Origin of the sequence: Falsiphaeobacter marinintestinus, from assembly GCF_007923355.1 — a bacterium.
GTDB classification, from domain to species: domain Bacteria; phylum Pseudomonadota; class Alphaproteobacteria; order Rhodobacterales; family Rhodobacteraceae; genus Phaeobacter_A; species Phaeobacter_A marinintestinus.
This window is the reverse complement of the sequence record NZ_VOGO01000002.1, coordinates 393334-506053: the sequence shown is the minus strand read 5'-3', so window position 1 is coordinate 506053 and position 112720 is coordinate 393334. Positions and strand designations below refer to the sequence as shown.

The following is a 112720-nucleotide window of genomic DNA, read 5'->3' as shown; positions in this document are numbered from 1 at the left end:
CAAAGTTCAGCATCTGGATCGGACCCGCGCTGGCATTGGCCTTGAAAGCTGCAAACCCCTCGCGGGTGAAGTTGTTGTATGGCATGTCGGCCTCCCTAAGCGTCGGTGTGGTCAACCTGCGCTCCGGATCGTTCGAGGGCAAGGCCTGCCCTGTCGTGACCTTAGGCAAACCCCCGCTTGGCCCAAATCCAGTCCTTGTCCCGCCACACATGCCCGGTAGACTCTGCGAAAATCGAGCTTGTCGGAGTGATCATGCCAAACCTGTCCCGCCGCACTGTCCTGACCCTGATCGGTGCCAGCGCCGTCCTGTCTGCCTGTGGCGGCAAACGCGTCACCCAATCAACGCGCAACGCACCGTACGATCCGCCGCTCTATCCCAATGAAACGCCCGAGTTGCGGGCCTCGATCAACAAATGGTCGGATCATTACGAAGTGCCGCGCGATTTGGTCCACGCGCAAATCGTGCGTGAAAGCACGCACCGCCCCTGGGCGCGGAATGGACCCTACTATGGCCTGATGCAAATCCTGCCCCAAACCGCAAAGGGCATGGGGTTTCGTGGCAAGCCAGACGATCTGCTGGATGCCGATACCAATCTTGAATTTGCGGTAAAATACCTGCGCGGTGCCTATCTGGTGTCTGGCGGGAACAAGGCCGAAGCCATGCAGTGGTATGCGCGCGGATATTATTACGAGGCCAAGCGCCTTGGCCTTCTGGTGGAAACCGGGCTCCGTTCCTGAAGCCCGGCCTCAGTTTTGTCAGTCAGAGTCGGTCATCGCTTTCCAGATGATCGCACCCAAAGCGGCCCCGACCAGCGGAGCAACCCAGAACAACCACAGCTGTCCCATCGCTGCTGTTTCCGAAAACAGTGCCACACCCGTTGAACGCGCCGGATTGACCGACGTGTTGGTCACAGGGATTGAAATCATGTGGATCAGCGTCAAACCCAGACCGATGGCGATCGGGGCAAAACCCGCCGGAGCACCAGAGGACGTCGCACCCAGAATGATGATCAGGAAAAACGCCGTCAAAATGATCTCGATGAGCAATGCAGACGCCATCGAAAAGCCCTGCGGCGACAATTCACCGAACCCGTTGGTGGCAAAACCACCGGTCCCGGCAAAGTCAGGTGCGCCGGAGGTGATGATGTACAACACTGCGGCCGCACAGATGGCCCCTGCGACCTGCGCAACCCAATAGGGCACCATTTCCTTGGCGTCGTGACGCCCGCCAAGAACCAGCCCAAGTGTAACCGCAGGGTTGAAATGCCCGCCCGAGATATGGCCGACGGCAAAAGCCATGGTCAGAACCGTCAGACCAAAAGCAAGGCTGACACCCAGCCAGCCGATGCCGACATCGGCCACGCCAGCGGCCAGTACGGCACTGCCGCAGCCGCCAAAGACCAGCCAGAATGTGCCGACAAACTCGGCCATTAGTTTCTTCATCATTTCCAGTTCTCCCTCGTTGCACGCCGATGCTAGCACAACTTTGCAAAACAATTCGCGTGTGAATATTCCGGGAATACTCCCCGCAAAAGAATCCGGTCAGAAACGAAAAAGGGCCCCGAAGGGCCCTTAAATCCAGTCTCCGTCCGAAAAAGGGGGACGGATTATTCTTCTTCCATCGCCTCGACAGCGGCCTGAAGATCGTCCTTGGACACTTCTTTGTCTGTCACTTCGGCCAGCTCCAGAACATAATCGATGACTTTGTCTTCGAAGATCGGCGCGCGCAACTGCTGCTGCATCTGAGCGTTCTGCTGGACAAACTCAAAGAACTGGCGCTCCTGACCCGGGTACTGACGCGCCTGGTTCATGATCGCCTGAGTCATCTCGGCGTCCGACACTTCAACCTCGGCCTTCTGACCCAGTTCGGCCAGCAACAGACCCAGACGCACACGGCGCTCGGCAAGGGAGTTGTGCTCGTCCGTCGGCGTGATCTCGGGGTGATCGTGGCCTTCGACCTCGGGGTTTTCTTCGTGCCACAGCTGGTGCGCGATCTGACCGGCTTCGGCTTCGACCAGCGACGGCGGCAGGTCAAAGCTGACCAGTTCGTCCAGCTTGTCCAGCAACGTGCGCTTAACCACAGCGCGGGCAGCACCGGCATACTCGGCTTCCAGACGCTCGGCGATCTGACCTTTCAGGGCGGCCAGGTCTTCGGCACCAAACTTGGTGGCCAATTCGTCGTTGATCTCGGCAGCAACCGGTTCCTTCACCTCTTTGACGGTACAGGCAAACACAGCTTCCTTGCCGGCCAGATGCTCGGCCTGATATTCATCAGGGAAGTTGACGGTCACGTCTTTTGCATCACCGGCCTTGCATCCAACCAGCTGCTCTTCGAAACCCGGAATGAACGAGTTCGATCCCAGAACCAGCGGGTAATCTTCGGCGGCTCCGCCTTCAAACGCTTCGCCGTCGACCTTGCCGACGAAATCCATGACGATCTGGTCGCCGTCCTGCGCTTCTGCACCGTCTTCGCGGGCATTAAAGTCCTGCGCGGTCTCGGCCAGGTTGCCCAGAGCTTCGTCCACGGCTGCATCATCGGCTTTGACAACCAGACGCTCAAGCACAACGCTTTTCAGGTCAACGTCGGGAATCGCCGGCAGCGCTTCGTAAGACATGTCGACGTTCACGTCATCGCCTTCTTTCCAGTCCTCATTGGTCATCTTGACCTCGGGCTGAAGTGCGGGGCGATCACCGCTGTCTTCGAAATGCTTGTTCATCGCGCCGTCGATGGCTTCCTGCATGGCTTCGCCCATCAGACGTTGACCGAACTGCTTTTTCAGCAACGGCATCGGAACCTTGCCCTTGCGAAAACCTTTCATCTCGACTTCGGGCCGGGCTTCAACGAGCTTTTCGTTGACTTTTTCATCCAGCTCGGCAGCGGTGACGGTGATCGCGTAACCGCGCTTCAGACCTTCGTTCAGCGTCTCGGTGACCTGCATCAGTATTCCCCATCTATAAAGGGTGCGCACACGGCGCACACCCAAGCAAATTTGGGGCCTTCTATTGGTCCCGGCGCTGCTGTGCAAGGGGCTTTGCACGCGCATCGCCCCGTTTGTCATACCGGCTTCGCGCCAGAGCCAATGCTGGCACCATCGCGCGGATCAGAATTTCCAACGCGCCCCGAACATTACCGATGACGCGTCATGATACGTGACGCCTGGTTCGCTCAGGCTATAGGTGCGATACCCAAGATAGGCTTCCAGGTTAAGATCATCGAAGGACTGTACGACCGCCACACCAACCGATGCAGACTCGGACCCTGCAACGGTCTGATCAGACCCATCGTAATAATCGATCGCCAACGCGGTCTGGCCGACGTTGAACCAGTCATCGGTCAGGTACCCGAGCTTACCGTATACATAATCACCATCCTCGCGCCGATCACCGGCCGAGACCGACACGTTGAACCCGGACTCGTGCAAGGCGCTGAACGATCCGATCGTGTCGTGCCGTTTGGCACCGAGACCAAGGTCGATGACCGAATGGGCAAGTGCACCTTTCATCTGAAACGCACCGACTTTGCGCGAATACAACAGCGCCGCGTTGCTGGTGGTCAGATCGACAGCAGAAATCAGCACTTCTTCACCGTAGCTGGCCGACAGCTTCAGACCGGGAAGAATTTCAGGAGAATCGTAGCGAACCCGCAAACGCCGTCCGCCATCATAGTTGGGAAACGCTTGAATCACGGGCCGCGCCGTGCCGCCACTGACCGGTTGCAGAAAAAACGAGCCAGTCGAGTCGCCGATCGAGTTGTATACGACCAGGGTGGTTCCAGACAAATCCGAATGCGACGCCCCGTCACTCGAAACGCTCCCCTGGCCCAGATAGAATGTTCCCGCACTTGCCGTTTCCAGCTTGAAATCGACTTTACGAATTTCTCTACGTTCCCAGTTGATATCATCTGGTGTGAAATTCTGCGAAAGGAGCGAAGATTTCTTCAGACCCAGTGAGGTTTCGAAATTGAAGCTGAAGGTCGTGTCGCCATACGGCTGGACCACCCAAAGACCAACGCGCGAGTTCGAGTTCTGGTTGTCCACAACAGCGCTGGTGTTCGACAAACCATCGTCAAACGACAGATAGGCCGGGTTAAACTGACCGTACAGACGAACATGCCCACCGGTGTCGTTCTCATATTTCATTTCTGCAGCACCCGTAGTCGCCAGCCCACCAACAACGATGGCAAGGGCCGAAGTCCGGAACAAATGATCTAGCATGAGAGACCTCACATGGTTTGGGGATTGGATCTTGTTACCTAGCTATGGTCTTGGTCAGGTTTTGGAATGACGAAGGTCAAGTGTCGCCAGATTTGTTGCAGCGGCGTAACACACCTCTACCTTAAAACCGCCAGCGTGCGCCCATCTGAATTGCATGAACATCCTGCAAACTCACCCCGACACCTTGCAGCGCATATCCCCGATATCCGAAGAACACATCGATTTGTTGGCGTTCCAGCCTTTGGACAACGGCCACCCCCCAGGATTGCGAAATGGACCCATTAACGACGATGTCCTGACCGTAGTGATAATCGAACGACAGTGCGGTAGGGCCCAACTGCGACCAATCTCGTTGCAGCCCGATCTTGGCATAAGTAAACAAACCGCCCGAACTGCCCTGCCCGCCTGCCACCGTCGCGCTGATGCCGGTCGGCTTGTGTAAAACCGAGACTGATCCGACCAGATCTTTGCGGGTCCGGCGGTTGTTCTGGTTTGTTATGCTGCCGCCAACGGCACCTTGAATGTCAAATTTTCCGATCGTGTCGATATAGGTGGCGGCCACATCAAAGTTTTCTTCGTCATTATCGTCTTGAAGAATTTCCGCACCGGCTGAAACCGACAGCGTTATGCCGCGCCGCGCCCGAAAATCGTACCTCAACCGGGCACGGCGCACACCGTCAAACGTGTTGAACGCCGATTTGACCTTGATGGCCGACAAGGCTCCGGAGGTATTCCGAAAAAACATGCCCCCAGCCATATCCGGGACAGACACGCTGTTTGCCAGTTTGGTCCCCGACAGGTCCGCCGAAGCCACCTGATCCGTCGCCATGCTGCCATGTCCAAACGAAAACAGACCGCGCTTGTTGATCTGAAACGCCGTATCAACAAACCGGATATCAGATTCGTCCCAATCAAACGGATCCCCCCGGTCCAGCTGAGAAACCTTTCCGGATTCACGAAACCCCATCGCCGTCTCAAACCGAAACTGGAACTCGCCCACCTCGAACGGTCGACGCAGGATAAGTCCAACCCGGCTGACAGAGTTTGAGTTGTCCGCCAAAGTCCGTGTGACCTGGCCACCGTCCCGCACCGACAAGTAAGATGGCGAAAACTGCCCGTAAACCCTGGTTGTTACCCCTAAGGGACCGGTATAGTCGTCAAACGCCAGCAGCGGTTCAGGCCATGCCATGGCCAGCATAAGCATCCCACTGCCGACATAGCGCAGCGTCCTGTAAGACCGTTTCAACATGCCACTGTCATCTCTCTGATTCCGCCCCTGACAGCCCAGGATTGGAACTTCATCTGGACTCTAGCAGTGCAAACACCAAATTGGCACCATTTCGCACCGCAATGTGACCCCCAACATTGCATTTTCCCAGCCTGAACCGGCTATGAGCGGTGGTTCAGGCTTGGCGAGACGCAAAATATGGGGTATTTCTTGCGACATGTTAAAAAGGTTCTTTCAGGCGTTCCGCCCCCAGGAACAGGCGTCCCTGCCCGATCCCGATGCCGAACTGGCACTGGGGGCGTTGCTTGTGCGCGTGGCACAGGCCGACAGGGACTATCAGGTAGAAGAGATCAGCCTGATCGACCGCATTCTGGCACGGCTCTACCAGCACAACGCGATCGAGGCGGCCAAGGTGCGCGCAACATGCGAAAAACTGCACGCTGCCGCCCCCGAAACCGATACGTTTGGCAAACTGATCCGCGAAACCACCGGCTTGGAAGACCGCCTGTCCGCACTGGAAGCCTTGTGGGAAGTCGTGCTGGCAGATGGTGAGCAGAAAGAAGGCGAACTGCGCATTGTCGAAGAAGCGCGCAAAGCCATGGGCCTCAGCAAGGTCGATAACGTAAACGCAAGGGCCAAAGCCATTGCCAAGGTCGCTGCCCTGTCAGGTCACACACCTGACTGAATGCACCCGTCGGCGATTTGCGACTTGGCGTGCGCGGTCGGTACGCCTATATCTTCGATCATGTTTCGAGCTTTTCTTTCTCGCCTGACGGCGCCCGACCCCGATCCCCTGAACGACGATGATGCGCGGCTGGCGCTGACGGCGTTGCTGGTTCGAATTGCCCGGTCTGACAACGTTTATACCGCAGATGAAATCGACCGGATCGACCGGATCATTTCCACGCGGTTTGACATGACCACGTTCGACGCGTCCGAACTGCGCCACCAGGCAGAAACTCTGGAAAGCCAGGCCCCTGATACCGTGCGCTTTACCCGCGCGATCAAGGATGCTGTTCCCTATGACGACCGCCGCGCCGTGATCGAATCCGCGTGGTCCGTGGCGCTGGCCGATGGAGAACGCTCGCAAGAAGAAGATTCCGTGCTGCGGCTGATCGCCAGCCTGCTGGGCGTCAGCGACGTCGACAGCGCCCTCGCACGCCAACGGGCCGAGCGGGCATAAACACCGGCCGGTCTGGCCTGCCCGCGCCGCAACCCGACCCGGATCAATTCGCGCGCCCTATCCGCCCCTTTGCGCGGTGCGGGTGGGGCCCGCCATTGGTGTCCGGGAAAGCCTGAAAAATCTGCCCGATCCCCACGCATTGCCGTTGCGGCAAGCGCGTTTTCCGCCAGCATTCCCGCACTTCAAACCGTTTTGCGCATTGCATTGGGTCATTTTTTCCGCCCTAGTACCGCCTCAGACACTCATGAACAACGGACGCGCCCGTGACAGAAACCCCTCCGGTGATCCAAATTCGCGACCTTCACAAAAACTTCGGCATGCTCGAAGTTCTGAAAGGGGTCGACATCACCGCCCGTCGGGGTGACGTGGTATCCTTGATCGGATCGTCAGGATCGGGCAAATCCACCATCCTGCGCTGTGCCAATCTTCTTGAGGACAGCCAGAAAGGTGACATCCTGTTCAAAGGCGAACCGGTGAAATGGAAGGGAACCGGTGATCACCGCCGTCCCGCCGACGCCAAACAGGTCCTGCGTATCCGAACCAATCTGAGCATGGTGTTTCAGCAGTTCAACCTGTGGTCGCACATGACCATCCTGCAAAATGTGATGGAGGCCCCGACCCACGTTCTGGGTCTGGACCGGACAGACGTAGAAGCCGCTGCGCGCGCGCATCTGGACAAGGTCGGCATTGCCGACAAATGCGACAACTATCCGGCGCAATTGTCGGGCGGCCAGCAGCAACGCGCCGCAATCGCCCGCGCCCTGTGCATGGAACCCGAAGCGCTGTTGTTCGACGAACCGACCAGCGCACTGGATCCGGAACTGGAACAGGAAGTGGTCCGCGTGATCAAGGATCTCGCCGCCGAAGGCCGCACCATGGTCATTGTTACCCATGACATGAAACTGGCGCATGACGTCTCAGACCATGTCGTGTTCCTGCATCAGGGAAAGATCGAAGAAGAAGGTGCACCGGCGGACCTGTTTGGCGCACCCAAATCCGAACGCCTGCGGGGCTTTCTGTCCCATACGCAGGCAGCCTAAACCACTCAAAAAACTAGGGGAGTAACCAAAAATGAAAAAACTGATCCTTGGCACCGCCGCTCTGGCGCTTACCGCCGGTCTGGCCTGGGCCGATGGCCACGGAAAAACCGTGCGCATGGGCACCGAAGGCGCCTATCCTCCGTACAACTTCATCAATGACAATGGTGAGATCGACGGCTTCGAACGTGACGTGGGCGACGAGCTGTGTGCGCGGGCCAAGCTGACCTGTGAATGGGTCAAAAATGACTGGGATTCGATCATTCCGAACCTGGTCAGCGGCAACTACGACACCATCATCGCCGGCATGTCGATCACGGATGAGCGCGATGAAGTCATCGACTTCACGCAGGATTATTTCCCGCCGACCGCCTCTGCCTATGTTGCTGCCGCCGATGGCGTTGACGTGATGAGCGGTGTTGTCGCCGCGCAGACCGCCACCATTCAGGCCGGCTATGTCGCCGAAAGCGGCGCGACCCTGGTCGAATTCGCCACACCCGAAGAAACCATCGCTGCCGTGCGCAACGGCGAAGCAGATGCGGTTCTGGCCGACCGCGACTATCTTGTGCCGCTGGTCGAAGAATCGAGCGGCGCGCTGATGTTCGTCGGTGACCCGGTACCACTGGGTGGCGGTGTCGGCATGGGCCTGCGCGAATCCGATGGCGAGCTGCGCGACAAGTTCGATGCGGCCATCACATCGATGAAAGCGGACGGAACACTGAACACTCTGCTGATCAAGTGGTTCGGCGAAGAAACGCAAACCTACTGATTGCAGTGCCACCGCAGGCCCGCGCATTCTGCGCGGGCCTGCCCCTGACATGGCGCTGACAGGCCACTGGCCTGTCAGCGCGCCCGCTCCCGGTGCAAATGTTCTCCTATTGCTCAGACCCTGACACGCTTGGCACCTTTGGCTGGTTTTCGTGCTACCTGTCCAACGGCGTGCACATGTCGTTCTACCTGTCCTTCGTGAAGGTCCTCTTACTGCTTGCGATTACAGCACCGGTGGCCCTTGGCTTCGGCTTTCTGGGCGCCATGGCCTCGCGCTCGCGGGTCTTGCCGCTGCGCTGGCTGGGCAAGGGCTATATCGCGATCGTCCGGGGTGTTCCCGACATTGCCTTTTTCCTGTTCTTCGTCATCGCACTTGATCAGATGTTCGAATGGACCCGGCACCAGATCCTGTGCCCGGACTGGACCGATCCTGTGCGTCAGGGCAACGATTTCCTGGTCTGTCCGCAGGCCAAGCTGCCGCTGGGCACATCACCGGAATGGATGCATGAAACCTATGGGTTCTTCCTTGCCGTCATTACCTTTGCGCTGGTCTTCGGAGCCTTTGCCGCCAATGTGCTGTTTGGCGCCATGCGCGCCGTCCCGCGCCCGCAACTGGAAACCGCCGAGGCTTATGGCATGTCACATCGCCAGACCTTCTGGCGCATCCTTGTCCCGCAAATGTGGGTCTATGCCCTGCCCGGCCTGTCGAACCTTTGGATGGTCCTGATCAAGGCCACGCCTTTGCTGTTCCTGCTGGGCGTCGAAGATATCGTCTATTGGGCGCGTGAGTTGGGAGGCACCAAGACATCGCGGTTTACCAGCTATCCGCATGGTGACTGGCGGATGTGGTACTTCCTCTTCTTGCTGGTGTTTTACCTTGGCTTTACCCGTATCTCCGAAATCGTGCTCGACCGGATCATGAAGCGTCTGACCTTTGGTCAGGCGACAGCGGGCGGCGAAGCCCAGCGAAAGGCCGCCGCATGAGCTGCTGGCAAACCATTCAGGATTACGGCCTGCGCAGCATCGGCATCGGCGAACGGTTGTTGCCCAAGACCGATTTCACGCTGTGCGAACAATTCACCCTGATCGGGTCGGGGATGATCTGGAACATTTATTTCGGTGTCCTGGCCCTGATCACCGGGTTCTTCTTTGCCTCAGCCTTGGCCATCGGAAAGGCGTCTTCCAACCGTCTCTACCGCAAACCTGCGGAATGGTTCATTTTCCTGTTCCGCGGATCGCCGCTGTTCATCCAGTTCTTCTTTGCCTACTTCCTGTTCTTGAACCTCAAAGGCGTGCATCCGTTCTTTGACCCGTTCACCGCGGCTTGGCTGGGCGCGCTGATTGTGTTGTTCCTGAACACCTCGGCCTATACGGCCGAGATTTTCTATGGCGCGCTGCTGTCGATCCCCAAAGGCGATGTCGAAGCCGCCGATGCTTATGGCATGTCGGGTTGGCCGCGTTTTCGCCGGATCGTCTGGCCGACCATGCTACGACTGGCCTGGCCCGCCTATACGAACGAGGCGATCTTTCTGTTTCACGCCACCACGCTGGTCTATTTTTCGGGCTTCCCGGCCTGGCGGCAGAAGGGCGACGCGCTGTATTATGCCAGCTATTTTGCTGACAAAACCTTCAATCCCTTCATCCCCTATCCCATCCTCGCCTTCTATTTCATCATCTTCACTCTGATCATCGTCGGCGTGTTTGGTTTGATCAACAATCGGCTCAATCGCCACCTGCCCGGCGAGCGGCGCAGTAAAATGCGCTTGCGTCCCAATCTGATCCGGTAGTAACAATTTGATCAAATTACCAAGCCAGAGAGTGAGACGATCTCGTGAAGAACGATCTGCGCATCAAAAATTGGCTGCGAAAGAACCCGTCGGTCCATTCGATCCGGGTTGCGGCGGCAGACCTGAACGGACAGCCACGGGGTAAACGCGTTCCGGTGCGCTTCGCCGACAAGGTTATTGAAGATGGCACCCGGTTCCCGTTTTCGGTTCTGAACCTCGATATCTGGGGCGAAGATATCGAAGACAGTCCTCTGGTGATGGACAGCGGCGATCGCGACGGCGTGCTTTTGCCGACCGAACGCGGCTTCATGCCAATGCCTTGGCTTGATACGCCAACCGGCTTCCTGCCGATCTGGATGTTCCATGAAGATGGCCGCCCGTTCATGGGCGATCCCCGCCACGCCCTCAGCGAGGTCGTCAAGCGATACACTGCCAAAGGTCTGACCCCGGTGGTCGCGGTCGAGCTTGAGTTCTTCCTGATCGACGACAGTGGCCGCAAGCTGCAGGTGCCGCCGTCGCCCCGGTCTGGCAAACGCCGCAAAGCCGGTGAGATCCTGAGCATGCGTGCATTGGATCAGTTCGATACGTTTTTTACCGAACTCTACGACGCCTGCGAGGCGATGGACATTCCCGCCGATACCGCGATTTCTGAGGCGGGTCTTGGTCAGTTCGAAATCAACCTGATGCATCAGGACGATGCGTTGCGCGCGGCAGACGATGCGTGGCTGTTCAAGATGCTAGTCAAGGGGCTGGCCCGCCGCCACGGTTTTGCCGCCAGTTTCATGGCCAAACCCTATGCCGATTACGCCGGATCCGGGCTGCATATGCATTTCTCGGTGCTGGACAAGGACGGCAACAACGTCTTTGATAATGGCACCGATGAGGGCAGCGAAACCTTGCGCCATGCCGTGCAGGGTTGCCTTAAGGCCATGCCGGGAAGCGCATTGTTGTTTGCCCCGCATTCCAACAGCTATGACCGGATGGTTCCCGGGGCCCACGCGCCAACTGGCATCGCCTGGGCTTATGAAAACCGCACAGCCGCCATCCGCATTCCATCTGGCAATCCAGCCGCGCGGCGGATCGAGCACCGGGTCGCGGGGGGTGACGTGAACCCCTATCTGACCGTTGCCGCAGTTCTGGGCGCCGCGCTGAACGGGATCGAAGATGGTGAGGCTCCGCAGCCGCCGATCACCGGCAACGCCTATACTGCGGACCTGCCGCAGATCCCCAGCGACTGGGCAGCCGCCATCGACGCGTTTGAAACCTGCGATCAGGTGAAACGCATCTTTGCGCTAGACCTGATCCAAAACTATGTTCTGACCAAACGGCAGGAACTGAAGTTCATGGACGAGCTGTCTGCGGAAGAGCGCACCGAGATCTATCTCGATACGGTTTGATGCCGCGCCGCGGGCGGCTTGATTGCCGCCCTGCCCCTGCCTACGTTACGAACGACTCCAACGGTGACACATGAAAATCGGAATACTCCAAACCGGCCACGCCCCCGACACTCTGATTGATCAGACCGGGGATTATGACGACTTTTTCCGACGCTTGCTGGCAGACAAGGGGTTAGACTTCGACACCTACAGTGTCGTCGACGGCGTATTTCCGGACGGGGCCGATGCCGCCGACGGCTGGCTGATCACCGGCTCGCGCTTTGGCGCCTATGAAGGGCACGACTGGATTCCACCGTTGGAAGATCTGATCCGTGACATTCATACCCGTGGCCAACCGATGGTCGGGATCTGTTTTGGCCACCAGATCATCGCGCAGGCGTTGGGCGGAAAGGTCGAGAAATTTGATGGCGGCTGGGCCATCGGCGCGACGCAATATGACTTTGACGGTAAACAGGTCACACTGAACGCCTGGCATCAGGATCAGGTGACCGAACGGCCCGAAGGCGCACGGGTGGTCGGATCAAACCCGTTTTGCGACAACGCCATGCTGGCCTATGGCGACACAATCTGGACTGTCCAGCCACATCCCGAATTCACCAGCGATTTTGTTGACGGCCTGATCCGCACCCGGGGCCGTGGCGTCGTGCCCGACCCGGTGCTGGATGCCGCCGCAACCCGGCTGGAAACCCCCATTGATTCCGCAGATATCGCCGCCTTCATGGCAGCGTTCCTCAAGAAAGAGAGAACATCATGAGCGACTGGAAGGACACCCTGCCCGAGGCCGCCCAAACCTATCTGGACGGCAAACGCCTGGACGAAGTCGAATGCATCATCTCGGACCTGCCCGGTATCGCGCGCGGCAAAGCCGTGCCCGCATCCAAATTCGCCAAGCAGGACTATTTTCACTTGCCCGACAGCATCTTTTTCCAGACCATCACTGGCGGTTGGGGCGAAGCGGCGGATGAGAACGAAGGCTTTATCGAACGTGACATGATCCTTGTCCCCGACATGACGACGGCCACCGCCGCGCCGTGGACCGGGGACTGGACGCTTCAGGTGATCCACGACGCGTTTGATCGCGACCATAAACCGATCCCGTTCAGCCCGCGCAACGTGCTGAAACAGGTTGTGGAACTCTATCACGCCAAAGGCTGGGAGCCGGTTGTGGCCCCCGAGATGGAGTTTTTCATCGTCGCGCGCAACGTCGATCCGGGCAAGGAAATCCAGCCGATGATGGGCCGCTCGGGCCGCCCGGCCGCTGCGCGTCAGGCCTATTCGATGACGGCCGTGGACGAATTCGGCCCTGTCATCGACGACATCTATGACTTCGCCGAAGCGCAGGGGTTTGAAATTGACGGGATCGTGCAGGAAGGCGGCGCCGGTCAGCTGGAAATCAACCTGCGCCATGGTGACCCGGTCAAGCTGGCGGATGAGGTGTTCTTTTTCAAACGCCTGATCCGCGAAGCCGCCCTGCGCCACGATTGCTTTGCCACCTTCATGGCCAAACCAATTGCGAATGAACCCGGTTCGGCCATGCATATCCATCACTCGATCATCGACAAAGCCACGGGTCAGAACCTGTTTTCAAATCCCGATGGCAGCGAAACGGAGGCGTTTTATCACTTCATCGCCGGGATGCAGACGCACCTGCCCGCCGCATTGGCCGTCATGGCGCCCTATGTGAACAGCTATCGGCGCTATGTGCGCGATCACGCCGCCCCGATCAATCTGGAATGGGCCCGCGACAACCGCACGACCGGCATCCGTATCCCGCTTTCCGGCCCCTCTGCGCGCCGGGTCGAAAACCGCATCGCCGGTATGGATTGCAACCCTTATCTGGGTATCGCGGCCTCGCTCGCCTGTGGCTATCTTGGTCTGATCGAAAAAGAAAACCCGCGCGAGCAATTCTTTGGCGATGCTTATGACGGCGACGGAGACATCCCCCAGGTCATGGGTGAAGCGCTGGAGCTGTTTGACGCGGCCACCACTTTGCACGAGATCCTTGGACCGGACTTTGCTCGGGTCTATTCGATCGTGAAACGCTCGGAATACGAAGAGTTCCTGCAAGTGATTTCCCCCTGGGAGCGGGAACATCTGTTGCTGAACGTCTGACCGGTCTGCGGGGGCGCTGCCCCCGTCGTCCTGCGGACGACTCCCCCGGAGTATTTGTCAAAGAGAAGAAGGACATAAGACGCTCATGGGTCTGAACCTGCTTTATTCCAATGACCAACGTGGGAAATATCCGCCCAGCTGGTACGCAGCAACCGCGCGAGAGTTGGAACCGTTCGCTCCGTTGCGGGGCGAGGTAAAGGCCGATGTCTGTGTCATCGGTGCTGGCTATACGGGACTGTCCGCTGCGCTGCATCTGGCCGAAGCCGGGATGCGGGTTGTGCTGGTCGAAGCGCATCGCGTCGGGTTCGGCGCATCAGGGCGCAACGGCGGGCAGTTGGGCAGCGGACAGCGGGTGACGCAGGACGATCTGGAAACCATGGTCGGTGATCCCGACGCCGAAAAGCTGTGGCATTTGGGTGAAGATGCCAAGGCGTTGGTCAAGGATCTGATCGCCCGGCACGGGATTGACTGCGAACTGAAGCCCGGCGTGGCCTGGACTGCAACCGATGTGGGCGACGCACGGCATCTGGTCGAATATGCCGAACATCTGGACGCGCGATATGGCTATCAGTATTTGGAGGTTCTGGATCAGGCCGGGTGTCAGGCTTTGTGCCCCTCGCCTGTCTACAAGGGCGGCATTCTGGACCATGACGCGGCGCATCTGCATCCGCTGAATTTTGCGCTGGGACTGGCGCGGGCCGCGCGGGGCGCTGGCGTGCAGATTTACGAAAACACCCAGGTGCACCATGTCGAAGAGCATCAGCCAGCCGTGGTGCGCACGGACAAGGGGCGCGTGGTTGCCGATCACGTCGTCTTTGCCTGCAATGGCTATATGGGTGGCTTGAACCGTAAGGTGGCCGCGCGGGTCATGCCCATCAACAATTTCATCGCCGCGACCGAGCCGCTGGGCGCTGAGGCCGAAAGGGTTCTGACCCGCGATGTGGCCGTCGCCGACAGTTATTTCGTGGTGAATTACTTTCGTCTGAGCGCCGACAAACGGCTGCTGTTCGGCGGCGGCGAAAGCTATGGCTATCGTTTTCCGTCAGACGTTGCGGCACTGGTACGCAAACCTATGAGCCAGATTTTCCCGCATCTGCGGGACGTGCGCATTGACTATGCATGGGGCGGCACGCTGGCCATCACTATGAAACGTCTGCCCTATCTGGCCCGTGTTGCGCCCAATATCCTGTCAGCGTCAGGCTATTCCGGCCACGGCGTCGGCACCGCCACCCATGCCGGTCAGCTGATGGCGCTGGCGATCCGTGGGGAAACGGATGGTTTTGAGACCATGGCGCGTTTGCCGGTCGGTCCATTCCCCGGTGGCCCCACGTTCCGCTCACCCCTGCTGGCATTGGCGATGAGCTGGTACGCCATGCGCGACCGGCTGGGTGTCTGACGGGGCCTCAGACCTCAAAGCCTGTTTCCTGCCCGCAACACTCGTGCGTTGTATGACCGCATTTTAAGCCTGTTTTGCAGGAGCACTTGGCGTGTCGGGGCCTTTGTTTTATATTTCCCAAAGGATAAGTTAAGGAAATCGAAAATGAGACAGGTTCCAAACGTCCACGAGGCCGAGCCAATCCCCACCGCCGCCCGCGCCGCAATTGATGATCTTTTGCAGTCAGGCGACCTTTTCCGCTACAACGCCGCGCAGGATGCGCCGGTCTCCCTGTTGGAGCGCGAATTTGCCGACATGATCGGTACGAAATACGCGCTGGCGGTATCGTCCTGTTCTGCGGCGCTGTTCTTGTCGCTGAAGGCGCTTGGGCTGCCCCGCGACGCCAAAGTGCTTATCCCCGGGTTTACTTTTGCCGCCGTGCCGTCCTCGGTCGTGCATGCGGATTGCGTGCCGGTGCTGTGCGAAGTTGGCGACAACTATCGCGTCAACATGGCCGATTTCGCCGCCAAGCTGGACGGTGTTCAGGCCGTTATCATCAGCCACATGCGTGGTCACACGTCTGACATGGATGCGATCATGGCGCTGTGCGATGCGCGTGGCATCCCGGTTGTCGAAGACGCAGCGCATTCGCTGGGTACCACGTGGAACGGCCAGAATATCGGCACCATCGGCAAAGTGGGGTGTTTCAGCTTCCAATCGTACAAAATGATCAACGCTGGCGAAGGCGGAATTCTGATCACGGATGACGCCGATCTGGTGGCCCGTGCCGTGATCATGTCGGGCGCGTATGAGCACGCCTGGAAAAAGCACAAAGGTCCGCATGGTGACAATTCGACCGATCTGGTCGACGCGTTCGCGCGCTGGCAGAACAAGTTGCCACTGTATAACCTTCGGATGAGCAACCTGAGTGCGGCCGTGATCCGCCCGCAGATCCCTGAACTGATGCGCCGGGTGCGTGATGGCCGCACCAACCACGATTATGTCGCCGCCCGCCTGAACGGATCGGCCTATATCGCCGTCCCCGACAAGCTGGACCCAGAACTGCGCGCCCCGGATTCGATCCAGTTCAACCTTGTCGGGATGAGCGATGACGAAACCCGCGCGTTTGCTGATGTCGCCGCTGCGAACGGGGTCAAAGTGCAGGTGTTCGGCCTGAGCACCGACAACGCCCGCGCGTTCTGGAACTGGCAGTTTCTGGGTGACGTGCCCGAATTACCGCAGACCCGCGCCATGCTGATGCGCGCCTGTGATGTGCGTTTGCCTGTGCGGCTGACCAAAGACGAATGTGACGTGATCACCGATATTCTGCTGGAAGCGGCTGAAACGGTGATGGGCCCGGTCCCGGCCTACGGCACCTGAAACGAACCTCCCTGACCTAGGGGCCGCGACATGTTTCGTGGCCCTATTTTTGTGCGGTGCGGATAAGGGATACGGGGATAATCTCGCTCCAGACTTGGCCATTCCGCAATGTCACCAACCGCGACAAGACCCCGGCGATTTTCAATTCCCCGTCTTGCCTGATCAGCACCGGCGCACCGGAATCCCCCTGCATTGCAGCGCAAATGCCATAAATCAGCCCGCTCGACGCCGCGCGCAAAGGCCCGCAATCGCTGGCCTGCGACAGCACATGCGGGCGCAACCCGGCATAGCCCGCGATCTGTACGGTTTGCCCGGTCACTGGCGACTGTGCGAACTTCAAAGGCGTGATGATTGAAGAAACCGGTGCGGCCAGTTCAATCAACGCCCAGTCCCGCCCCTCATCGCCGTCAAAGGCCGCATCCAGGCTCTGCCCCTCGGGCAGGATATATCGCAGCCCATTTGCATGCGCGATATCGGTCCCACGCTGGTACCCGGCCAGAAACCGCACACTGCTGGGCGGAACCCACCGCTTGCGCGCGCCGTTGTACAGACAATGCGCCGCCGTCAGCACAACCCGATCCGAAATCAACGTACCGGTGCAATGCTGTCGCGTATCGGTACTGGCAAAGTTGACGCGCCCGATCGCGTTCCAGGGCGCGCTGGCGGCATCCAGAATGGGACGCGCCCGGATCGCCGCACACCCGTCGGACTGGGTCTGCCCAAGCGCACAGATAGCATTCAGACCGGGATCATAAGCGCCTGTGCGACCGTCGTCGGCCAACACGGACCCGCATCCCCAATAGAGTGCCAAAACCATCGCCAAGATGCGCATCAGATCCCCTTTTCCAAAGCCCGACCTTGCCCACCCAGCCCGGATTGTTCAACAGGCTCACTTGCGTTTCCGGCACGCGCCCGCCACCCTGCCCGCATGACAGATCTCAGCAAAGGCGCGGCCTGGATCAATGGCCGCATCATCCCAATTGCAGACGCATCCATTCCCGTCACGGACTGGGGCGTGACCCATTCCGATATCGGCTATGACGTGGTTCCGGTCTGGAAGGGCGCGTTCTTCCGGCTAGAGGATTATCTCGACCGGTTCATGGCGTCACTCAAAGCCCTGCGTATGGAGATACCTCAGGACCGCTCAGCCATTCGCACGGCATTGGCCGAGATGGTCGCGGCCTCGGGTCTGCAAAACGCTTATGTCGCGATGGTCGCCGCGCGAGGGCGTAACCCAGTTCCCGGCAGCCGCGACCCGCGCGATTGCGACAACCATTTCTATGCGTGGTGCGTCCCGTATGTGCATATCGTCAAGCCCGAGATTGCCCAAACCGGCACCTCGGTCTGGATCGCCAAAACCGTGCGCCGCATTCCACAAGACAGCGTGAACCCAAGGGTCAAGAACTATCACTGGGGGGATTTCACCTCGGGCCTGTTCGAGGCCAAGGATCGCGGGTTTGAAACCACAATGCTTCTGGATCATGACGGCAACGTCACCGAAGGCCCCGGATTTAACGTGTTTGCCGTGTTCGGCGACCGCATCGTGACCTCGGATCACGGCGTGCTGCATGGGATCACCCGGCAAACCGTGCTGGACATGGCCGCCGCGCGGGGCATGGGCATTGAGACCCGCGCCCTACCGTTGGAAGAGTTCTGGCAAGCGGATGAAGTGTTCCTGTCATCCTCGGGTGGCGGTGTCATTCCGGTCACCAAGGTCGATGACCGACACTTTTCCAACGGTGCCCCGGGTCCGGTCGCCCGGCACTTGCGCGCGGATTACTTCGAGTGGCTTGACCGCGACGCCCTGTGCACGCCGGTGCCTTATCCATGACCCGCGATTTCCCTATAGGCAATTTCCGCAAAACCTGATGAACTGAAAACGATCTGACCTAAAAACCTGAGACATGCCATCATGCGCCGTCTGGCAGCCATTCTTGCAGCAGATATCGTCGGCTTCACAGCATTGATGGCGCAAAACGAACAAGCTGCGCTTAACCGGATTATGCCTTTCGCCGCAGTCATTTCGACCCGAACCTCAGACAGTATGGTGGTCGGCTGGTGAAGCTGATGGGAGACGGCGCGCTGGTCGAATTCGCCAGTGTCGCCGAAGCGGTCTCATGTGCGATCGCGATACAAAATTCGATTGTGCGGTCCACAGCAGATGACATCAAGCTGCGCATCGGCATCAACTTGGGCGACGTAATCAGCTCCGGCGATGATATCTATGGTGACGGTGTCAATATCGCGGCCCGACTTGAAGGCATTGCCGATCCGGGCGGCATCTGCATTTCCGGGATCGTTCATCAAAGCCTGGGCTCTCCAAACAGCGGCATGTTCCACGACCTTGGTCCGCAATCTCTGAAAAACGTCACAGCCCCGGTCAATGTATTCGCATGGCATCCTGAAAAACATGCGCATCAAGCGTCAGCAAATAGGGCACCGATATCCGACGAAGGTAAGGCCTCCATTGCTGTTCTGGCCTTCGACAACATGTCTACGGACCCCGAACAAGAGTATTTTTCCGACGGTATCGCCGAAGACATCATCACCGCCCTGTCTCATTTTCGGGATTTCTTCGTCATCGCTCGCAACACCAGTTTTACGTATAAAGGCAAGCCTGTGCGCGTGGATCAGGTCTGTCGCGATCTTAGCGTACGGTACGTTCTCGAAGGGAGCGTTCGAAAGGCCGGCTCCCGCATTCGGGTGACCGCGCAGTTGATTGAAGGCAAAACCGGCGCGCATCTGTGGGCAGACCGGTTTGACCGGGATCTGACCGACGTATTCGCCGTTCAGGACGAAATCACGCAATCCATCGTCACCGCCGTGGCGCCCGAGACAATGGGCGCAGAAACCCGTCGAGCCCGGTCCAAACGCCCAGAAAACTTATCGGCGTGGGATTTGGTTCTGCGCGCGCGCTGGCATCTGGGTCAATTCAACAGGGCCGACAACGAAACAGCCACGCGGCTCTTGAACCAGTCCCTGGCAACTGAACCCGACGACAGTGTGACCCACGCGACGCTCGCATTGTGCCACCTCATGGCCATGCTGCACTATTGGCGCACGGACACCTCCGCAGAAATCAAGCTGGCTCAGCAATCTGCTGAAAAGGCGGTGCAACTGGACAGCAACAATGCCCATGCCCACGCCATTCTGGGTATGTCGGAATCCTTTGCCCGCAACTTTGAGGCGGCAGAAAAGCATTTGCTCCGCTCGATTGATCTGAACCCCAACCTTGCCATGGGCCACGGCAACATCACTGCCTACTATGGTGTTTCCGGCGATTACGACAAAGCAAAATCCGCCTACGAGTGCGCCGTTGCACTCAGCCCGCGCGATCCCTTGAAACCCTTCTGGCGCGGCGGGTTTGGCGCGGCCATCTTTTTGTCAGGCGCCTACGAAGAATGTCTCGAAAACGCGCGCGAGGGGCTTAGGGAAACGCCGGGTTTCGCGTCGCTGATGCGGCAAGAGGCCGCCGCGTTGGGCATGCTGGAAAGCGGCGACAACGCCAAACAGTCGGTACAACGTTTGCTGACGGCCATGCCGGGCCTGACAGTAACAACAGTCCGTCACATCGTGCCGATCCGCTATCCGGACGATCACGAACGCTGGCTTGAAGGATTGCGCCGCGCCGGTTTGCCTGAATGACCCCGCCGCGGCCTTGTATTACTTGAGCTTGCTCAGCTTGTTCTGAAGATCGGCCAGCTGTTTCTTGATATCGTCCAGATCTTCACCGCCTTCGGTGCTGTCGTCGTCTTTCGGCTCGGGCCCTGACCAGCTGCCAGAGATGCCGCCGGTCATTGCCCGCAAAAACGCCTCTTGCTGGGCCTTCATCGCGTCAAATCCGGGGATCTTGGCAATCGGGTTAATCGAAGACATGTTTTCCATCATCTTCGACTGGTTTTCGCGCAGCATATCAAACGAGCTTTGCAGGAATTGCGGCATCATCCCGCCGCCCGGCACCATATAGCTGCGCACAAGGTCGTTCAGCACATTGACCGGCAAAACATTCTCACCCCGGCTTTCGTGTTCCGCGATGATCTGCAGCAGGTATTGGCGAGTCAGGTCGTCGCCCGTCTTAAGGTCCACAATCTGCACTTCACGGCCTTCGCGAATGAACCCGGCGATATCTTCCAGGGTCACATAGTCGCTGGTTTCGGTGTTATACAGCCGACGGCTGGCATAGCGTTTTATCAGCAAGGGTTTATCTTGCGAGGCCATAGTTATCCCTCCCCGGACACGATGCATCTCGGAAACACTATGCGAGCGCAGCAGAAAAGAAAAGCCGCGTGATCGGCCTGTTTTCTGAACCATCGGGGCCGCCCGGTCGTACTTAACAGGATGACAGCAGCTTCCGCCCCAAATCCATCGGTTGTACACGTCAAGGGCGCGCCCCTTGTCGGCCCGCAACTTGTTCTGCTGGCTGGGTTTCTGGCCTCGGCCGGATTGCCGCTTTACATCCATCTGCCGCGCTTTGCCACGGAAACCGGCCTTAGTCTGGCCGTGATGGGCGCGGTGCTATTGGCCTTCCGGCTGATCGATCTGTTTCAGGACCCGTTGCTGGGCCTTGCCGCCGATCATTTGCAGGCGCAGCAAAAGCATTTGGCCGGGCTATCGATCCTTGGCACCGGGGTTGGGTTCTTCATTGTGTTCACTCTGCAGCCCGCGTTGCCCGGTCTGATTGCCGGTCTCTTCGTGCTGTTCACGGGGTTCAGCATGGGCACGATCCTGTTTTATGGCCAATGCGTTGCGCGGGCAAAGGCCGCAGGTGACGCCGCCCACTATAAACTGGCAGGCCGACGCGAAATGGGGACGTTGGCCGGGATCGTTCTGGCCGCCCTTTTACCAACCGGGCTTGGCACGTTTTTTGGCGTCCAGACTGGCTATGCGATGTTCGGCATGATCATGGCGCTTGCATCGGTGGCGTTATGGTGGATCTGCCGCAGCTTCTGGACCGGCTCAGCCCGGGCCATCGAAGCGCGTCCGACGCTGCGTGACTTTCGCAAGGCGGGCGCGGCCGGGCTTTTGGGGATCGCGCTGCTGAACGCCCTGCCCGTAGCCATCACCTCCAGCCTGTTTTTATTCTTCGTCGAAGACAGGCTTGGCCTGCCCGACCTTGCCGGGCTCTATCTGGTGCTGTTCTTTGCCGCCGCCGGGGCCAGTGCACCGATCTGGACCCGCCTTGCAACCCGGTTCGGCCCGCGCCCGGTGTTGTTGGTGGGCATGTCGATGGCGATCTTATCTTTCGTGTTCACAGCCGCGCTGCCCGCAGGGTCGGCATGGGGGTTTGCAGCGATCACTGTGGTCTCCGGCGCGGCGCTGGGGGCAGATATGGTGATCCTGCCCGCGATGTTTTCGTCCCTTCTGGCCCGCGCGGACCTTCCAGCTGGCATCGGGTTTGGCGCATGGTTCTTTGCCAGCAAGCTGGCGCTGGCGCTGGCCGCCGCAACGGTTCTGCCCTTGCTGCAGGTCGTTGGATACGTGCCCGGCGGGCCGAACGCGCCTGAGGCCCTGACCACGTTGAACGCGGCCTATGCGATCCTGCCCTGTATTCTGAAGCTTCCGGCGCTTGTCCTTGTGGCCCGTCTGAACCTGACCCAACTCCCCAAGCAAAGGGCCTGAGCGATGTTTGACGGACAAACCTGGTGGATCATCGGCGCAAGCGAAGGCCTGGGGGCTGCCCTTGCGCAGACGCTAGACGACCACGGGGCGACGCTAATCCTGTCCGCGCGCAACGCAGATAAGCTGACAGACGTCGCAAGCGGTTGCAAATCCGCCCGCCCCCTTCCCATGGATGTGACGGATGCAAACAGCGTCGCAACCGCCGTCGATCTGGCCGGTCCTGTCGACGGCGTTATCTATTGTGTGGGTCTGTACGAGCCGATGCCCGCCACGTCCTGGCGCCCGGACACCGCCGAACAGATGACGGATGCGAACTATACCGGGGCGCTGCGGGTGTTGTCGTGGCTGGTGCCAGAGATGACCGCGCGCAGGTCGGGACGGATCATGCTGATCGGATCACTGGCGGGGCATCGTGGGCTGCCCGGAGCCATAGGGTATGGCGCCAGCAAGGCCGCGTTGATGCATCTGGCGGAAAACATGCGGGTCGATCTGAAAGGAACCGGTGTGCGCGTGCAGCTTGCCAACCCCGGCTTTATCCGCACCAGACTGACCGATAAAAACGGCTTTGCCATGCCCCAGATCATGAGCCCGGACACCGCCGCGCGTCATGTTGTCAAACTTCTGGCAAGCCGCAGGTTTTCCAGCAACTTCCCGGCCCCGTTTGCATGGGTTTTCACGGTCGGGCGTCACCTGCCGTTGCGCTTGTTTCAATGGATTGTGAAATAACGCACCCCCAAAAGAAGAAGGGGCAGGTTCTTTCGAACCTACCCCAGCGATTGCACCGGTTGGGAGGAGTGGGTGCAGATCGTGTCTGGTCTTACTTCGCAGCTGCTTTCTTGGCAGCAGCGGTCACGTCTGTGGTCGCTTTTTTGACAGCGGCGGTTGCATCTTCGGTGATGTCTTTGCCAGCGGCCATTACCAGTTCGACGGTGTCCATCTGAACTTTTTTGGCGATTTCAGCGAAAGCGGACATGTTTTCGGCAGCAACTTCAGCAGTGGCCGATGCGAAATCGGTCATGGCTTTGGCATAGTCAGCCGGCTCGGCTTTGGCTTTCGACATGTCGGCCAGTTTGGCCAGAGTGTCTTTGGTCCACTTGGACGAAATTTCGGCCGACTTTTCAGCTGCTTCCAGAGCAACCGACGACAGCTTTTCATTCATCGACGCGGTTGTTTTGAACGCGTCTTCCATGGAAGTCGTGTCGATCGGGAATGCGCCCATCATGTCTTTCATGACTGCGGTGAAATCTTGTGTCTTAGCCATCTGATTGATCCTTTGCGATGTACGGGCCTGCCCCGTGTTTCTTCATCTGAGATCAATATGCATGCTGCGGCGCAGCATTTCAAGGAAAATCACGCTGCGCCGCAGAAAAAGTTGTGTTTATCAAGAAAATCAGACCTTTGGCTTGGCAACCACATAGGTACCCGGAGCCGGGCACAGCGCCGGATGCTTCGAATCGCCCGGTTCGCGGGCCGGAACCTGCTTGCCTGACCGCTTCTTCAGCCACTTCTCCCACATCGGCCACCACGATCCCTCGTGCTTGTCAGCCGTGGCCAGCCAGTCATCCGCCGCCAGTTTCAGATCGGGGTTCAGATAATGGCCGTACTTCTTCTTGCTAGGCGGGTTCACGATACCAGCGATATGCCCGGACTCGGACACAACGAAGGTTTTTGAACGCGACCCCATCTGCTGCACACCTTTATAGCAATCCTTCCACGCGGCGATGTGGTCGGTTTCGCAGGTGATCGCCATCAGAGGCACATCAACGTCTTTGACATGCAGCTTCTGACCGAACAATTCGAACCCGTCTTCGCAGAACTCGTTGCCCTGACACAGACCGCGCAGATACTGGATCACCATCTTGGCGGGCAGGTTCGCCCCATCGCCATTCCAGAACAGCAGATCAAAGGCTGGCGGAGTCTCCCCCATCATATAGCTGCGCACAGCCGGTCCATAGATCAGATCCTTGGACCGCAGGTACGAGAACGTGCGCGCCATGATATAAGACCGCAACACGCCCCTTTCGCGTGCTTCGGCTTCAAGCGAGTCAACAAAGTCATCCTGCAGGAACGGCGTGAATTCGCCCTGATCGGAAAAGTCCGTCAGCGCCGTGAAGAAGGTCGCCGACTTCACGGTCTTGTCGCCGCGATGCTTCAACAGAGACAACGTCAGGCTCAGGGTGGTTCCGGCGATACAATAGCCCACCGCATTGACCTGCTTGACCTTGCAGATCGACTTGACCTCATCAAAGGCGGCCAGAAAGCCCTGTTCGATGTAATCTTCCATGCCGATATCGGCGTGGCTGGGATCCGGGTTGACCCAGCTGACCACAAATAGGGTGTACCCCTGATCGGTGATCCACTTGATCATGCTGTTCTGTTCTTTCAGGTCGAGGATATAGAACTTGTTGATCCAGGGCGGGAACAGAACGATGGGGGTCTCGTGCACGGTGTCCGTAGTCGGTGCATACTGGATCAACTCCATAAGGCGGTTGCGAAACACCACCTCGCCTTTTGAAGTCGCGATGTTGCGACCAATCTCGAACGCGGATTCGTCAGCCAGCTTCACGATCAGTTCGCCATTGTTGGCTTCCAGATCCGAAATCAGGTTCTCCATCCCGTCAACCAGCGACTGGCCTTCCGTTTCGATCGCCTTTTCCAACGCGTCGGGGTTGGTCGCGAGGTAGTTGGTTGGCGCCATCAAATCGACGATCTGCTGCGCAAAGTACTTGAGACGCTGCTTTTCGTTTTCATCCATGTCCTCGACGCTGTTGACGGCCTGTTCGATCGCCTCGGCGTTTGTCAGGTACTGCTGCTTGATGAAGTTGAAATAGGGGTGCGTGTCCCACAGCGGGTTCGAAAACCGCCGGTCCCGACTGCCGGCATCCTCAGACGCCGAGGCCTTGCCGCCCAGCATCGCCTGCTGCGCGTCGGCGAAATGTTTCACCGATTTGCCCCAGAATTCAACCTGTTGCTCCAGCATGCGGCTCGGATTCTGAACCGCCTGGCTCCAGTACGCCGTTGCTGCCTTTGCAAACAAATCATGATTCGGAGCATCCAAACCCGGATGATGCTCTGTCTTGCTCGACATCACTTCGATCAGCCGTTTCGATAAACCTTCAACTTTTTCAAGGTTTTCGGACAACCTATCAAGGTGTTCGCCGGGCGCGACAATGCTTCCGTCTTCGCTAGTTGTCATTTTAAGGATTCCCCCCTAGTCTTGCTGCTACGCAGAATAACGTCGCGGGCGTCGGGGGGCAAAGCGACGAATGGTCCGATCAAAATTGGTCGAGTACGAAGGAGCAGTACATGCGCTATATGATGACTTATGACCTGATGGAAACCGTTCGAAACACCAACCAGTGGCTTGGTGCAACCGCGCTTTCCATGGCCTCCTACCCCGCTGTCAGCATGGTGCCGAACCCCGTTTTCAACTGGATGGCAGCCTGGGGCGAAGTGACGGAACGGTCATACCAACGCATGAACGCCAGACCCGACTGGGGCATCCGTACTTTCACCTGTGAAGACGGCAAGGACCATCTGGTCGAAATCGATACAGTTGTCGAAAAAGACTTCGGTGACCTCATCCATTTCAAGGTGCATGGCCGCGAAGAACAACCCCGCCGCGTGCTGCTGGTTGCCCCGATGTCGGGCCACTATGCCACGCTGCTCCGCTCGACCGTCAAAAGCCTGATCGTCAACTGCGAAGTCTATGTCACCGACTGGCACAATGCCCGTGACATCCCGGTGTCGGCAGGCAAATTCGACATCGAAGACTATACGCTGTACCTTGTTGATTTCATGCGCGAACTTGGAAACGACATCCATGTTGTCGCGGTCTGTCAGCCCGCTCCGCTGACCCTGGCCGCAACCGCCTATCTCGCCGAACAGGATCCCGACGCGCAGCCGCGTTCGCTGACCCTGATCGGTGGCCCGATCGACCCCGACGCAACCCCCACCGACGTGACCGATTTTGGTCGCCGCGTCACCATGGGCCAGCTGGAAGAAACCATGATCCAGCGGGTCGGGTTCAAGCACGCTGGTGTTGGGCGACTGGTCTATCCGGGGCTTTTGCAGCTGACATCGTTCATGTCCATGAACGCCGAACGTCACTCGCAGGCCTTCAACGATCAGATCCAGCGCGTCATGCGCAAAGAGGCCTCTGATCACGACGCCCACAACCGCTTTTATGACGAATACCTCGCCGTTATGGACATGCCCGCCGAATTTTACCTGTCGACCGTCGACCGTGTGTTCAAGAAGGGCGAAATCGCCAAGAACGAATTTGTGGTTGATGGCCATAAGGTCGACATGGGCAAGATCACCAAAGTCGCGGTCAAGACCGTGGAAGGCGCCAAGGACGATATATCGGCCCCCGGTCAGTGTATCGCGGCGCTGGATCTGTGCACCGGCCTGCCCGACAGCAAAAAAGCCAGCCATGTTGAACCCGGCGCTGGCCATTACGGCATCTTCGCCGGCAAAAGCTGGCGTGACAACATCCGCCCGCTGGTGATCGACTTCATGAACGCCAACAGCAGCAAACCTGCCCCGCGCAAGCGCGCAGCGGCCAATAAAAACGTCGCAGCGGAATAAATCATGGCTGCAGGGACGACATCATCGCCCCTGCGGTTCGCCTGCACCTGTGGGCAAGTGACAGGCCATCTCAGCGACAAGGCCGTGAAAACCGGCACCCGCGTGGTCTGTTTTTGCAAGGATTGTCGCGCGGCTGCCATCCATCTGGGGCAACCTGACCCTGCTCCCGAGCCAGTCGACGTGCTTCAGACATCGCCCGAAGGCGTCAGTTTTGACACCGGGCAGGATCTGGTCGGGATGTTTCGCTTCAGTCCGGATGGGTTGATGCGTTGGTACGCCACGTGTTGCAACACGCCGATGTTCAACACCGTGCGCAAACCTCAGATCCCTTTTGTCAGCGTGCTCAGCAATATCGTCGACGACCCCGACCGGCTGGGAAAAGTCCGCGCTACGGGCTTTGTGCCGCAACCAGACGGATCAACCAAACACAAGAACGCAGGCGCGATGGTCTGGGGAATTGCCACCCGGGCTCTGGCGTCGCGACTGTCCGGCAGTTGGAAATCCACACCATTTTTTGACGTGGAAACCGGGCAGCCAGTGGTCACGCCCACGGTGCTGACCAAAGATCAACGCGCCGCCGCAACGCCATGATCTTTAAAGCTAAAGATACGCCTTGATCAGCTCAGATCGGTGATGAAACACCTCGACATCATTATACGGTTTGCCATCCGCGACCGCACGCTTGATCAGATCAGCCAACAGTCCGCGATCCTGATCAAGCCCGGCAACCTTATCGATCAGCTGCGCCACGTCATCTATCGGCACCAGCACCCCGCCGCCGTTGTCAGCGATCAGATCTCGCGCATACGCCCCGTCATACCCGGCCAGAACCGTGCCCGAGGCAAGAGCCTCGATCAGGCAGCGCGGAGATTCCGGAGTCTTATGACAAAACAGAAAGATCTGCGCCGAACGATAGGCCTCTAACACTGCCGCGCGACGATCCAGAAACCCTGGCAAAGCGATGTGCCCGGACAAATCCAGGGCTTCAATTCGGTCCCGCATCTGTGCCATTTCGCTGCCCTCGCCCAACCATGTCGCCGTAAACGCAACGCCACGGTCTCGCAACCCGGCAAGAACCTCGACCCAGTCCAGTGGCCCCTTCATCGGATCAGCCCGGCCAGCATAAAAAATCCTCAGCGGGGCAGTCAGCGCATCTGTCACCTTTGCGTCCATCGCGTCGGGCTGAATGTGGTCCTCGGGCGCAATGTGGATATCGTGAACGATCTGCGGGTTCGCACAGAACGGCGCATAGGTGTCAAAGGTTTCCTTACCGTGAAACAACCCCAGCGACGCCTTGCGGATCACCGCCCGCTCCAGCATCGCCATCGGCCGATGCGTCAGCCGCGCCCGCAATTTCGCCCGCCCCGTCGCCGTGGCGATACTTTGTTGCACGACCCGGGATTCGACGCGATCCGTCCAGACCGCAAACGGGCGCCCCATGCGATGCGCCAGCAATGCGCTGACGGAACCCCAATCCCCGAACAGCCCGCCGATGGCAAAGCTCAGGTACTCAGCGGTGTCTATCCGGTCACGAATATGCGCCCGCGTGGCTGAAAACGCGCGCAGGAACTGGTCAGGCCGATAGGCCATGGGCAACGGATCAATCGTCACCCTCTCAAACCAATCGGCACAATCTGTCACCGGAATCCACCCGGTCGGCGGCGGCGCAGGCGACAACGGCATCATGACCGTCACATGCGTGAAATTCGCCGCCCACAGCCGCAACCCGTTTGCCGCCTGCCGTTCGACATACAAAACGCCGTCCCTTTGATGCAGTGGCACCGGCGCATAGATCAACAGCGATCCGGGGTCAGGCATCAGGCAGCCCGGCTCGGGCGCGCCAGCCAGTCGCGCAAGATCTTGGTCAACTCGTCCGGGCATTCCAACGGTGGGAAATGCCCCGCATTTTCCATCACTGCCAGATCCGCATGCGGCATCAGTTCGGCCATGAATGAATGCCGCTTCACAGGCGTCAGACGATCATGCGCGCCGCACAGGATCAGCGTCGGCGTCTGCGACTTTCGCAGCGTCCCCTGCTGATCGCGCCGCCGCTGCAAGGCACGCGACTGGTTCACAAACACCTCCGGCCCCATATCCCGGGCCATCTGGTAAACCTTGTCCAGAACACCGCGCCGATGCGCCCCCGGCGCCAGAATATCGGGATGCATCGATTCTTGCATCACATCCTCCAGATACCCGGCCCGGGCCCGCACGATCAGTGGTTCGCGCGCAGCAGCCTCGGAAGGGGTTTCGGCCAGCGGATTGGTGTCCATCAGACACAAACGACTGATCCGGTCCGGCACGCGGCGCAAGACTTCCATCGCGACGATCCCGCCCATACTGAACCCGGCAAGCGCAAAACGGTGCGGCAACTGATCGATGATATTCGACGCAATTTCCTCGACCCGTTCGCCCAAAGTGATCGGCGCAACCATGACAGCGCGTTCGCGTGACAGCGTCGTCACCTGCGCTCCAAACACGCGTGCGTCACACATCATGCCGGGCAAAAGAACCAGCGGTTCAGTCATAAGACAATCCTCTTTGGCGAAACCAACCGCGTGCAACACAATTGCGCAAAGCATGGGCAATAGCGCCCATCCCGGCAAGGCTGAAACCGCCGTTCAGGTCACACGCCCGCCCGACTGAGTCCCGCTTGCATCAGGGATAGGCGATGCCACGAAAGGCCGGAAAATCGCCATAGCGCGCCTGCCGCTGCGCCAGTGTTTCGTCCGGAGCCTTGCCCGCCTTCACCAACGTCCCGCGCGGCGCAATATAACTGTCGATCCGGCGCAACGGAGTCGGACGCCACGCGATGTTAAAGGCGCACAGCTTGGGGAAAAACCAAATTTCAGAGTACTCAAGATGGTCATGCATCCACCACGCCAGATCCCGCCAGTCCCGACCCATGGCATACTGATCTGCAAACCATGGGATCACCACCGATGCGCCCGCAATGCGATCTTCCCCCTCGCCCCGATCCCAGATGTGACACTCCAATGGGTAATCATTGCGCGCACAGTTCAGCCGGTTTTCATTGCCAAACCGGTTCAGCGCAGGCGACCGATACCCCGACCGCACCGCGACGCGCCCAAAGGTTTCCTCCAAAGGGTCCAGCAAGGCGTCGCAAAACGCCTGCCCACAGGCGATGGCCAGATCCGGGTTGTCCGGGATGTTCTGCTTTTCGTGGAAGTTTCCGATCTCCGAATACAGAAAATCCCGCATGAAAAAATGCTTCGACAAGCGCACGCGGCCCAAGGTTTCCAAAGACCACATGCTGCCCGGTCGCCTCATCACGAATACCCGTTCCAGCGGAATGCGCCTTCGGGGGACAGGGGCGAAAATGGGTTCCAGGCCACTTCCCAAATATGTCCATCTGGCGCGCGGAAATACCCTACATGCCCGCCCCAGAAGATTTCGGAGGCCGGGCGCAACACCTCGGCCCCGGCGCTTTCAGCAGACGCAATCACCTGCGCCACCTCATCCTTTTCGCGGCAGTTGTAGGACAGCGTGACCGCGCCCTGCCCCAACGACCCGACCGGCAAGCCGATATCTTCAGCCAGTTTGTCGATCGGGTACAATCCAAGCGTCTGACCGATCAGATCAAACGCGATGACCCCGTCGGGCGATGGCGCGCGCTGCCACCCCATCGCCTCATAAAACGTGGCCGAGGCTTCGGGGTCTTTAACCCCCAAAGTGATCAGGCTGATCCGTTGGTCCATCATTCAATCCCCTGTGCAGCCAGCCATGCCAGCATGTCGGCAATGGTGGCGTCTGTCTGGCCGGGCGACATGATATCCCCGGCAATCACATGTGACGCAGGATCATCCCCCGGCCCCATCCTGACGGGCTGAATTTGCACCGGCCCGCCCCATCTGTCCGCAACCCTGCGTGTCAGATCAGGCCGCACGACCTGATCGTCATCCGAGAACCGGAACAAGGTCGGGATCGAGATCTGCGAGACGTCCAGCCCGACAACCTTTGCAACCAACGCAGCCATCGGCATCAACGCCGTGACCGGATAAGACGTCGTCCAGAACGTCGCCTGCGCTTGCCTGGTTGGCTCAAAGCTGCGTGTATCGCCCACCACAAGTGGCACCCAGTATCGCGCGCCAGGCCAGGTCAGCAGAAACGCCAATCTGTCATTGATCCCGAAGTTCGGGCTGACAAAAATCATCGCGGCCACATCCTGCGACATCTCAGGGTCCATCGCTGCCGCGACAGCCAGTGTTGCGCCGGTCGACGTCGCCAGAACCACAACCCTGTCACCCACCGCGCGCGCCGCCGCCAGCCCTTCGGCCACGTCCTGCATCCAGCCCGCAACCGTCGCCTCCCCCATTGGCTCTGCCCCGCGCCCGTGTCCCTGAAGCCGGGTGTAAACAAGGTTCGCCCCCAACGCCTCAGCCACTGCGTCAGGCACGGGCCGGATCTCTTGCGACGTGGCCGAGAACCCATGGATATACAGCACAGACACCGGCGTGCGCCGCTCGTACGCGTCGGGCTGCCAGACCACCCGTTTTTCGACACCAGGGGTTATGTCATCAAACCCGGATTCGATGCTCTCGAAATAAACCTGCACACCCTCGCCAAACTTGCGCGGCTCGAACTCGGCCTCCAGATCGACAGGTTCATACGGGCCAAATATCCAAAGCCCGCCCGCGACCCCAACCAGCATAAGTAGCAGCCAGCCAAGCACTTTCCCCAACCGGCGCATCAGCCCAGCAACTCCAGTATCTCAACAATCGCGGCTTCGATGATGCCCAGGCACGGCCCGTCCGAAAACCGATGGTCTGCATCTTTCACCAGCAGCAACCGCATGTCCTCACAGTCTGCATGATGCAGCAACTTCAACGCAGTTTCGGTACTCACGGCGGTATCTGCCGTGCCCTGAAGACACCGCACGGGAAACGGCAATTTCAACGGCGCACGCAACACCAGACGCGCGCGCCCATCTTCAACCATCCGGCGCGTGACGATGTAAGGGTCCATATAATCCGATGGCAATTCAACCTGCCCGACTTCCATCAGCGTCGCCTTTTGTGCGTCGGAAAACGTGGCCCAATACCCGTCCTCGGTAAAATCCGGCGCCGCTGCGATGGTCACCATGCCAGCGATCCGTTCCGGACAGGCCCGCGCCAGCAACAACGCCTGCCACCCCCCCATCGACGACCCCACCACGATCAGCGGCCCGTCGCTCAGCCCCGACACAGCCGCCACCGTGTCCTCATGCCAGTCCCCAATACAGCCCTCTTCAAATGTCCCACTGCTTTCACCATGGCCCGAGTAGTCAAATCGCAGAAACCCACGCCCCTGCGCCTGGCACCACGCCTCAAGATGTACCGCCTTGGTGCCCTCCATGTCCGATTTCAAACCGCCCAGAAACACCACGGTCGGCCCCGCGCCCACACTGCGATGATACGCCAGTCGCCGCCCCTGCGCCGTCTCAAGAAATTCAGTCGCCGCCATGATACCCTCGTTACTCTCGCTTGCAGTTGTCCCGCATCATGCCGCCCCGCCCCGCGCACCGCAATTCCCGTTTCCTCTTGCTGAAAATATCCCGGGGAGCGCGAGGGGCAGCGCCCCTCGCCCTGCCCTTGACAGAGCCGCACCTGACTGCCACATGACCCTTGAAACATAACCCGCAACCGGGCGTTCTGTGGGCGCCAAACTGACGAGGAGAGCCAGAGCATGGCCCAAATCCAACTCACCTTCCCCGATGGCAATGCAAAACCCTATGACGCAGGTGTAACGCCCGCGCAGGTGGCTGCCGATATCTCGACCTCGCTGGGCAAGAAAGCCATCAGCGCAACTGTCAACGGCACGCATTGGGATCTGCAATGGCCAATCCACGAGGATGCCCAGATCGCCCTTCACACCATGAAGGACGATGCGCAGGCGAACGAGTTGATCCGCCACGATCTCGCCCATGTCATGGCACGTGCAGTGCAGGAAATCTGGCCCGATACCAAAGTCACCATTGGCCCGGTCATCGACAATGGCTGGTATTATGATTTCGACCGCGCAGAGCCGTTTACGCCTGAAGACCTCGGCGCGATCGAAAAGAAGATGAAGGAAATCATCAACAAACGCGATCCCGTCACCACCGAGGTCTGGGAACGCGACCGCGCGATCAAATTTTACACCGCCAACAACGAACCCTATAAGGTCGAACTGATTGAATCGATCCCGGGCGACGAAGACCTGCGTATGTACTGGCACGGTCACTGGCAGGATCTGTGCCGCGGCCCGCACTTCCAGAACACCGGCCAGATCCCCGGCGATTCCTTCAAGCTGATGTCGATCGCTGGCGCATACTGGCGTGGCGACAGCAACCGCGCGATGCTGCAGCGGATCTATGGCGTTGCCTTTCGGAACAAGGAAAAGCTCAAAGCGCACCTGACCATGCTGGAAGAGGCCGCCAAACGCGACCACCGCAAACTGGGCCGCGAGATGAACCTGTTCCATATGCAAGAAGAGGCCCCCGGCCAGATCTTCTGGCATCCAAATGGCTGGACTATCTATACCGAGCTGCAAAACTACATGCGTCGCAAACAGCGCGCGGATGGCTACCAAGAGGTGAACACACCACAGGTCGTCGACCGTAAACTGTGGGAGGCGTCTGGCCACTGGGACAAGTATCAAGAGCACATGTTCATCGTTGAAGTTGACGAAGAACACGCACGCGAGAAATCGATCAATGCGCTCAAGCCGATGAACTGCCCCTGCCACGTGCAGATCTATAACCAAGGCCTCAAATCCTATCGTGATCTGCCTATGCGTCTGGCCGAGTTCGGATCGTGCAACCGCTACGAACCGTCGGGCGCTCTGCATGGAATCATGCGGGTGCGCGGGTTCACACAGGACGACGGGCACATCTTCTGCACGGAAGATCAAATCGAAGAGGAATGCGCCAAGTTCATCGCCTTCCTGTCTGACGTGTACAAAGACCTTGGGTTTGAAAAATTCGAAATCATGTTCGCAACCCGCCCCGAAAAACGGGTCGGCAGCGAAGAAAGCTGGGATCACGTCGAAAACGCTCTGGAAAACGCAATCAAGAAGACCGGCCACGCCTATACTCTTGATCCGGGCGAAGGCGCCTTCTACGGCCCCAAACTGGATTTCAAACTGACCGACGCAATCGGGCGCGAATGGCAATGTGGCACCTTCCAGGTAGACCCCAACCTGCCCGAACGCCTCGATGCGACCTATGTCGGTGAAGATGGTGTAAAACATCGCCCCTACATGCTGCACCGGGCTTGCCTTGGCTCGTTCGAACGCTTCGTTGGTATCCTGATCGAAAGCCATGCAGGTAAGCTGCCGTTCTGGCTGGCCCCGCGTCAGGTCGTGGTTGCCTCGATCACCTCAGAGGCAGACGACTATGTGCACGACGTGGTCGCCGCGCTGAAAGCCGCCGGTGTCCGCGCCGAAGCCGATATTCGCAATGAAAAGATCAACTACAAGGTCCGCGAACATTCGGTTGGCAAAGTGCCGGTGATCTTGGCCGTTGGCCACCGCGAAGTCGAAGACCGCACCGTGACTGTGCGGCGCCTGGGCGAGAAACGCACCTCGGTTCAGACGCTGGACGCTGTAACAAAAGACCTGGCAACCGCCGCCACACCACCGGATCTTCTGTAACATTCCGTGACATTCGGTTTCGAAACGGCCCGCATTTGCGGGCCGTTTTGTTACATGCCCACTTGATTTACAAGTAATTCAATACCTTACAGACCGTTGTGCTGTCACACGCCCTGACGGGACTGTGAGACACGGCCTCGTGAATTTAACCCGCTCTGCGCTCGGGTTACGTTACACATGTCCCTACCGACACCCAACATCTGATGGAGGATCACCAAAATGTCGAACACAACCAAAGCACTGGCTGTTGCAGGCGCCGTTGCAGCCGCTCTGGCCGCAACCACCACAACCGTTTCTGCTCAGGCCAAAGAAAAATGCTATGGCGTATCGATGGCCGGTCAGAACGACTGCGCCGCAGGCCCCGGCACAACCTGCGCCGGCACCTCGACTGTCGACTATCAGGGCAACGCCTGGACACTGGTTGACGCTGGCTCATGCGAAAGCATGGAACTGCCGAAAATGGCCGATGGCGGCGAACGCAAAGGCTCGCTCAAGCCGCTGGAGCGTGACCTCCCGGCATAAGCCAATCCCGGCGGGTCGTCCCACCCGGCCCGCCTTTTCCATTTCCCTCTCTTGCCGGAAAGCTCCGCCATGCTGGATGCAACTCCCAAGCGTGCGCCCCTGCCCAATGCGGCGGGCGTTGGATACAAGCCGCAGCATTTCGAGGATCTGATCCGCGACCCCGGCCCGGTCGAATGGCTGGAAATTCATGCCGAGAACTACATGGGCGATGGTGGCCGTCCCCTGGCACAACTCCGCCACCTCTCTGAAAAATTCGCGATATCTGTGCATGGCGTTGGCCTGTCGATTGGCAGCGAAGGTCCGCTTGACGCCGATCATCTGGCGCGGCTGAAACACCTGATGGGATGGCTGAACCCGGCCAGCTTTTCCGAGCATCTGGCCTGGTCGACCCACGACAGCGCGTTTCTGAACGATCTGCTGCCGTTGCCCTATACGCAGGCCACCCTGACCCGCATCGCCGATCACATCGATCAGGTTCAAAACACCGTCGGTCGGCAAATGCTGCTGGAAAACCCCTCAAGCTATCTGGCCTTCTCCGAAAGCACGATGTCCGAACCCGATTTTCTGGCCGAGATTGCCCGCCGCACCGGCTGTGGCTTGTTGCTGGACGTGAACAACGTCTTTGTCTCAGCCACCAACCTGAACTTCACACCGCAGGATTACATCGACGCCTATCCGGTTGAACATGTGGGTGAAATCCATCTCGGCGGCCATGACGAAGACACCGATGATCACGGCGCGCCGTTGCTGATCGACAGCCATGGGCGCGCCGTTGTCGATCCGGTCTGGGCATTGCTTGATCACACACTGACTCGCACGGGCCCCAAACCGCTGCTGATCGAATGGGACACTGATGTGCCCGACTGGCCCGTTCTGCGCGCCGAAGCCGACCGTGCCGCCCAGGCTCTGGCGCGGGTGCCGGTGTGAGTGTTTCGCAAACCGACTTCCGCGCTGCCCTTCTGGATCCGGCAAAGGCCGCACCACTGGATCTCACAGATGCAGATAGCCGCCCCGCAGGGCGTCGTTTCGATGTCTACCGAAACAATGTCGCCGTCTCCCTGACCGAAGCCCTGTACACTGGCTTTCCTGTCATCACCAAATTGCTGGGAAAGCAGAACATGGACGGTCTGGCCGGGATCTTCCTGCGCCAGCATCCGCCATCCTCGCCGTTGATGATGCACTATGGCGCCGCGTTCCCTGACTTTCTGGCCAACATGGAACAGCTCGCGCATCTGGGCTATCTCGCGGACACCGCCCGGCTGGAACTGGCAATCCGCCGCGCCTATCACGCTGCTGACACAGACCCAATGCCTGCCGAAACCCTTGCCACCTTGGCCCCAGACCAGTTGCTGGCAGCAACTGTCACCTTCGCCCCGGCGGTTCAGCTGATCCGCTCGCCTTGGCCAATCCATGACATCTGGCGGTTCAACACCGAACCCGACGCGCCCAAACCCCGCGCCCAAGCGCAGGACGTGCTGATCACCCGCCCCGAATTTGACCCGATTCCCGCACTTCTACCGCCCGGAGGGGCAGACTGGATCGACGCCCTGGTGCGCGGTGGCCGCATCGGTGACGCTCACGACGCCGTGCTGGCCAATGTCCCAGACTTCAACCTTGCCGACCCGCTTGCCCTGCTGTTGCAAGGCAATGCCATCACTTCCCTGAGCACAGAAAGGCCACCACAATGACCGCGCTCGTCTCGCTTCACAATTCCCTATTCAGCAAGGTTGATCAGGCGTCTGACATCCTGACCCCGACGCTGGCGCGCTTGGTCTTTGCTGCGGTTTTGCTGTTTTATTACTGGAACTCGGCGATGCTCAAGATCGACGGATCGATCTTTTCGCCCTCTGCCGGGGCGTTCGGCCAGATGTTCCCCAAGGCCGCCGAGGCGGTTCTGTACGACGTCACGCAGTTGACCATTTTCCAGCGTCTGGTGATTTTCGCCGGAACCGTGGCAGAATTCGTGCTGCCGCCCCTGATCGTGATCGGCCTGTTCACCCGCCTCACTGCGCTGGCGATGATCGGCTTCGTGTTCGTCCAGACCCTTGTCGATGTCACCGGACATGGCGTCGCCCTTGGCAGCCTGTTCGACAACACCCTGACGCTGATCGATCAGCGAACGATGTGGGTCTTCCTGCTGCTGGTGCTGGTCTTCAAGGGCGCGGGCCCGCTTTCCCTCGACCGTCTGCTCAAACTGTCCTGAGCCCTCAGAAATGGGCCTTTGGCTCATCCGGTTTACCGGCGGCAATCCCCAGGATTCCGCCGGTGGCCGCAAACACAATCGGGAACATGGTAAACACACCAAACCCGAATCCCATATACATCAGCCCCGCAGACAACAGCATCAGACCGCCGCCCCACAAAGCCCGTGACCGGGCCATCGCGCCCCCGACAATCGCCAAAAGCGGCGCGAAGATGGACGTCAGCCGGATCATCTCGACATTCGAAAGCTGCTCGGCCAGCCCTTCGATCTCACCGAAATGGTCGACAGCAGCCGTATAGCCATAGTTGAAAAACCCGACGATCATGCCGATAACACCGGCGATCACGCCCAGAACAAGGGCGGCATTGCGCATACAAACACTCCTTTGCGTTCAGCACAGATAGGCACGCCTCTATGCAACGCCAAGGGCTGCTCGCGTTTCCGCCGTCCACCCCAGATGCAACACCCCGTCCGCATCGATCAATGGGCGTTTCATCAGAGTCGGATGTTCGGCCAGCAGCTCCAAAGGCGCGCGCGACCGCTCCGACTCAGTCAACCCACGCCACGTGGTTGACCGTGTATTAACCAACGCCGCGCCAAATTGAGCAAAGGCCCGCTGCATCATTTCTGACGGCACACCTTCGGCGCGAACGTCCACGAAGTTGGCGTCTGGCAATAATTTCAGCGCCTTGCGGCACGTGTCACATGACTTAAGACCGTACAAATCCATTCTGATCCTCCTGCAGAATGTGCAATTACCGCGCAAGTTGCAGGATTTCACCCCCTTTTTCTTGATTTTTGCCCACAGATTGTAATCCTTGGAACCGGGTGCAGCCTGACGAACAGCCGTCCGATTCAAAAGCCGGTCGACTGTGAACAGGGCCACATCCAGAGCGACCCCGGGTTCTTCCGGGGAAACTGTGAAAGTGAGAAGGAGACACGGGACATGCCTACCGGCACCGTGAAATGGTTCAACACGACCAAAGGGTTTGGGTTCATTGCCCCCGACGAAGGCGGAAACGATGTGTTTGTACACATCTCATCCGTAGAACGTTCAGGGATGACGGGCCTCGCTGACAACCAGAAAGTCCAATACGAGCTGATCGACGGCCGTGACGGACGCCAGATGGCCGGAGACTTACAACCCCTTTAAACGCTGTTCTTGTCGGAACCGCCGTATCCCGGCCTTGCCGGGGCACAGGCCCAAGAACCGAAAACTCGGCATTTTAATCCAAGTATTCCAAGTACTTGACTGCGCGCGACCATTGGCTCTCAGCCAAACAAGTGGTCGCGCGATTTATGCCGACCCTATCTGGTCAACCGCGCTCTCGTCACCGCCCATCGCGACACTTCAAAACGCTGCGCGGGCAGATTTCGGGGCAGACCCCAAAAAACCGCGCCGCACCGGCGTCAAGGATCAGGCCTGATCTTTCAGAACCGTCTCGAATTCGCGCCACTCGCGTGCGCTCATGCCCGAGTTTTCCTGCGTCACCTGCTCGCCCTTCAGCATCCGCTGCAGGCATTTGACCATCTGCGCCGAAAACGACACCGCACCCAACCGGTAATCTTCGAACGCGCGATAGGCAAACGGCACCCAATCCGCGACGATCTTGCAGATCTCATCCGCATAGACACGGATTTCATATTGTGCATGAGCATCCGCCCGCAACCGCAGGAAATGAAACAGATTATGCAAGTCGACCTTCCAGTACCACTGGGTGTATATATTTGCTGGCAGGTTCATCCGAGCAAGCTCGCGCGCCAGCCCCTGCTGCCCGTCCTGACCGATCATTTCCTGATAGTGGTCATAGGCCCGGGTTGAATCCGATTTCAGCATCTCCAGCACCCGCGCGGCCTCTTCGCCCTGCAACGCTTCGCCCCGGCCCTGGTTGTTGATCGCCGATTGCGCCGCCATCTGGTCTGGCGCCGGGATGTAAAACTCACGGTCCAAAATCGAATAGCGGGCCGAGTATTCATTCACGTTGGCCGTCCGATGGCGAATCCACTGGCGCGCCACAAAGACCGGCAGCTTCACATGCAGCTTCAGTTCGCACATCTCGAACGGGGTCGAATGCCAGTGCCGCATCAGATAGCGGATCAGCCCTTCGTCGTTCTGCACCGATTTTGTGCCTTTGCCATATGACACCCTTGCCGCCTGACAGATCGCTGCATCATCGCCCATATAGTCGATGACCCGCACAAACCCATGATCCAGAACCGGATGGGCCGTATAAAGATGCGGCTCGATCCCTTCGGCTACCGCGCGCAGGGTCGATTGCGGCTTGGCACGCAATGCTTCGATTTCGGCCTGGTGTTCCGGCGACAGCGACATGGGCGGGTCCTTTTCACAACATGAGTCGCCGCCCACTATATCTTGACGCGTCCGCTTCTAAAACACCCACATCGGGTATTGCAATTAAGCCATCCCTGCGCCCCATTCACCTCATATGGGTCTTTGATTGTTGACTTTTTTTCGCGTGCCCGAAATGCTGGCTCAAAACAAGCCGTATAATACGAGCAGAGGCAGGCAGTGATGAAACCTTATTACGTTGCGTTGGCAGCGCTCCTTGTGCTTTCGACCTGTGGCAGCGGGGGCAACCCTTTTGTCGATGAAGAAGACACAGACGAAGAAGTTATAGAAGAACCCGGAGATACCGGAGAGCCGATCGACAGCGACCGCGTTGTTCCGCCAGGCACCGAATCTCCGTCTGCAGCCGTCGGCATTTTCCGCAGTGAACCGACCAGCACCGAAGCCACCAAATCCGGCAATGGCTATGCAGAAAGCATCAGCTATGACTCGACCAACGATACATTCACGGTCGATAACCTCGGCTTTGATGGCGACAACACCTATGCCCGCGCCACACCGTTTGGCAATCTCGGGCCCTTCGCGGTCTACGAAGGCGATCAGGTGTTTCCCGACAGCTTCGACGGCGACCTGATTTCGCAATTCTCGCACCGCGCGATCTATGGCGTCAGCACCTCGGGCAACACCCAGTTTGCCATCGTGCGGACCGGCGCTTACATCAATTACGGATTTGGCGGCTTCGTTTATCAGCGCGACAATGATGTCACCCTGCCCACCACAGGTCAGGCCCTGTTCAGCGGCAAGGTGGCCGGCGTGCGCGACTATGCCGGCCGAGGCGGGTTGGAATACACCACCGCAGACATCAACATTGCCATCGACTTCGACGATTTCAACGATTCCACCAACACGCGTGGGGATGCCGTGCGCGGTTTCGTCAGCAACCGTCAGATTTACAATCTGGATGGGGTCGAAATCACCGATAGCATCATCAACCGCTTCAATGCTGAACATAACACCACGCTGGCGGCTATTCCGGCGCTGGTGTTCGAAGTCGGCCCCGGCGTTATGGATAACAACGGTGAAATCATCGGCTCGCTCGCCAGTTATTATCAAACCTCGGATGGCGAAACCGATACGTTCGAAGAAGGCAACTACTATGCCATTGTTTCGGGCAACGCAGATGAAATCGTTGGTGTGATCGTGGTCGAAAGCGATCTGGATCCGACGGCCGATGCTGTCCGCGAAACCGCTGGTTTCATCGTTTATAACTAGATCGTCCGACATGGCGCGCCAAACAGGGCCCCTTCCCCGGATCGCAGCACTGGTCACAGCGCTGTCGCTGGTGTCTTCACAGGCACCGGCAGATCAACCGATCCAGCTGTCACCCGAAGACATGCGCGTTGCGGCCTTCCTGTCGCTGGAAAACGGGCAGATGATCCAGGCCTACAGCTTTTCCGAAGCCCTTTTGCAGCGCAATCCGAATGATCGGGATGCGCTGCTGATCCACTCGCGCGCGGCGCGCAATATCGGCAAGTTCGAAGAAGCAAAAGCATCAGCCAAACAGGCATGGAAACTGGCCGAAAACGACGAACACCGATACTCGAGCTCGATGTTGATGGCCCAGGCGCTGGCGTCTAACGAGCAGCACACATGGTCCCAGCTTTGGCTGCGCCGTGCCGTCCAACATGCCCCGAACGAGGCATTGGAACAGCGCGCGATCCGTGATTTCCGCTATGTTCGGGCCCGCAATCCATGGCTGACCCGCATCTCGTTCTCGATTACCCCGGACAGCAACATCAACAATGGCTCGTCCGAACGCTCGTCTTTCCTGAACTATGAACTGTCCGAAGTTCTTTACGGCCAACCCGTCGAATACCAATTGGGCGGATCCTCTCTGGCGCTGTCCGGCATTGAATACGCCTTTGGCCTGACCACCCGCTACCGGCTGGTCGAAACCGACACCCGCGCACATGACGTGATATTCTCGACCGATATCCGCCATTACACCCTGTCATCCGAGGCGAAATCTTTGGCGCCGAGCGCCGAGGGCAATGACTTTGCCTTTGCGTCCTATACGCTGGGCTATGGCCACCGCGGCCTCAACTTCGAAAACCGGGGTGAATACCGCGTGTCGGCCGATCTGGGCCAAAGCTGGTACGGTGGTGACGAATACGCGCGCTTTGGTCGTCTGAGCGTTGGGCAGACCTATCAGCTTGAAGGCGGTCGCAAGGTGAACGCCCGCATCGCTGGGGAACGCCAGATCGGGATCACCCGCAGCGATTCTGACACCCTGCGGGGCGATCTGTCCTATTCGTTCCTACTGCCTTCCGGGTCGCATCTGTGGACAAACGCAACCGGTGCCGTGGCAACATCGAACGCCCGTGTCGATGAATTCACCGAAATCGGGCTGCGTGCCCAGATCACCTTTGCCAAGCCCCTGTTCGGGGCCACGGCCCAACTTGGGATATGGGCACGCAAACGCGACTACGACTTTTCTCCGCACAGCCCGGATGGCCGCGAAGATGACCGGGTGCAGGTTGATTTCACATTGATTTTCAACAAATTCGACTATTACGGCTTTAACCCCACCATGCGGGTCAGCGCGTCAAAAACCGACAGTAACATCGGTTTGTACGAGGCGCAGCGCTTTGGTGTGAACTTCGGAATTCAATCTGCCTTCTGATACTGGCTCGACAAGCCCGCAGGCGACGTTAAGCTTCGCCCAACTGCATTGCGACAAGGATCTGGCAAAATGGCCCTGACATATCTTCACACAATGGTCCGCGTGAAGGACCTCGAAAAATCCATGGCATTCTACAAGCTGCTCGGGCTGGTTGAGACCCGCCGCATGGACAGCGAAGAAGGCCGCTTTTCGCTGATCTTCCTCGCACCTCCGGGACAAGAAGACTGCCCTGTCGAACTGACCTACAACTGGGACGGTGACGACGGCCTGCCCAGCGACAGCCGCCATTTTGGCCACCTCGCCTATGGCGTCGATAATATTTACGAGACATGCCAGCACCTTATGGACAATGGCGTCACCATCAACCGCCCACCGCGCGACGGTCGTATGGCGTTTGTGCGTTCGCCTGACAACATCTCGATCGAGCTGCTGCAAATCGGCGACTCGCTGCCAGCGGCGGAACCCTGGTCAAGCATGGAAAACACTGGCCATTGGTAAGGCTGGCCGCTTTTCTGGCGACTCTGGCCAGCCCTGCTGCGGCTGCAGACTGTCGGCTGGCCCTTGTTCTGGCGCTGGATGTGTCCAGTTCGGTCGACCCGGCTGAAGATGCGCTGCAACGCGGTGGGCTTGCCACCGCGCTGATCTCACCCCAGGTCGAGGCGGCGGTGTTCGCCTCACCTCTGCCTATCGCCGTTGCCGTTTATGAATGGAGCGGGCGCTACAATCAGGATCTGATCGCTGACTGGCGCATGTTGCGCTCGCGCGGAGACCTTCTTGATCTGGCCAGAACCATTGGCACATCCACCCGCAGCGAATCTGAATTTCCGACGGCCATGGGCTATGCCTTGGGCTATGGGGCCGGACTGTTCGCAACCGCACCCGATTGCCTGTTCCGCACCCTCGACATGGCGGGCGATGGTGAAAACAACGAAGGCTTCCCACCCGAAACCGCCTATCGGGAGTTTCCGTTCGCGGATGTTGTCGTCAACGGTCTGGTGGTCAACGGCGCCGATTTCGAAGCCGAAGTCACCCTGATCGATTATTACCGCACCCAGGTTCTGCACGGCCCGGGCGCGTTTCTTGAGGTCGCCCAGGGGTTTGACGATTATGAACGCGCCATGGTGCGCAAACTGGTGCGCGAAATGACCCCGCGCGCCATCGGGCTAGCCCCCATCACCCAGCGGAAGTCGCCGGGATGATCCGGTTGGCGCTGTGCCTGTGCCTGCTCACAGCCCTGCCCGCACAGGCAGACTGCCGAAAGGCGCTTGCACTGGGGCTGGACGTCTCCGGATCGGTCGATGCCACCGAATACCGCCTGCAACTTGACGGAGTCTCCGCTGCCCTTTTGCACCCCGACGTGCAAGCCGCACTGATGGCCATGCCCGGCGCGCCGATCCGCCTGTCCGTCTTTGAGTGGAGCGATATCGGCTATCAACGCCTCCTGATCGACTGGACCACCCTCGATACACCGGCCTCCACCCGCGACGTGGCACATCGCCTGAACAGAACCGCCCGAACACCTGCTCCGCCGGGCACCGGGCTGGGTCAGGCCATGCGGTTTGGCGCAGCCCTTCTGGCGCAACAGCCTGATTGCTGGACCCGTGTGCTCGACCTGTCGGGCGATGGCCGCCACAACACCGGCCCACATCCCCGCGATGTTAAGGCCGCGCTGTCTCACAACTCCCTTACCATCAACGCCCTGCCCGTCGGCACGGATGCCCTGCGTCAGGGCGATCAGGATCTGGAAGAGATCAGCGCGCTGTCATCCTATTTCCGGGCCTGGGTGATCCTGGGCCCAGACGCCTTTGTCGAAACCGCCCTGGGGTTTGACGACTTCGAAGCCGCAATAGTCCGCAAACTGTTGCGCGAGTTGGAGACACCGGCCCTTTCGGCCCTGCCAATGACAAACCCGACCAGCAACTGACCTGTGTGCCCGCAGCCCACTGGGGCCACGGGCGGCCTGCCTCAGTAAATGTACCGGATCTGATCCGTCCAGTACCGCTCGACCCGCTTCAGCGCGGTTGTGATATCTTCTATGCCCTGATGGTCGATCACGCCCTTGTCTTCCAGCCCTTTGGCATGGCGCGAAAACAACGTCGCCACCACATCCCGGACATGACGCCCTTTCTGGGTCAGACGGACCCGGACAGACCGGCGGTCAACCTCGCACCGCTGATGGTGCATGTACCCCATGTCGACCAGCTTTTTCAGGTTGTAGCTGACATTGCTGCCCTGATAATACCCGCGGCTTTTCAGCTCTCCGGCGGTGACTTCATTGTCGCCGATGTTGAACAACAGCAGCGCCTGAACCGCGTTGATCTCTAACACGCCGACCCGCTCGAATTCATCCTTGATCACGTCCAGAAGCAGCCTGTGCAACCGCTCAACCAGCGCCAGCGACTCAAGATAGCCGGCCATGAACCCCTTGTTGGATACCGGGTCCAACTGCATTTCGTAACTCATACGTCTCTCCGACTCGTCCTGCTCGGGCTTAAGAGTGACGCGAATTACCGAAGAATCAGTTAAGCTGGTATTTGTCTATTTTTGAAAGGTTTGCGCGATTTCGCCCATCAACGGCCCAAACGGATCAGGGGTCGGAACCTGTCCGGTAACCCATTGATACAGATCCTGATCGTTCTCGTTCAGCAGCGCGTCATACAGATCCAGATCGGCAGGTGCCATCGCCGCCAGACGCTGGTCGGCAAACGCGCTCAGGATAATATCCATCTCTTTGATGCCGCGCCGCATCGAGCGCATCTTCAGTCGTTTGATCCGGTTTTCGCGCGTCTCGGTCATGCCTGTTCCTGCTCCAACATCACCCGCAGTTTCTTTTCCAGACGGGCCAGACGTTCGGCCCCGGCGCGCATCTCTTCGCGGATCGCGCGCAGTTCTGTCATGACGCTGACCAGATCCCCGGCCAGTTCCGCGTCACTGCCGGGGGTTTCCATGCCTTCGCCTTCGCCGGTCAGCAGCCACATGATCGAGACATTCAGCAACCCGGACAGCATCGACAGCTTGTTTGCCCGAGGTTCCGACAGGTCTTCTTCCCAGCCGCGCACGGTGGTTTTCTTGACACCCAACCGTTTGGACAGCTGCGCCTGGGTCATCCCGGCAGCTTCCCGTGCGGCTGTGACACGGTCGCCAAAAGTCGCAGCTTCGGGTCCGAACCAGTCGTTTTCCGTCTCGGTCATCGTATAGCTCCGTTTCCTTTGGTCGTTCGGCTTGATCGCCGTTCGGCGGCACCCTATGACAGTCCAGTGCAAGTTACAAACCGAGGCCGAAATGAGTTTCCTGTCCAACGCCATCGCCCGTGTCAAACCGTCGCCGACCATCGCGGTAACCACGCTGTCGCAAGAACTTAAGGCCGCTGGCAAGGACGTGATCGGCCTTGGCGCAGGCGAGCCCGATTTCGACACGCCCGACAATATCAAGGCCGCTGGCATTGCCGCGATCAACGCCGGAAAAACCAAGTATACGGCGCCCGATGGCATCCCCGAACTGAAACAGGCCATCTGTGACAAGTTCGCCCGCGAAAACGGCCTCAGCTATACGCCGCAGCAGGTGTCGGTTGGATCGGGCGGCAAGCAGATCCTGTATAACGCGTTGATGGCCACAATGAATCCGGGCGACGAGGTCATCATCCCGGCCCCCTATTGGGTCAGCTATCCCGATATGGTGCTGCTCGCCGGTGGAACTCCGGTCATAGTCGAAGCCTCGCTTGAACAATCGTTCAAGATCACCGCCGATCAGCTTGAGGCCGCGATCACCCCAAAGACCAAATGGCTGATCTTCAACTCGCCGTCGAACCCAACTGGGGCTGGGTATTCGCGGGCCGAACTCAAAGCGCTGACCGACGTGTTGATGCGCCATCCCCATGTCTGGGTGATGACCGACGATATGTATGAACACCTTGCCTATGACGGGTTCGAATTCTGCACCCCGGCGCAGGTTGAACCGGGCCTGTACGACCGCACCCTGACCTGCAATGGCGTCTCCAAAGCCTATGCGATGACCGGCTGGCGCATCGGCTATGCCGCTGGTCCTGTTGAACTGATCGCGGCGATGCGCAAGATCCAGTCGCAATCAACGTCAAACCCCTGCACCATATCGCAATGGGCCGCTGTAGAGGCGCTGAACGGTCCGCAGGATTTCCTGGCTGCCAATAACGAGGTCTTCAAACGCCGCCGCAATCTGGTGGTTGACATGCTGAACGCCATTGACGGCATCACCTGCCCGACCCCCGAGGGCGCGTTTTACGTCTATCCCTCGATTGCCGGGCTGATCGGCAAGACCACTCCGGACGGCACCGTCATCGAAAACGACGAAGTCTTTTCCAAGAAGCTTCTGGAAGACACCGGCGTCGCCGCCGTGTTTGGCGCGGCCTTTGGACTATCGCCAAACTTCCGGGTCAGCTATGCCACCTCGGACGCGGCCCTGACCGAGGCCTGCACCCGCATTCAGACGTTTTGCGCGGCTCTGACTTAAAGACAGGTGACCTGAATGAGCACGGATCTGCCAGAATACTATTTTCGTGTCCGCGAAAACGGAGCCTTTGTGTTCCGTGTCGACACCGAAAACCGGCAGCGACGCATCGAAATGGACCAGATCGCGGTCGTCAACATCAAGAACGGCGAAATCAAGCCGCATGGTGACCGCGATCTGTCTGACGAAGATGTCGAAATCATCCGCGACTGGATGGCCGACCGGACCGAATTGCTGGCCGAACGCGATCTCGATGATATCCACCGCGCTGTCGATTACCTCAACCTGACCACCCACTGGGCGCAAACCCGTGCCAATGACGAGCAGTTGGAAGACGTCACTGACGCGCTGCTGCTCGCCATGCACGACCTGCGCGCCGTTCTGGTCCGCAAGAAGGCCGACCGGATCATGAAAACCCGCAAGTCCTGATCCCGTTGCGCATCACTGGTTTCCACGCATACTGGCGGCGCAACCGAAAGGACCAACATGATCATCGCACTGGTACAGATCCCGCTGGATGGCCCGAAACGCGACACAGACATGGTGATCGACCAGTCGGTCGAATCCACCAAGATATTTCACGATGTCAAAGGCTTGCGCCGCAAGTATTACCTGAACTCGGATGCGGGCGGCGGCGGCATCTATGAATTTGACAGCCGCGAAAACGCGCTTGCATGGTTCCATGACGGCTGGGCCGACTGGATGGAAGGCCGCTTTGGCGTGCGCCCCACGCTCACCCTGTTCGACACCCCCGTCGTGCTGGATAACGAACGCAACGAGGTTCGCGTGAACGGAAAACCAATCCCGCCCCCCTGGCAGGACCCCGCCTGAGATCTGCCCACGCCCCGTGACCCCTGCCTCCCAAATCTGATCGCTGACCAAAATGTGACCTCGCGACCCCAAGAAATCCTTTGAAATCTGCCTCGCGTTAACGAAGGTTAACCGAAAGACATTTTCTTCACGCAGCCCAGGTTTTTTCAGATGAACCAGCATTCTACGGACACACGGTCCGCCGCCGAGGGGCGGATGTTCACCGCTGATGACTATACGTACAGGTTTCCCGACATCTGGCTGCTGGACGAAGACTGCATCTGGACAATCATGCACCGGGCCTACATCGCGCGCGTCGTCGACCTTGTGAAAGACAGCGGTGCCAAGACCGTCATCGACGTGGGATGCGGCGACGGGTGGAGTTGTGGCCAAATGGCTCGGGCCGGGCTCGACACCGTTGGTATCGACTGGAGCAAGAACGGCATCGAACACGCCAAACGCCTTGTTCCCGACGCCCGGTTTCTGTGCTGCGATGTAAAAGACCCGGAATTTACCGAAACCTTCACAGACCCCTTCGACGCCGCCACCTTTGTCGAAGTGATTGAACACATCCCCCCAGACCAATGCGTCGAAGCCCTGCGCAACGTCCGCGATCTGGTCAAACGCGGCGGCCGGATTGTCCTGACCACGCCCTCGGTCAATTTCCCCAACGACAATGACACGCATTACCGCCATTTCACCAAAGAGATCCTCGAAGACCTGATTGCCAGCGCCGGTGATCTGAAGATCGAAAGCATCGAAGGATATGGCGATGTCGAAGCTGAAAACCGGCACTGGGCCCGCGCGCGTTGGGTCCATAACCGGTACTACACGATCTATCCGGCGCTCAAGCATCTCAATCAGAAATACGCCCCGCATTGCACCGATACACCCCTAGACCGCTGCCACGGCTTTATCGTCACGATGGAGCGGCTTTAACCGACCGTCCCGGCGGCATAGACCCGATCACCCCCGCCAACACCACCAGCACAACTTCGCCCCTGTCCGCCCCACCCCGGCGCGACAGGCTGCGCGCCGCGATCAAAGCGGCCGCCGCAAAGGTAAGGTTGCTCAGCGCATTGACCGGTTCACCCCAGAACCCGGGGCCGGTCCGCTCGCAATAAAGGTCGATAAACAGGGGCAGCATCAAACCGGTGCGGGCAGTTTGCGGATGCCATACAGCCAGAATCGCGCCAACAGCAGAACACTTGCGCAGGCCAGCCCCGCAACCAGCCCCAGCCACACGCCGACGCCGCCGAGATCAAAAACAAAACCCAGAACGTAAGACGCGGGCATCCCGACCGCCCAGTACGACAGCGCCGCATAGATCATCGGCACCGCAGTATCCTGCACCCCGCGCAACAATCCCAGCGCCACAACCTGCAACCCGTCCACGGTCTGAAACAACGCCGCCACGGCCAGCAAGGCGACCCCGATGGTCATGATCGTCGCGCGCTCGGGGTTGTCATGTTCCATGAACAGCGACAGCAACGCTTCGGGAAACACCAGAAACGCCACGACGCCAAAGACCGAAATGCCCAATGACATGAAACAGACCACCATGGCCCCACGCGCCAGATGCGCCCGGTCTTTACGTCCATACGCATTCGCAGCCCGCACCGTCGCCGCATTGCTCAGGCCCAGATGAATCATGAACGTCGCCGAGGCCAGTTGCAGCGCGATCCCGTGTGCTGCCAGCGGCACCGCCCCCAACCAGCCGATCATCACGGCCGACCCTGCAAACAGTGTGACTTCGCTCAGGCTGGTCAGCCCGATCGGTACACCCAACCGGAACACCTGCGCGAACATTTCCCAATCGGCCCGCCAAAACCGCTGGAACAGGTTGTGTTCTGGCAGGACAATCAACGCATAGATCACGACGCCCGCCAGCGACACCATATGCGCGGCAATCGACGCGATCGCAGCACCGGTGACGCCCAGTTCCGGCGCGCCCCAGTTGCCAAAGATCAAAGCGTAATTGGCAAACCCGTTGGCAAACGCGGCAGCAATGGTGATCCACAGCACAATCTGGGTGCGTTCCAACGCAGCAAGATAGGACTTCAGCACAACAACCAAAAGCGCCGGATACAAGCCCCAGCCCGCCAGTTTCAGGTATTGCGCGGCCATATTGGCCACTTCGACCTCTTGCCCCAGCGCCAGCAGGATCGGGCGCGAAAACCAGAACGCCGGAACCACGAAGGTCGCGAACAACAGCGACAACCACAGACCCATTCGGGTGACCCGGCGAATGCTGGTCTCGTCGTCCTCAGCATCTGCCGCCGCGACCATCGGCAGGACGGCCCAGCCGAACCCTGCCCCCAACAGAAACAGCACAAAGAAATAGCTTCCGGCCAATGTGACCGCCGCCAGCTCTTCAACGCCATACCAGCCCAGCATGACCGTATCGGTCAGGCCAATGGCAAACTGCGCAAGGTGGCCGCCTATCAACGGCAGCCCCAAAATGGCAATCGCCTTGGCGTGGCCAGAATATGTCATCCGCGGGATCATGGGTTTGGCGTATCTGGCCAGTTGACCCGGCGCAAGACTCCTTGTCGCGCTTGCACCAAAGGGTCAGCCGGACTCGACCACACCACAGGCCAGTGGCCATGAGCGGTGTTGGCGTCTTGCGCATCTCAGGCCAGAACGCGGACGCGGGACATCAATAAATCGATTTTATCAATCCTTTTTCACATAAATCGCTAAACCATGGTACTTTTGGACGGGAATCGACCATCGGGAGGAGATCGACCATGAAAAAATCAGCAATCCTAACCCTTGTTGCCGGCTGCGGCTTCGCAGCTTTTGCGGCCACCGCATCGCTGGCACAAAACGTCAAAGTCACCCCGCTGGGGGGCATCACCGGCGAATTCTGCCGCCTTGACCGCGCCATCATGTTCGAAGACCCCGATGGCACCCGCATCCTCTATGACGCGGGCATGACCATCGCAGGGGCCGACGATCCGCGACTGGGCGATATCGACGCGCTTCTGGTCACACATATGCATGGCGACCACGTCGGCGCGCGCCACACCAGCGCTGTCGATGCCGGTGCCTGCGGCAAGCCCGACCTGTCGGTCGTCGCCCTGCCCGAAACCAATGTCGTCAGAATTGCCCACGCCAAGGGCGCCAAGATCGTGACCGGCAGCGAAATGCCGCCGTTCTTCGGTGCAAAACTGGCCAGCCTTGACGGTGATCCCAAGAAATCGGTCCTCGCCCGCTTTGGCGCAACCCACACCGTGGGCGGGGTTGGCATTTCGACCGTGCCCGCCGCGCACAGCAACGGCGTCAACCCGGCCTTCATCGGCGGTGATCTTGGCGATCTGATGAAAGCCGCAGGTATTGCCGGCTATGTCGGCCCGCCGACCGGTTACATCCTGCGGTTCTCGAACGGCCTGACCGCGTATCTCTCGGGCGATACCGGCATGACGGCGGAACAAGAGGCCGTTGTGAAGGGCTTTTACGGCGCCAACCTTGTCGTGATCAATATCGGCGACACCTTCACCACCGGCCCAACCGAAGCCGCCTATGTGGTCAACGAACTGGTCAAACCCGCCTCGGTGATCCCGTCCCACGCCAACGAAGAGGCCACCAAAGGCGGCAAGGTCATCGACGGCACCCGCACCGCAAAGTTCCGCGACCTGGCCACTATGCCCGTCCACATTCCGCTTAGTGGCAACACGATGGAATTCTCATCCGACGGCACCTGCGTCGATGGCTGTTAATCCCTGAAGACAACAGGCGGCCCGGATCAAACACCGGGCTGCCACCCAAAACACTGCTCGGGTCCTGGCGATCCACATGCCATACTACGCTCTGACACCCTGCACCCAGACCCAGCAGACCGGAGCCGCCCCATGTCAGATCCCTTCGCCCACCTGATCCCAGACGCCCGCGCATTCCTTGCAGATCTGGCAAAAACCAACACGCGCGACTGGTTTAATGACAACAAGCAACGCTTTGAAACTGAACTAAAAACACCTGCAACCCTGTTGCTGGATCAGATTGCCTATGACCTGAAAACCAACCCCGGTTGGCAGGTCACGCCCAAGCTGTTTCGCCCGCACCGAGATGTACGGTTCTCAAAGGACAAGACACCCTATCACACCCATCTGCACATGCTCTGGACGATCACCGGCCCCGGCCTGCAAACCGGACTGTTTTTCGGAATTGCCCCTGATTATGTCAAAGCTGGCGGAGGGATCATGGCGTTTGACAAAGAGGCCCTCACACGCTGGCGCGCAGCCATCGACGGGCCAACCGGCGATATCATCGCCAAAACCTGCGCCGACCTTGCAGATCACGGCCTGACACCAGACCAACCCGACTTGAAACGCGTGCCTGCACCCTATGACAAGACCCACCGGCACGGCGACTTTCTGCGCCGCAAATCCATGACTGTCTGGGCGGACCTGCCCAAAGCAAAATGGCCCGCCCCAACAAAAGAATTACCTATCGTTTTCAGACGCCTGCAGCCGCTTCTTGAACAATTACAGGCAATCTGAACGCCCTTAGCTTTTGCGCGTATCGGGATGCAGCGCGGTGCCAAGGATATGTTCGGCGCGATGGATGACATGATGCGCCTGCCCGGTAATCAGCGGATCGGGCTGACCGATGATGTCATGGTCCTTGTCCGGATAATCGATGGTCGACAGGAAATGCTTCATGCAATTCAGGCGCGCGCGCTTCTTGTCGTTCGACTTGATGATGGTCCACGGCGCATCAGCGGTGTCTGTGTAAAAGAACATCGCCTCTTTTGCCTCGGTATAATCATCCCACTTGTCCAGCGATGCCTTATCAATCGGCGACAGCTTCCACTGCTTCAACGGATCGGTTTCGCGTGACTTGAACCGGTTGCGCTGCTCTTCCTGCGTGACCGAGAACCAGTATTTGTACAAACGGATACCCGACCGCACCAACATGCGCTCCAATTCAGGCGTCTGGCGCATGAACTCCAGATATTCGTTGGGTTCGCAGAACCCCATGACCCGCTCGACACCGGCGCGATTGTACCAGGACCGATCATAGAAAACCATCTCACCTACGGTCGGCAATTCATTGATATACCTTTGGAAATACCACTGACCCTTTTCTTCCCATGTCGGCTTGTTCAGCGCGACAACCCGGGCCGACCGGGGGTTCAGGTGCTCCATGTACCGTTTGATGGTACCGCCCTTGCCAGCCGCGTCGCGACCCTCAAACAACAACACAAATTTCTGACCGGTTTCCTGCGCCCAAAGCTGCACTTTCAGCAGTTCAGCCTGCAGGCGGGCCTTTTCTGCCTCATACGGCCGGCGGGCCATTTTCTTGGTGTAAGGATACTTGCCACTTTCAAACGCCCGGCGGATCTGTTCAGGGTTCGGGGCAGTCCGCATGGGCCGCTCGGCAGGTGCCGGTTTATCGACGACATTCGCTGCGGGCGACGCCACTTTTGCCGCCGCAGCGGGTGTATTGGAAACTGAGGTTTTGGCCTGCGCGGCGTCAGTCATGAAATATCTCCTGTCAAGAATTGGTAAGATTGACCCCGATCTAGCCAATATCGTCAGATCGCGCCTTGATCGGTGTCAAAAAAGCTTCACAATTCATCTAACGACACGATCCTGACACGACAGTACGGTCAGGCCAGCAAACAGTTCCGGATCTGGGAGGATCATATGCATTCGAAATCAATGGTATTGGGCGCGGCAATAGTCGCAGGTTTGACCTGCGGGGCGGCCACGGCCGAGAACCGCATTGACCGGATCCGGCCCGATGCGCCGGAACTGGCCGCCTTCGGAGACCACCCTGTCGGCGTCACCACGATGACCTTCACCAACCCGGGTCAAATCGACATTCTGAACACCACCGCTGACAGCGAACCGGTCTATGACCGCCCGCTCACGGTCGAAGTCTGGTACCCTGCGAAAGACGGCACAGAACCCGGCGGCACCTATGAAACAGAAATCCGCGACGGGATAACCAAGACCGTGCTGCACGGCAGCGCGGCCCGCGACGCCGATCCGGCCAGCGGTGAAACCTATCCGCTGATCGTGATTTCGCACGGCTATCCCGGCAACCGGTTCCTGATGTCCCATCTGGGCGAAAACCTTGCCTCCAAAGGCTATGTTGCCGTGTCCATCGATCACACCGACAGCACCTATCCCGATATGGCGGCCTTTGGCTCAACCCTGCTGAACCGCCCCGTCGATCAGAAATTCGTCATCGACCAAATGGCCGCGCTGGATGGCCCGATTGGTGACATCACCGATGCGTCCAACACCGGTGTGCTTGGCTATTCCATGGGCGGTTACGGTGCGATGATCTTTGGCGGCGCGGGCGTCACCCAGGCATCAACCGAATACAGCTGGGGCACCCCTAACGGTCTGCTTGAACGGCATCTTGCCGGATCACAAACCCACGCCGATTTGATCGACCCGCGCGTCAAGGCGATCATCGCCATCGGACCATGGGGCATGAACACAGGCTTTTGGGACGCCGAAGGTCTCGCCGGGTTCGAAAAGCCCCTGCTGCTGATCGCAGGCGGGTCGGACGATGTTTCGGTCTATGCCGCGATCCGCCAGATCTTTGAGGGCACCACCGGCACAGACCGCCACCTGCTGACCTTTGCCGGGGCCAACCACAATGCCGCCGCCCCGATGCCTGCGCCCGAGGAAAGCTGGGAACCGGTCGAAACGCTCGATTTCGTACCCTTCGAACACTACGCCGATGCGGTCTGGGACAGCACCCGGATGAACAACAACGCCCAGCACTTTGCCACAGCGTTCTTTGATCTGCATATCAAGGGCGACGCGGACAAGGCGATGTATTTCGACCTGATCGAACAAGCCTCGGACGGGGTCTATTCGGTCGATGAAAACGGCGATCAGAAAGACGACCACACCTATTGGAACGGTTTCCCCGATCGTTCCGCCGTGGCGCTGCTTTTCGAAACCCTGACGAAGGGTAACTGATCGCGGGCCATTCCCACGGTTCACACATCCTGTTTCTATCACACCGGGCGGCCCTGTCGCCCGGTGTCGTATTTTCGGGCGAGGATCATCATGCACACAGAAACCGTCAACCTGAACGGCCACCCGTTTTTCCTGCGCCACTGGGGCGATCCGGGCAAACCTGTCCTGCTGATGCTGCACGGGTTTCCCGAATACAGCGGCGCTTTCAATGATCTGGCCCCGCTGCTGAGCGACCATTTTCACTGCGTCGCCCCCGATCAGCGCGGCTATGGCCAAAGCTGGTCACCCGAGGGCGCAGACAATTATACCGCTACCGAACTGATCCGCGACATGTCGGCCCTAATCGACCACCTGGGCGCGCCCCTAACGGTTCTGGGCCACGACTGGGGCGCAGCGGTGGCCTATGGGCTGGCCATTCGTTGCCCCAATCAGGTCTCCCGCCTGATTATCGCCAACGGCGTCCACTCCGTCCCATTCCAGCGCGAACTGGCCAAGGGCGGCGCGCAATCGCAAGCGTCGCAATATATCAACGTCCTGCGCAAACCCGGCTCCGAAGACGATCTTGCCGCCGACAATTACGCCAAACTGATGCAGCTATTTTCAGCCCACATGGACCTCGGCTGGATGGATGACACCCGGCGAAAAGAATACGAAGCCGCTTGGTCCCATGACGGTGGCCGCCTGAAAACCATGATCCACTGGTACCGCGCAACTCCGCTGCGCGTGGCCGACCCCGGCCAGCCCATCACCGACCTGCCCGACTTTCCGGTGGCCTCCTTCACGGTTCACTGCCCCCACCTGCTGATCTGGGGCGAAAACGACACCGCGCTGCTGCCCGAAACCACCCAGGGGCTGGAAACCTATGCCCCTGACCTGACCCGCATAACCATCCCTGATGCCGATCACTGGCTTTTGCACCAGACCCCCGAAACCGTAGCCCGCGCGATCCTCGACTGGGCCGAAACCACAAAGGAATGACCGTGATCAAGGTCCACCACCTCAACCAATCCCGCTCGCTGCGCATCCTCTGGCTGCTCGAAGAACTGAACCTGCCCTACGAGGTCATCCGCTATGAACGCGACGCCACCACCCGGCTTGCCCCGCCGGAATTGGCGCAGATCCACCCGCTGGGCAAATCCCCGGTGATCGAGATCGACGGTCAGATCGTCGCCGAATCCGGCGCCATCGTCGAAACCATCGTCGCGCGCCACGGGCAAGACCTTGTTCCGCCAAAAGACAGCGACGCCTATATCCAGCATCTCGAACTGATGCATTTCGCCGAAGGGTCGGTGATGACGCCTCTGCTGCTGAACCTCTATACCGCTCGGCTGGGCGAGGCCGCAGCCCCGCTGCAACCGCGCATCCAGCAAGAGATGGCCAATCACTATGGCTATCTTGAAACCGTCATCCGCCCGTCGGGCCATTTCGTGCTGGATGACCTGTCCGCCGCCGACATCATGCTCAGCTTCCCGGTCAGCGTCCTGTCCCGGCTCGGACTGGAAGACAGCTATCCCAATCTTGCTGCATTCAACCAGATGGTGCGCAGCCGGCCCGCCTTTCAAAAAGCGCTGGAACAGGCCGGCGGCGACTAGGCCAGCGCGTCAGCCAAGCGATCCACAGCCGCCATCGCCGCGCGCACATCTTCGGCGCGCGTGCGGTGGTTGGTGATCGCCGCGCGTAACATCGTGATCCCGTCGACACTGGTGGTTGAAAACACCGCCTCGCCGGTTTCCTGCAAAGTCTCGGCAATCCTCTGGTTCAAGGTTGACTGCGCCTCTGGCTCAAGTCCGCCCCGCGCCGAGAACACACAGATCGCCGACACAGGCTCCATCCCCAGATGCATTTCGGGGCGGGCCCGCACCTCGTCGGCCATCAACCGTGCCATCCGGCAATTGTCGGTGATCGCGGCCGCAAATGCCTCGCGCCCGAACATCTCTAACGCGTACCAGATCTTCAGCGCCCGGTTGCCGCGCGACAGATCCACACCATAATCGCAATACCACGGGTCGCCCCCGGCCAGCCCACGGTCGGCCCCCGTCAGATACGCGGGACGCGCCGCAAAGGCCGCGCGCTGCGCCGCCTCATCCCGCATCAGCACCAGCCCGCAATCATATCCGACATACATCCACTTGTGAAAATCCAGCGCGATGGAATCTGCGCGCCCGATGCCTGCGGTCAAATCGCTCCAGGGCGCGTCCGCCAGTTGCGCCCAGGCCCCGAAGGCACCATCCACATGCAGCCAAAGCCCTTCGTCAGCAGCGACATCCGCCAAAGCGTCAAGATCATCAAATAATCCCAAGTCTACCGATCCGGCGGTGCCAACCACCAAAAACGGCAAGGCCCCGTCTGCCCGGTCCCGCGCCACGGCAGTGCGCAAGGCATCCACGTCAATCTGCCCGTCGCGCATCGCGATGTATTGCAGGTTGTCGGTGCCGATCCCCAGCAACTCAACCGCCTTGGTGGACGAACTGTGTACACCCTGCCCGGCATAGGCCACCAACCGGCGCCCAGCCAAACCCGCCTTGCGCACATCTTCCAGAGCGCGCGCCCGTGCAGCGGCAAAGGCCAGTACAGTCGCTTGCGATGTGCCGGTCACAAGCACGCCGCTGGTGCCCTCGGGCATACCCATTTCCCGCCGTGCCCAGTCGATCACTGCGCGTTCCATATAGACGGCTCCGTGATCGCGCCCACCGACATTGGCGTTCAAAACCGACCCGGCAATCCCGGACAGCATGTCACTGGCCAACCCGCTGCCCTGAACCCAGCCCCAAAACCGGGGATGGGTGTTGCCACCGTGAAAAGGCAGCACGTCGCGCTCAACCCGCGCAGCACTGACCCCGTCGCCGATCTGATATCCTGCCCGGACATCCTCAGGCACCGGCTGCCAGGGATAGGCCCCGGCATCCCGCATCCGCGCAATGCCCGCATCAACCAGCCGATACGCCTCGTCCCGGAACGCATCCCAGTCTTGCGGATCCAACCCACCTTTGCCTTTGTCCAAAGCCCATCTCCACGCATGCTCGTTCGGCCCCTAAAAGCGCCAGTCCCGCCGCAAGCGCAACAAGAATTTTCGACGAAAATTCTCTCCGCCCCATATCCTGCGTCAGCCTCTTCCCCAGACCCGTCGCACCTGCCATAATAGTGATCAACAAACGAACAAAAGAGCAGCAGACATGCCAGACGATCTCCTCACGGGCACCGCCCAGCCGGCCTATGACGCGTCTTCGATCGAAGTTCTCGAAGGTCTTGAACCGGTGCGCAAGCGCCCCGGCATGTATATCGGCGGCACGGACGAGCGCGCCCTGCACCATATGGTGGCCGAGATCCTCGACAACTCGATGGACGAAGCCGTCGCAGGCCACGCCACCCGGATCGAAGTTGAACTGCACGAAGACTACGCCCTCACCATCCGCGACAACGGTCGTGGCATCCCGATCGACCCTCACCCCAAGTTCCCCGATAAATCCGCGCTTGAGGTGATCCTGTGCACCCTGCACGCCGGTGGCAAGTTCTCGGGCGACGCTTATGAGACCTCCGGCGGTCTGCATGGCGTCGGGGCCTCGGTCGTCAACGCCCTCAGCGACTCGCTCATCGTTCAGGTCGCCCGCAACAAGGAACTCTTCGAACAACGCTTCTCGCGCGGCCACCCGCTGGGCCCGGTCGAAAAGGTCGGCGCGGCCCCCAACCGGCGCGGCACCACCGTCACCTTCCACGCGGACGAACAGATCTTTGGCCAGCACCGCTTCAAGCCAGCCCGCCTGTTCAAATCGATCCGCTCCAAGGCCTACCTGTTCTCGGGCGTCGAAATCCGCTGGAAATCCGCCATCAACGACGGCGAAACCCCGACCGAGGCCACCTTCCACTTCCCCGGCGGCCTCTCCGACTACCTGACCGAGACCTTGGGCGGCGCCACCACCTATGCCGACGCCCCCTTCGCAGGCACCGTCGATTTCCGCGAGAAATTCAACACCCCCGGCAAGGTCGAATGGGCGATCAACTGGACCCCGTCCCGCGACGGCTTTATCCAATCCTACTGTAACACCGTCCCCACCCCCGAGGGCGGCACGCACGAGGCCGGGTTCTGGGCCGCGATCCTGAAAGGCATCCGCGCCTACGGCGAACTCGTGAACAACAAGAAGGCCGCCCAGATCACCCGCGACGACCTCACCACCGGCGGCTGCGCCCTGGTGTCCTGCTTCATCCGCGAACCCGAATTTGTCGGCCAGACCAAAGACCGCCTTGCCACCGTCGAGGCGCAAAAACTGGTCGAAAACGCTGTCCGCGACCACTTTGACAACTGGCTCGCCGCCGACACCAAATCCGCTGGCGCCATCCTCGACTTCCTGATCCTGCGCGCCGAAGAACGCCTGCGCCGCCGTCAGGAAAAGGAAACCGCCCGCAAGACCGCCACCAAGAAACTGCGCCTGCCCGGCAAGCTGGTCGACTGTTCCTCAAACACCCGCGACGGGACCGAGCTGTTCATCGTCGAGGGCGACAGCGCCGGTGGCTCCGCCAAAATGGCCCGCAACCGCAAGACCCAGGCCCTCCTGCCCCTGCGCGGCAAGATCCTGAACGTGCTGGGCGCGGCCAGCTCCAAACTGGGCAGCAACGCCGAAATCAGCGACCTCACACAGGCGCTTGGCGTCGGCCTTGGCACAAGGTTCAACGTCGATGACCTGCGCTATGACAAGGTCATCATCATGACCGACGCCGACGTCGACGGCGCGCATATCGCCTCGCTGCTGATGACCTTCTTCTTCACCCAGATGCGCCCGATGATCGACGCCGGGCACCTCTATCTGGCCTGCCCGCCGCTGTTCCGCCTGACCCAGGGCGCCAAACGCGTCTATTGCATTGATGAGGCCGAAAAGAACGAACACCTTGAAAAAGGCATCGGCGGCAAAGGCAAAATCGACGTGTCCCGTTTCAAGGGTCTTGGCGAAATGGACGCCAAGGACCTGAAAGAAACCACGATGGACCCAAATTCCCGCGTGCTGATCCGCGTGACGATTGACGAAGACGAACCCGGAGAAACCGGAGACCTTGTCGAACGCCTGATGGGCAAGAAACCCGAATTGCGCTTCCAGTACATTCAGGAGAACGCGAAGTTTGTGGAGGAGTTGGATGTTTAACATAAGCTATTGAGAAAAATTATTTCTTGCATTAATTTTGTGCGAATTCTGCGAAGAATGGGTACAAATGTGATCTCAAGAAATCCACCGGGCCGTATTTTAGAAGTTATTGAAAAGCACTTGACCCGTTTCCCGTGGGTATCCACATGGTTTGCGGCACTGTTTCTGTCCACACTTTGGACGCTTGCATGGCTCGTCATATTCTTTCTGACAACGTGGGTTTTTGATCTATCCACAAAACCAAGAGATTTCGTTTGTGTGTTCTGGCTTAGTATAGCTGCGGAGTCACTAATCCGCTGGGCTGAGAACACAAACTTTGTTGCGGCAATATCTAAACCTTTTGAAACAAACGCGATGGGAGACAACCAAGACTTCCGACTTCCAAAGGCCTCCAAAATTTTTTTTTCAATCTTGCTGCTTACCTTTCTAATGAAAGAGTTCATGATTAAGTCAGGAATGATGGAGTCCCCGCTACTCTTCACTGGTCAGAACGGTCATCACACCTTGTACGCAATGTCTTCAATGGTAAGCGGTTGGTGGACTACTGCCACTCAGTCGAGTGTTTTTCCGCCGTTGGTGGTTGGAACACTACTTCGTGCTACTATCTACAAACGCAGTCACAAACCGTCATCTTCGGGAGAGTAGAACATATGATTTTTGATGCGCTGGACAACATATCAATGGTCGTCTTGATGATGATGATCGTCATTGCGGCCCTCCTATCAACAATCTATGTCCTTGATATATTTTGGAACTTTTTTCGTGCTGCAGCCGATCAAGATCGGGGGTTGAACTACTATTTTTCCAGGAGAGGCCCGGAAAACTAGAAGCTCCTCTCGACTTTGACCATGAATATACAACCCGTGATTCGAGCACCAACCTTGACTCGAAAAAACGACGGCGGATCGTCATGTTTCAAAACTGCAATAATTCCTAACAATCCGTGATGTTGCCTCAGTCAACAACTACTCACTACGTGTAGTCGTCGACACCTAAGGATCGCAAACGTATTGAAAGCAATGAAACCCGAGTTGCGCCGCACTGACCTCGTGCGAATGAACTTGTCATTTCCGAGTGGATCATCAGGATTTTTCACCTAAATCGCTTCTGGTTTCCAGTAGAGCTAGGCACCACCAAACACACCCGCGTGAGGCCCGCTTGCCGCCCGTACGGACACCCGCCTTTACTGCCCCGAACACTCCCGCGGTCAGAGGCTTGCCTTGATGTTCATTGCTGACAATCAGTTCCCGCTTCTGATCCTGTTCTTCATCGCGGGCTGTATCGGCACCGGGTTTCTGTTTCGCAAACCCGCCGGGCACCGGGCGTGGAAGCTGGCCGATCTGGTCTGGGTCGTGCTGGGTGGCATCGGCGCGTTTGTCGCGGTGATGGCAGGGCTGTATAAAACCGACAGCTCGCAACTCGATCGCCAAATCGACATCGCCTATGCCGCCACCGCCGCCTTCGACCGGGATGCGGCCCGCTTCCGCCTGCGGTTTTGCGAACCCGCTTTTGACAGCGATATCGCCACGTTGTGCGACAAGGTCGAATTCCTCTCGGCCTCCACCGCCAGCAACGCCGACCTGCCCCTGTTCATCGCCGTGACCGATCAGGTCGCGCCACTGGCCGGGTTGGGTTTCCTGTTTGGCAAACGCCCGCGCGATGACATGGGCAAGATGGTCGATCAGGCCAACGCCTTTGATCCGGATCAGTTCCTTGTCTTCACCTCGCGCGATGCGGCCACCGAAGGCGCAATCGACACGCTGCGCCGCAAGGTCCCGACCATCGCGGGCGACTATCTGATTCTTGCACGCGCCTATGACGATCTGATCGGACAGGTCGCCAAACTGAAAGCCGAATGGGAATACCTGCAAGCCAACGCGCATATCCTGATTCTGCAGGTCATCGCGCTGTGTCTGGTCAGTTTCGCCGCGCCCTTCCGGCTAGGCAAATCCATCGTCGAGCTGAAGTGAGGCTTTGAAACGCAAACCGCCGCCCCGAAAGGCGGCGATTCGTAACCTTCACGATGATGCGGGCCTTAGCCCTTGGACATCGCGTTCTTCACAGCCGACACAATCGCCAGCACCACGCCGCCGCAGACGCCACCGCCCGCGACCTGACCGATGATCGCGCCGATATCCAGACCGCCCGCCGCCATCGACGCATCGCCCGTGGCCGCAGCCCCTGCTCCGCCCAGAACCGCGCTCAGGATCTGGCCGCCAATGCCGCCACCGATGATTCCCGAGATCGAGTTGATCAGCGTGCCCTGGTCGATGCTCTTGATCGCGCCACCGGCCACATTGCCACCCACGGCGCCCGCGACGAGCGAGATTATCAGTTCCATCATGGTACTCATTCCTACTGTTACAAAAAATCATGCGCCAACTTGACGCGGGTTCGCGGTAACGGGATTTTGACCCTCAGGCAAGCTTTGCGTTGCCTTACGTTAAGGTAAGCTTTGCCCCGAAATCCGATGTACAAAACCGCCAAACCGCCTCGAAAGCTCGGTACAAAACGGACAATTCCGGCGTCTGGCAGAGAGGGGCGCCGCCGGTGTCACAAACAAAAAACGACCGCCGGAACGGATCCGGCGGTCGTCAAACTTTTGCGTTCAGCAGGTGTTACTGCGCCGCAATACACTCACGCGCCATCGCGATAGCGGCTTTGGTGCCAGCCAGCGACATTGTGAAAACGCGTTCAGTATCAACAACTTTGATGGTGTTCTTGTTCTCGATGTCGGCAATGAACTCAGGATTCGACGCCGTGATCACCGCACCGCTGTAGCCCTGGCTGTTCTTGTGCATGACCGATTCCGGACCATGATAAGTCTTGTCGTCCAGATCGATGATCAGGTCATTTCCAGTCTCACCAAGGTTCGCATCGTCTTCTTTTGTGAAGACACCGATATACCCAAGCGAATCTTTCAGAACGCCCATCTGAACCAGCAGGCCATCACGCTCGATCTCGGCGACGCAGGTCTTTTTGGATGGCTCTGAAAAGACAGTCCAACCCTGGGCTTCACCATATTTGACGAACTCTTGAGCCGAAACAGCAGACGCCGAGATACAGCCAACGACACCGACAACCGCAAGTACTTTTGAAATCTTCATATCACTATCCTCCATAGGATTGGTTCGCAGAACTAATGACAAGCAACATAGGTCAAGAATTATCGTGTCGCCACCAAAACACGGCATCAACCCTCTATTTTTTCGGGAAAATCGTCGCACGTGGCCTTCGAACATTTGGCTTTCCTCGTAGCCGCACTGATGGACGGGCAAAACCGATTGAGGGTATTACCCTATTTCCAGAATGCATGTTTCAGGCGAAGTTAGGGAAAATTCATTACTCAAAACTCGCGGCAGGATGACCCGAGGTTCTTTGGAAGGAGCGTTTTATGTTGGGTGAAGAAACGGCACTGGGCGGCTACATTGAGCAACTGAGCATACTGCGCGGGGATATTGTTGACGCAGAAGCGCTACTTGAAAATGCGGGCAAAGTTGTTGGCGAAATCAAGAAGTTACAAAAAACGATTGAAGAGGTCAAAGACGATTCCTTCAAGCTGCGCGAAACCGCCAAGACACTGGATCTGATTGTCGGTGTCATGGGGCAGTTCGGTCCGCTCAAGGCCATCGCAAAACCCATCGCAAGCCTGTCAGAAGAGATCAAGGACCGGGCCAAGCAGCTTGATGAACAAGTCGGGACAATAACCGACGTCGTCGTGCCCTTCCAGAATGTCGTCAAGATCATGGACGCGGCCATCAAGGTCGCACGCGTCGCGTTGTGGGATGCCCGCAATGACATCGACATGGTCGAAGAAAGCCTGGCAGAAGCCAGCGAAACACTCGCCAATACCGAAGACATGCTGCCCGAAGAAGCTTTGGAAACCTATGAAGCGGTCCTGGGGGAAGGCGGCACGGTGGACGAGATTGCCGCCGGGATTGAGGACGTGACCTCAAAGATCGCCGAGGTCAGAGACGGGGCCAACTCTGTCATCGAAGCTATCAACGTCATGGACGGGTTCGCCGATGCCATGAACAAAGTCGCAAGCCAGATTTCTGCAGTTCTTGATCCGGTGTCCTCTCTGGTCAATCCGCTGAACGCCGTTGGCGACGTTCTGGAAGAATTCGAGTGGGTTCTCGATGCGGCCGAGTGGGTGTTTGACACTGTCGTCTCTCCGGTATTGGACCCAATTCTGGAGGCGCTTGGTATCGAGGCCCTGATCGACCGTCTGTCGCAACCGCTGGAAGACTTGATGCCGGAAATCGACATTCTGCCGAATTTCCTGTCTGTCGGGTTCGATCTGAGCGGTAAGTTCGAAAACGTCTTTGGCCCCATCGATGGCGAGCAACCCGGCATTTTCACGGCGGCCCAGGACGCGGCGAATGCGCTGAGCGGTCTGGTCAACGAAAACACCCTCGGGATTGTCGGGCAGTTGTTCCGCGATGGCGCGGGCACTGATGATTTCCTGATGGGGGTCAACAACATCCTGTTCAACGAAAGCACCCTGAACGGTGGCGACGGGCGCGATATTATCGGTGCGGGCAGCGGTGACGATACGCTGAATGGTGGCGACGACAATGACATCCTGCTCGCCGGGGCGGGCGATGACCATCTGGACGGCGGCAATGACGTCGATGCGGTGGTGTTCAACGGCTATTTCGGTCAGTTCCGATTTCTGGCCGAAGACGATGCGAAACTCACGTTCATCGACAGCGGCAGCACCGCATTGGGCACCGAGACCACGTATAACGTCGAATACTTCGTCTTCCGCGATATCAGCTGGACCTATGAACAGTTGGAGCGGGCTATTCAGGTCGATTACACCACCACGCCCCCCACGACCGAGATCACCGGCGATCAGCCTGACCCGGATAATCCGTCAGAACTGGTCATCGACGACATTCTGATTGGCGGAAATCTGGACGACACACTGAACGGTCTGACCGGCGATGACTACATGCTGGGCTATGAAGGCTATGACACAGTACGCGGCGGATTTGGCACGGACACCTACAGCTATTCTGGCGAGTTTGTGGAACCGACGTCCACCTCAGACGGGGTGACTGTCATTCTGGATCTCAGCCTGGATGCCAGCCTTCTGGCGCAACGGACAGACGACATCCAAGGCGTTGAGAACATTGTGGGGTCCAACGGGTTCGACCTGATTATTGGCGACGGTCGCGCGAACGAAATCAACGGCGGCGGGTATAATGACACGGTGGTCGGCGGCGGCGGCAACGACCGGTTGATTGGCGCCGATGGTGCCGACATCCTGAACGGAGGCCGCGGGAATGATGTCGTGTCGGGTGGTGTCGGGCTGGATGTATATATCGCTGGTCGCGGGCGTGACACTTATATGGCCGACTCGGCTGAATCTCTGGGATATCAGGATCACGACCTTCTGTTTTACGGCGGCGGTTTTTCGGTCCTCTTCGAGGGCGAAACGCAACAAATCATCGACAACATGCTGCCATATGACCGGTTTGCCGCTGACGATCTGCCCGATGCAATCGACGCTAACCTGACAACCGGACGTGTGCGCAAGCTGAACGAAAACGGCCAGCCGCGCTTTGGGGTCGATACGCTGGTCAATATCTCGAACCTGCTGGCGACCGATGGCAACGACACGATCCAGGCCGGATCTTACTTCGCCATTCTAGACGGCGCAGGGGGTGATGACGTAATCACCGGGTTCCGACCCACTGTCGAAAGCGATCTGCAATTGCTGGATGTCGACGGCGAAACAGTTGCGACGCGGCAGGGGTCAATTCTGGCGGGCGGCACGGGCAATGACACTCTGACCAGCTATTCAGGCGACGACATCATGGTCGGTGGATTTGGCGATGACCGCTTTGTCATCCTGAGCGACACGGCCCCCTTTGCACCAGATGACCGAGAGGACCAGACAGGCGGCATCTTTGGCGGTTTCGACACCCGCGATATCAGCCTGCTGAACCTGATCACCGATTTCGCGGACGCCGAAGACATCGGCGACAGCGGATGGGATGTCCTGGATCTGACCCAATCGAACCTCGCCTGGTATATCGACCTGGTCAACAACTCGGCGCAGGCCTATGACGGCGACCTGCCCAGCATTCCGGGAGCTGAGAACAAGGTCAATTCCATGTTCATCCACGGGATCGAAGAGATCTTTCTTGGCGACAATGCAAGCGGGGTCTGGGCGGCGGCCGACCAGGAAATCCACGTTCATGGCGGCGCCGGAGATGATATCCTGAGTGGTCGCTACGGGTCGACGGTCGGCGTTACGCTTGAGGGCAATGGTGGCGATGACACCATCACGGGCGGCTCCGGTATCGATCTGCTGGACGGCGGAGACGGCGATGATCTGATCGCAGACGAAAACGCCCTTCACGACGGAGTCGAAACCGTTCTGGCCGGGGCCGGTGATGACGTGTTCCGCGCGGCGCAAGGTTCAGCCTATAACATCGACGGCGGCGACGGGCATGACCTTGCTGCTTTCAACAGGATCGAGAACGAGCTGGTTCTGGATCTGGGCCGTGGCCGCGGCACCGTGAATGGCCGCCAGTTTTCAATCACCGACGTCGAAAGCGTCATCGGATCTTACGCGGATGACCGGATCACAGGCACGATCGGCACCGATTTGATTGCCGGGTTCAACGGTGACGATATCCTGATCGGACGCACCGGCGACGACGCGCTGTATGGCGGCCTGGGAGACGATATCCTGCAAGGCGGCGGCGGCAATGACCGGCTGCATGGCGGGTTGGGCAACGACCGCATCTTTGGTGGCAGCGGTTTTGATACGCTGGACCTTCACGAGACCGCCTTTGGCGAAACCCCGGTGCATTACGAAACCTTTGTCGAGGATTTCGACGTGGCCTGGAACGTTGATCTGGCCGCAGGAACAGCCAACATCATCAGCCCGGCGGATGCCGTACCATCCGCCAACTTTACCCTGATCGACATCGAAGCCGTCCGGGGCAGCGGCAATGACGATACGCTGACCGGCAACCGGTTCGGCAACCTGCTGAGCGGCGAAGGCGGCGATGACATCATCGACGGCGCAGACGGAAACGACGTGATCTCAGGCGGTGACGGAGATGACACTATTTTCGGCGGCAACGGGGCCGACCAGATCAGCGGCAACAAGGGCCAAAATCTGATTTACGGCGGCAATGGCAACGACGTCATCATCGGTGCGGACGTGGATGATCCGGTTGAGATGATTTATTTCAATTCTCCCAGAGACGACCTGCGCACCGGTAGGCTTGAGGTCGGAACCTATGATGCCTTCCCTGCCGGTTCGTTTACCATCGACATGATGGTCAAGGCCGATCCCGTGGCAGATACGGGTCAGGGGTCATATACCTTGATGTCTTACGCCGTTCCTGACAGCCACAATGAATTCCTGATCATCACCGAAGGCGCCACAGATCAGTTGCGCATCATCGTGAACAACTCGTTCATTTTTGACACCGGGTACGCCACTGGCGGCACCATGTTCGATGGAACCGCGCACCGTGTGGCCATCAGCATGGACACCGCCACCGGATCGTTGGCCCTGTATCTGGACGGCGAACAAATCTGGAGCGTGACAGATGCCGACGGCCTTACCCCGCTAACGCCCGGCGGGCATCTGGTGTTTGGTCAGGATCAGGACGGTGTTAACGCCAACTATGATCCCGATCAGGCCTTAATCGGGGCCATGGGGGATATCCGCATGTACGACAAGGCCCTCACCGATCTAGAAATGGAGAATACGCCGTTTACGGCACTGTCCGACCCTGAAGGCACAGATGGCCTGATGGCCTATTGGCAGGTTGATCAAATTTATGGCCAGTCGACCCTTGCGGATGCATTGGGCGGCGATCCCCTAACCAAGGTAGGAGGTTCGTCCAACGGGTTTTCCTCAAGCCTAGGAGATTTGATTTATGGCGAAGCGGGTGCAGATGAAATCCACGGAGGGGCCGGTGGCGACAACATCAATGGCGGCACCCATAATGACCTGTTGTATGGTAACGACGGGCGCGACTCCATGTCTGGCGAAGACGGCAACGATACGATGTTTGGCGGCGACGGGCTCGATACCATGTATGGCGGAAACGGCAATGACACCTTGTACGGCGGCGCTGACAACGATCAAATCTATGGCGATGGCGGAAATGACACGATGGAAGGCGGCGCAGGTTCTGATTTTATCGTTGGCGGCGCAGGCAACGACATCTTTGTGTTTTCCTCGGCCGCGGACACCGTCAATGAATTTGGTCAAATCGACTATCTCTACGACTTTAACGCGGGCGAAGACATCGTGGATCTGTCTGGCATGGACGCAAACACCAACACGAATGTCGACAACGCGTTCATCTTTATAGGCGTTGCCAACTTTACCGGTCGGGCCGGCGAACTCGCGATCCGCCCGGATTCACCGGGACTGTTCATCCTGACCGGCGATCAGGATGGCGATGCGGTAGGCGATTTCGAAATCTATCTGGGCAGCACCGACATCTGGTCGGCGTCGGACTTTATCCTGTGACCCTGATCGGGTCACAGATACCGCGCGGTCTCAAGATACCCCTCGCGCAGGGCATAACTCAAAAGCTCGGCGACCGAATGGACGCCGAGCTTGCGCATCAGGTTGGTGCGGTGATTATCGACCGTCTTGGCGCTGACGCCCAGGTGTTCAGCAATCTCACGATTGGCCTTACCAGCGGCAATCAATGTCAGGATCTGCGCCTCGCGCGCGGTCAGCCCTTGGGCAGGCGGCGCATCTTCCAGCATCGCGCGCACCTCGGGGGCCACGACTTTACCACCGTGCAAGATCACCGGGATCGCTTGCGCCAGCGCTTCGGGGTCACCGCTTTTGGAAAACAACCCGTCAACCCCGGCGGCCACCAGCTCGCTCATCAACCCGACCGAGCTCAGCCCCGTGAAGATAACAATACGCGTGTCGGGTGCCCAACGCCGCACCTCGTGAAACACATCGACGCCTTGGGCATACGGCATCGCGATATCCAGCGTGAGAAGATCGGGCATGTGCTGGCGTGCAAGGCTGATCGCGGTCAGCCCGTCCGAGGCTTCGGCAACAACCGAAAGCCCGTCATGGCCTTCCAGAATCCCACGAATGCTATTGCGAAGGATCGCGTGATCGTCGGCGATCACCGCCGTCCAGCTCTTGCCGGTCTCCAACGTAAGCGTCACTTGAAAATTACTCGGATCGTCATCGAAAAGCAGGCCCTGTGGCAGTAATTGCGAAATATCTGTTCGCCCTTGTTTTTGCGGCACTCGCCACGTTTTGGCAAGCCGGGTGTGTTCTGGCAGCACCTGCGCAGTCGATTGAGCAGGCTCACCTGAACCCCCTGCCCGACGCCGAATTCCTGATCGATCCGACAGGGGCTTTCTCAGTCGACTCTGTTCTGGCCCAGACATTTCAACCTCTGGCCCGGCCTTTTGCCGACTTTGGGTTTGTCCGCGACGTGTTCTGGTTAAAGGCCGAAATCGTGAACCCGACTGCAGAGGCAAAGACCCGAAAGCTATCGCTGGAAGTCCCCTATGTCGCCGAGATGACGGCCTATCTGATCCTGCCCCGGCAATCCCCGCAAACGATCCTCAAAAACGTTGCGACAGATCCGTTCTCGACGCGCTCGGAAAACTACCGAAACCTTGCCGCAGATCTGACCCTGCCCGCCGAGACCCAAGCCACTCTGCTGATCCGGTATCGATCAGACCAGTCGACACAGCTGCAGGTCAGGATAGAAACCCCTGCGGCTTTCTATTCCCGAATTCGGGGCGAAGACGTTTTCTATTGGTCCCTCATGGGCATTTTGGCCGGAATCGTGGGAATCACCGTTCTGTATCTAACCAGTGTCGGGTTCCGCCCCACGATGTGGTTTGCGGGATATATGGCCGGATCAGCACTGTATCTGGCGCATACCGACGGCTATGCCTTTGCCTATCTCTGGCCCAATTCGCCCAATTGGAACAGCTCGGCCGTCGCCCTGATCGGGCTTGTCGTTGTTGCGCTTGGCACCGGCTTTGCCCGGGCCTTTGTCGATGCCCCGGTTAATCATCCGGTGCTGAACCGCACTCTTGTTGCCGCCATCACCGGCAACGTATTGTGGCTTAGCGGATCGCTCTTCTTCCTGGATCAGGATTGGTACAAGATCATCGGTTTGGCCTATGCAGGTCTGTGCGCGGTGCTTCAGCTTATCACCGGCATCGCGGCCCTGCGTCGGGGGCATCCGGGGGCCGGGTTCTTTATGGTGGGACTGACCTCGGTCTCAGTCTCGGTCTTGATGGGGGTGACAGGGTATCTGATCCCGGGGCTGTTCGATCAGGACATTGCCGGACGCGTTGGTCAGATTTCTTTGCTGGTCGAGGCGGTGTCGTTTTCCTCGGCCATCTTCCGGCACCACGAAACCCTGCGCGATCAGCGCGACACGGCTCTGGCGGCCGAAGTCCGGCTGTCGCACGAACGACTGGAACTGAGCGAAGCCCTGTATTCGGCCGAGAAGGAACAGCAAGACGCGCTCCGGCTGGCCGAAGCGCGCCGCGCGCAACTGGCCTCGACCGCGCATGACATCCGCCAGCCGCTGGCGTCCTTGCGGATGGCGATGCTGGACATGAACCGCGATGACAGCACCACGGCCAGTCAGATCGGCCAAAGCTTTGATTATCTGGAAACGCTTGTGCGCCAGAACCTGGATGCCACGCATCCAGACGCCGACTGGCAGCAAGAGGCAGCAACCGAGAATGCCCCGATCGAACACTTTCCCGCCTCGATCGTACTAAACAACATCGCTGCGATGTTCCGGCAAGAGGCGGCGGCCAAAGGGCTGGATCTGCGCTGTGTTCCCAGCAGCGCCGAACTTGATACCGACCCGGTCGCCCTGACACGGATCGTGATGAACCTGGTCGCCAATGCGATAAAGCACACAGAAACCGGCCGTATTCTGATCGGGTGTCGCCGCCTGTCAGACGGATGCCGGATCGAGGTTCACGATACAGGCGCAGGCATGACCCCGGAAGAAATCGACCACGCATTGCAACCCTATGCTCTTGGCGAAAACTCTCAAGGCACAGGACTTGGACTTGCGGTGGTTGCGGACCTGGCCCGCGCGCATGGCGCCCGGTTTGAGCTGTCCTCGCAAAAAGGACGTGGCACCAGTGCTTGCGTCACCATATCCCGGCCAGTCTGAAAATCACGAGGGTCCGAGGGCGCTGCGCGTGCAGGCTCACAAATGAGTGATCACTCAAATATCACATTGAGCAATCACTCAAAGTACCCTAAGTCACGTGCATCGCCACTTAGCTCAGGATTGAAACCATGGCCGACTTTACCATCCACACCCTCGACACTGCCCCCGAAGAGTCCACGCCGTTGCTGGAAACATCTCTGAAGCGCAACGGCCGTATCCCCGGTCTGCACGGTGTTATGGCAGAGGCCCCCGGCCTGCTGGCCGCCTACAACTTTGCGCATCAGCAGTTTCTGGCAACCAGCCTGACCGACGAAGAAAAGACCGTTGTCTGGCAGGCTGTTAACGTCGAACAGAACTGCCACTATTGCGTTCCGGCCCACACTGGCATCGCCAAGATGATGAAGGTCGACGACGCCATCACAGACGCGCTGCGCAACGAGACCCCCTTGCCCACCGCCAAGCTGGAGGCTTTGCGCGATTTCACTCTGCTGGTTGTGCGAAACCGTGGCTTTGTGGACGAGGCCGACACGCAAGCGTTCCTTGACGCGAGATTTACCCAGCGCAACATTCTTGAGGTGATCCTGGGTGTGTCGCAAAAGGTGATGTCGAACTACACCAACCATTTTGCCCAGACACCGGTCGACAAAGTGTTCGAAAAATTCGCATGGCAAAAAGCCGATGGGCTGAAACAAGCCAGCTGACCGAGTAAACGGCTCGGGCCCCGCGCCCGGGCCGACATCGGCCCCTGTTTTGCTGATATGCACGCCGCAACTGGTTTCGTTTCGCAAACGCCCCATGTAAAACTGCACGTAAGAGGATCACATGACAGACACACTTCGCATCGACATCGTATCGGACGTGATGTGCCCCTGGTGCATCATCGGCTATCGCCAGTTGGCGCAGGCGCTGGACGCGTCGGGCGCCGATCACGAGATTCATTGGCACCCATTCGAACTGAACCCGAACATGCCCGCCGAGGGTCAGAATGTGCGCGAGCATATCATCGAGAAGTATGGCTCCACCCCCGAACAATCGGAACAATCGCGCAACCAGATGACCGCGATTGGCGAGGAACTGGGGTTTCCGTTCAGGTTTGCAGAAGACATGCGGATGCACAACACGTTCAACGCCCATCAGTTACTGCATTGGGCCGGAACGATGGATCGCAAACACGATCTGGAAATGGCGATGTTTACAGCCCATTTCACCAACCGGCGCGACTTGTCGGACATATTCGTTCTGGCCGATATCGCGGGCGAGATCGGGTTGGACCGGGATGCCGCTTTAGACGTGCTTGAACGCCAGCAATTCGCCGAAGAAACCCGCGCGCTTGAACAATTCTGGATCAAACAAGGCATTCAGGGCGTGCCTGCAGTTGTGTTCAATGGCCGCCACCTTGTCACCGGAGCGCAAGGCGTCGAAAACTATAGCCGCATGCTGGACCATCTGGCCCAAGCAAAGGACTGACCATGGCCCGCGCCGCCGCTTATGACCGAGATACGGCGCTGGAGGCTGCCATGACTTTGTTCTGGCGCAAAGGGTACCATGCGACGTCTCTCAAGGATCTTGAGGGCGCGCTCAGCATGAAACCGGGCAGCATTTATGCCGCGTTTGACAGCAAAGAGAACCTGTATCTTCTGTCGCTGAAACGGTATTTCGAAACCTCACGCGCGAATATGAAGGCGCAACTGACACAGGCGTCCTCACCGCTGACAGGATTAGCCGACCATTTCCGGTCTTATGCAGACCTGTCGCCTCAGGACGCCATGCGGCAGGCCTGTATGCTGACAAAAACGCTGGTCGATACACAAAGCACCGACCCCGGGATCTCACAAGTCACCAAAGACTATCTTGCGCAGATGCGTGAAGAGTTCGCCCGCACCTTTTCAGCGGCCCAGAAAGCCGGGGAATTGCCTGCAGGCGCCGATCCTGACCGGCTGGCCCGACGGTTTCAGGCCAATCTGACCGCCTTGCGACTGGAACTGCATCGCGGGGCATCACAGGCCGAGGTCGCCGGGTTGGCAGAAGACATGGCGAACGAGTTAGAGCAGCTTAGGGTCTGAGGCCCCGGCCCGCGCCCGACGGCGAGTTACTCTTCGGTCAGAAGACTCGACAATTTGGCCGCCGACGCTTTCAGCATATCGACATGGGTGATGGCGTCCGGCAGTGACAGCCGTTGCTCGGGCGCGTGAAAAGACAGGGTCGACACAAGCCGCCCGTTCGCTTCGGTAATCGGCACCGCAACGGCTGTCATACCTTCCATGAATTCACCATTGTCGGTCGAATATCCGCGGTCCCGCACCTTGATGGCTTCGGCAATCAGCGCTTCGGGATCAGAAATCGTGGTCGCGGTCCGGGCGTCCAGATCAGTCGACATGGCATAATTGCGCAAGTGGCGCCGATCCAGGCTGCTGAGGTACATCTTGCCACTTGCCGTGCAATAGAACGGCACCCGGGTGCCGACCGGCAACTGGATGCGCAGCGGCCATTTGGATTCAACCCGGTCAAGATACACCATCGCATCCCGGTCCGGGATGGCGATGTTGCAGGTCTCGCCGATGTCTTCAGCCAGCTTGCTCAAGATCGCGACCCGCGCTGTCCGGATCCGTAGGGACGACAACACACCAGTCGACATCTTGCGCAGACGCAGGCCTGGCGAATACCCCCGGCCATCGATTTCGCGCTGAATGAAGCCTTCATTTTCCAGCGTCGTGAACAGCCGATGGATCGTTGGCTTGGGCAGACCCAGCTTCTGGTTCAGCTCGGTCGGGGTGACGGGCACTCCGGCCTCGGCCATTTCCTCAAGAACCAGCAGCAAACGCAGGTTGGTCGGGATTGCGCCCTCCTTGCCGTTGGTGTCCGCCATACTTGCCTCATCCATCGTTCAATTTGCGTGTCTTATCGCGACGGAATCAGGATCGTTGAAAGGACCGGCACCAAAGCCACCACGATCCAGACTGCCAGAAGGGCAACAAGATACGGCACCGTGTAGCGCAACAGCCGGAAATACGGAACGCCCGTCACGCCGGATGCGACATAGAGGTTCAGACCATAGGGCGGCGTGATAAAGCCAATCGACGCGCCGACCAGGAAAATCACAGCGAACTGAACCGGTTCAACACCAACCGAATGCGCAATCGGCGCCAGGATCGGGGCCAAAATGATGGTCACCGGCAGACTTTCCAGAACCATGCCCGCGACGAACACGATGGCCATCGACGTGAACAAAACGGCATAATAGCCCCCCATGCCACGTACAAAATCGCCAATGAACTGCTGCGCGCCCAGAACCGACAGGATCTGCTGCATGACCACCGAAACGGCGATCAGCGGGGCAAGAATACCGGCAATCTGCGCCGACCGCATCGTGATCGACGGGAGTTCTGTGGGACTGAAACCTTTGACCACAAGGTACTCGGTGATGCTGCGCTCTTTGAAAGACCGCTCTTCCGATGGCGAGCCCATCATCCTGAAGATCGGCAGACTGAGGAAGCCGACGATGACGCAGAAGCCAACCGTTACACCCGCCGCTTCCGTGGGCGAGAACTTGCCCGTGTAAATGCCCCAAAGCACCAGTCCGATGGCAAAGAAACCAAGCCAGGCCCCGACGGCGGTCTTAAAGACACGGCCAAATTCCAGCCTGATCAGATAACCCCATCCATTTCGGGTACAGATGATAAAGGCCACCAGCATCATGCCGAAAACCATCATCGAACCAGGGATGATCCCCGCCAGGAACAGCTCGGAAATCGGCAGGTTCATCAGGAAGCCGTAGACGATGAAGATGATCGACGGCGGAATGATGATCCCCACCGTGCCCCCTGCAGCGGCAGTGGCTGCCGAAAACCGTTCGTCATACCCACCCTTGACCATTTCAGGATGCAGCATCGACCCGATGGTCGCCGTGGTTGCCGAATTCGACCCCGAAATCGCGGCGAACAGTCCGCAGGCCCCAAGGCTGGCCATTGCAAGCCCGCCCCTGAGCCAGCCCAGACAGGAATAGGCGAAGTCGCTAAGTCTGCGGGCGATGCCCGAGCGGTTGATCAGGTCTCCGGTCAGGATGAACAATGGCATCGCCAGCAAGGCAAAGCCGTCGGTGAACACATCCCCCAATGCCGCGCCGGTGTTGATCAGCGGCAACCCCAGAACAAAGCTCATCCCGATGACCCAGTATCCGATCACCAGAAAAACCGGCACGCCCAGCATGAAGAAAAAGGTGACCCCGATTGAGATCAATGTGACCCAGGTTCCGTCAGTCATGATGTTCTCCTTAGTCCGCACCGATGGCGACAGGGGCAATCAGGGTGTCACCCGACCGATAGTTGTTCAGATCAATCAGCCAGTTCTCCATGGATCGCGCTGTGATCAAAACAAAACTGAGCGGGACCGAGATCAGGAACCACCATTGCAGTATGTTGTCGGTGCCCAGCATGATCTGGAAATTCGCCGCCGAATTGGCCGCAACTTGGGTCGAGGTCACGACCACAACCCAGGAAAACCCGATCCACAGGATGGCATCCAGCGTCAGACAGGCAAATTGCAACGGCCTTGGCATGTTGACACGAAATTCGGCAAAGGCCAGATGGGTGCGCAGCTTGACATTATAGGCGCATCCAGCCCACGTCATGATCAGAAACAGGAACGGCGGCAGGGTCGTCGACCACGGGGCCTGCACGTTCAGGAAAAAGCGTCGGAATACTTCGACAAAGATGATGGCGCCGATCAGCAGGTAAGTGGACACCATGACGGTCGATTCAAGCTTGCGCTCGATCCACGGCACGTACTTGTAAAGCAGAAGAAACAACAGCCCTCCCGAAATCGTCGCAAAGGCGCCGACCACCCAGGCCCCGTCGGTTTTCAGTGACTCACTGATCATCCAGGCGTCATTTGACAAAAGCGCGCTGAAAATCTCTGAGATCTCGCTGACAATAGTCGTCATGATCCGTCTCCTCCCCGAGACTGACAGTAGCGTGTTTATCTATTGTGAAAGAAAAAACTGCAGCGGCGGATCTTGAACCCGCCGCTGAGATTTTGAACTCTAAGCCTTCCACCAGCGGCGGGGCTCAACATTCTCCGGCTTCATGTCAGCAGGCACTTCGCGTGCGACACGATGCAGATCGGCGTAGGTGTCAATGCCACCAGCCCACTTGTTGATCCGCTCACGCCACTGCGCCCACGGCTCTGGGTTGTACTCGGGCGAACACATTTCTTCGGCCAACTTGATCTGCTCGTCGGCCATGAACGCCGTTCTCACGTCATTTTGCGCAAAGATGGTGTCTGGCAGTTGCGGATCAGAGTACCCAACAGTTTTGACCAGCGCCGCTTCGTTGGCAGCCTGAACATGGACCTGCGCCAGATAGGACGATTCCATCACGGCGTCCTGCAAATGCCCATCAAGGCCGTCGAATACCTTGGCCGACATCGCAGTGTGTTCGGTGCCACAGAAGAACCTCAGATCAACCGACTGAGACACAACTGGTGCCATGTTGGCGTATGCGACAGCAGACGCCCATGTTTCGGCCCCATCGATCAGACCAGTTTTAAGGGCGTCCAGCGTTTCTTCCCACGCTACGGGAACCGGATTCAGGTTCAAAAGCTGCATGGCGATCCGACCCAATTGGGTGCCCGTCACGCGGTTCTTGGTTCCGAACAGTTCGTCCAGCTTGGTGACCGTGGGTTTGTCAGCAAACGACTGACCCATTTGCAGACCACGCAGTTCACAATGGCTGAACAGGAACTTCAGACCGTGACGCTTTTCAAGCGGTTCCCGCAGAATGGCGTTGGATTCGGGGCTGTACATAAAGTGGTACTGCGCCGCCCGGCCGGGGAACACATAGGCATAGTCGAGAACGTTCAGATACGGCGCGCCACCGGCCGAGTTCTGGGTCGACGCCGCATAGATATCCACGATACCGTTCTGGGTTTTCTCGACACAAGACAACTGACCGCAGATCTGGTTGTCGCCAATGAATTCGACACGGATTTCGCCATCGGTGCGCGACTCAAGATCGCGGGCGAACTCCAGGCACCCTGCCCGTTCGATCAGCAGGTTGCGCGCGTTAAAACCGGCGGCACCGAATTTGAGCGTGACCTTGGCTTCCTTGGCATAGCGCTTGGTATAGGTCGACTCGGCTGCTGCCGCGAGCGACGGCAGCGTGACCAACCCTCCAATTGACCCCGCTGCGAGTAAGGTCGAGGACATCCCATACTGTCCTGCGAGCTTGAATAAATCACGGCGGGAAATCCCACTGAGCTTGTCTGATACTGTCATGAACGCCTCCTCCTGAATTCATAAACTGTCATTTTTGAGACTTGCAGTATCATTTTTAGGTACTTATGATTAGTGAAGCAAGGAAAACTTGATCTAGATCAATATTTGCGATCCCGGAGGACGAGAAAATGCAGACAAAGCAAGCCGATTACATCGTGGTTGGTGCTGGGTCTGCAGGGTGCGTTCTAGCCAATCGGTTGAGCGCAGATCCGGCGAATCGGGTGGTTTTGCTGGAGGCTGGCGGGCCGGATAGCAACCCGTGGATCCATGTGCCGGTCGGGTATTTCAAAACCATGCACAATCCGAAAACCGACTGGTGTTACAAGTCCGAGTCCGACCCCGGATTGAACGGCCGTCGGCTGGATTGGCCACGCGGCAAGACGCTGGGGGGATCCAGCTCGATCAATGGTCTGTTGTATGTACGCGGCCAGAAGGAAGACTATGACCGCTGGGCCCAGATGGGCAATCGCGGCTGGGGCTATGACGATGTGCTGCCTCTGTTCAAACGCTCGGAAACCCATGAATTTGGCGAAGGCGAACATCACGGCGGCGATGGCGAGCTTTCTGTTTCGCTGATCCGCACCAAAAGCGACATTTCCGAAGCCTTCATCGAAGCCGCCGTTGAAATGGGCGTGCCGCGCACCGACGATTACAACGGCGAGGATCAGGAAGGCGCGGGATATTTCCACCAGACCGCACGCAACGGGTTGCGCTGTTCCAGCGCGCGGGCGTTTCTGAACCCGGCCAAGACCCGCTCAAACCTGGAAGTGATCACCCACGCCCACACCGAATGCCTGCTGTTTGACCCTTCCGACCCGCGCCGTGTGACAGGCGTCCGGTATCTGCAGAACGGCAAGCCGACGGAGGTCCACCTGACCCCCGGTGGCGAAGTCATCCTGTCTGCAGGGGCCATCGGATCGCCGCAGATCCTGGAACTGAGCGGCATCGGGCGCGGCGACGTGTTGCAGAAGGCCGGGGTAGACGTTCGGCATGACTTGCCCGGTGTTGGCGAGAATCTGCAGGATCACCTGCAGATCCGGCTGGTCTTTGAAGTCAATGTTCAAACGATGAACGACGCCATCAACAAATTCATACCCCGTATGGGCATCGGTCTGAACTATGTCTTGTTTCGAAAAGGCCCGATGAGCCTGGGTGCCAGCCAAGTCTGTATCTTTGCCAAGTCGATGGACGGTCTGGAAACGCCGGACATCCAGTTTCATTTTCAACCCCTGAGCGCAGACAAACCGGGGATCGAAATGCATCCCTTTTCGGGCATCACGTCATCGGTTTGTCAGCTACGTCCCGAAAGCCGGGGCCACATCCATATCGCCAGTCCCAACGCGACGGATTATCCCAAGATCGTACCGAACTATCTGTCAGCCGTTGCCGATCAGCTGTGCGCCGTCCGCGCCATCAAATTCGCGCGCGCGATGACCAAAACCCGCGCGCTCAGCCGGTTCATCCTGCGCGAGCACGTGCCCGACAATGACCCGCAGACCGACGACCAACTGCTGCAATGCGCCCGTGATATCAGCCAGACGATCTATCATCCGACCAGCACTTGTCGGATGGGTCAGGACAAGATGGCCGTTGTTGATGACCGCTTGAGGGTCCATGGCATCGCCGGGTTGCGCGTCGCCGATGCCTCGATCATGCCTGACCTTGTGTCGGGCAACACCAATGCGCCGACCATCATGATTGGCGAAAAGGCCAGCGACATGATCCTTGCAGATCGCAAAGCTCTGTCCTGACCGGCGGCCGAGGTGTTCTTTGGGGCAAGCCCTGCACGGCGATCTTGTTGCGGGCCGTTGCATCCAAAGTAAGGGCTGGCCGTTCAAATTGTTGACAGTCACCCCGCCCCACACTTAGCCAAGACATCAAGAGCGTGATGGCGTGACGCGATACATTGCGCACATCAGGCGACGCGGCACGTGACAGCGTTGGGGGAGTTCGGAGATGACCTTCAAAATCGGGGTGATCGGATGTGGCCGTATCAGCGACATCTATCTGCAGAATTGCGCCCGCTTTGATGAGATTGAGATCGTCGCCTGCGCCAGCCTTGATGCAGCTGAATCCGCCGCCAAGGCCCAACAGCACAGCATCCCAAAATCCTGCCCACCTGACGACATCTTCGCCGATCCACAGATTGACGCTGTTCTGAACCTGACGATCCCCTCGGCACATGCCGACATCACTTTGAGGGCGTTGGACGCGGGTAAGCACGTCTATTCCGAAAAGCCCTTTGTTACCGACCTGTCCGATGGACAGCGCATCCTGTCACGCGCAGCCGAGACCGGGCTGACGGTCGGCAATGCGCCGGACACATTTCTTGGCGGGCGCTGGCAAACCTGCCGCAAACTGCTGGACTCGGGCGTGATCGGGCATCCCACCGGCGTAACCGCATTCGTTGGTACACATGGCTTGGAACACCTGCATCCCAACCCGGATTTTTTCTATCAGCCGGGCGGCGGGCCATTGCTGGATTTCGGCCCGTATTATCTGACCGCAATGATCTTCCTTCTTGGCCCTATCGCACGGGTCGCAGGGTTGTCGCGCCGGACGTTCAACAAACGGATGATCGAAAACGGCCCGCGCCAAGGCGACTGGATGCCGGTTGACGTCGACACCCATATTGAAAGCCTGCTGGAATTCCGCTCGGGCGTGATTGGGTCCATGACCATGAGCTTCGATATCTGGGACAGCGAGATGCCACGCCTTGAGATCTATGGTACAAAAGGCACCCTGTGCATTCCGGACCCGGACCCGGTCGATGGTGCCAATGTGTTTCATGGTCCGGTTTATTACCGAACGCGTGACACCGCGCGCTGGGCGCGCCAGCCCTGGCCACCGGAACACGACACCTGGCAAGAGGCCGAGAACACCCACGGATTCAACGAAAATGCACGTGGATTGGGGCTTTTGGATTTGGTGTACGCAGTTCGCGGCGGGCGCAAACCCCGCGCATCAGCAGACATCGCATATCATGTGAGCGAGGCGATGGAAGGCATTCTGACCGCCCCGAAACTTGGCCGCTATGTCCAGATCACGTCAACCTGCGACCGCCCGCCGCCTTTGCCGGAAGACTTTCCCGACAGCGAAGGCGCATCCCCCGGACCGCGCTAGTAGAAGTTTTCGGCCAGAAGACGAAACGCCAGAAGCGTCAGCAGGCTAAGAATGATCCGGTCGAAAACCTCGCGCGATACGTGGCGCGCCAGAAAACCCCCAACCGGCATGAAGGCGACCAGCGGGAGCGAGGCCAGAACCGAATAGGCAAACCGCTCGGTCGTCATGATCCCAAGCGCAATTTGGACCGGTAACTGCGCCAGCGCCATGAACGAAAAGAACAACGACATCGTCGCGATGAATTGCTTGCGCTCAAGCCGAAGTGCATTGACGAAAGTGATCGATACTGGGGCCGACAATCCAGTGGCCCCCTGCAAGACGCCGCCAATTGTGCCGACCGGCACCGCAAGGCGATTGGCGAGGCTCATGTCCAGCGTCCAGCCGGGCTGGATCAGGCGAAACGTGACATAGACAAGGACGATCACCGCCACCGACGTTGTCAGAATGGCACTGCTCAGCCCGGCCAGCGCAATGGTTCCAAGCCCCGCGCCCACCAGTCCGGCCAAGGCGAATCTAAGGGCAAACCCCTTGTCCGGGATATGTGCCCGGAACTGCCAGCCCTGCACAGCGTTCGACAAGATGTTGGGCATGATGAACACCGCGACGGCAAAGGGCACATCCACAAGGATCGCCATGATCGGCACTGCAAGGATCGGTGCGCCCGCCCCGATGGCCCCTTTCAGGATGCCGCCCAACGCGAAGGCAACACAGACCAAAAACAAATGCTCATAGGACATGGCATTTCCTCTTGGCGCGCCTGTGAATCACCGTTTTTCCAACTCGAAATTCAGCGAAAAGCGGTTCTCGGGATGCACGGAATAGGTCAGCAGGTACACCTGCCCGTCCTCACCACTATAGCGCCGCAGAATGATCAGGGCGGGCGAGCCTTCTTCAACCGCCAGCAGCCCGGCTTTTTCTGCGTCGACCCGGGTCACCGACATCTCGACTTGAGCGGTCGCCGCCGTGTGACCATGCGTGGTTTCAATCTGGCGCAACAGCGACACCCCGGCCGGGTTCGGTTGTTTCAGGACATCCGCAAAGTCGGGGCGCACATAAGCTTCCAGCCAGGAAATCGGGGCTTCGGTGCGGCGCGCAATCCGCATGGCGCGCAGCCGCGTCCAGGCCTGCCCCGGCGACGACCGCAACATCAGCGCCAATTCGGTCGAGGCGACGACCCGCTTGGTGGCCAATTGACGGCGATAGGTTTCCGACGGGTACTGAAACAGCTCTTCAAACGAACTCAAGGTTTGCACGATCTGGTCTTTGGGGCGTTGCGCGATCACGATTGTTCCGACACCTGAGCGGCGTTCGACCAGACCAAGGTCACGCAGGACATCCAGAGCCTTTCGGATCGTGAACCGGCTGGCATCAAAGCGCGCACAAAGCTCATGTTCGGTCGGCAGACAGCTGCCCGGATCATAGTCGCCGCGTGCAAGTTCGGCGACAAGCGTGTCGCCAATCACCTGATAGCGAGGCTTTGATTTCGACTGTTTCCCGGTCGGCGCCGGTGATCTGATCAAAGCTGGGTCGCTCATTCCACGCCCCCCGCCCGCGCGATCGCCTTGATGATGGCTGCGTTGTCCAACCCGGCCTCGTCATTGTCCATACAATCGCGCATCATGGCCGCATAGGTCCGGGCAAATGGCAACCCCTGCCTCTGCTCGGCAGCGACTGTCAGGATCAGACCAAAGTCCTTGGCCGACTGTTCGATCCGTCCTTGTGCATCAAAGTCCTGAGCCACCATTTTCGGCCCCTTTGTCTTCATCACGGCAGAGGCAGCTGCCGTATCCTGCAACAACTCCAGAAAGGCATCCGGAGCCAGGCCCACGCGATTGGCAAAAACCAGCCCTTCGGCCAGGGCCGCGCGGTTCAGCCCCAAAACAAGGTTCACCGCCAGCTTGGCGCGGTTTCCATTGCCCAACGGCCCGACATAATGCTGCGACCTGCCGATGGTGCCCAGCAAGACAGACAACGCCTGCGCATCCGCCGGATCACCGCCGACCAGAAACACCGCGTCGCCCATCGCCAGTTGTTTGCTGGTGCCCGAGATCGGAGCTTCGATCAGACGCCAGCCTTTTTGCGCGGCTGCCATGCCAAGACCGGACATGCGCATCGGATCGCAGGTGCTGATCGAAATCAGACAGGCCCCGTCGCGCTCGGGTGCCTGAGCAATCAAGTCCGACAATTGATCGGTATCGAAGACGCAGGAAAACACGTAATCCTGCTGCCAAACCAGCCCCGGGTCGGATGCCTGCCCGGCTGCGTCTTCCAACAACTTGCACCGCGCCGGATCCGGGTCAAAACCGGCAACCGAACGGCCTGAGCGCAGCAACCGGCCCGCCAAGGCCGTCCCGACCAGCCCTAGCCCGAAAACACCTGCGGATCGGTTCATTTCCCGGCCTCCATGTCCTTGATCAAATCGTCGTATAGCGAATACAACCACGAGAAATCTGTGTCTTTGCGACCGGTTTCAACTGCGGTGGCCAGAATGGAGCGGGTCAGGGACGCGATCGGATGCTGTGCATCCAGCGTTTCACTGAACGCGACCGCCAGCCCCAGATCCTTTTCCAGATTTGCGATGGTCGACCGAGCCTGCATCGTGCCGCTCAGGATATCGCGGGGAAACCGGGTGTCGGTGACAAAACTGCGCGCGTTTCCGGCATTCAGGACGTCAACGGCAAGGCTGGCATCCAGACCAGCCCGTTCCGCCAGCTTTAGGCCCTCGCAGGTGGCAAGAAAACTGCTGTGCAGGATCATGTTATGAACCAGCTTCATCGCGTGGCCTGACCCGGTCGGCCCCAGATGAAAGACCCGGTCGGCGATGGCATCGAACACCGGCGCGCAACGGGCGATAATGTCAGCGTCCCCTCCGACCATCAGCGTCAGTGTTCCTGCATCTGCCCCCGCGGCACCACCGGTCATGGCGGCATCGACATACCCCACACCCTGAGCCGCCAGTTCCTGTGACAGAGCGCGGCTTTGATCAGGGTCTGACGTTGTGACGTCGATGATGGTCCGCCCTGCCGGGATTTTGATCGCCGCCAAAGCCCGAGATATCTGCGCGGTGCCGGGCACAGCGAACAGGGCGACATCGGCAGCCTCGAACAGATCGGTCAGATCAGAGCTTTGGAGCGCATCGTTCAGACCAGCCCGCTCGGCGGCTGAGGTATCGATATCGAACACAGCGCGCAGCAAACCCGCCGCGTTCAGGTTTCGCGCAATCCCGGCCCCCATCTGGCCCAACCCCACGACAGCTACACGCGGGGGGGAAGGGTTTCCGACGTCACTCATGGCATCGCTTTCGGGCCAGAAAACCGCATCTATTGCCCAGCCGCAGCCTTGAGATCGGCCAGTTGGGCCAGCGCGTGGTTCGACATTGGCAAATCAACCGGTTCATTGATCTCAGCCGACACATCGGCCGCCGAATACGCCTCCATCACCATGCGCGCATGTTCCGGCGACACCATCACGTCGCGGCCCAACAACACGTCTTCCAGAAAATGCAGCGTCTCAGGGCCCATCTGACCGGCAAACACATGATCGACGTGTTCACCCGGCATTGTCGACATCGGGTATTGGGTGCCTCCCTCGACCGTGTTGAGCCAGTTGTCGCGGCTTGTGTCGTCAAGGATCAGTGCGCCATCAGTTCCCGTGATTTCAATCCAGGTGCCACAATAATTCGGATAGCTGGGCGGCAGGTTCCACCCGCCCCCGATCACCACAAGCGTGCCGTCATCCATCGTGACTGTGGACCACATGCAATCGTAAGACCCGTTCAGCTCTTTCATATAGCCATAGGCCCCTTGCGAATAGACCCGCACCGGCTTGGCCGGAGCAAGCAGCCAGAACACAAAATCCAGATCATGGGTGGATTCCATCGCGACGGGCGACAAACGCACGCGGTTGGCGATCTTCTTGCCCAGATTGCGCGACAGGTGGCGGCTGACCATGACGTTGACGACCTTGCCCAGGGTGCCATCAGCAATCGATTTCTTGGCATAAGCGATTTTCGGGGCGAACCGCTGGGAATACCCGATGGTAAACTTGACGTTCTTTTCGTGCGACAGGGCGACCAGTTCGTCGGCCTCCCAAAGTTCCAGCGCGATGGGTTTTTCCAGCAGCACATTTTTACCCGCCTTCAGGCAATCGCGCGCGATGGGGTAATGGGACTGCTCGGGCGTGGTCGAGATATAAACAACCTCGATCGCGGGGTTGTTGACGATATCCATATAATCCGTGGTCGCCGTCGCCGGATTGGTTTCGGCTTTCACCTCGGCCAGCCGTTCGGGTTTGATCTCGCAAATGTGCAGCTTGTCGACCAGCGCCGATTTGGACAGCGTCAGCGCCCGTATGCCACCACACCAGCCTGTTCCGATCACAGCCACTTCTACTTGTCGCATCACGTTCCCCCCAAAAGATCGACTCGCTGTGCAGTTGGCAATAATGTCCGGACATTTGTCAATCACTCAATCTCCAGATGGTAGCCTTGAGGCACTTTCTACTGACCCATTGCCGCGCAAGGGAATTTAAGTCCGGACAAAACCAAACCCGGACACTCGCAAAAGTGCCCGGGTCAAACCAACTCAATTCAGAACCGCGCTCAGGGCATCGGCACGTCGCCTGCGTCCTTGGGCACCTTGTATCCACGCTGAACCGCCGGGCGTTCGGCAATGCGCACGTACCAGTCGCGTACATTGGGATAGGCATTCATATCGATTTCCTGCCATTCGAACCGCGAAATCCATGGCCAACACGCCATGTCGGCGATGGTGTATTCGCCCCGCCCTTCTCCGGCGATGTAATCGCGCCCTTCCAGCCGCTCATTCAACACGCGGTACAGACGATGAGCTTCGGTAGAATACCGCTTTTCGGCATAGTCCGACGTGCCTTTGTTATACTTCACAAAGTGGTGCACCTGCCCCAGCATCGGGCCAAGACCGCCCATCTGCCACATCAGCCATTCCATCATGCGCCAGCATTCCGGCCCCTCGCACGAGAACTTTCCGTATTTGTCGGCGAGATAAAGCATGATCGCCCCGGTCTCCATCAGGGTCTGGCCGGTGTCGTGATCGACAATGGCCGGAATCCGGTTGTTCGGCGCAATCTTCAAAAAATCGGGGGCGAACTGTTCATCCTTGGAAATGTCGATTGAATGCGTGGTGTAGTCGATCCCAAGCTCTTCCAGCAGGATTGACACCTTACGCCCATTCGGCGTGGTCCATGTGTAAAAATCAATCATCGTGTTCCTTTCGATTGAGCCAATCAGATCGCCGTCAGGCGTCGGCGGTCATAGAGTTGAGGGTGGATTGAAGATGCGTTCGCATTGCCTTTTGCGCGGCGGGCCGGTCCCTGTTTTCAAGCGCGGCAACAATCTTTTCGTGTTCACGGAATGAATGATAATTTGTTGGTGGCGCGCCATCTGACGGGCTTAGCCGGCGCCAGACCACCACGGTACGCACGCCGTTCACGATTTTGAACAAATCATACAGCAGCGGGTTGCCTGCACTTTTTGCGATCAAATCATGAAAGGCCGCATCCAGTTCTTCGTATACGCGCCAGCTGCGCGCGTTTGGCATGGCATTGCACAGGCGACGCAGTTCCGACAACTGTCGGGGCGTAGCGTGCAACGCTGCCATCTGCGTCAGCTCGGGCTCTAGCGCCAGACGCGCCACCATTGCTTCGTGCGGGCCGGTACGTTCGGCCAAGGCGGCCACGTCACCAACAGCCCCGCCTGAATAGCGAGGCATGACCGGCTGACGCACATAGGTGCCGGATCCGACCTTGCGCTCCAACCGTCCTTCAGCCTCAAGAACCAGCAACGCGTTGCGCAGATCTGCCCGGCTAAGCCCCAGCATCGACGCCAACTCGCGCTCAGGCGGGAGCTTGGTGCCTTCGGACAGTTCAGCCGTGGCGAACCAGGCCCGAACGCGATCCAGTGACTTCGCGCTCATTGGTGCACCATTACATTTTTATTAGCCGACAAACCCGCTACATCTGTGCGCAGAACGTCCGATTTACTTCTATACAAGCTGAATTACCTCATATACTAATGTCACGAGCCACTTGGTTGCTCATTTCGCATCATTGGTCAACCTTTAAATGAGAATTCCCCAAAATGACCCTGACATCGACCGACGCAACCCCGGACACCAAAACCAACCAACCCGTTCCTGACACGATGCAGGCCTGGGTTCTGGGCGATCCGGAGGAGCTTAAGCGCGTTGAAAAGCCAGTGCCAACCCCCGGCCCGTCCGAGGCATTGGTACGCGTCGATGCCGTGGCGATCTGCGCCACCGACCTGGAAATTCTGACATATGGCACGCCGGCGCTGGTCGAAGGCGGCGCGCCGTTCAACAAGAATTTCACCATCGGACATGAATACATGGGCACAGTCGCGGCCCTTGGCCCCGGCGTTGATGAATTCGAAGTGGGTGACCGCGTGACGGTTGAAGTGCACGCAGGCTGTGGCCAGTGCAAACGCTGCCGGATGGGCATGTATACGTCGTGCCACAACTATGGCCTGAACTATGGCGACAAGAACAAGGGCCACCGGGCCAACGGCTTTACCACCAACGGCGGCTTTGCCGATTATGTGGTGAACAACATCAACACGATGATCCGCGTGCCCGATGCCATGACCGACGAAGAGGCGACGCTGGTCGTCACCGCCGGGACTTCGATGTACGGATTGACCGAGTTGGGCGGGCTGGTTGCGGGCGAAAGCGTTGTTGTCATCGGCCCCGGCCCCATCGGCCTGTTGGCCGTCGCTGTTGCCAAGGCGCTTGGCGCCGCTCCCGTCGTCATGGTCGGCACCCGCGAAAACCGCAACAAGATCGCGCTTGAACTGGGCGCGGACGTCGCAATTGACGCGCGCTCAGAAGATGTCGTGGCGCGGGTCAAGGAACTGACCGGCGGGAAAGGCGCAGACTATGTCGTGGACTGTGCTGGCAACGAAACCACCGCCAATCAGGCCGTCCACATGACTAACCGAGGCGGCAAAATCTGTCTGGCCGCCTTCCCGAAAAAGCCCGTACAGTTCGATCTGGGGTATCTGGCGGTCAACAACATCTATCTTTACGGCATTCGCGGCGAAGGGCGGTCTGCAACCCACCGGGCCATGGCGTTCATGGCCGAAAAGCGGTTCGACGCCTCGAAAATCCACACTCACACGTTCCCCATGGACGACCTGCCCACGGCCTTTAAATATGCCCGCGAGCGGATCGACGACGCCATCAAGGTCGTCGTATCGAACCGCACCTGATAAAATCGACAGAAACCAAGTAACCAAAGACCGGAATTTCCTGATGAGCAAAGCCCGTCGCGGTATATATGCCGCCGCTGTCACCCCGTTTAACGCCGACGGATCGATGAACTTCGCCAAATCGATCGCCTATTGCCAGTACCTGATGACGGATGGCGGTTGTGACGGCGTCGCGCCAACAGGCACCACCGGCGAAGGGACATCGGTCGCGATGCGGGACCGGCTGGCCCTGCCCACCGCCTTTGCCGAGGCCGGGATTGAAACTGATCGGGTCATCTTTGGCACCGGATCGCCGGCCTCGGGCGACTGTGTCGACCTGACCCGCGCCGCCATCGACGCGGGGTTCAACAACGTGCTGGTGTTACCACCCTATTATTACAAATCGCCCTCGGATGACGGGCTGTTCAACTATTACGCCAATCTGGTCGAAAAGATCGGTCGCGACGATCTGCGGGTGTATATGTATCATTTCCCACAAATGACCCAAGTGCCGCTCTCACCCGATCTGGTAACACGGCTGCGCAAGGAATTCGGTCAGGTCATCGCCGGGCTGAAGGACAGCAGCGGCGATTTCGAACAATCCCGCGCTATCGTTGAGGCCACCGGCGGCGTTGCGGAAGATTTCGACGTCTATCCGTCCTCGGAAGCGATGCTGTGGGACGGGCTGGATATCGGCACGGCTGGTATCATCTCGGGCTCGACCAATGCGTTCGGGGCCAAGGCGCAAGCTGCGTTGCAAGCCCCTGCAGGCACCGAACGCGACGCTGCAATGGTGGCCGTCAAAGCCGCCCGCACGATGGCATCCGGATATCCGCTGATGGCGGCGATGAAACAGGTCGAAGCCTGGCGCACCGGTGATGATGACTGGACCCGCATGGCCCCACCGCTTCTGCCACTCAGCGACGCCCAGCAGGCATCGTTGAAGGCTGATATCGCCGCGTTGGACTAAGCCGAAAGGACCCTTCCATGCCCGCCTACTGGATAGCCCGTTCAAAGATCAATGACCCGGTCGCCTATAAGAAATACACTGACCGGGTGCCCGAGATTATCGCCAGTCATGGCGGTACCGTTCTGGCGCGGGGCGGCGATTATCAGATCATGGAGGGGCCTGAAAAGTTCCACCGCTTTGTCGTCATCGAATTCCCGACGATGGAGGCTGGCGTGTCCTGCTTTCAGTCCGATGAATACAACGATGCCGCCCGCCATCGTCGCGAAAATGGCGCGGGCGAGGTTGAAACCGTGATGGTCACCAGCGGCGACGCAACCGTTTAAGTCTTAGCGCAAAAAAGGATCCAAGCCATGGTCAGCGAAATCATCATGCACGAACAAGGTGCGCCATCGGTGATGCATCTGGTTGAGGTCGATCTGGCCCTGCCCGGCCCCGGCGAGGTTCAGATCGAACAGACCGCGATTGGTCTGAACTATATGGATGTGTACCAAAGGTCCGGCCATTATCCTATGCCACTGCCCAGCAAACTGGGGCTTGAGGCGGCAGGAGTCGTGACGGCTATCGGCCCGGATATTGACGATATCAAAATCGGCGACCGGGTCGCATATGCCGGTGCGCTTGGGTCTTATGCCACGCATCGCAATGCCCCTGCTGCCCGGGTAGTTCCGCTGCCCGACGGTGTTTCGGATGAGGTCGCAGCGGCCGTTCTGATGAAGGGCATGACCGTTGAATACCTGCTGAACCGCACCCACAAAGTTGGCTCCGGAGAGGACATCCTGTTCTGGGCCGCTTCGGGCGGTGTCGGACAACTGGCCGGTCAATGGGGCAAGCATCTGGGCGCGCGGATGATCGGTGTCACATCGGGCCCGCAGAATTGTGCGGATATCCTTAAACTGGGGTATGACGCCGCGATTGACCGCAAGTCGGAAGACGTCGCTGCACGGGTTGCCGAGCTGACGAACGACAAAGGCGTGCGCGTGGTCTATGACAGCATCGGCGCGGCCAGCTTTGAGGCCTCGATCGCGTCGCTTGCGACCTATGGTCTGTTCGTGTCTTTCGGCGCGACAACCGGTGAAGCGCCCGCTGTTGCGCCCGGATTGCTCCAGAAAAGCGGATCGCTGTTCTTTACCCGCCCGACCTTGGCCGATTACGTCGGCCCGCGCGCCGATCTTCTGGCGTCGGCGGCGGCAGTGTTCGATATGGTGGAAAAGGGCGTCCTGACGGTCAACATCAACCAGCGTTTTGCACTGGCCGATGTCGTAAAGGCGCATGAAGCACTGGAAAGCGGAACGACCACCGGATCCACGATCCTGGTGCCTTGATGTCAGGCCAGTCGCGTTCAGACCTGATCGCGCGGCGACATGTGGGGCACGGTTTCACCGGTTTCGGTAAATGTGCGCGTTACGTCGCGCGCGCCATAGATCCACAGGATGACCAGCCGCCCGTCTCCGACATTTCGAAAGTAATGCGGGGCGTTGGCCGGAACAAAGGACGTGTCCATCGGCCCGACAATCGTGGTCTTGCCATCAACCATCGCCTCGGCAGTGCCCTCCAGAATCGTGACCTGTTCGGCGCAGTTGTGGGTGTGCAGCGGCGCGCCACAGCCTTTGGGAAACACGGTCGTACCCGTGGTGAACGGCGTTTCTTCCGCGTTGCCCTTGCCGACCATAAGACGTGTTTCCACGCCATCGCCCCGGCTGAACACGTCGATCTCGTCATATCCGATGATTATTCCGCCTGACATGGCTGGTCCCTTTCTTCGCAATATCTAACTGACTGATCCCGGAGGCGTCTTGATGACCCAGCCCACCGAAACCGTTTCCCTGCAACATCTTTCGCAATTCATCGCACAGGCCTTTGTCGCCTGCGGAATGCCCGCCGGTGACGCTGGAAAGGCGGCGGACCTGATGGCGAAAGCCGACCTGATGGGTAAGGATGCCCACGGCGTGTTCCGCTTGCCGCAATACATCCAACGCATCAAAGCGGGTGGTATGAACGTCACGCCATCGTTTCGCCTGATCGAAGATCGAACCTCGACCGCATTGATCGATGGTGACAATGGGTTGGGCCATCTGGTGATGAGCCATGCCGCTGATCTGGCGATGGAAAAGGCCGAGAAGACCGGTATTGCCTGGGTCGGAGCGCGCCATTCTAACCATGCGGGTCCGGCGGCGCTGTACGCGATGAAGCCGCTGGAACGCGACATGATCGGCATCTATGTCGCAGTTGGCAGCGCCAACCACTTGCCGCCCTGGGGCGGGACCGAGATGTTGCTTTCGACCAATCCGATTGCTTTTGCGATCCCGTCCGGAACCAATCCGCCCATCGTTCTGGATATGGCGACGACGGTGGCCGCTTATGGCAAGGTCAAGACGGCCGCGCAGCGTGGTGAGACGATGCCCGAAGGCTGGATGATCGACAAGCTCGGCAATCCGTTGACCGACCCCACTCGTGCCAGCGAAGGCTTCCTTCTGCCGATTGGCGGACCCAAGGGATATGGGCTGGCGCTGATCTTTGGTATTCTGGCAGGGACGCTGAATGGCGCCGCCTTCGGTCGGGATGTGATTGATTTCAATGCGGATGACACGACCACAACCAACACTGGTCATTTTGTCATCGCACTGGACATCAAAGCGTTTGCAGATCCTACTCTGTTCAAGGCCGGTATCGACAAGGTCTGGGATGAAATGAAATCCTCGCCCCGGTTGCCAGGCGTTGATGAGATCCGCTTGCCGGGCGAAGGGTTGGCCAAAACCACGCGGGCCCGCAGACAGTCCGGCATTCCGATCCCTGCCCCGTTGAGAGGCAAGCTGGACACGCTCGCACGCGATCTGAACATTGCGACGCTCTGACATCCTTACCCCCTAAACTTTTGATTTAAAATGAAACTGGCCGGATGAACCGGCCAGCTTGGTGTGATGATACGGCCAGTCCGCACCATCCGATTTTCAAATTACTGGGTCAGGGATTCAACCAACGCCTTGTAATCCACGGTCTGCTGTTCGCGCATTACCTGGTATCCGGGACCGTCGATCAGATCGATGGTTTCGTTCAAACGACCCATCATCCTCTTGAAAGTCTTGTCTTCCATCAACTGCGTAAAGGCTTCGTTCAGGGTGGCCAGGACGTCAGCCGGCGTGTCGGCAGGTGCGAGAACCACACGGTGCATGAAGCCCACATCACCGCCAATACCAAGCTCGGCAAAGGACGGGACATCATCAATCATGCGCTCGTTGCCAGCCGTTGCCAGAATGCGGATTTTACCTGCATCCACCTGTGCACCCAACGTCGAGGGGAAGCCCATCGTGATATCCGCATCACCCGACAGCAAAGCCTGCATTGCGGGTCCACCACCTTTGTAGGGAACGAGGTTGAACTGGGTTCCGCTGGCTTTCATGATCTGGGCTGCGGGGACAAACAAGGCGCCCCAGTTGCCGGAATGTGCCATCTGGATGCCGCCGGGGTCGGCTTTGGCGGCTGCGATCAGGTCGTCATAGGTCTGGTAGGGGCTGTCGGCGCGTACGACGATGCCGATCGGAGCATAGTTGACCCGTGCGACCGGGACAAAATCCTTGAGCGGATCATAGGGCAGGTTTTCGACGTGCTGCTGCAGCATGTCGATATAGTTGTGTGTAAACAACAACGTATAGCCGTCAGCTTTGGAATTGGCGACCTCTTGCGTGCCTTTCTGACCACTTGCGCCCGGAGTCAGACGCACGATCATGGCCTGGTTCAGGTATTGCGGAATGATCGAGGTGATGACACGCGCGTTCAGGTCATGCGAGCCGCCCGCGCCAAGTGGGATCACCATGGTGATCGGCTTTTCCGGGTACTCGGCCTGGGCCGTCCCCATGGTCGCGGCAAGCGCAAAGCCCGCCCCGGTGATCGCCATCGCGATCCGTCTTGTTACCGTTTTGTACATGTTGTTTCCTCCCATTTTTCCGTTTTGTACAATTTGTTCCGGCCCCTAATGACCAGATTGACCGGTCTTATCCCGGTACGGTTGTCTGCATTCTCCTCCACAGCAGATAACCGATGATCGGGGTTGCCATCAGGATTCCCAGCGCGCCGAAGCGTTCGCTGAACAGGAAGCCGATGGTGTTGTCATTGCCCATCGCGACGGTCTGGCCAAAAGCGTACTCCATGGGTGGCCCAAGGATAAAGCCCATCACCATTGGCATGACATCGAACTTGCCGATCCGCGCGAGGATTCCGAAGATGCCAAAACCAACCAGCATCAGCAGATCGACCGGATCCGAGCGGAACACGTAAGCTCCGGCAAAGGCGAACATGATGACGATGGGGATCAGGACCGATGTCTTGATCATCACCAGTCGCGAAAAGAACGGGATCGACAGATAGCCGATCACAAGGAACATCAGGTTGGCGAACACCATCGCGATCAGGATCGCAAAGACGGTTGCCCCCTGTTGATCAAACAACTCAGGCCCCGGGCGCAAACCCTGCGCCACGAAGGCCCCCAAAAGGATCGCGGTGACATTGTCGCCGGGGATGCCCAGCGTCAGCAATGGCACCAATGTTGGCCCGTTCACCGCGTTGTTGGCGGCTTCGGCGGCAGCCACGCCTTCCAGTTCGCCCTCGCCAAAGGTTTCGGGATGATCCGAGGCGTTCTTGGCCGCTGAATATCCCATCATCGCGGCGACCACCTGCCCCAGACCGGGAATGATGCCAATGCTGGTGCCAATCACGGTCGAGCGCACGATGGTGCGGAAACACCGCTTGAACTCGGCGAGGCTCAGCCGCTCGCCAACCAGCGTGGCAAGTTGGCGGACCTGCTGGTGACGCATCGCAGCACCGGCGATTTCAGGGATCGCAAAGACGCCGATCAGCATCGGCAAGAGCGGGATGCCCGATTTCAGATCGAACAGGCCAAAAGTGAACCGCTCAACCCCGCCCAAGGGGTCTGTCCCGATAAAGGACAGCCACAGCCCGACGCACATCATCATCAGGCTTTTGACCGGGTCGGTGCCCGAGGTCACGGCGATGATCACAAGGCTCATCAACAGCACGGCGAACAATTCCGGCGGGCCGAATTGCATGACCAGATAGGCGATTGGGAAGATCATGAAGATCGTGAAAATATCGCTGGTGGTGTCGCCGAACACCGAAGAAAACAGCGCCATATCAAGCGCTTTGCGTGACTGGCCTTTCTTGGTGAGGGCAAAGCCATCAACTGAGGTGGCAACAGCCGCCCCGGTGCCCGGCATCGACACAAGGATCGCCGGAATGCTGCCGCCAAAGATGCCGCCCTTGTAGACGCCCAGCAGGAACGGGATGCCCACAACGGGGTCCAGAAAGAACGAAATCGGCAACAGGATGGCCATCGCCATCAGCGTGGTGAATCCGGGCAAAGCACCGACCAGCATCCCGCCGAACAGGCCAGCCGCCATCAGGGCAAACGTGTCCACACGCAGAGCCATTCCAAAGCCGGTGATGAACTGCTCAAGCATCCCGAACCCTCTTGTTCATTGTTATTTCAGTATTTTGGAGCATGGTCAGCTCAGCAGCCTTGCGTAAAAGAGTTCGAGTACGTCCAGCTCGGGCAGTGATACGGCCAGCAATCGCGTTGCCGCGAGGTACAACAGGACGGGCGCCACGAGGGACAGGATGATGATTTGAAGGATCGAGCGGTTTCCAACCAGCCACGACAGCGCTGCCATGGTCATTGCGGTCGAAATGAAGAAGCCAAGCGGCACCATCGACAGCGCGTAAAAGGTCAGAATGGCAAAGAACACTGTGCCCTCTTGCCAGCCACGGGTGTTGATCCCGACGCTGAAAGGCGACGGTGTTTCGCGGAAGCGGCTAACCAGAAACACGGCGCTGAGGATCGCCAGAAGCGACAGCACGATGTTGGGGAACATGCTGGGCGGGATCGCGGTCATCGACCGGCCCATCAGAGTTTTGGGTGGCGCAACGAGCGACCCAAGGAACAGGATCGCGGTGCCTGCCAGCACCATAAACGCGATGGCAAGCAGGACGTCGACCGATATCCTGTCCTTCAAGGTCATGCTGTATCCTTTTGATATCGTTTAGTGTCTGTCATGAATGCACTGCTTTCAGGTCGGATTCGAACATGTCGATCAGATCCGGGTTAAACCGGGCGCGCATGGCGGCGACCTGATCACGGGTGGCTTCGCGAAACATCGCGCGTTGCTTGGCCGTCAGTTCGATCAGCTCGACGCCGTCCTTGGCCATGGCCTCGGCGCAGGTTGTATCGTCGTCTTCGGCAAAGCGGCGTTGGGCTTTGGTCGCTTCGGCCACGGCTGTTTGCACGGCCTGGCGGATGTTATCCGGCCATGCCGCGACCTGGTCTTTGTTGAACAGGACGATGGCGACACCCAGCAAATGCCGGGTCAGCGTGATGTGGCGATGGGTTTTATGCAGGTCGAAGTTATAGATATTGGTCAGTGGGTTTTCCTGCGCATCGACGGTACCGTTTCTGACCGCTTCGGGCAAATCGCGCACATCGATCTTCATCGGATCAAAGCCAAGGGCGCGGAACACGCGCTGGTGGTCTTCGTTGGCGAGGGTGCGGATTTTCAGGCCCTCGCAATCTTGGGGTTGGCGCAGGGGGTGATTGGCCGAGATGTTGCGCAGGCCGTTGTCCCAATAGCCCAGCACGGTATATCCGGTGCGCGCTTCGACTTCTTTCGCCAGCCACGCACCAAGGGCTCCGTCTAGAACGGCATAGGCGTGGGCGCGGTCGGGGACGACGAAATGCTGATCGAACAAGCCCAGTTCGGGCACCCGGTCAGCGAGATAGCTGGACGAGAAATAGCAGCCCGAGAGATCGCCAGCTTCGGTCAGAGACAGCAGGTCAGCGGCCTTGTGGCCGCGGGCGACGATGTTCTGATCGAAGGTGACCTCGACCGCGTCGCCCGCTTCGCGTTTGATAGCCTCGCACAGGATGCGGGCGGCGCGGGTGTGGACCGAGTTGTCGCCCTGATAGCCGCCGAAAGTGATCTTGGTGACCATCAGGTGAGTTCCCGCATCAGTTCGTCCGCATCGACCGGCAATTGCACCGCCTCGCCGCGTTTGGCGGACAGATCCATCGCCATGGTGGTCAGCAGGTTGCGGTGGCCGTCAGCGGCGGTGGCGTGGGGGGTGGCCTGACCGGTGTAGATCCGCTGGTACCACGAATTGGTTTCTTCGCGCATCGGCCCCCAGAGTTGATCCAGGTGCAGATCGCCCGGCGGATAGCTGGTCAGGAATTCAACATGGCGGGCGGGCGCGGTATAGCCTTCGGGAGCGTACCCGGCGCCTTGGGCAAAGTTGGTGGCCATGACCAGATCGCGGTGGGTGTCTTCGATGTCGATGACACCTTCGGAGCCGACAATGCCGATCTCGATGCCATAGACCGCGCCGGGCCAGACTTCGGGCAGCGCCCACGAGATGTTCATGGAAAAGATCGAGCCGTCATCCATGGTGAAGACGCCAAAGGTGGAATCCTTGGTGCCCCATTCGCCCAGCACCTTGTCGGTTGACTGGGCGTAGACGGATGTCGGCGTTTTGCCTTCGAGCAACCATAGCGACATGTCGAGGCTGTGGGTGCCCGACACGACCATGGGTGTCAGCGTGGCGCGTTCCTGCGTGCGCTGGACAGTGGCGATGGGCACCATCTTGTTCATGAAGGCGCGGGTGACGACCGAATGCACATCGCCGATCTGACCGGTGATCAGACGTTCTTTGACGGTCAGGAAGCGGCGGCGGAACCGGTTGGTATACCCCACAACGGCATCGACGCCGGCGGCATTGATCGCGTCAAGGATCTGTTGCGACTGGCGGGCATCGGTGGCCAGCGGCTTTTCGATAAACAGGTCATGGCCCTTTTCGATGGCCAGCATCGTGGGCGCGAAATGAAAGTTTTCGTCTGTGGCGATGATGGTCGCCGTGACCTCGGGGCGGTTCAGAAGTTCGCGGAAATCCGTGGTGAAGAAATCGGCATCGACATCGTCGCGCAGGGCGCCGCCGATGTCGGATTTCAGATCACATAGCCCGATCCAGCCAACGCCCGGATAGTCCCGCGCCAGCTTGGCCCGGATCCGTCCGATTGTGCCGCATCCGACAACCGCCAAACCAATTTGCTTGCGATCTTTATGGTTCATATTTCCCCCCATCATCGATTTTACAGCATCTACGCCCGTTTTACCGGTTTTTATTACTGTCGCCGAGCTTTGCTGTTGGAACAACTTATGTTTGTTTATGTCGGCAATCATATTTCCTGATGGCCGACGATGACCGTTATTCTGCAGGAATATCCCCTGTGGGCGTGGTTCTGGCCGAGCGCAGGGCGCGCACAACGCCTTCGAAAATCACGAACAGGATCACGATCAACAGGACCGTCCCGATCCATTGCGAGGCGATGAAACCAAGGCTTTTATCCTCAAAGATCATCAGGGACCGGCGCAGGTTTTCATCGGCAAGCGGGGCCAGGATGACCCCCAGCACCACCGGCGCGACCGGAAAGCGGAAGACGGTCATCAGCCAGCCTGCGACTCCAGCGGCAAACATGATCCAGACATCGAAGATCGATAGTTTGACGCTGTACGCGCCAATCACGCAGACCGGGATGATCAGTGGCATCAGGATACCGCGCGGCAGGCTGAACAGTTTCACGCATGGGGCGATCAACACAAACGCAGCCATATACATCAGCATGTTCGCCACGATCAGGGCCGCGTAGATGAAATAGATCAAGCCGGGGTGATCGATTTCGATCGTTGGGCCGACCACCACGTTTTTGAGCGTCAGCGCCGCCAGCAAGGCCGCTGCGGCCGCGTTACCCGGGATACCCAAAGCCAGCGTTGGCAACATCGATCCGCCGATATTGGCGTTGTTGGCGGTTTCGGCGCAAACCAGGGCCTCGTAACTGCCTTTGCCCCATTTCGCCTTTTCGTCCGGCTTGGCGCGTCTGCGCCCGATGTCATAGGCGAGAAACGAGGCGACGTTGGCCCCTGCCCCCGGTATCGCGCCGATGACGGTGCCCAGAATACCCGACCGTGTGGCCGACGGGGCGAACCGGACCAGCCGTTTCAAGGGGGGAACAATTCGGCCCACTTTGGTGGGAATGGTCGGCGCGCTGCGCGACGGCAGCGTGCGCAAGATCTCGGCCATGCCGAACAGGCCGATCAGCACGGCGACATAAGAAATCCCGTCATAGAGCGCCATGCTGTCAAAGGTGAAGCGCGGCACCGAATGGATGGAATCGTACCCGACCAGCGCAATCAGGATTCCGACCCAGCCGGCAATCCAGCCTTTGAGCGGCATGCTGCCCGCAGCCATCGATCCGGCCACCATGATGCCGACGACCGCCAGCAAGAACATCTCCCACGAGCGGAAGTTGAGGGCGAAAGACAGCACCAGCGGGATGAACATGATTAGAACGATGATGCCCAGCATGCCGCCCATGAAGGACGCGGCGATTGCCGTGCCCAGAGCCTGTCCGCCTTCGCCCCGTTGGGCCAATTGGTGACCCTCGATCATTGTCGGCACGGCGTCGGGCGTGCCCGGAATGTTGATCAGTACGGCGGATATCGCGCCGCCGAATACGCTGCCGGTATAGACGCCCAGCATGAAACAGATGGCTACGTTTTGCTCCATCCCGGCTGACAGGCCGATCAGAAGGCCCATCGCCATCGTGGTCGAAAGCCCCGGGAGCGCGCCCCAGATGATGCCAAGGCACACGCCAGCAAGCGACATGGCCAGCAGGCCCGGTGACAGGACCAGAAGAATGGCTTCGAAAATGGTCACGTTCAGAACCCTCCGGGCAGCGGAATGGCAAAAACTTTCTGGAAGACAACGGACAGTACCAGCGTCCAGCCCACCGAGATGATCGTGGTGATCCAGACCGGGCCGCGCCACGAGACCTGAATGATGGCCGCCAGCGCGATCATCGTCGCAGGCTCAAACGCGCTTAGCGTGAAATAGGCACCGCCGACGGTGAACCCGTATTGGAAGGCCAGAAAATGCAAAGCGCCGATATAGCAGGCGATGGCCGAGGCCAGCGCCAGTACGCGCAGGTTTTCGTCAAATGTGCGGTCTTCGATCGGGGCGACATAGGTGCCCGCGCGATGGCGTTTCAGCGCCGTGAGGCCAAGGAACAGCGCCATCACGCAAAGCGAGGCCGCAGTCATGAACGGCAACAACCCGGGGGCTGTGCGCAGATCGCCCGGGACAGGCAGGTTCACCGATGCGACCATCACAACGACGGACAAGGCGACCAGAAAGACGGTGGCGATCAGGTCGAGTTTTGGGGATGCGTACCCTGACCCGGCTTCTTCGCCCTCAAAGACCACGGGGTCGGCCGGAACTTGACTCATGGTCAAATTCTCCTGTTATTCAGGGGGTTGGGCGGGCGCGCCGCCGAAACAGCACGCCCAGGGAGAAAGTCGTCAGCCTTTGATCGGCGGCGGCGTGTAGCCTTGCGGCGGCCACCAGCTTTCGAAGTCTTCTGGCTTGGGCAGGCCCAGTTCTTCGGCGGTTTTGACCTTGGCGCCGATCTGGTCCTGGAACTTGTTGAAGATGTCGACGGTGATCGCCTCCATCAGTGCGCCTTCGCGGTCTGCTTCCTCACCGATTTTGATGTCGGATTCGAAATACTTCTTGCCCAGCATCTCCTGGAACCCGTCCGAGCTGGCGGCGGCACGGAAGCCGTCTGCGATCTGTTGCAGCACGTCGGCCGGGATGTCGCGCGGGACAAGGAAGTTATAGGTCGCGCCAACCGGCAGGATCTTGCGGCTTTCGGGCAGGATCGTCGCGATAGATGGCATGACGGTGCCATTTTCAAGCGTGATGTCGTTCAGGCTGGTCTGGCAGAGATTGCGCAATTCGCCCGCGCGGACCAGATCGACGTGTTCATGCACACCACCCCCGGCGATATCGGTTTCGCCTTGCAGACCGGCAAGGGTCGCGGGTTTGCCGCCTTTGTAGGGAACGTATTTGAGCTCGATCCCGGCGATGTTGGCGACGATCAATGCCAGTTCGTGCCACACACCCCCGGTGCCCGAGGTCGAGATCGAGACTTTGCCGGGGTTGGCTTTGGCGTCGTCGATCATGTCCTGCATGGTCTGGTACGGTGAATCCTTGCGCACCGACCAGCTGGCCAGCGCGTTGCCAGCCTTCATCGGCACCCAGTCTTCCCATGGGGTGAACTCGGCGTGGCCCAGAACCCGCACGAACCGGTTGTAATTCGCGCCACCAAGGATGGTGTAGCCGTCGGGGCGTTGCGATCCGACATATTGCGTGGCGACGCCGCCGACCGCGCCGGGTTTGTTCAGCACGTTGATCTTCCAGCCCTGCGCAGCGGCCATTTCTTCGGCCAGTTTGCGCATGATGGTGTCAGTGCCGCCGCCAGCGGAATACATGACGACCAGATTAATCGGGCGCGACGGATAGGTTTGCGCGAGCGCGCTGCCGGGCATCGTGATCTGCATGGCGGCCAGCCCTGCGGCGGACCCAGCAAGGAAACCCCTGCGGTTCAGTTTGGACTCGGTGGTCATTTGTTTCTCCTCCCAGAATGCGGCGACGGTTTGGCCCGTCCCCTGCTTAGTCGCCGTCCGTTTGGCGGCTTGCGAACTGGCGATCTGTGCCAGATCCGCGATAGTGCCTTTCCTCCAGAAAGGCGGTCACTTCGGGTTCGACATCGGTTTCCATCAACGCGTTCCAGCGGTTGTTGAATCCGAACAGCGCGATGACGGCCCCGATTTCGACGATCTGTTCGTCGCTGAAATGCTGACGCAGCGCCGCGACGTCTTCGGGTGCGGCATACGACGGGCATTGCCCGCCAGTCAGCGCCACGCGCAAGGCGGCACGCTCTGGTTCACTGAACACGGGCGAGGTTTCGAACTCCCAGATCGCGTCAAGCTTTTCCTGCGGCACACCGTTGTCCGCACCGTTCTTGAACGTGTGGGCCGAGCAATAGGTACAGCCATTCGACAGGCTGGAGACATGCGCCACCATCCACCGCAGAGCCGGATCAACCGTGCCGTCGGGGTTGCGAACAACGGCCCGGATCAGGGCCAGAACGGCGCGGGCAATCTCGGGTCGGTGCGACAGGGTCAGCATCGAGTTCGCTGTGAACCCCGTGGCCGAGGCCAGCCACGCAATGTCGTCGGCAACTTCGACACCTTCCGAGCGTGTCAGTGGATTTACATGCGGCACCTTTGATCCCCCAAGAGATTGAAACCGGCGGCACCCGCGATCATTTTCGCATTGGTGAACCTATTTCAACGTGACTTCATATTACCAGCCATTGAACATTAACTTTGCTGGTATGGCAATTTTATTTGAAGAAAAACCGACTTTTACAGCAAAATAGTCAGCATTGGTGTGCCATATTGGTTAACCAATATCACTCACCCAACACGCAAGTCACTCATCCCCCGTTCGTCGGAGGATTGGCGCAAAGGTGTTTTCGTTTTTGGAGCGTCTCAGCGTGATCTGCAGGTCGAGACGAATCGCGGCCATGTGCAGGACTGACCGGTTAACTGGGTCGGGCGATGGATGAGCCCGACACCGTCACAACCCGAAATGATCCCGACACGCCTGACAGCCCTGGCGGATTTCCTGGCTGAGTTCCTGTTCAAACATCTGGACCGGCTTGGACGATGCGCGCGCTGCCGGTTCGATCAACAGATAGTCGACACGCAGATCAGGTTCTGTCACGGGGATCAGATCATAATTCGGATCCCCCAGATTTGGCAGGCACAGGCACCCCGGTAAGACCGAGTTCCAATCGCCCCGCTCGATCATGTCGAGCGTGGTGATCATGCTGTCCAGTTCCATCACCGTGTGGGCCGACTGGCAGAAGTTTTCGAGATATTGGTCGATCTTTGCCCGCCGCGCATTTTCCGGGCCCGGCAGAACAAGGTTCATCGAGGGGGCCGTGGCGAGGGTTTCAAGACGCGGCTTGTCACCCCCCTGCCCGGGACGCGACACAAGGATTTCAACGTCAGTGTCCAGAAAGGTTGACCGCAATCCGGTGGGCTGTTCGCCGCCCGGCACCACGGCAAGGTCAAGTTCGTCATTGGCGACCATCTGAGTCAGAACAGCGCTGTAGCCTTCGGTGATTTTGACATCGACCAACGGGTTCTGACGGGAAAACCGGATCAGCACAGGCGCCAGGATCGAGCGCGCGAAGGTTGGCATGATGCCGGCGCGGACTGTCCCGACAAGTTTGTCGGCCTGATCGTTGACATCAAGTTCGAGTTCACCAATTTCAAGCAAAACGCGGGCTGCGCGCCAGTATATCCGCTCGCCTGCTTTGGTCGGGACAACACCTTTCGAGGTGCGCTCGAACAGCTTGACGCCAAGGATTTCCTCCAGATCCCGGATCTGCATGCTGACCCCGGATTGCGTCGCATGCACTTTGGAGGCGGCAGCGGTGACGGATTTCTGTTCATAGACCGCAACGAAGAACCGAAGATGTTGAAGTTTCAGGTTTTTCATGCGTGCTCTGCGCCCTTTCCCGCGTCGCCCGACAGTTGGGCAGGTGTACTTGTGTCCCGCACCGGGATCATTGCGTCAAGCTTAGCGCGAACCAAAGCAACACCGGAAGGCAGGCGAATGTCAGCAGGGTCGACACCACAACGGCACCGGCAATCGGGCCGGCATCGGGGCGAAACCGTTGCGCATAGACATATGTCACGATGGCAGATGGCATGGTCGCCATCAGGAAGACGGTTCCGGCAAACTCGCCCGTCAGATCGAACAGCTTGATGACGGCCAGCGCCGAAATCACACCGATGATAAGCCGCCCAACCGCCGTGATCACCGCTGGTTTCAAGTCGGCAATGCGCAGCGTGGCCAGCGAATTGCCCAGCATGATCAGCATCGCCGGGATCATCATGCCGCCCAGGATTTCGGTGGTTGAGGCCAGCGTGGTCGGCACTTCGACCCCGGTCGCGACAACGATCAGAACCGCAGCAACGGCATAGATCAGCGGCTGGCGCAGCAGAAACCCGACCCGAAAGCTGCCCGAGGCGATGGCATATCCGATCGTGTGCTGGATCAGGGCGATGACGAAGAAATAGGAGATCCCCAGTTTCAAACCGCTTGGACCAAAGGCCAACAGCACAAGCGGCAGGCCCATGTTGCCGGAATTCGGCAGGACAAGGCTGGGCAGAAACGTGCGGATCGACATGCCGGACAAAAACAGCAGGCCCAGGCTGAGCACGGTTGCGATGCAGACGCAGACCACAGCGGACCCGGCCATGAGCGATAGCATTTGCGGAGTCACGTGAAGCGAGGTCAGCGTTGAAAAGATCAGCGCCGGGGTGGCGACCATGATGACGATGGTGCCCAGCGTTTCGATATGCAGCCCTTCGACGCGCCGCCCCATGACATAGCCGATCAGCGTCATGATGCAGATCGGCCCGATGGTGTTGAGAGTTGTCAGAAGCACGCGCTTGTCCCGTTTCCCTGTGCGGTTATCGGGCCAATCGCTCAGGCCGAAACGGCAACTTCATTTGCGCGGATCGCCGCGACCAGTTCGCTGACCCGTTGCGCGTTGTCGCGCGCCAGGGTTCCGTCGGCATTGTGCAGGTTGTTTTCAAACCCGATCCGGGCTTTGCCTCCAAGGGCGACGGCTTTGACAAGGCAGTCGGTTTCACGCTGGCCAAAAGCGCAGACCGCCCAATTGGCGGTGAGGCCGGTTTGGGTCATCTTGGTCAGATACGGGTCCAGATCTTCGGGGCCACTTTTCTGGCCCTTGGTATAGCGGCCCAGCACCAGCATCGCTTCGAGAGTGGTGGCCGGGATGATGTCCCGGTTCACCAGATCTGCAAGAACAGCGACCTCGTCAGGAGTATACAGGATATGCTGGATGCCGATGCCAGCTTCGGCGGCCCAGTGGAAAAAGGCGCGCACATTGGTTTCGGTTTCGCCATCGGTAATCTCGCGCAAAGCGACCGAGGCGAAATCGGGGCGCAGGTCGCGCAGCAGCGCCTGTTGTTGCTGTGAGGTGTACATGCCGACGGCCTCGGTGGTGATCTGCGCGATCAGGTCGGGCGCGACGAGGGACAGTTCATCCAGCAGTTCGCGGTACAGCCCGGCGTCGAGGCTATGAGCGCCGTGCTTGTCGCGCACGTGCAGATGCGCGCCCCCGGCCCCGGCCTGATGACAGCTGACAACGGTGTCGACCGTTTCGGCGATCGTCACAGGCAGGGCCGGATGATCCTGCTTTCCACGGCGTGCGCCGTTTGGGGCGATCATGATCTGCGGCAGGGTCGACATATGGGGCGAACTCCGGATTCGACGATTACGATATGGTCAGTTGTTCGCCGTTCAGGTCCCAGTTTTCAACCACGCGGGTCCCGGATTCCTGCAGCATTTTGGACACGGCGCAGTGATGGCGCAATTTGTGAGCCATCTCCATCGCCCCGTCGCGCGGGCCGTCATAGGTAACGCGGATCTCAAGCGTCACTTCGGGAAAGGGCACGTCGATGGGGTTGATCAGGCGGGTGCCGTGGCTGTCCATGGTCACGGCGATATCGATATCCATATCGGTGATCGTGATGCCGTTGGCCTTAGCCAGTTTGTTCGAAATCACATGGGTACAGCCCAGAAGCCCCATGAAAACGTATTCGACCGGCATCGGACCTTCATCCGTTCCGCCGCGCTGGATCGGTTCGTCGACCGTGTACGTCTTGCCGCGTGCCGTGGCGTGGGACTTGGTCGATGTATCCTGCCCGCCGGTGACGCTGAATTTCCAGATCGGTTTTTCTTTGACGACGCCCATGGGTCCTCCAAGTGAATTGCCTGTGGCGGGTGTCCCGCCTGCGGTTGTTGATGTTCAGTCGAGTCCGAGAAAGCCGGACACGGCGTTCAGATAGACATCGGGTTTTTCCATGTTCGACAGATGCGCCGCGCCGGGGATGACGACCATGCGGCCATCGGCTGTTTGGTCGGCCATGTTCTGCATGACATCGACCGGGGCGGCCATGTCGTTTTCACCGCCGACATAGAGAACCGGACAGGTGATCGACGGGATACCGGGCAGCAAATCGAGGCTTTGCAGGAAGCGGCCAACACCTTCGTAGCCTTGCGGCGCGGTTCCGCGGATCATGGTGCGGATGTCGTCCAGCATGTCTGCGTTTTCGGGATTGTCGAGGAAGTCCTGCGTGAACCAGCGCCCCAGCGTGGTTTCGCACAACGCGCTAATGCCGCTTTCATGCAGCTTGGCGATGTTGGTGTCCCAGATGCCCTGATACGCCGCAGGGGCATCGGCCCGCGCATCGGCGCAGACCACCCTGTTGATCCGGGGGCCATAATGAATGGCCAAGCCAAGCCCGGTCATTCCGCCCAGCGACAGCCCCATGAAATCAGTGCTTTCAATGCCGAGGTGATCCATCAAGGCAATGACATCACCGGCAAGCTGATCGACGGTATAGGGCGGCGCGGCCGGGGCGCTGGCACCGTGGCCACGCTGATCATAGCGCACCACCCTGCGGCTGGCGCTGAGGGCGGGCATCTGCGGGTCCCACATCGACATGTTGGTCGCCAGCGAGTTCGACAGGATCAGCCAAGGCGCCCCTTCGGGCCCGTCAATCCGATACGAGATCCGGGTGCCGCCGACGCCCGTGATGTCGCCGGTGATTGGGGTGTCGGTCATTGTTCAGAGGCTCCTAGTGCGGTGTTGATTCTGGGCAAAACGTCTTCGGCCATCAGGATCATGGACTGGCGGCCAAGATCATAATCGGTCCAGTCGTGGCCCGCGTAGACCAGTTTGCCAAATGGTCCGGTCACCTCTTGAAACGCAAGAACCTGATCCGCGACGCTTGCCGGATCGCCATGGATCACCAGACGATCAAGCACGTAATCAAGCGTCACGGCGTCATCGTCCATGTTCTGGTCTTCCTTGAACAGGTTCAGACGCCCGCCTGCCCGCATCTTTTTCAAAATCTGGCTGTAATACAGGACATAGGGGCTGCCCGGATCGCGGGCATAACGTTTGGCGGTGGCCATGTCTTTGGCAACGCAGATGTTTTTTGCCACGCTCCAATTGCTGAAATCCGCCTCGCGCCCGCCCTGGGCGCAGCCCTCGGCATAGTTTGGCCAGTGACTGGCCGCCCATTTGGGCAGCAGGAAGTTGGCCGAGATCGGCTCCCACCCGCGGGCGGCCATGGCTGTGACGCCTTTGGAAAACGGCGCGACCACGGTGCCGACGATTGGCGGATGCGGATCCTGATAGGGGCGGATGATGGCGCCCTGCCCGATTTCCGGCATCATGGTGTTCTCGGTCGAGACCTCCCAAAACTCACCCTTCAGATTATAGGGCGGTTCACCGGACCAGATGTCGAGCACCATGTTGATACATTCGATGAACATTGCGTTGCGGTCGCGGTCGAGATTGCCAAAGATCTCGGCATCTGACATCAGCCCGCCGGGCGAGATGCCGAAGTTCAAGCGCCCTTCCAGCATGTGGTCCAGCATCGCGACTTCGGCGGCGACCCGTGCGGGGTGCGAATTGGGCAGGTTGACCGTGCCTGTGCCAAGCCGGATGTTTTTCGTCTCGTAGGCAAGGCTGGCCATAAAGGCGACGGTCGAGGTGATGCATTCGGCGTGATCAGTCGTGTGTTCACCAGCGTATCCTTCGACAAAGCCCAGCTTGTCCGCCAGAATGAACGCTTCGCGATCTTCGCGGATGCTTTGTGATATGGGCTTGCCCAGCGGGTGGATGGGCATGGTGAAGAAGGAAAGCTTCATGTGGCGCTCCTGATCTGATTCCAGCGGTTTCAGTCAGGTTAGTCCGACAGATCAGCTCAGTGACAATGATGCTTTCTAATGGTCTCGATCAAAATTACTGATATGCGCGCCGGGGTTCCGGTATCAGCAAACCTGAAGGAAGGCATAAGAACAAATAAGTTGTTATACTGATGCACCAATTCCTAAATTGAAGCAGAGACTGGGAAAAGGCGCTATCATGAACGCACAAATCACAGACCTTTCGACCAGCGATCTGGACCCGATCGCGCTTCGATCCACCCTTGGGGAATTCGCCACGGGTGTCACGGTCGTCACCACGCTGGGCGATGACAAAGCACCGGTTGGGCTGGCTGCAAACTCATTCACCTCTGTTTCGCTTGATCCGCCGCTGATCCTGTGGAGCCTGTCGCTGAATGCGCCAAGTTTAAGCGCCTTTCGCAGCCATCATGCGTTTTGCGTCAATATCTTATGCCATGAATCCAAGGATTTGGCGTTGCAGTTTGCCCGCCCATCGGATGACAAATTCGCGGGCATCGACTGGGAAGAAGGGTTTGGCGACACACCGGTTCTGAACGCCGCCTCGGCCGTATTGGAATGCGAAACCATTCAGCGTATTCCCGGTGGCGATCACGAAATCTACCTTGGGCAGGTGCGCCGGTTCCGCAAGGCGGAAAAGCCACCGCTGCTGTTTCACAACGGGAAATTCCTGCAGGCCGGAGACCTTTTATGACGACATTTACCGTGGCGGTTGCCGGGTTCGGATGGTGGGGCCAGCATTTTGCGCGGCGGTTAGAGGGGCATCCGTTTATCAAGATTGCCGGAATCGTCGAGCCATTTGAGGGCAATCATGACGCGATCCGGGCGATGGGGTTGGCCGTGTATGACACGCTGGCCGAGGTCACGGCGCTGGACGAGGTCGATGCGGTGATCCTGGCCACCCCAAACCCGCTGCATGAAGAGCAGGTTATTCACTGCGCGCAGGCGGGCAAGCATGTGTTCTGCGAGAAACCCCTTGGGTTGACGGCAGCCAGCGCGCGGCGGTCGGTTCAGGCCTGTCGCGATGCGGGCGTTCAGCTGGGGATTGGTCACGAACGCCGGTTCGAACCCGGAATGCTGGCCCTGAAAGCGGCTATTGATGCGGGCGAGCTGGGAACGCTGATGCATGCCGAGGCAGCGTTCAGCCATGACAAGCTGATTGGTGTGCCCAAGGGCGATTGGCGCACGTCTAAAGCCGTCTCGCCCGCTGCGGGAATGACCGCGATGGGCATCCACCTGACCGATCTGATGATTTCGTTCTTTGGCCCGGTTGAGACGGTACAGGCGATGACCGCCAGCCGGTCTTTGGGCTGGGAAACCGGTGATGTGGTGACCGTGCAACTGGGGTTCGAGGCCGGGATGACCGCGACACTCAGCGCAGTACTGCACACGCCTCATTTCATTCGGATGCATGTGTTTGGCACCGACAAATGGATCGAAGTGCTGAACGATACCCACCCCGATACACCGGGCGGCAAGGTCCGCTATGTGACCTCGGTGACCGGGCAGCCTTTGCAGCACGATGTGTATGACTGGGCCGACGCTGTTTCCGCCAATCTGGAAGCGTTTGCCGCGGCTGCGATGGGCGAGTCTGAGTACCCGTTCACGCTGGATCAGATGGTACACAACATCGAGGTGCTTGAGGCGATTACGATTTCCGCCGAAGACCGCCGAACCGTCTTTATCCGTGATCTGAGGACATAGACGTCTGGCAACAAGGGCGACCGGATGCACGATACACTGGTTTCAACAGACTGGCTGGCCGACCGTTTGACCGCGCCGAACCTGAGGGTTGTGCATGTCGAGTCCAAACGGGTACCGCATCCCCACTGTATCCCCGGCGCGATCCGGTTCTTCTGGAAGGACTTGTGCTGGCACCCGACAGATCGGGAGCTGGTCACCCCTGCTGAACTGGCCGACCGGCTCGGCGTCCGTGGGATATCGGCGGATATGACCTTGGTCCTGACTAGCGAAACCGTGCAATACGCAACCTATGCCTATTGGGCGCTGACATTGGCCGGTCATCAAAACCTCAAGGTTCTGGATGGCAGCCTGACGAAATGGCTGCAGGACAACCCTTTGGAAGAATCTCCGGCGCCCCTGTCGGCGACCGTTGGTTCAGCAGACAATGCAGACATAAATCCGCGCATTGGACGGGACGAGGTGCGCGCCGCGTTAGGCCAGCCGGGCCATTTGATACTGGATGTGCGCAGCCCCGAAGAATACGCGGGTCAGCGGGTCATGCCGCCGCCGGGTTTTGATCATGGGGCCGAGCGGAGCGGACGCATCCCCGGTGCTGTTTCTTTGTATTTCCGCCGCCTTCTGAATGACGACGATACGTTCAGGTCGCTGGACGAATTGTCCGAGCTTTTGCGCATTGTCGGGGTTACGCCCGATGGGGGCGACACGATTATTCTGTATTGCCGTCTGAGCCATCGCGCGACGCTGGTCTGGTTCGCCATGACCCAAATGCTCGGCTATCGAAATGTCCGCGTGTATGACGGGTCGTGGACCGAATGGGGCAGCATTGTCGGGTTCCCGATCGAGGCCTGATTGCGCGAAACGGCGCACACCCGTTGATCTCAGCCCGCATTAATTGGTTGACCTTTTCTTGCGGACGCCCGTCAATCTTTGGATCCACCCAAATCATTTCTCTGTTTTTAAAGTTCATTCTGGACCTGACGGGCAAAATTGTTGCAACATGAAAAAGGTTTAGGAACGCGCGCCGCTTCACGAATGGTCAACCTTTTGGACATTTGATCCAGACCAGGCGCACAGAATGGCAGGCCCAGAGCCCGGAACAAGGGATCGGGACATCTGGCTTAGGCAAGACCGGCGTCGAGGAGGACGCGAACAAAAAGAAGCCCGGACAAAAAGGATCAGACCCGCAAGGCGACGACCCTAAATCGGGACACCTGGCAAGCGCCGAATGACGGTTGCGATGCCATTTCATTTTGGGAGGAACGAATGAAACACCTAGCACTCGCGACGGCCACAAGCCTTGCCATGACAGTCTCGACAGGGGCGGCTCTGGCGGATGATATCACCCTGCGGATCGGATCGGGCCACCCGCCCGGCGTGGTCTATGCCGGTCTGATGATCGACTATTTTCAACCCGAGCTGAAGAAACGGGTCGAGGAACGTACCGATCATACGATCAACTTTGTCGAAGGGTATTCTGGATCGATCGTCAAGGTCACCGAAGTTCTGGAAGGCGTGCAGGACGGCATTCTGGACATCGGCGGCTTCTGCTATTGCTTTGAACCATCGAACCTGCCGCTGCACGCGTTTCAGGTGATGCTGCCGTTTGGCACGATGGACCCAGAAAAATCGCTGAAGATCGCGCAAGAGGTTTATGCCGAGGTGCCGTATCTGACGGATGTGTTCGGCGACAAGTTCAATCAGGTGCTGCTGGCGCGGATTGCGGATGGCGGGTACAATCTGGGTACGTCCTTTGAATGGAGCGATCTGGCAGACCTCAAGGGGCAGAAGATCGCCGGGGCGGGTCTGAACCTGAACTGGCTGAAATATGGCGGCGTATCGCCGGTGCAGTCATCCTTGGCCACCGCCTATACCGAGATGAAGACCAACGTATACGAAGGCTGGATCATGTTCCCGTCAGCTTGGGTGAACCTGAAGCTGTATGAACCCGGCCCCTTCTATACGCTGATCGGGTTTGGGTCGATGACATGGCATGGGCTGACCATTAACCAGGACACCTATAACGAACTGCCGCCCGAGGTTCAGGAGATCCTGCTGGAGGTCGCGGCCGATTACGAACAACAAACCGGCATCGTCAATGCGTCTGAATATGACCGTCTGGTCGAAGAACTGCGCGGCCTGATCACGGTGAACGAAATCTCTCCCGAGGTGCGCAAGGCCTGGGCCGAGTCGCTGGCCGATTGGCCGCAAACTTTGGCTGATGATCTGAACGGACAGGGCTTGCCAGCGACACAGGTGCTGAACCTTGTTCTGGATCGGGCCGAGGCCAATGGCTATGAATGGCCAGTTCGGTACATGATCAAGTAATGGCTTGGGGCGCGCCGACCGGTCTGGCGGCGCGCCCTCCTCATACACTTACGAGGTACGCATGGGCCTGATCCGACTGTCTGACCGGCTGACCAAAATCATGATGGTGTTTGGCGCCATCTGGGCGTTTTTCCTGTGTTTCTTCATTCTGGCCGACATCATCTTCCGCGCGATGAACATCCCCCTGTCCGGCACAAAAGAGATCGTCGCCAATTCGGTTGTGATCATCGTGTTTATGCAGGTCGGGTTTGCCGTGCGATCCGGGTCGATGCTGAGAGCCGATTTTCTGGTCGAGATGTTTCCCGGCTGGGTGCAGAAACTGTTGCTGATCGCCGGTCTGATCCTGGGTGCCGTGTTTTTCTTTTTCCTGCTCAAGGCCGGTATCAAACCCGCGCTTCGCTCGTTCGCCAATGGCGAATTTGACGGCGAAGGGGCGTTGCGGGTGCCGGTCTGGCCGGCGCGATTTGCGATCATCTTTGGCGCAGGTCTGGCGGGCATCAATTATGTCGTGCTGGCTTTGGTCGAGATCTTCGACCTGAAGGTCGAGCGGCTGGACCTGTGATGATCGGAGCCGCCTGTGTTTGACCTGTCCACCGCCGTTCTGATCGTCGGACTGTTGTTCGCGCTGGTTTTGCTGGGCGTGCATGTCGCTGTCGCGCTGGGGGTGACCAGCGCCGTTGGCATCTACATGGTCACCGGCAAGATGCGCATTGTTGAAGCGACGCTGGCGTCAACCTCGGCCGAGGCATTGCGCGATTTCACCTTTGCGGTGATCCCGCTGTTCATGCTGATGGGCGAATTTATGGGGCGTTCCGGGGCAATCACGGACATCTATGTCGCCATCAACAAGGGGTTGAAACGTGTCCCGGCCCGGCTGGCGATTGCCACGGTGCTGGGCAACACGGTGTTTTCCTTTGTGACCGGGGTTTCCATTGCGTCGGCGGCGGCGTTCAGCCGCATCGCGTACCCCGAGATGCGCGCACACAATTATGACCGGGGGTTCGCCTTGGGGGCGATTGCTGGGTCCAGTTGTTTAGGGATGCTGATCCCGCCCTCGGTGCTGATGATCGTCTGGGGGATCCTGACGGAACAATCCATCGGGCGGCTGTTTCTGGCGGGCGTGCTGCCGGGTATCCTGCTGGCGACCATGTTCATCGGCTATATCGTGATCAAGGCCTATGTGAACCCCGATGTCGTCGGCGAAGGGGCCGCACCGGTCGAGACGCCAGCCGAGTTGGACACCACGAAACAGGATTTGCCTGCCGGGCAATTCGCTATTTCACTGTTGGGGGTTGGCGGCATCGTGGCTGCCGTTTTGGGCGGTATCTGGTGGGGGATCTTTACCCCGACGGAAGGGGCTGGTGCCGGGGCGGCTTTGGCGCTGATCCTGGCCATTGCCAAGGGGCTGAACTGGCGCGGCTTTGTCGAGGCGATCTATTCGGTGGGCAAGACCGCCGCGCCGATCCTGATCCTGTTGCTGCTGGCCGCTTTGTACAGCCGGACGCTGGCGATGACCGGCGTCACCACGGCAATCCGAACGTTCTTTCAGGACTCGGGACTGGCCGCGTGGCAGGTTCTGGCGATCATTATTCTGGTCTGGTTCATACTGGGCATGATCATCGATTCAATCTCGATCATGCTGCTGACGGTGCCCATTGTTGAGCCGGTCGCGCTGGCCTTTGGCTTTGATCAGCTCAGCTTTGCCATCGTCGGCATTATCGCAATCGAAGCCGGGCTGCTGACGCCGCCGTTCGGGTTGCTGGTTTATACTGTGAAAGCCTCGATCCAGGATACCGAAGTCGGGGTGCAGCATATTTTCCGCGCGTCCGTGCCCTATTGGGGCATCATGCTGCTGGCGGTGCTTTTGATCGTCTTCATCCCTGCCATCGCCAACTATTTGCCGGATCTGCTGATGTAGCGCCTGCTGACCGACACCACGAAATGTAACGACCAAAAACTGGACAGAACCCGACATGACACGCCCTGATCTTCCGCAACCCGACTATGCCAAGAACATGAAACTTATCGGCTATTCCGATCAGGGCGGGCGGCCCGACGGGGTGCAGCTGATGGTGAACAAGGGCCATGCCATCATCGGTCACATGTTTTCGGATGGCTTCAGCGTCGTCGATTGTCGCGATCCGCGTGACCCCAAACCGGTGGCCTATGTCCCTGCCCCGCACAATACGTGGAACATCCATCTGCAAAGCCATGATGACCTGCTGCTTGTGATCAACGCCAAGAACATGTTCGCGGCGGCTGAGTTCCAGAACGAAGAAGAGTATTACAAGGGCAAGTTGGGCAAAAAGGTCGGAACCGCGGATGTCAGTTCGGCCGGGCGCGACTGGACTGCGGGCATGTCAGTCTATGATATCAAGGATCCGGCCAATCCGCGTCAGATCGGGTTCATGGGGGTCGAAGGGGGCGGCATTCACCGGATCTGGTACACAGGCGGACGTTGGGCCTATGCCTCGGCCCTGTTGGACGGGTTTCTGGATTATATTTTCATCACCATCGACATGTCCGACCCGACCAATCCGAAAGAGGCTGGCCGCTATTGGCTGCCCGGAATGAACATCGCCGCCGGAGAGCAACCAGCGGAAGATCAGGCGCGGGCTGGGCTGCACCATGCCATTGTACATGGCGACACGGCCTATGGTGCCTGGCGCGACGGCGGCATGGTAATCATGGACGTGGCCGACCGCGCCAACCCCGAACTGATCGTGCACCGCAACTGGTCA

General features: G+C 58.9%; 115 protein-coding genes (2 of these 115 running past the window's edge). 60 read left to right on the top strand and 55 right to left on the bottom strand.

The annotated features are described in order from the left end of the window. Positions 1 to 85, bottom strand: the start of a protein-coding gene (locus tag FOY56_RS06795; RefSeq protein WP_146345053.1) for a DUF1330 domain-containing protein. 344 nt of this gene lie to the left of the window's left edge; 85 of the gene's 429 nt are visible here — the first part of the coding sequence; it begins with the start codon at positions 83 to 85; its stop codon lies off the left edge, out of view. Positions 86 to 252: 167 nt separating this feature from the next. Between FOY56_RS06795 and FOY56_RS06790 the strand changes: the two genes are divergently transcribed. Then, positions 253 to 738, top strand: a complete 486-nt coding sequence (locus tag FOY56_RS06790) for a lytic transglycosylase domain-containing protein (protein WP_146345052.1) — start codon at positions 253 to 255, stop codon at positions 736 to 738. Between the two features lie 18 nt (positions 739 to 756). Here FOY56_RS06790 and aqpZ read toward each other — a convergent pair whose 3' ends face one another. From aqpZ to FOY56_RS06770, 4 genes are all read right to left on the bottom strand, one after another. Continuing rightward, positions 757 to 1446: an aquaporin Z gene (aqpZ, locus tag FOY56_RS06785; protein WP_146345051.1), complete on the bottom strand. Its 690-nt coding sequence runs from the start codon at positions 1444 to 1446 to the stop codon at positions 757 to 759. A gap of 161 nt (positions 1447 to 1607) precedes the next feature. After that, positions 1608 to 2939: a trigger factor gene (tig, locus tag FOY56_RS06780; RefSeq protein ID WP_146345050.1), complete on the bottom strand. Its 1332-nt coding sequence runs from the start codon at positions 2937 to 2939 to the stop codon at positions 1608 to 1610. 162 nt (positions 2940 to 3101) lie between these two features. Continuing rightward, positions 3102 to 4214 carry a porin gene (locus FOY56_RS06775; protein ID WP_146345049.1) on the bottom strand — a complete coding sequence of 371 codons (1113 nt, stop codon included), beginning with the start codon at positions 4212 to 4214 and terminating at the stop codon, positions 3102 to 3104. A 121-nt stretch (positions 4215 to 4335) separates the two neighbouring features. After that, positions 4336 to 5463, bottom strand: coding sequence for a porin (locus tag FOY56_RS06770; protein WP_146345048.1), 1128 nt, complete (start codon positions 5461 to 5463; stop codon positions 4336 to 4338). Positions 5464 to 5659: 196 nt separating this feature from the next. On the opposite strand from FOY56_RS06770, the gene FOY56_RS06765 reads away from it, so the two are divergent. The 11 genes from FOY56_RS06765 (at position 5660) to FOY56_RS06715 (ending at position 16481) form a co-directional block, all read left to right on the top strand. Further along, complete coding sequence (locus FOY56_RS06765) at positions 5660 to 6127, top strand: tellurite resistance TerB family protein (protein WP_146345047.1); 468 nt, start codon at positions 5660 to 5662, stop codon at positions 6125 to 6127. Between the two features lie 60 nt (positions 6128 to 6187). Further along, positions 6188 to 6625 (top strand): tellurite resistance TerB family protein, encoded by a 438-nt coding sequence (locus tag FOY56_RS06760; RefSeq protein ID WP_146345046.1) that lies wholly within the window; start codon positions 6188 to 6190, stop codon positions 6623 to 6625. 263 nt (positions 6626 to 6888) lie between these two features. Beyond that, a complete protein-coding gene (locus FOY56_RS06755) occupies positions 6889 to 7665 on the top strand; it encodes an ABC transporter ATP-binding protein (protein WP_281288799.1) in 777 nt (258 codons plus the stop codon). A gap of 31 nt (positions 7666 to 7696) precedes the next feature. Then, positions 7697 to 8431: a transporter substrate-binding domain-containing protein gene (locus FOY56_RS06750; RefSeq protein ID WP_146345045.1), complete on the top strand. Its 735-nt coding sequence runs from the start codon at positions 7697 to 7699 to the stop codon at positions 8429 to 8431. 98 nt (positions 8432 to 8529) lie between these two features. Next, complete coding sequence (locus tag FOY56_RS06745; protein ID WP_146345044.1) at positions 8530 to 9414, top strand: ABC transporter permease; 885 nt, start codon at positions 8530 to 8532, stop codon at positions 9412 to 9414. Continuing rightward, entirely contained in the window at positions 9411 to 10217 is an 807-nt protein-coding gene (locus FOY56_RS06740; RefSeq protein ID WP_146345043.1) for an ABC transporter permease, read from the top strand. Before FOY56_RS06745 ends, FOY56_RS06740 begins: the two co-directional genes overlap by 4 nt. A 62-nt stretch (positions 10218 to 10279) precedes the next feature. Further along, positions 10280 to 11614: a glutamine synthetase family protein gene (locus tag FOY56_RS06735; RefSeq protein WP_146345162.1), complete on the top strand. Its 1335-nt coding sequence runs from the start codon at positions 10280 to 10282 to the stop codon at positions 11612 to 11614. 70 nt (positions 11615 to 11684) lie between these two features. Continuing rightward, positions 11685 to 12368 (top strand): type 1 glutamine amidotransferase, encoded by a 684-nt coding sequence (locus FOY56_RS06730; protein WP_146345042.1) that lies wholly within the window; start codon positions 11685 to 11687, stop codon positions 12366 to 12368. Then, on the top strand, positions 12365 to 13726 hold the full coding sequence (locus FOY56_RS06725; protein WP_146345041.1) for a glutamine synthetase family protein: 1362 nt from the start codon (positions 12365 to 12367) through the stop codon (positions 13724 to 13726). Before FOY56_RS06730 ends, FOY56_RS06725 begins: the two co-directional genes overlap by 4 nt. A gap of 85 nt (positions 13727 to 13811) precedes the next feature. After that, positions 13812 to 15122, top strand: a complete 1311-nt coding sequence (locus tag FOY56_RS06720) for an NAD(P)/FAD-dependent oxidoreductase (RefSeq protein ID WP_146345040.1) — start codon at positions 13812 to 13814, stop codon at positions 15120 to 15122. 144 nt (positions 15123 to 15266) lie between these two features. After that, positions 15267 to 16481 carry a DegT/DnrJ/EryC1/StrS family aminotransferase gene (locus FOY56_RS06715; RefSeq protein WP_146345039.1) on the top strand — a complete coding sequence of 405 codons (1215 nt, stop codon included), beginning with the start codon at positions 15267 to 15269 and terminating at the stop codon, positions 16479 to 16481. Between the two features lie 43 nt (positions 16482 to 16524). Here FOY56_RS06715 and FOY56_RS06710 read toward each other — a convergent pair whose 3' ends face one another. Further along, positions 16525 to 17313 (bottom strand): trypsin-like serine peptidase, encoded by a 789-nt coding sequence (locus FOY56_RS06710; protein ID WP_146345038.1) that lies wholly within the window; start codon positions 17311 to 17313, stop codon positions 16525 to 16527. A gap of 96 nt (positions 17314 to 17409) precedes the next feature. On the opposite strand from FOY56_RS06710, the gene FOY56_RS06705 reads away from it, so the two are divergent. The 3 genes from FOY56_RS06705 to FOY56_RS06700 all read left to right on the top strand — a co-directional run bounded on the left by FOY56_RS06705 (position 17410) and on the right by FOY56_RS06700 (position 20126). Then, positions 17410 to 18312, top strand: coding sequence for an aminotransferase class IV (locus tag FOY56_RS06705; protein WP_146345037.1), 903 nt, complete (start codon positions 17410 to 17412; stop codon positions 18310 to 18312). Between the two features lie 81 nt (positions 18313 to 18393). Beyond that, entirely contained in the window at positions 18394 to 18543 is a 150-nt protein-coding gene (locus FOY56_RS23525; protein WP_186766265.1) for a hypothetical protein, read from the top strand. Between the two features lie 5 nt (positions 18544 to 18548). Continuing rightward, positions 18549 to 20126, top strand: a complete 1578-nt coding sequence (locus FOY56_RS06700) for an adenylate/guanylate cyclase domain-containing protein (protein ID WP_246139434.1) — start codon at positions 18549 to 18551, stop codon at positions 20124 to 20126. 18 nt (positions 20127 to 20144) lie between these two features. On the opposite strand, the gene phaR is transcribed toward FOY56_RS06700, so the two are convergent. Then, entirely contained in the window at positions 20145 to 20699 is a 555-nt protein-coding gene (gene phaR, locus FOY56_RS06695) for a polyhydroxyalkanoate synthesis repressor PhaR (protein ID WP_146345035.1), read from the bottom strand. 120 nt (positions 20700 to 20819) lie between these two features. Here phaR and FOY56_RS06690 point away from each other — a divergent pair, with 120 nt between their 5' ends. Both FOY56_RS06690 and FOY56_RS06685 read left to right on the top strand, forming a co-directional pair. Next, positions 20820 to 22100, top strand: a complete 1281-nt coding sequence (locus tag FOY56_RS06690) for an MFS transporter (protein ID WP_146345034.1) — start codon at positions 20820 to 20822, stop codon at positions 22098 to 22100. Positions 22101 to 22103: 3 nt separating this feature from the next. Then, a complete protein-coding gene (locus FOY56_RS06685) occupies positions 22104 to 22826 on the top strand; it encodes an SDR family NAD(P)-dependent oxidoreductase (protein ID WP_146345033.1) in 723 nt (240 codons plus the stop codon). 91 nt (positions 22827 to 22917) lie between these two features. On the opposite strand, the gene FOY56_RS06680 is transcribed toward FOY56_RS06685, so the two are convergent. Together FOY56_RS06680 and FOY56_RS06675 are read right to left on the bottom strand one after the other, a co-directional pair. Further along, positions 22918 to 23361 carry a phasin family protein gene (locus FOY56_RS06680; RefSeq protein WP_146345032.1) on the bottom strand — a complete coding sequence of 148 codons (444 nt, stop codon included), beginning with the start codon at positions 23359 to 23361 and terminating at the stop codon, positions 22918 to 22920. 129 nt (positions 23362 to 23490) lie between these two features. Then, positions 23491 to 25296 (bottom strand): PHA/PHB synthase family protein, encoded by a 1806-nt coding sequence (locus FOY56_RS06675; RefSeq protein WP_146345031.1) that lies wholly within the window; start codon positions 25294 to 25296, stop codon positions 23491 to 23493. A 110-nt stretch (positions 25297 to 25406) separates the two neighbouring features. On the opposite strand from FOY56_RS06675, the gene phaZ reads away from it, so the two are divergent. Together phaZ and FOY56_RS06665 are read left to right on the top strand one after the other, a co-directional pair. After that, the gene (phaZ, locus tag FOY56_RS06670) at positions 25407 to 26690 is read left to right on the top strand and encodes a polyhydroxyalkanoate depolymerase (RefSeq protein WP_146345030.1); all 1284 of its coding nucleotides are present in this window, start codon (positions 25407 to 25409) and stop codon (positions 26688 to 26690) included. 3 nt (positions 26691 to 26693) lie between these two features. Further along, positions 26694 to 27281, top strand: coding sequence for a DUF6151 family protein (locus FOY56_RS06665; RefSeq protein ID WP_146345029.1), 588 nt, complete (start codon positions 26694 to 26696; stop codon positions 27279 to 27281). Between the two features lie 9 nt (positions 27282 to 27290). On the opposite strand, the gene FOY56_RS06660 is transcribed toward FOY56_RS06665, so the two are convergent. The 6 genes from FOY56_RS06660 to FOY56_RS06635 all read right to left on the bottom strand — a co-directional run bounded on the left by FOY56_RS06660 (position 27291) and on the right by FOY56_RS06635 (position 32153). Beyond that, entirely contained in the window at positions 27291 to 28508 is a 1218-nt protein-coding gene (locus FOY56_RS06660) for a glycosyltransferase (RefSeq protein WP_146345028.1), read from the bottom strand. Then, positions 28508 to 29218, bottom strand: coding sequence for an alpha/beta fold hydrolase (locus FOY56_RS06655; protein WP_146345027.1), 711 nt, complete (start codon positions 29216 to 29218; stop codon positions 28508 to 28510). The genes FOY56_RS06660 and FOY56_RS06655 overlap by 1 nt, the downstream gene beginning before the upstream one ends. A gap of 130 nt (positions 29219 to 29348) precedes the next feature. Next, positions 29349 to 29963, bottom strand: a complete 615-nt coding sequence (locus FOY56_RS06650; RefSeq protein ID WP_146345161.1) for a hypothetical protein — start codon at positions 29961 to 29963, stop codon at positions 29349 to 29351. 17 nt (positions 29964 to 29980) lie between these two features. Continuing rightward, positions 29981 to 30409 (bottom strand): VOC family protein, encoded by a 429-nt coding sequence (locus FOY56_RS06645; protein ID WP_146345160.1) that lies wholly within the window; start codon positions 30407 to 30409, stop codon positions 29981 to 29983. Next, a complete protein-coding gene (locus FOY56_RS06640) occupies positions 30409 to 31401 on the bottom strand; it encodes an alpha/beta hydrolase (RefSeq protein ID WP_146345026.1) in 993 nt (330 codons plus the stop codon). The genes FOY56_RS06645 and FOY56_RS06640 overlap by 1 nt, the downstream gene beginning before the upstream one ends. Beyond that, positions 31401 to 32153, bottom strand: a complete 753-nt coding sequence (locus tag FOY56_RS06635; protein ID WP_146345025.1) for an alpha/beta fold hydrolase — start codon at positions 32151 to 32153, stop codon at positions 31401 to 31403. Before FOY56_RS06635 ends, FOY56_RS06640 begins: the two co-directional genes overlap by 1 nt. A gap of 222 nt (positions 32154 to 32375) precedes the next feature. Between FOY56_RS06635 and thrS the strand changes: the two genes are divergently transcribed. The 5 genes from thrS (at position 32376) to FOY56_RS06610 (ending at position 37047) form a co-directional block, all read left to right on the top strand. Further along, positions 32376 to 34322, top strand: a complete 1947-nt coding sequence (gene thrS, locus FOY56_RS06630) for a threonine--tRNA ligase (RefSeq protein ID WP_146345024.1) — start codon at positions 32376 to 32378, stop codon at positions 34320 to 34322. Positions 34323 to 34541: 219 nt separating this feature from the next. Continuing rightward, positions 34542 to 34844 (top strand): BufA1 family periplasmic bufferin-type metallophore, encoded by a 303-nt coding sequence (locus FOY56_RS06625; protein ID WP_146345023.1) that lies wholly within the window; start codon positions 34542 to 34544, stop codon positions 34842 to 34844. Positions 34845 to 34913: 69 nt separating this feature from the next. Beyond that, positions 34914 to 35771, top strand: a complete 858-nt coding sequence (bufB, locus tag FOY56_RS06620; RefSeq protein WP_146345022.1) for an MNIO family bufferin maturase — start codon at positions 34914 to 34916, stop codon at positions 35769 to 35771. Continuing rightward, positions 35768 to 36532, top strand: a complete 765-nt coding sequence (locus FOY56_RS06615) for an HvfC/BufC N-terminal domain-containing protein (protein ID WP_146345021.1) — start codon at positions 35768 to 35770, stop codon at positions 36530 to 36532. Before bufB ends, FOY56_RS06615 begins: the two co-directional genes overlap by 4 nt. Then, positions 36529 to 37047: a DoxX family protein gene (locus tag FOY56_RS06610; protein ID WP_146345020.1), complete on the top strand. Its 519-nt coding sequence runs from the start codon at positions 36529 to 36531 to the stop codon at positions 37045 to 37047. The genes FOY56_RS06615 and FOY56_RS06610 overlap by 4 nt, the downstream gene beginning before the upstream one ends. Before the next feature lie 4 nt (positions 37048 to 37051). Here FOY56_RS06610 and FOY56_RS06605 read toward each other — a convergent pair whose 3' ends face one another. Beyond that, positions 37052 to 37420: a hypothetical protein gene (locus FOY56_RS06605; RefSeq protein WP_146345019.1), complete on the bottom strand. Its 369-nt coding sequence runs from the start codon at positions 37418 to 37420 to the stop codon at positions 37052 to 37054. Between the two features lie 39 nt (positions 37421 to 37459). Next, positions 37460 to 37777 carry an ArsC/Spx/MgsR family protein gene (locus FOY56_RS06600; protein ID WP_146345018.1) on the bottom strand — a complete coding sequence of 106 codons (318 nt, stop codon included), beginning with the start codon at positions 37775 to 37777 and terminating at the stop codon, positions 37460 to 37462. Between the two features lie 216 nt (positions 37778 to 37993). Between FOY56_RS06600 and FOY56_RS06595 the strand changes: the two genes are divergently transcribed. Further along, entirely contained in the window at positions 37994 to 38200 is a 207-nt protein-coding gene (locus tag FOY56_RS06595) for a cold-shock protein (RefSeq protein ID WP_146345017.1), read from the top strand. Between the two features lie 264 nt (positions 38201 to 38464). On the opposite strand, the gene thyX is transcribed toward FOY56_RS06595, so the two are convergent. Beyond that, entirely contained in the window at positions 38465 to 39379 is a 915-nt protein-coding gene (gene thyX / locus FOY56_RS06590; RefSeq protein ID WP_146345016.1) for an FAD-dependent thymidylate synthase, read from the bottom strand. 201 nt (positions 39380 to 39580) lie between these two features. On the opposite strand from thyX, the gene FOY56_RS06585 reads away from it, so the two are divergent. The 5 genes from FOY56_RS06585 to FOY56_RS06565 all read left to right on the top strand — a co-directional run bounded on the left by FOY56_RS06585 (position 39581) and on the right by FOY56_RS06565 (position 43962). Continuing rightward, positions 39581 to 40627, top strand: coding sequence for a hypothetical protein (locus FOY56_RS06585; RefSeq protein ID WP_146345015.1), 1047 nt, complete (start codon positions 39581 to 39583; stop codon positions 40625 to 40627). Between the two features lie 10 nt (positions 40628 to 40637). Continuing rightward, positions 40638 to 42038 (top strand): surface lipoprotein assembly modifier, encoded by a 1401-nt coding sequence (locus FOY56_RS06580; protein WP_186766263.1) that lies wholly within the window; start codon positions 40638 to 40640, stop codon positions 42036 to 42038. A gap of 69 nt (positions 42039 to 42107) precedes the next feature. Further along, on the top strand, positions 42108 to 42536 hold the full coding sequence (locus FOY56_RS06575) for a VOC family protein (RefSeq protein ID WP_146345013.1): 429 nt from the start codon (positions 42108 to 42110) through the stop codon (positions 42534 to 42536). Next, positions 42530 to 43237: a DUF1194 domain-containing protein gene (locus FOY56_RS06570; protein ID WP_146345012.1), complete on the top strand. Its 708-nt coding sequence runs from the start codon at positions 42530 to 42532 to the stop codon at positions 43235 to 43237. The genes FOY56_RS06575 and FOY56_RS06570 overlap by 7 nt, the downstream gene beginning before the upstream one ends. Further along, on the top strand, positions 43234 to 43962 hold the full coding sequence (locus FOY56_RS06565; protein WP_146345011.1) for a DUF1194 domain-containing protein: 729 nt from the start codon (positions 43234 to 43236) through the stop codon (positions 43960 to 43962). The genes FOY56_RS06570 and FOY56_RS06565 overlap by 4 nt, the downstream gene beginning before the upstream one ends. 41 nt (positions 43963 to 44003) lie before the next feature. On the opposite strand, the gene FOY56_RS06560 is transcribed toward FOY56_RS06565, so the two are convergent. From FOY56_RS06560 to FOY56_RS06550, 3 genes are all read right to left on the bottom strand, one after another. After that, entirely contained in the window at positions 44004 to 44501 is a 498-nt protein-coding gene (locus FOY56_RS06560; RefSeq protein WP_246139429.1) for a MarR family winged helix-turn-helix transcriptional regulator, read from the bottom strand. Between the two features lie 75 nt (positions 44502 to 44576). After that, positions 44577 to 44834, bottom strand: coding sequence for a succinate dehydrogenase assembly factor 2 (locus tag FOY56_RS06555; RefSeq protein ID WP_146345010.1), 258 nt, complete (start codon positions 44832 to 44834; stop codon positions 44577 to 44579). After that, positions 44831 to 45229, bottom strand: a complete 399-nt coding sequence (locus FOY56_RS06550; protein WP_146345009.1) for a helix-turn-helix domain-containing protein — start codon at positions 45227 to 45229, stop codon at positions 44831 to 44833. The genes FOY56_RS06555 and FOY56_RS06550 overlap by 4 nt, the downstream gene beginning before the upstream one ends. 91 nt (positions 45230 to 45320) lie before the next feature. On the opposite strand from FOY56_RS06550, the gene FOY56_RS06545 reads away from it, so the two are divergent. From FOY56_RS06545 to FOY56_RS06530, 4 genes are all read left to right on the top strand, one after another. Next, positions 45321 to 46523, top strand: coding sequence for a pyridoxal phosphate-dependent aminotransferase (locus tag FOY56_RS06545; RefSeq protein WP_146345158.1), 1203 nt, complete (start codon positions 45321 to 45323; stop codon positions 46521 to 46523). Positions 46524 to 46538: 15 nt separating this feature from the next. After that, positions 46539 to 46949 carry a hypothetical protein gene (locus FOY56_RS06540; protein ID WP_146345008.1) on the top strand — a complete coding sequence of 137 codons (411 nt, stop codon included), beginning with the start codon at positions 46539 to 46541 and terminating at the stop codon, positions 46947 to 46949. 57 nt (positions 46950 to 47006) lie between these two features. Next, positions 47007 to 47351: a hypothetical protein gene (locus FOY56_RS06535; protein ID WP_146345007.1), complete on the top strand. Its 345-nt coding sequence runs from the start codon at positions 47007 to 47009 to the stop codon at positions 47349 to 47351. A gap of 150 nt (positions 47352 to 47501) precedes the next feature. Continuing rightward, positions 47502 to 48269 (top strand): class I SAM-dependent methyltransferase, encoded by a 768-nt coding sequence (locus tag FOY56_RS06530; RefSeq protein WP_146345006.1) that lies wholly within the window; start codon positions 47502 to 47504, stop codon positions 48267 to 48269. Here the strand turns inward: FOY56_RS06530 and FOY56_RS06525 are convergent. Then, a complete protein-coding gene (locus tag FOY56_RS06525; RefSeq protein WP_146345005.1) occupies positions 48250 to 48477 on the bottom strand; it encodes a hypothetical protein in 228 nt (75 codons plus the stop codon). The two genes, FOY56_RS06530 and FOY56_RS06525, sit on opposite strands and share 20 nt — an antisense overlap. Then, positions 48477 to 49826, bottom strand: coding sequence for an MATE family efflux transporter (locus FOY56_RS06520; RefSeq protein ID WP_246139428.1), 1350 nt, complete (start codon positions 49824 to 49826; stop codon positions 48477 to 48479). Before FOY56_RS06520 ends, FOY56_RS06525 begins: the two co-directional genes overlap by 1 nt. Before the next feature lie 254 nt (positions 49827 to 50080). Between FOY56_RS06520 and FOY56_RS06515 the strand changes: the two genes are divergently transcribed. Together FOY56_RS06515 and FOY56_RS06510 are read left to right on the top strand one after the other, a co-directional pair. Continuing rightward, entirely contained in the window at positions 50081 to 51052 is a 972-nt protein-coding gene (locus FOY56_RS06515; protein ID WP_146345003.1) for an MBL fold metallo-hydrolase, read from the top strand. 132 nt (positions 51053 to 51184) lie between these two features. Then, positions 51185 to 51832, top strand: coding sequence for a TIGR02453 family protein (locus FOY56_RS06510; protein ID WP_146345002.1), 648 nt, complete (start codon positions 51185 to 51187; stop codon positions 51830 to 51832). Between the two features lie 6 nt (positions 51833 to 51838). Here FOY56_RS06510 and ppk2 read toward each other — a convergent pair whose 3' ends face one another. Continuing rightward, complete coding sequence (gene ppk2, locus FOY56_RS06505) at positions 51839 to 52816, bottom strand: polyphosphate kinase 2 (protein WP_146345001.1); 978 nt, start codon at positions 52814 to 52816, stop codon at positions 51839 to 51841. A 165-nt stretch (positions 52817 to 52981) separates the two neighbouring features. Here ppk2 and FOY56_RS06500 point away from each other — a divergent pair, with 165 nt between their 5' ends. The 3 genes from FOY56_RS06500 to FOY56_RS06490 all read left to right on the top strand — a co-directional run bounded on the left by FOY56_RS06500 (position 52982) and on the right by FOY56_RS06490 (position 55869). Beyond that, positions 52982 to 54277 carry an alpha/beta hydrolase family protein gene (locus tag FOY56_RS06500; RefSeq protein ID WP_425468357.1) on the top strand — a complete coding sequence of 432 codons (1296 nt, stop codon included), beginning with the start codon at positions 52982 to 52984 and terminating at the stop codon, positions 54275 to 54277. A 90-nt stretch (positions 54278 to 54367) separates the two neighbouring features. Next, positions 54368 to 55255: an alpha/beta fold hydrolase gene (locus tag FOY56_RS06495; protein ID WP_425468356.1), complete on the top strand. Its 888-nt coding sequence runs from the start codon at positions 54368 to 54370 to the stop codon at positions 55253 to 55255. Next, entirely contained in the window at positions 55252 to 55869 is a 618-nt protein-coding gene (locus FOY56_RS06490) for a glutathione S-transferase family protein (protein WP_186766262.1), read from the top strand. Before FOY56_RS06495 ends, FOY56_RS06490 begins: the two co-directional genes overlap by 4 nt. Here FOY56_RS06490 and FOY56_RS06485 read toward each other — a convergent pair. After that, the gene (locus FOY56_RS06485) at positions 55866 to 57278 is read right to left on the bottom strand and encodes a pyridoxal phosphate-dependent decarboxylase family protein (protein WP_246139427.1); all 1413 of its coding nucleotides are present in this window, start codon (positions 57276 to 57278) and stop codon (positions 55866 to 55868) included. The two genes, FOY56_RS06490 and FOY56_RS06485, sit on opposite strands and share 4 nt — an antisense overlap. Before the next feature lie 172 nt (positions 57279 to 57450). Here FOY56_RS06485 and parE point away from each other — a divergent pair, with 172 nt between their 5' ends. Both parE and FOY56_RS06475 read left to right on the top strand, forming a co-directional pair. Then, positions 57451 to 59409 (top strand): DNA topoisomerase IV subunit B, encoded by a 1959-nt coding sequence (gene parE / locus FOY56_RS06480; RefSeq protein ID WP_146345000.1) that lies wholly within the window; start codon positions 57451 to 57453, stop codon positions 59407 to 59409. A gap of 1220 nt (positions 59410 to 60629) precedes the next feature. After that, the gene (locus FOY56_RS06475; RefSeq protein WP_146344999.1) at positions 60630 to 61379 is read left to right on the top strand and encodes a hypothetical protein; all 750 of its coding nucleotides are present in this window, start codon (positions 60630 to 60632) and stop codon (positions 61377 to 61379) included. Positions 61380 to 61444: 65 nt separating this feature from the next. Here the strand turns inward: FOY56_RS06475 and FOY56_RS06470 are convergent, their stop codons facing one another. Then, positions 61445 to 61753, bottom strand: coding sequence for a hypothetical protein (locus FOY56_RS06470; protein ID WP_342779776.1), 309 nt, complete (start codon positions 61751 to 61753; stop codon positions 61445 to 61447). Between the two features lie 274 nt (positions 61754 to 62027). Then, positions 62028 to 62516 (bottom strand): hypothetical protein, encoded by a 489-nt coding sequence (locus FOY56_RS06465; RefSeq protein WP_146344998.1) that lies wholly within the window; start codon positions 62514 to 62516, stop codon positions 62028 to 62030. Between the two features lie 287 nt (positions 62517 to 62803). Here FOY56_RS06465 and FOY56_RS06460 point away from each other — a divergent pair, with 287 nt between their 5' ends. Then, complete coding sequence (locus FOY56_RS06460; protein ID WP_146344997.1) at positions 62804 to 67924, top strand: LamG-like jellyroll fold domain-containing protein; 5121 nt, start codon at positions 62804 to 62806, stop codon at positions 67922 to 67924. A gap of 11 nt (positions 67925 to 67935) precedes the next feature. Here the strand turns inward: FOY56_RS06460 and FOY56_RS06455 are convergent, their stop codons facing one another. Further along, positions 67936 to 68589, bottom strand: coding sequence for a response regulator (locus FOY56_RS06455; protein ID WP_186766273.1), 654 nt, complete (start codon positions 68587 to 68589; stop codon positions 67936 to 67938). 38 nt (positions 68590 to 68627) lie between these two features. On the opposite strand from FOY56_RS06455, the gene FOY56_RS06450 reads away from it, so the two are divergent. The 4 genes from FOY56_RS06450 to FOY56_RS06435 all read left to right on the top strand — a co-directional run bounded on the left by FOY56_RS06450 (position 68628) and on the right by FOY56_RS06435 (position 72649). After that, the gene (locus FOY56_RS06450; RefSeq protein WP_146344995.1) at positions 68628 to 70586 is read left to right on the top strand and encodes a sensor histidine kinase; all 1959 of its coding nucleotides are present in this window, start codon (positions 68628 to 68630) and stop codon (positions 70584 to 70586) included. Positions 70587 to 70714: 128 nt separating this feature from the next. Next, positions 70715 to 71287 (top strand): carboxymuconolactone decarboxylase family protein, encoded by a 573-nt coding sequence (locus FOY56_RS06445; protein WP_146344994.1) that lies wholly within the window; start codon positions 70715 to 70717, stop codon positions 71285 to 71287. A gap of 121 nt (positions 71288 to 71408) precedes the next feature. Next, positions 71409 to 72053 carry a DsbA family oxidoreductase gene (locus FOY56_RS06440; RefSeq protein ID WP_146344993.1) on the top strand — a complete coding sequence of 215 codons (645 nt, stop codon included), beginning with the start codon at positions 71409 to 71411 and terminating at the stop codon, positions 72051 to 72053. Positions 72054 to 72055: 2 nt separating this feature from the next. Next, entirely contained in the window at positions 72056 to 72649 is a 594-nt protein-coding gene (locus FOY56_RS06435; protein WP_146344992.1) for a TetR/AcrR family transcriptional regulator, read from the top strand. Positions 72650 to 72675: 26 nt separating this feature from the next. Here FOY56_RS06435 and FOY56_RS06430 read toward each other — a convergent pair whose 3' ends face one another. The 4 genes from FOY56_RS06430 to FOY56_RS06415 all read right to left on the bottom strand — a co-directional run bounded on the left by FOY56_RS06430 (position 72676) and on the right by FOY56_RS06415 (position 76857). Further along, on the bottom strand, positions 72676 to 73452 hold the full coding sequence (locus FOY56_RS06430) for an IclR family transcriptional regulator (RefSeq protein WP_146344991.1): 777 nt from the start codon (positions 73450 to 73452) through the stop codon (positions 72676 to 72678). Positions 73453 to 73484: 32 nt separating this feature from the next. Continuing rightward, positions 73485 to 74846: a TRAP transporter large permease gene (locus tag FOY56_RS06425; protein ID WP_146344990.1), complete on the bottom strand. Its 1362-nt coding sequence runs from the start codon at positions 74844 to 74846 to the stop codon at positions 73485 to 73487. Positions 74847 to 74856: 10 nt separating this feature from the next. Beyond that, positions 74857 to 75525, bottom strand: a complete 669-nt coding sequence (locus FOY56_RS06420; RefSeq protein WP_146344989.1) for a TRAP transporter small permease — start codon at positions 75523 to 75525, stop codon at positions 74857 to 74859. A 99-nt stretch (positions 75526 to 75624) separates the two neighbouring features. Further along, positions 75625 to 76857 carry a TRAP transporter substrate-binding protein gene (locus FOY56_RS06415; RefSeq protein ID WP_146344988.1) on the bottom strand — a complete coding sequence of 411 codons (1233 nt, stop codon included), beginning with the start codon at positions 76855 to 76857 and terminating at the stop codon, positions 75625 to 75627. A gap of 128 nt (positions 76858 to 76985) precedes the next feature. Between FOY56_RS06415 and FOY56_RS06410 the strand changes: the two genes are divergently transcribed. Together FOY56_RS06410 and FOY56_RS06405 are read left to right on the top strand one after the other, a co-directional pair. Then, on the top strand, positions 76986 to 78608 hold the full coding sequence (locus FOY56_RS06410) for a GMC family oxidoreductase (protein WP_146344987.1): 1623 nt from the start codon (positions 76986 to 76988) through the stop codon (positions 78606 to 78608). Positions 78609 to 78813: 205 nt separating this feature from the next. Next, on the top strand, positions 78814 to 79980 hold the full coding sequence (locus FOY56_RS06405) for a Gfo/Idh/MocA family protein (RefSeq protein ID WP_146344986.1): 1167 nt from the start codon (positions 78814 to 78816) through the stop codon (positions 79978 to 79980). Here FOY56_RS06405 and FOY56_RS06400 read toward each other — a convergent pair. From FOY56_RS06400 to FOY56_RS06370, 7 genes are all read right to left on the bottom strand, one after another. After that, positions 79977 to 80717 (bottom strand): sulfite exporter TauE/SafE family protein, encoded by a 741-nt coding sequence (locus FOY56_RS06400; protein WP_146344985.1) that lies wholly within the window; start codon positions 80715 to 80717, stop codon positions 79977 to 79979. The two genes, FOY56_RS06405 and FOY56_RS06400, sit on opposite strands and share 4 nt — an antisense overlap. A gap of 27 nt (positions 80718 to 80744) precedes the next feature. Next, on the bottom strand, positions 80745 to 81515 hold the full coding sequence (locus FOY56_RS06395; protein WP_146344984.1) for a GntR family transcriptional regulator: 771 nt from the start codon (positions 81513 to 81515) through the stop codon (positions 80745 to 80747). Then, complete coding sequence (locus tag FOY56_RS06390) at positions 81512 to 82372, bottom strand: NAD(P)-dependent oxidoreductase (RefSeq protein ID WP_146344983.1); 861 nt, start codon at positions 82370 to 82372, stop codon at positions 81512 to 81514. The genes FOY56_RS06395 and FOY56_RS06390 overlap by 4 nt, the downstream gene beginning before the upstream one ends. Next, positions 82369 to 83271, bottom strand: a complete 903-nt coding sequence (locus FOY56_RS06385; RefSeq protein WP_146344982.1) for an NAD(P)-dependent oxidoreductase — start codon at positions 83269 to 83271, stop codon at positions 82369 to 82371. Before FOY56_RS06385 ends, FOY56_RS06390 begins: the two co-directional genes overlap by 4 nt. Before the next feature lie 29 nt (positions 83272 to 83300). Next, positions 83301 to 84380, bottom strand: coding sequence for a Gfo/Idh/MocA family protein (locus FOY56_RS06380; RefSeq protein WP_146344981.1), 1080 nt, complete (start codon positions 84378 to 84380; stop codon positions 83301 to 83303). A gap of 200 nt (positions 84381 to 84580) precedes the next feature. Then, positions 84581 to 85219, bottom strand: a complete 639-nt coding sequence (locus tag FOY56_RS06375; RefSeq protein WP_146344980.1) for a glutathione S-transferase family protein — start codon at positions 85217 to 85219, stop codon at positions 84581 to 84583. A gap of 34 nt (positions 85220 to 85253) precedes the next feature. Next, complete coding sequence (locus FOY56_RS06370) at positions 85254 to 85931, bottom strand: FadR/GntR family transcriptional regulator (protein WP_146344979.1); 678 nt, start codon at positions 85929 to 85931, stop codon at positions 85254 to 85256. Positions 85932 to 86095: 164 nt separating this feature from the next. Here FOY56_RS06370 and FOY56_RS06365 point away from each other — a divergent pair, with 164 nt between their 5' ends. The 4 genes from FOY56_RS06365 to FOY56_RS06350 are packed head-to-tail and all read left to right on the top strand — an operon-like array spanning position 86096 to position 89512. Continuing rightward, complete coding sequence (locus tag FOY56_RS06365) at positions 86096 to 87241, top strand: zinc-dependent alcohol dehydrogenase (protein ID WP_146344978.1); 1146 nt, start codon at positions 86096 to 86098, stop codon at positions 87239 to 87241. Positions 87242 to 87284: 43 nt separating this feature from the next. Beyond that, on the top strand, positions 87285 to 88190 hold the full coding sequence (locus FOY56_RS06360) for a dihydrodipicolinate synthase family protein (protein WP_186766261.1): 906 nt from the start codon (positions 87285 to 87287) through the stop codon (positions 88188 to 88190). 17 nt (positions 88191 to 88207) lie between these two features. Beyond that, a complete protein-coding gene (locus FOY56_RS06355; protein WP_146344976.1) occupies positions 88208 to 88513 on the top strand; it encodes a DUF1330 domain-containing protein in 306 nt (101 codons plus the stop codon). 27 nt (positions 88514 to 88540) lie between these two features. Then, positions 88541 to 89512 (top strand): quinone oxidoreductase family protein, encoded by a 972-nt coding sequence (locus tag FOY56_RS06350; protein WP_146344975.1) that lies wholly within the window; start codon positions 88541 to 88543, stop codon positions 89510 to 89512. A gap of 17 nt (positions 89513 to 89529) precedes the next feature. Here FOY56_RS06350 and FOY56_RS06345 read toward each other — a convergent pair whose 3' ends face one another. After that, the gene (locus FOY56_RS06345; RefSeq protein WP_146344974.1) at positions 89530 to 89934 is read right to left on the bottom strand and encodes a cupin domain-containing protein; all 405 of its coding nucleotides are present in this window, start codon (positions 89932 to 89934) and stop codon (positions 89530 to 89532) included. A gap of 52 nt (positions 89935 to 89986) precedes the next feature. On the opposite strand from FOY56_RS06345, the gene FOY56_RS06340 reads away from it, so the two are divergent. Further along, complete coding sequence (locus FOY56_RS06340) at positions 89987 to 91042, top strand: Ldh family oxidoreductase (RefSeq protein WP_146344973.1); 1056 nt, start codon at positions 89987 to 89989, stop codon at positions 91040 to 91042. Between the two features lie 101 nt (positions 91043 to 91143). Here FOY56_RS06340 and FOY56_RS06335 read toward each other — a convergent pair whose 3' ends face one another. From FOY56_RS06335 to FOY56_RS06265, 15 genes are all read right to left on the bottom strand, one after another. Next, positions 91144 to 92112 carry a Bug family tripartite tricarboxylate transporter substrate binding protein gene (locus FOY56_RS06335; protein WP_186766260.1) on the bottom strand — a complete coding sequence of 323 codons (969 nt, stop codon included), beginning with the start codon at positions 92110 to 92112 and terminating at the stop codon, positions 91144 to 91146. 67 nt (positions 92113 to 92179) lie between these two features. Beyond that, positions 92180 to 93661, bottom strand: coding sequence for a tripartite tricarboxylate transporter permease (locus FOY56_RS06330; RefSeq protein WP_146344971.1), 1482 nt, complete (start codon positions 93659 to 93661; stop codon positions 92180 to 92182). A gap of 45 nt (positions 93662 to 93706) precedes the next feature. After that, the gene (locus tag FOY56_RS06325; RefSeq protein ID WP_146344970.1) at positions 93707 to 94219 is read right to left on the bottom strand and encodes a tripartite tricarboxylate transporter TctB family protein; all 513 of its coding nucleotides are present in this window, start codon (positions 94217 to 94219) and stop codon (positions 93707 to 93709) included. A 31-nt stretch (positions 94220 to 94250) separates the two neighbouring features. Continuing rightward, positions 94251 to 95186, bottom strand: coding sequence for a TRAP transporter substrate-binding protein (locus tag FOY56_RS06320; RefSeq protein ID WP_146344969.1), 936 nt, complete (start codon positions 95184 to 95186; stop codon positions 94251 to 94253). Then, positions 95186 to 96316: a Gfo/Idh/MocA family protein gene (locus tag FOY56_RS06315; protein WP_146344968.1), complete on the bottom strand. Its 1131-nt coding sequence runs from the start codon at positions 96314 to 96316 to the stop codon at positions 95186 to 95188. The genes FOY56_RS06320 and FOY56_RS06315 overlap by 1 nt, the downstream gene beginning before the upstream one ends. A 136-nt stretch (positions 96317 to 96452) precedes the next feature. After that, complete coding sequence (locus FOY56_RS06310; protein ID WP_146344967.1) at positions 96453 to 97961, bottom strand: tripartite tricarboxylate transporter permease; 1509 nt, start codon at positions 97959 to 97961, stop codon at positions 96453 to 96455. Positions 97962 to 97963: 2 nt separating this feature from the next. Then, complete coding sequence (locus FOY56_RS06305; protein ID WP_146344966.1) at positions 97964 to 98530, bottom strand: tripartite tricarboxylate transporter TctB family protein; 567 nt, start codon at positions 98528 to 98530, stop codon at positions 97964 to 97966. A 72-nt stretch (positions 98531 to 98602) separates the two neighbouring features. Further along, positions 98603 to 99709, bottom strand: coding sequence for a tripartite tricarboxylate transporter substrate binding protein (locus FOY56_RS06300; RefSeq protein ID WP_146344965.1), 1107 nt, complete (start codon positions 99707 to 99709; stop codon positions 98603 to 98605). A gap of 46 nt (positions 99710 to 99755) precedes the next feature. Beyond that, positions 99756 to 100370 carry a carboxymuconolactone decarboxylase family protein gene (locus FOY56_RS06295; protein ID WP_146344964.1) on the bottom strand — a complete coding sequence of 205 codons (615 nt, stop codon included), beginning with the start codon at positions 100368 to 100370 and terminating at the stop codon, positions 99756 to 99758. Between the two features lie 357 nt (positions 100371 to 100727). Continuing rightward, complete coding sequence (locus tag FOY56_RS06290) at positions 100728 to 101657, bottom strand: LysR family transcriptional regulator (RefSeq protein WP_146344963.1); 930 nt, start codon at positions 101655 to 101657, stop codon at positions 100728 to 100730. A gap of 67 nt (positions 101658 to 101724) precedes the next feature. Then, on the bottom strand, positions 101725 to 102612 hold the full coding sequence (locus FOY56_RS06285; protein ID WP_146344962.1) for an AEC family transporter: 888 nt from the start codon (positions 102610 to 102612) through the stop codon (positions 101725 to 101727). Positions 102613 to 102653: 41 nt separating this feature from the next. After that, entirely contained in the window at positions 102654 to 103442 is a 789-nt protein-coding gene (locus tag FOY56_RS06280) for a beta-keto acid cleavage family enzyme (RefSeq protein WP_146344961.1), read from the bottom strand. Between the two features lie 25 nt (positions 103443 to 103467). Further along, entirely contained in the window at positions 103468 to 103947 is a 480-nt protein-coding gene (locus FOY56_RS06275) for an OsmC family protein (protein ID WP_146344960.1), read from the bottom strand. Positions 103948 to 104001: 54 nt separating this feature from the next. After that, the gene (locus tag FOY56_RS06270) at positions 104002 to 104820 is read right to left on the bottom strand and encodes an alpha/beta fold hydrolase (protein ID WP_146344959.1); all 819 of its coding nucleotides are present in this window, start codon (positions 104818 to 104820) and stop codon (positions 104002 to 104004) included. Then, positions 104817 to 105914, bottom strand: coding sequence for an LLM class flavin-dependent oxidoreductase (locus tag FOY56_RS06265; RefSeq protein ID WP_146344958.1), 1098 nt, complete (start codon positions 105912 to 105914; stop codon positions 104817 to 104819). Before FOY56_RS06265 ends, FOY56_RS06270 begins: the two co-directional genes overlap by 4 nt. A 217-nt stretch (positions 105915 to 106131) precedes the next feature. Here FOY56_RS06265 and FOY56_RS06260 point away from each other — a divergent pair, with 217 nt between their 5' ends. The 7 genes from FOY56_RS06260 to FOY56_RS06230 form a co-directional block, all read left to right on the top strand. Further along, positions 106132 to 106644 (top strand): flavin reductase family protein, encoded by a 513-nt coding sequence (locus FOY56_RS06260; RefSeq protein WP_146344957.1) that lies wholly within the window; start codon positions 106132 to 106134, stop codon positions 106642 to 106644. Then, positions 106641 to 107654: a Gfo/Idh/MocA family protein gene (locus tag FOY56_RS06255; protein ID WP_146344956.1), complete on the top strand. Its 1014-nt coding sequence runs from the start codon at positions 106641 to 106643 to the stop codon at positions 107652 to 107654. Before FOY56_RS06260 ends, FOY56_RS06255 begins: the two co-directional genes overlap by 4 nt. Before the next feature lie 24 nt (positions 107655 to 107678). After that, positions 107679 to 108503 carry a sulfurtransferase gene (locus tag FOY56_RS06250; RefSeq protein ID WP_146344955.1) on the top strand — a complete coding sequence of 275 codons (825 nt, stop codon included), beginning with the start codon at positions 107679 to 107681 and terminating at the stop codon, positions 108501 to 108503. A 414-nt stretch (positions 108504 to 108917) separates the two neighbouring features. Next, positions 108918 to 109979, top strand: coding sequence for a C4-dicarboxylate TRAP transporter substrate-binding protein (locus tag FOY56_RS06245; RefSeq protein WP_146344954.1), 1062 nt, complete (start codon positions 108918 to 108920; stop codon positions 109977 to 109979). Between the two features lie 61 nt (positions 109980 to 110040). Then, positions 110041 to 110541, top strand: a complete 501-nt coding sequence (locus FOY56_RS06240; protein ID WP_146344953.1) for a TRAP transporter small permease — start codon at positions 110041 to 110043, stop codon at positions 110539 to 110541. A 15-nt stretch (positions 110542 to 110556) separates the two neighbouring features. Further along, a complete protein-coding gene (locus tag FOY56_RS06235) occupies positions 110557 to 111897 on the top strand; it encodes a TRAP transporter large permease (protein WP_146344952.1) in 1341 nt (446 codons plus the stop codon). Between the two features lie 55 nt (positions 111898 to 111952). Then, positions 111953 to 112720, top strand: the 5' portion of a protein-coding gene (locus tag FOY56_RS06230; protein ID WP_146344951.1) for an LVIVD repeat-containing protein. It continues 489 nt past the right edge of the window; 768 of the gene's 1257 nt are visible here — the first part of the coding sequence; it begins with the start codon at positions 111953 to 111955; the stop codon falls past the right edge of the window.

Coding starts and splice junctions, on each gene's coding strand:
- FOY56_RS06790 (WP_146345052.1), top strand. CDS start 253: ATGCCAAACCTGTCCCGCCGCACTGTCCTGACCCTGATCGGTGCCAGC.
- aqpZ (WP_146345051.1), bottom strand. CDS start 1,446: ATGATGAAGAAACTAATGGCCGAGTTTGTCGGCACATTCTGGCTGGTC.
- tig (WP_146345050.1), bottom strand. CDS start 2,939: ATGCAGGTCACCGAGACGCTGAACGAAGGTCTGAAGCGCGGTTACGCG.
- FOY56_RS06775 (WP_146345049.1), bottom strand. CDS start 4,214: ATGCTAGATCATTTGTTCCGGACTTCGGCCCTTGCCATCGTTGTTGGT.
- FOY56_RS06770 (WP_146345048.1), bottom strand. CDS start 5,463: ATGTTGAAACGGTCTTACAGGACGCTGCGCTATGTCGGCAGTGGGATG.
- FOY56_RS06765 (WP_146345047.1), top strand. CDS start 5,660: ATGTTAAAAAGGTTCTTTCAGGCGTTCCGCCCCCAGGAACAGGCGTCC.
- FOY56_RS06760 (WP_146345046.1), top strand. CDS start 6,188: ATGTTTCGAGCTTTTCTTTCTCGCCTGACGGCGCCCGACCCCGATCCC.
- FOY56_RS06750 (WP_146345045.1), top strand. CDS start 7,697: ATGAAAAAACTGATCCTTGGCACCGCCGCTCTGGCGCTTACCGCCGGT.
- FOY56_RS06745 (WP_146345044.1), top strand. CDS start 8,530: ATGTTCTCCTATTGCTCAGACCCTGACACGCTTGGCACCTTTGGCTGG.
- FOY56_RS06740 (WP_146345043.1), top strand. CDS start 9,411: ATGAGCTGCTGGCAAACCATTCAGGATTACGGCCTGCGCAGCATCGGC.
- FOY56_RS06730 (WP_146345042.1), top strand. CDS start 11,685: ATGAAAATCGGAATACTCCAAACCGGCCACGCCCCCGACACTCTGATT.
- FOY56_RS06725 (WP_146345041.1), top strand. CDS start 12,365: ATGAGCGACTGGAAGGACACCCTGCCCGAGGCCGCCCAAACCTATCTG.
- FOY56_RS06720 (WP_146345040.1), top strand. CDS start 13,812: ATGGGTCTGAACCTGCTTTATTCCAATGACCAACGTGGGAAATATCCG.
- FOY56_RS06715 (WP_146345039.1), top strand. CDS start 15,267: ATGAGACAGGTTCCAAACGTCCACGAGGCCGAGCCAATCCCCACCGCC.
- FOY56_RS06710 (WP_146345038.1), bottom strand. CDS start 17,313: ATGCGCATCTTGGCGATGGTTTTGGCACTCTATTGGGGATGCGGGTCC.
- FOY56_RS06705 (WP_146345037.1), top strand. CDS start 17,410: ATGACAGATCTCAGCAAAGGCGCGGCCTGGATCAATGGCCGCATCATC.
- FOY56_RS23525 (WP_186766265.1), top strand. CDS start 18,394: ATGCGCCGTCTGGCAGCCATTCTTGCAGCAGATATCGTCGGCTTCACA.
- FOY56_RS06700 (WP_246139434.1), top strand. CDS start 18,549: ATGGGAGACGGCGCGCTGGTCGAATTCGCCAGTGTCGCCGAAGCGGTC.
- phaR (WP_146345035.1), bottom strand. CDS start 20,699: ATGGCCTCGCAAGATAAACCCTTGCTGATAAAACGCTATGCCAGCCGT.
- FOY56_RS06690 (WP_146345034.1), top strand. CDS start 20,820: ATGACAGCAGCTTCCGCCCCAAATCCATCGGTTGTACACGTCAAGGGC.
- FOY56_RS06685 (WP_146345033.1), top strand. CDS start 22,104: ATGTTTGACGGACAAACCTGGTGGATCATCGGCGCAAGCGAAGGCCTG.
- FOY56_RS06680 (WP_146345032.1), bottom strand. CDS start 23,361: ATGGCTAAGACACAAGATTTCACCGCAGTCATGAAAGACATGATGGGC.
- FOY56_RS06675 (WP_146345031.1), bottom strand. CDS start 25,296: ATGACAACTAGCGAAGACGGAAGCATTGTCGCGCCCGGCGAACACCTT.
- phaZ (WP_146345030.1), top strand. CDS start 25,407: ATGCGCTATATGATGACTTATGACCTGATGGAAACCGTTCGAAACACC.
- FOY56_RS06665 (WP_146345029.1), top strand. CDS start 26,694: ATGGCTGCAGGGACGACATCATCGCCCCTGCGGTTCGCCTGCACCTGT.
- FOY56_RS06660 (WP_146345028.1), bottom strand. CDS start 28,508: ATGCCTGACCCCGGATCGCTGTTGATCTATGCGCCGGTGCCACTGCAT.
- FOY56_RS06655 (WP_146345027.1), bottom strand. CDS start 29,218: ATGACTGAACCGCTGGTTCTTTTGCCCGGCATGATGTGTGACGCACGC.
- FOY56_RS06650 (WP_146345161.1), bottom strand. CDS start 29,963: ATGTGGTCTTTGGAAACCTTGGGCCGCGTGCGCTTGTCGAAGCATTTT.
- FOY56_RS06645 (WP_146345160.1), bottom strand. CDS start 30,409: ATGGACCAACGGATCAGCCTGATCACTTTGGGGGTTAAAGACCCCGAA.
- FOY56_RS06640 (WP_146345026.1), bottom strand. CDS start 31,401: ATGCGCCGGTTGGGGAAAGTGCTTGGCTGGCTGCTACTTATGCTGGTT.
- FOY56_RS06635 (WP_146345025.1), bottom strand. CDS start 32,153: ATGGCGGCGACTGAATTTCTTGAGACGGCGCAGGGGCGGCGACTGGCG.
- thrS (WP_146345024.1), top strand. CDS start 32,376: ATGGCCCAAATCCAACTCACCTTCCCCGATGGCAATGCAAAACCCTAT.
- FOY56_RS06625 (WP_146345023.1), top strand. CDS start 34,542: ATGTCGAACACAACCAAAGCACTGGCTGTTGCAGGCGCCGTTGCAGCC.
- bufB (WP_146345022.1), top strand. CDS start 34,914: ATGCTGGATGCAACTCCCAAGCGTGCGCCCCTGCCCAATGCGGCGGGC.
- FOY56_RS06610 (WP_146345020.1), top strand. CDS start 36,529: ATGACCGCGCTCGTCTCGCTTCACAATTCCCTATTCAGCAAGGTTGAT.
- FOY56_RS06605 (WP_146345019.1), bottom strand. CDS start 37,420: ATGCGCAATGCCGCCCTTGTTCTGGGCGTGATCGCCGGTGTTATCGGC.
- FOY56_RS06600 (WP_146345018.1), bottom strand. CDS start 37,777: ATGGATTTGTACGGTCTTAAGTCATGTGACACGTGCCGCAAGGCGCTG.
- FOY56_RS06595 (WP_146345017.1), top strand. CDS start 37,994: ATGCCTACCGGCACCGTGAAATGGTTCAACACGACCAAAGGGTTTGGG.
- thyX (WP_146345016.1), bottom strand. CDS start 39,379: ATGTCGCTGTCGCCGGAACACCAGGCCGAAATCGAAGCATTGCGTGCC.
- FOY56_RS06585 (WP_146345015.1), top strand. CDS start 39,581: ATGAAACCTTATTACGTTGCGTTGGCAGCGCTCCTTGTGCTTTCGACC.
- FOY56_RS06580 (WP_186766263.1), top strand. CDS start 40,638: ATGGCGCGCCAAACAGGGCCCCTTCCCCGGATCGCAGCACTGGTCACA.
- FOY56_RS06575 (WP_146345013.1), top strand. CDS start 42,108: ATGGCCCTGACATATCTTCACACAATGGTCCGCGTGAAGGACCTCGAA.
- FOY56_RS06565 (WP_146345011.1), top strand. CDS start 43,234: ATGATCCGGTTGGCGCTGTGCCTGTGCCTGCTCACAGCCCTGCCCGCA.
- FOY56_RS06560 (WP_246139429.1), bottom strand. CDS start 44,501: ATGAGTTACGAAATGCAGTTGGACCCGGTATCCAACAAGGGGTTCATG.
- FOY56_RS06555 (WP_146345010.1), bottom strand. CDS start 44,834: ATGACCGAGACGCGCGAAAACCGGATCAAACGACTGAAGATGCGCTCG.
- FOY56_RS06550 (WP_146345009.1), bottom strand. CDS start 45,229: ATGACCGAGACGGAAAACGACTGGTTCGGACCCGAAGCTGCGACTTTT.
- FOY56_RS06545 (WP_146345158.1), top strand. CDS start 45,321: ATGAGTTTCCTGTCCAACGCCATCGCCCGTGTCAAACCGTCGCCGACC.
- FOY56_RS06540 (WP_146345008.1), top strand. CDS start 46,539: ATGAGCACGGATCTGCCAGAATACTATTTTCGTGTCCGCGAAAACGGA.
- FOY56_RS06535 (WP_146345007.1), top strand. CDS start 47,007: ATGATCATCGCACTGGTACAGATCCCGCTGGATGGCCCGAAACGCGAC.
- FOY56_RS06530 (WP_146345006.1), top strand. CDS start 47,502: ATGAACCAGCATTCTACGGACACACGGTCCGCCGCCGAGGGGCGGATG.
- FOY56_RS06525 (WP_146345005.1), bottom strand. CDS start 48,477: ATGCTGCCCCTGTTTATCGACCTTTATTGCGAGCGGACCGGCCCCGGG.
- FOY56_RS06520 (WP_246139428.1), bottom strand. CDS start 49,826: ATGACATATTCTGGCCACGCCAAGGCGATTGCCATTTTGGGGCTGCCG.
- FOY56_RS06515 (WP_146345003.1), top strand. CDS start 50,081: ATGAAAAAATCAGCAATCCTAACCCTTGTTGCCGGCTGCGGCTTCGCA.
- FOY56_RS06510 (WP_146345002.1), top strand. CDS start 51,185: ATGTCAGATCCCTTCGCCCACCTGATCCCAGACGCCCGCGCATTCCTT.
- ppk2 (WP_146345001.1), bottom strand. CDS start 52,816: ATGACTGACGCCGCGCAGGCCAAAACCTCAGTTTCCAATACACCCGCT.
- FOY56_RS06500 (WP_425468357.1), top strand. CDS start 52,982: ATGCATTCGAAATCAATGGTATTGGGCGCGGCAATAGTCGCAGGTTTG.
- FOY56_RS06495 (WP_425468356.1), top strand. CDS start 54,368: ATGCACACAGAAACCGTCAACCTGAACGGCCACCCGTTTTTCCTGCGC.
- FOY56_RS06490 (WP_186766262.1), top strand. CDS start 55,252: ATGACCGTGATCAAGGTCCACCACCTCAACCAATCCCGCTCGCTGCGC.
- parE (WP_146345000.1), top strand. CDS start 57,451: ATGCCAGACGATCTCCTCACGGGCACCGCCCAGCCGGCCTATGACGCG.
- FOY56_RS06470 (WP_342779776.1), bottom strand. CDS start 61,753: ATGATGGAACTGATAATCTCGCTCGTCGCGGGCGCCGTGGGTGGCAAT.
- FOY56_RS06465 (WP_146344998.1), bottom strand. CDS start 62,516: ATGAAGATTTCAAAAGTACTTGCGGTTGTCGGTGTCGTTGGCTGTATC.
- FOY56_RS06460 (WP_146344997.1), top strand. CDS start 62,804: ATGTTGGGTGAAGAAACGGCACTGGGCGGCTACATTGAGCAACTGAGC.
- FOY56_RS06445 (WP_146344994.1), top strand. CDS start 70,715: ATGGCCGACTTTACCATCCACACCCTCGACACTGCCCCCGAAGAGTCC.
- FOY56_RS06440 (WP_146344993.1), top strand. CDS start 71,409: ATGACAGACACACTTCGCATCGACATCGTATCGGACGTGATGTGCCCC.
- FOY56_RS06435 (WP_146344992.1), top strand. CDS start 72,056: ATGGCCCGCGCCGCCGCTTATGACCGAGATACGGCGCTGGAGGCTGCC.
- FOY56_RS06430 (WP_146344991.1), bottom strand. CDS start 73,452: ATGGCGGACACCAACGGCAAGGAGGGCGCAATCCCGACCAACCTGCGT.
- FOY56_RS06425 (WP_146344990.1), bottom strand. CDS start 74,846: ATGACTGACGGAACCTGGGTCACATTGATCTCAATCGGGGTCACCTTT.
- FOY56_RS06420 (WP_146344989.1), bottom strand. CDS start 75,525: ATGACGACTATTGTCAGCGAGATCTCAGAGATTTTCAGCGCGCTTTTG.
- FOY56_RS06415 (WP_146344988.1), bottom strand. CDS start 76,857: ATGACAGTATCAGACAAGCTCAGTGGGATTTCCCGCCGTGATTTATTC.
- FOY56_RS06410 (WP_146344987.1), top strand. CDS start 76,986: ATGCAGACAAAGCAAGCCGATTACATCGTGGTTGGTGCTGGGTCTGCA.
- FOY56_RS06405 (WP_146344986.1), top strand. CDS start 78,814: ATGACCTTCAAAATCGGGGTGATCGGATGTGGCCGTATCAGCGACATC.
- FOY56_RS06400 (WP_146344985.1), bottom strand. CDS start 80,717: ATGTCCTATGAGCATTTGTTTTTGGTCTGTGTTGCCTTCGCGTTGGGC.
- FOY56_RS06395 (WP_146344984.1), bottom strand. CDS start 81,515: ATGAGCGACCCAGCTTTGATCAGATCACCGGCGCCGACCGGGAAACAG.
- FOY56_RS06390 (WP_146344983.1), bottom strand. CDS start 82,372: ATGAACCGATCCGCAGGTGTTTTCGGGCTAGGGCTGGTCGGGACGGCC.
- FOY56_RS06385 (WP_146344982.1), bottom strand. CDS start 83,271: ATGAGTGACGTCGGAAACCCTTCCCCCCCGCGTGTAGCTGTCGTGGGG.
- FOY56_RS06380 (WP_146344981.1), bottom strand. CDS start 84,380: ATGCGACAAGTAGAAGTGGCTGTGATCGGAACAGGCTGGTGTGGTGGC.
- FOY56_RS06375 (WP_146344980.1), bottom strand. CDS start 85,219: ATGATTGATTTTTACACATGGACCACGCCGAATGGGCGTAAGGTGTCA.
- FOY56_RS06370 (WP_146344979.1), bottom strand. CDS start 85,931: ATGAGCGCGAAGTCACTGGATCGCGTTCGGGCCTGGTTCGCCACGGCT.
- FOY56_RS06365 (WP_146344978.1), top strand. CDS start 86,096: ATGACCCTGACATCGACCGACGCAACCCCGGACACCAAAACCAACCAA.
- FOY56_RS06360 (WP_186766261.1), top strand. CDS start 87,285: ATGAGCAAAGCCCGTCGCGGTATATATGCCGCCGCTGTCACCCCGTTT.
- FOY56_RS06355 (WP_146344976.1), top strand. CDS start 88,208: ATGCCCGCCTACTGGATAGCCCGTTCAAAGATCAATGACCCGGTCGCC.
- FOY56_RS06350 (WP_146344975.1), top strand. CDS start 88,541: ATGGTCAGCGAAATCATCATGCACGAACAAGGTGCGCCATCGGTGATG.
- FOY56_RS06345 (WP_146344974.1), bottom strand. CDS start 89,934: ATGTCAGGCGGAATAATCATCGGATATGACGAGATCGACGTGTTCAGC.
- FOY56_RS06340 (WP_146344973.1), top strand. CDS start 89,987: ATGACCCAGCCCACCGAAACCGTTTCCCTGCAACATCTTTCGCAATTC.
- FOY56_RS06335 (WP_186766260.1), bottom strand. CDS start 92,112: ATGTACAAAACGGTAACAAGACGGATCGCGATGGCGATCACCGGGGCG.
- FOY56_RS06330 (WP_146344971.1), bottom strand. CDS start 93,661: ATGCTTGAGCAGTTCATCACCGGCTTTGGAATGGCTCTGCGTGTGGAC.
- FOY56_RS06325 (WP_146344970.1), bottom strand. CDS start 94,219: ATGACCTTGAAGGACAGGATATCGGTCGACGTCCTGCTTGCCATCGCG.
- FOY56_RS06320 (WP_146344969.1), bottom strand. CDS start 95,186: ATGGTCACCAAGATCACTTTCGGCGGCTATCAGGGCGACAACTCGGTC.
- FOY56_RS06315 (WP_146344968.1), bottom strand. CDS start 96,316: ATGAACCATAAAGATCGCAAGCAAATTGGTTTGGCGGTTGTCGGATGC.
- FOY56_RS06305 (WP_146344966.1), bottom strand. CDS start 98,530: ATGAGTCAAGTTCCGGCCGACCCCGTGGTCTTTGAGGGCGAAGAAGCC.
- FOY56_RS06300 (WP_146344965.1), bottom strand. CDS start 99,709: ATGACCACCGAGTCCAAACTGAACCGCAGGGGTTTCCTTGCTGGGTCC.
- FOY56_RS06290 (WP_146344963.1), bottom strand. CDS start 101,657: ATGAAAAACCTGAAACTTCAACATCTTCGGTTCTTCGTTGCGGTCTAT.
- FOY56_RS06280 (WP_146344961.1), bottom strand. CDS start 103,442: ATGTCGACCCTGCCGCAGATCATGATCGCCCCAAACGGCGCACGCCGT.
- FOY56_RS06275 (WP_146344960.1), bottom strand. CDS start 103,947: ATGGGCGTCGTCAAAGAAAAACCGATCTGGAAATTCAGCGTCACCGGC.
- FOY56_RS06270 (WP_146344959.1), bottom strand. CDS start 104,820: ATGACCGACACCCCAATCACCGGCGACATCACGGGCGTCGGCGGCACC.
- FOY56_RS06265 (WP_146344958.1), bottom strand. CDS start 105,914: ATGAAGCTTTCCTTCTTCACCATGCCCATCCACCCGCTGGGCAAGCCC.
- FOY56_RS06260 (WP_146344957.1), top strand. CDS start 106,132: ATGAACGCACAAATCACAGACCTTTCGACCAGCGATCTGGACCCGATC.
- FOY56_RS06255 (WP_146344956.1), top strand. CDS start 106,641: ATGACGACATTTACCGTGGCGGTTGCCGGGTTCGGATGGTGGGGCCAG.
- FOY56_RS06250 (WP_146344955.1), top strand. CDS start 107,679: ATGCACGATACACTGGTTTCAACAGACTGGCTGGCCGACCGTTTGACC.
- FOY56_RS06245 (WP_146344954.1), top strand. CDS start 108,918: ATGAAACACCTAGCACTCGCGACGGCCACAAGCCTTGCCATGACAGTC.
- FOY56_RS06240 (WP_146344953.1), top strand. CDS start 110,041: ATGGGCCTGATCCGACTGTCTGACCGGCTGACCAAAATCATGATGGTG.